This window comes from Streptococcus intermedius SK54 = ATCC 27335, from assembly GCF_000413475.1.
GTDB lineage: Bacteria > Bacillota > Bacilli > Lactobacillales > Streptococcaceae > Streptococcus > Streptococcus intermedius.
In genome coordinates this window covers 57,672-173,014 of the sequence record NZ_ATFK01000005.1, presented here as the reverse complement: position 1 = coordinate 173,014, position 115,343 = coordinate 57,672, and the positions used below count along the sequence as shown (strand labels likewise).

Below are 115,343 nucleotides of genomic sequence, written 5' to 3'. Positions count from 1 at the left end.
ATCTTCGGAGCAGTTGGAGCGAGTTCTGGACGAGGAGCTGGAATCGTACGTTCAATCAAATCTAAAATTTCAAAACGTGCTTTCTTAGCTTGAGCCAATGCTTCTTGCAAGATTTCAGCAGTAATTCCTTCAATCTTGATATCCATTTGAAGAGCAGTAATTCCTTCACGTGTACCGGCCACCTTGAAATCCATATCTCCGAAATGGTCTTCTAAGCCTTGAATATCTGTTAAAATCGTGTAGTTGCTACCATCTGAAATGAGCCCCATGGCGATCCCAGCTACAGGTGCTTTAATTGGTACCCCACCGGCCATCAGAGCCAAAGTGCCCGCACAGATAGATGCTTGTGAGGAAGAACCGTTTGATTCCAAGACTTCCGCTACCAGACGGATTGCGTACGGAAACTCTTCCAGACTAGGCAAGACTTGCTCCAAGGCACGTTCCCCAAGAGCACCGTGTCCAATTTCACGACGGCCAGGAGCCCCATAACGGCCTGTCTCACCGACAGAATATTGCGGGAAGTTATAGTGGTGCATGAAGCGTTTCTTGTATTCTGGATCCAAGCCATCAACGATTTGTGTTTCGCCCATCGGTGCTAATGTCAAGACAGACAAAGCCTGCGTTTGCCCACGAGTAAAGAGACCAGAGCCATGCACGCGTGGCAGGTAGTCGATTTCAGCATCTAGTGGACGAATTTCATCTACTTTTCGACCATCTGGACGAACCTTGTCTTCAGTAATTAAGCGTCGTACTTCTGCATGCTCCATTTGCTCTAAAATTTCAGCCACATCACGCATGATGCGGTCAAATTCTTCGTGGTCAGCATATTTTTCTTCGTAAAGGGCTATTACTTCGTCTTTGACTGCTTGTGTTGCGGCTTCACGAGCTAATTTTTCTTCTACCTGAACGGCTTTTTGAAGATCAGCGTTATAGCCTGCTATAATTTCCGTTTGCAATTCTTCATCCACATGAAGAAGCTCAACTTCTGCTTTTTCTTTTCCAACTACTGCCACGATTTCTTCTTGGAAAGCAATCAATTCCTTCACTGCCTCGTGACCTTTCAGGAGAGCTTCCAGCATCAGGTCTTCTGATAATTCTTTGGCACCAGACTCCACCATGTTAATCGCTTCTTTAGTTCCTGCAACAGTTAATTCCAATAACGAAGCTTCCTTTTGTTCTTGACTTGGATTGATAACCAATTCTCCATTAATATAGCCAACTTGCACACCAGCAATTGGTCCGTTAAAAGGAATATCTGAGATTGATAACGCAAGAGATGAACCAAACATAGCTGCCATAGGGGCTGAAGCATCCGCATCATAAGAAAGAACGGTATTGATAACCTGAACTTCATTGCGGAAACCTTCCGCAAACATGGGACGAATGGGGCGGTCGATTAAGCGAGCGGTCAAAGTCGCGTCCGTCGAAGGGCGCCCTTCACGTTTGTTAAAGCCACCAGGGTATTTCCCAGCTGCGTACATCTTTTCTTCATAATTGACTTGAAGCGGGAAGAAATCGCCAATCGCCATTTTCTTTGACATAACGGCTGCTGTCAAAACGGTACTTTCACCATAACGCACCACTACGCTACCGTTCGCTTGCTTCGCCACTTGTCCAGTTTCAACCACTAATTCTTTGCCAGCAAAAGTGGTTTTAAATATTTGTTTTACCATAATTATTCCTCTTTGAGTCTATGCTCAATTTCTAATTTTTTATACGTCTTGCCTACAAAGATCAAGATAGATTTAGGATATTAAAAATGAATCCTGAGTTCCACTCCAAAAATTTCTGCTTGCATAATTAGGCATAAGCTTTGTTTCAATAAAATAACTCATTATCCTGTTCAGCACACCTTTTGCCATAGCCGCGACTGTTGATAGAAAGTTTAAGCGTTTTTTATACTTTGTCTATCCTCATCTTTGTATCAAGCACGTATAAACTTTATTTTATCATATTTTACACCAAAAGAAAAAGCCTTAAAATAGCTTTTTAGCAAGAATTTTTGAAATGTTATCTATTATTCTTATTTTTTGCTATACTAGAAAGAAAGCTAGTAACAAGGAGAATAGATATGGTTGAACAAAAACAACGTTCTGAATTTCCAGAAAAGGAACTGTGGGACTTAACAGCTCTCTATCAAGACCGTGAAGATTTCCTACGGGCGATTGAAAAAACTCGTGAAGACATTAACCAGTTCATACGGGATTATAAGGACAACCTCCATACTTTTGAGGATTTTGAAAAAGCCTTTACCGAATTGGAACAAATTTATATTGAAAGAAGCCATATTGGCAACTACAGTTTTATGCCACAAACAACAGACTATAGCGATGAAAGTTTTGCCCAGATTGCTCAAGCTGGTACAGATTTCGAAACAGAAGCTAGTGTTGCTCTCAGCTTCTTTAATGCAGCCTTAGTCAATGCTGACGAAGAAATTCTTAATCGTCTCGAACAACTACCACATTTGACTGCCGCAATTCGCCAAGCAAAAATCCAAAAAGTTCACTACTTAGGGGCTGATGTCGAAAAGACTATGACAAATCTTAGTGAAGTCTTTTACAGCCCACAGGATATTTACACTAAGATGCGGGCTGGCGACTTTGCCATGGCTGACTTCGAAGTAAACGGCAAAGTTTATAAAAACAGCTTTGTTACCTATGAAAATTTCTATCAAAACCACGAAAATGCTCAAATCCGTGAAAAAGCTTTCCGCTCTTTCTCAGAAGGCCTTCGTCAGCACCAAAATACCGCTGCTGCTGCCTATCTAGCTCAGGTCAAATCTGAAAAGCTTTTAGCAGATATAAAAGGCTATGACTCTGTCTTTGACTACCTTTTGGCTGAGCAAGAGGTAGATCGCTCTATGTTCGATCGGCAAATTGACCTCATCATGACTGAATTTGCACCTGTTGCACAAAAGTTCCTTAAACATGTCGCCAAGATCAATGGCCTCGAAAAAATGACCTTTGCAGACTGGAAGTTGGACTTGGATAGTGCACTCAATCCTGATGTCACTATTGAAGACGCTTATGACTTAGTGATGAAATCCGTTGCTCCACTCGGAGAAGAATATACACGCGAAATTGCCAATTACCAAAAAGAGCGCTGGGTGGATTTTGCAGCGAATGCTGGCAAGGACTCTGGCGGCTATGCCACTGATCCTTATCGCGTGCATCCTTATGTTCTTATGAGCTGGACAGGTCGTATGAGTGATGTGTATACTCTGATTCATGAAATTGGTCACTCTGGTCAGTTCATCTTCTCTGACAATAGTCAAAGCTATTTCAATACCCACATGTCGACCTATTACGTAGAAGCTCCTTCTACCTTCAACGAACTCTTACTTAGCGACTATTTGGAACATCAATTTGACAATCCACGTCAAAAGCGATTTGCACTCGCTCACCGTCTAACGGACACTTACTTCCATAACTTTATCACCCATCTCTTGGAAGCAGCCTTCCAACGCCGGGTTTATAATCTCGTTGAAGCAGGCGAAACTTTTGGAGCAACAAAGCTTAACAGTATTATGAAAGAAGTTCTTACCGAGTTTTGGGGGGATGCAGTCGAAATCGACGATGATGCTGCGCTCACTTGGATGCGGCAAAGTCACTATTATATGGGACTATACAGTTATACCTACTCTGCTGGACTTGTCATCTCTACTACCGGCTATCTTCATTTGAAAAATGACAAAAATGGCGCTCGCGATTGGCTCAACTTCCTCAAATCTGGTGGAAGTAAAACGCCACTTGAGACTGCTCGTATCATCGGAGCCGACATCTCCACAGACAAACCACTCCGCGACACAATTCAGTTCTTGTCTGATACGGTTGATCAGATTATTACCTACAGCAAGGAATTAGGAGAGTAGATTGTCCATACTTCAAATTTTAATTTGAAGTTCTTTTATATTAAGTGCTTTAAAACAAAATTTTTAAGTTTGTTGCAATTTGAAAAATTTCACTTCCTAGTTATTGAAAACGATACCAATTTATGATATGATATTTTCGCAAACCAATATATGTAAGGGAAATATGAAAAAGTGGAAAAATAATTCAAAGCTCAACATCATTCTTGCTATCATGACTGTTGTTCTAATCATCTTATTAGCCCCAATTACAATGCCAGCAATGTTTCTAGGTGGTGTTTTTGGTATTTGGTATTTCGCCAAGCGAAATCCAAGTGTTTTCAAAAGAAATATAGCAATTGCTTCAGCGATAATAGGAATACTAGGAATCTATACAGTAGGTAAACTCAATTCTGAATCCTCTGAAAGTCAACAAAGTCAAACCCAAGTAGTTCCATCTACATCTAGAACTTCATCTTCAAACTCTTCAAAAGCAAACAGTTCTTCTTCGAAGTCTGATTCTAGTAGAGAAAAAGAGAATGAAGAAAAACTAGAAAAAGAAAAGAAAGAGAGAAAAGCTAGAGAAGAACAGGTTCAAAAAGAAGCTGAAATTCAGCGCATCATCCAGCAGGGCGAACAGGCTGTTAAACAACTTGAGAATAATCAAGTAACTGAGAATATTGCTCCAGCTCAAGCTGCCGTTGAACAAATTGCCGATCCAAGTAAAAGAGGAGCTCTTCAGCATCGAATTAATCTTGTACAAAATGCAATTCAGCAACGAGCTGAGCAGGCTCGACAAGAGTCAGAGAGACAAACAGCACCCCAACAACAAGAAACTGTATCTGCTGGTGGCTATTTTAGAGATAAAAGGGGCAGATGGCATCGCTCAAATGGTCAATATGCTTCAAAAAAGGAAATTGCAGAAGCGGGATTACCTTGGTAAAATACATCTCTACTAAATATATTAAAAAAAGAAATGAAATCTTGTAAAAAGCAACATTATTTTCCATCATAATTCCCATCAAACAGGTAGTTTACAAGCACACATGGTTGGAGACTGGGACGAAAGTTTCTAGCTTCAAAGGAGATAGTTTAATAAATTAACAATGCTACAGCTGACCACTCCAATAGTCTACTGAATTATTGGTTGTCGGAAATAAAACATCCGTAAGGATGTGTAAAAAACACGACTTTGAATTGGTGGATTTTACAAAGCAAATCCTCAAGTCTATTGCTTTTCAAGCTCGGAGAGCGCCTAATCATCCTCGTAGGAGTAAGACAACGGACTAGATTTTTTTCAAAATGGGTTCTGTCTCACTCCCTTTTATTTTGTATAAAATAAACTATATACCTTTTTACGGCATATTTTCCCCTTTCACTTTATCGTAATCCTGAATATCTTTATTGTATCGCATTTGGAGGTTTTTGGTACAACCAACATTGTGCACCCGCATAGCAAGTGGTTTATTTGTCTCGCATCTTACGGAGCGAGACGGATTAAAAAGTCACAAAATAAAAACTCTCTGAAATCAGAGAGCTAATTTGAGCTTGGGCTAAAATCCATACAAAACAAAAAGGCTACCCAATTTAGAGTAGCCTCATTTTCAAGATATGCTCAATTGAACACGGCCTAAGGGCCTAAGCATGCTGATAACAACAAAAAGCCCTCTGAGGTCAGAGAGCTGATTTGAGCTCGGGCTAAAATCCTAGTAGAAAAGATGAAACTCCTTGTGTTCATCGAACACTGTATCGTTTCCCTATTTCCATACGGATTTTTGGCGCCCTTACCATCATGATTCTTGCTGGATAAAACATTTATAGACAAGCCGAAGATTGTACAAAAATTTTAGTGAAACAAAAAAATCTCCCCGAAGGGAGAAGATCTGGTTTATTTTACCTTACAGTACTAGGAACCGTAACCGAAGATTATACTTGAGTATATCGAGGTAAGGTGACAACGCAATGTAAGTGGAAAATAAAGCAGATTAACGACGAAGTCCTAGAGAGTTGATCAACTCACGGTAACGGTTAACGTCGTTTTTACGCAAGTATGCAAGCAAGTTACGACGGCGACCAATTTTCTTCATCAAACCACGGTAAGTAGCGTGGTCTTTTTTGTGTTGTTTGATGTGTTCGTTAAGGTGGTTAATTTCCCAAGTAAGGACAGCTACTTGTACCTCTACTGAACCAGTGTCACCTTCGTGACGTGCATATTGTGCAATGATTTCATTTTTTTTCTCTTTTGAGATTGCCATGATAAGCTCCTTTTCTTTACGCTTCATCCGAGTGACAGGTTTGGCATGGCCTGCAACCAAGAAGAAGTTATTTGTCTCTACGACATTCTTATTTTACCAAGAAGGAAAGTTTTTGTCAACTGATACAAATTATAAGAGTTCTACGCCAAATCGTTTGAGACTTTTTATTTCTTCCTGTGTCAAACGACGAAAAGTTCCTGTTGCCAACTCTTTATCCAAAGTTAATGGTCCCATAGCAAGGCGCTCTAAGTCTGCTACTTTTTTACCACAAGCTGCAACCATTCGCTTCACTTGATGAAATTTTCCTTCAGAAATTGTAATCTCCACCAGAGAAGTTCCCTGTTCTTCGTTTGTTTCCAATATAGTCAATTGCGCAGGTTTACAGGTAAAATCCTTAAGCTTTATCCCTGCTTCAAAGCGTGTCCTATCTTTTTCTGTCATGATGCCATCTACTTTTGCACGGTAAACTTTTGCTACATGTTTTTTAGGGGACAACATCGCATGTGCCAAAGCACCATTATTGGTTAATAACAAAAGTCCGTGAGTATCAATATCAAGTCGTCCAACTGGAAAAACTTCTTTCTGGCGTGCACTTTCATCTAACAAATCCAAAACTGTTTGATGGTTAGAATCTTCAGTAGCTGAAATGACACCTTTCGGCTTATTTAAAAGATAATAGACAAATTTTTCATAGTCCAATACTCGATTATTGACTGAAATTTCATCTTGATATTCATCTACTTGTACTTTCGCTGATGTGACAACCTTCCCGTTGACCAAAACTTGTTGCTTCTTTAAAAGTTGCTTGACTTCTGTTCGTGAACCAAGCCCCATTTCTACTAAACACTTATCTAATCGCATCTTTTTCTCCATCTTCTTGATTAGTGACAATAGCAGCTAAAGTTGAAATTCCCATCATGAGAACACCTAGCACACTAAAAATAAAAGTTGGAGTAGAAGAAATGATTCCAATCAAAGATAAGACGAATGTTGATACCGAAGCACCGCTACTGCAACCCAAAACGACAATTGCTGTTGCACGATTTACCAAATAAGCAGGAATTTTCTCAGATATAATATGAAAGACCGCAGTTAGAGATATGCTATAAGCAAAACCAGCCAAAAGAGCACTCAAACTTAAGAAATAAATCTGACTTGACAAGCCAATCATTATTTGGCTTAGACCAAAAACTATTCCTGTTATCGTCAACAAGCGATTTTTCAGCGCGTTCACTAAGCTAGCAAAGCTAACACCAGCCAAAATTCCCACTAGTTGCATACAGCTAAGAATCCAGCTGGCTGTTTCAGCGTTTCCAATCTCTGCCTGTAAGACTAGACTAGGGATCCGTAAAGTGATAGCGACATTAGCACAAACAATCATACCAGCTATGAAAGCTAAAAAGATACTCAAATGTATTTGTTTTCTAGTCATTTTACGAACAGATTTGAGATGTTTATGCTTATCGGATTCATTCTTTTCATAAGGAACAAACATAAGATACAGTGCTAGAACGATAAAGCCAATTGCATAAACCCAAAATGTTGTTGTCCAATTGAAGCGTAAAAGCTGCCCAACTATCAACGTCAATAAGGCCGTTCCAACAACTTCTGCCGATCCCCGATACCCCAACATTTGCACACGCTCTCTCCCTTGAAAGCGCTCACTAATAATGGCAATTGCTCGAGGATTCATCATACCTAAACCTAACCCAAATACAAAGCGCGAAGCAAAAACGAGATTATAAGATTGATTGAAAAATGGGATAAGACCACAAATAGAATACAGAATTAGCCCTAGTATAATCATGAATCGCTCAGATACAAAGCGTTCCAAAACACTATTAAACATCAACAAAGACATAATTCCAATGGACGGTAAGGAGACTAATAATTCTACTTGGCTAGAAGAGTAATTCTTATAATACTGGAACATAGCCGGCAAGCTACTAGAAATTGAAAATGCTGTTGTTAAAACCAATGATAAAGCCAAAATGCTAGCTTTTTCCATAAATCTTTTCATCTTATCTTCTTTCTAAAATCACACTATCACTATCATACAGTTTTTTACGAAAAGACGCAATCTAGCAACGTATGAAAACAAAAAAGAAATCAAGGCTGCACATAAGATACAACATTGATTTCAGTAGCTTTAGTCCTCATATAAAGTTAACATTTTTTTATTTTCTTGTCCTTTATTAGCAAAACAAACAGCCGGCTTTTGAGTAAGTGGAGAAATAATTCCTAAAGCAATTTTATAGCCTTTTCCAGTAATATTAGCAGTTGAAAGAGACGCTTGAGCCTTTTGTTCTTGATTCGGCAAAAGTTTGGTTAGATCAATCGGTATGGTTTTACTTTCAATAATCGCGCCCAACTTATTCAAAACGTAAACTTTCATAGTCCAATTACGATAAAGAGGGGCAACCCCTTTGTTTGTAACTGACAGTGTAAGCTTAGTGGACTTCTTGCTCGAAATTAGTTTCATATTTGGTACAAATAAACGATAACCCATATTTTTTAAGATCTCGTTATAGCTTGTATCATTGACACCATCTAGGACTTCAGCAATTTTAGGCCCCAAAAAAGTTGTATGGGATTCTTGAAGTTCCCTAACAATCTGGGGTAATTTCTGGCTCATTAACGTCTTCATACTAATCGAACTGGTAAATTCACCACCAATTGGAGCTGTTTCCCAGGCTTTAGGCATTGCAACCAAGCCATTTTTAGCTTCTTCTTGATCGTAATCACCACCCGATTGAATCCAATTTAACCAGACTTTTTTACTTTCTTCATCTCCAACCACATCATTATAAAGACCAAATCCATGCTTTTTGGCTGTGGCAAATGGACGACGCATCAAAATATTTGCTTTTGGAAAAGCCTTTATCCATGGAGTGATATACTTCTCTCTAACATCAGCTTCTGGTAATTTACGAATATTTGCCTCATCATTCACGTGCCATTCTCCCCAATGACCAAGACTACCCATTTGAATAAAAGCGAATTGCTTGGTTCGGGCCCAACGTTTCCCCATAGCTGCGACAGCCTTTTCGTAATAACTGATCAGAGTTTTATGAGCATAATTAGGAGAAAATCCTTTTCCATAAGACGAATTGTATCGGTCTCCAGGATCAGACATTTCTTTAATCAGCCAAGAGGGAATGTCTTCATGCATTCCTCTTTTAGGATAATCCAAAATAAAGCGAAAGATAATATATTTCCCTTCTTTGCGCCAGCGATTCAACTGATTTTTTTCCTCAATCGTTTTCCAATCATAGACTCCTTTTTGAGGTTCCAATTCTTTCCATGTTACATTTACATGAACAAGCTGAGCATCTTTGGGGATATCTGTTTCTTTCGCTGAAGGAGCATAACCCATCAAGGGATTTGACAAGGCCTTATCAGAATAACTGAATGTTTGCTCTATATGCTTTTTAGTTTTCTTAAAAGAAGTAGGTATGAAAAATAAGACACAAGCCATTGCTATAATTAAAACTACCAAGCCAAGCTGCAATTTTTTACTCATTCCATTTCCAATCTTATCCGTGATACTCTCCATTATACTGGATAAGTGTTACATCTGCAACCCCTTTTATGTCCCGTATTTGTTCTATAAACGTGAAGTTTTCCTTTTTACATAACACTTCTACAGCCATTTCAATAGTATCACCTCGAAGAGTTTTTGATTTTACAAAATGTCTAATTTTTCCAAATGATTGAATAATCTTATCACCAGTCTCATCTCCCTGATAATGAATAATTACGATATAAACCTTACCTTGATGTTGCATACGACTAAAAATAATTAACATTCCAAAAATAACTGCTGCAGTCACTATAGCGAGTATATACATACCAGCCCCAATCGTAATCCCCGTCGTAATCGACCAAAAGAGATATAACAAATCCATAGGATCCTTAACTGCTGTCCGGTAACGCACAATAGACAGCGCACCAACCATCCCCAGCGAAATCACGACATTCGAACTAATGGCCAAAGTAACCATAGCTGTTAAAATTGACATCCCAATCAAGGTCATCGCAAAACTTCTTGAGTAAACGACTCCTGTAAAAAACTTTTGATAGACAAAGTAGATAAACGCTCCCAGAGCAATTGCAAAAAGCAAAGTAGCAACAATTTTCCCAGCATTTTGAGTTGTAAAATTTTCCGATCTCAAAACCGATTTTTTAATAATATCTTGAACACTCATCCTTCTCTCCAATTTCTATTAATGATCTGTATCATACCAATACTCAAAATCATGTAAATAACGTGTTTTTTCATAACATAGTACATATTTTGATACTGCGAGAAACTCCGAAGCTTGCGGTGGAATAATATTTTTTATAATTTGTGGCAACAATTCTGTATATTTGACTTCAAAAACCAGCTTCCCTGGTTGCAATACAGGAAGTGTTGGTAGCGATTCATCAAATATATCATAACTACCAATAGCTGCCCGTACATTGGAGTCAAACGTCAAACGAACTGTTCCTGTATCATACACCCAAGGTTCTCGCTCATAGTCAACAATAACGCGAGGTCGCATCACATTTGTCATACACTCAAAGTAAAACTCACGACACAAGGCATGAGGACTATGAAGAAGAAATGCATAGTCTCCTTGAATAATTTTCTCTGTTTCCTCGCGTGTTAGAGGAACTGCTTCTTTATAGATGTAATTTTCGAATTTTCTCTTTCTTTCCAGCTTGATACTACGTTCACTGAAATTATACACTCGGATGCGGTATTTTTTGCGCATCAAAATGCCAGCCTCTTTTTCCTCGTAACTACTATTCCAATAATCTTCAAAATATAGACTACGGATTGTATAGCCACCATTTGTAGCGTATTTATCCAAAGACAAGATGGAATCAAAGTGCTGTGTCAATAATTCTTTTTCTTTCAAACCAATTAAGTATTTAGCTTCATGTCGAAACTGTTCTTTTTTATTTGCTTTCATAGACATCAACCTTTATTTTACCATCTTCCGTCACATAAAAACTCAAAACGCCAAAAAGACTGGTAGTTCCTACACGATATTGATCAAATGCAGCTTGTGATTTACCATCAGAATTTGTCGCAATCACGCGCATAAAATATTGTCCCTTTGGAAGATGATCTGTCGTAACACTTGTCTTTGTTAGACCTTTCTTGTCAAGAATTTTATCTTTAAAGTTAGGATCTTTAGCTAACTCCACATGATAAGTGATTTTCCTGTGATTGAAATCATAAGATGGCATCCACTTAAGAACTAATTTTCCGTTATCATTTTTGGGTTGGTCAATATAAAATGGTTGAGGAGTCTGCAAACTCTTCTTGTAAGCTTGGTAATTTTTTTCAACCTCCCTTGGCAATGCATTTAGAATCTTATTATATTGCTCTTCTTTTATAGGCATTCGCTCCATATCAGGCATACGTGATAAGTAAGGTTTCACAATCTCAGCATAATTTTTACTCAGATCACCAATATTTTTAGGACTCAGCTGATTTTTATACAACTTTTCCACAATCTTTTCCAAACCTGTTCTAAATCGTTCTGATTTTAAGAGGCGTTGAAAAAGAACACTTCCCCAGTAGTTACTAACACCATATTGCCATGTGTTGACACCCAATGCATCCGATCGGCGAAGCACTCGCTCACCCTTACGCAACGAATCATCCAAGTCCCATGGTAAAATATACCAACGTTTCCCATGTAGGGGGCTATACAGAAACATATTCCGGTTTTGGCTATCAGTATTCCCCATCAATATTTGAAAGGCCAACCAATATTGAAGATTCTCTGCATCAAAATACTTTTCTAGAAGGTGCTCAATTTTGATTGACTTGTCATTTAGCTTTTCCAACATATCAATCAATTTTGTATGGTCATGATCGCCTTTCACTTCCAAACGAGATTCAAATTTTTTCTTATCAAACCTAGGATCATTTTCCTTTCGAATAATATTTGCTTCTCTATAAAACTCAAAATTATTTACTTTGTATAAATGACCACTTCTATCTAGTCCATGTGCTTCAAGAGCAGTTTTATTTAATTGTTCAACTTGCGTATAAAGACCATAATCTTCAAAATTCTTTGAGCCATTTCCTGTTTCATCTTTTACATACAGATGAACAAATTGAGTACGAAGCCCAACAATTTGCGGAATACCTTCCATCAATTTAAACGCCAGTCTATTTCGAAAGCGAAGAGCTTCGTAAGGGTGCTTATTCAAATTGATCGTTCGCTGCCCTTCCCAAGTCCCCTTACTTTTTTTAAGTTTTATCTTATAACTTTTTTGCTTTGAACGACTGGAGCTTTGGCCTCGAATTTGAACAGTCGCATTTGGAACTTCCTCGTCAAATCCAAACTCACCAGCTACAGGACCTTTTTCATTTCCTACTTGTAAAAGCCCTGCAACCTGATAACGCTTGACCCCCATTTTTTCATAATCATAAGCTGAATATTGATTGAGTTCTCGCCAAGAATGATTCGTATTCTCAGCAGTATTTCCACGCCTTACCGTTAAATACATGGTAATCACGTCAGGCCTTTTTCGAGTATACAAAGATTCTTTATCACTGAGGTGCTGATCATTGATATTTGCTACCTTTTCTTTTTTTACTTTTTTTGTAGTTGATTGTTTTGTCTTGTTTCCACTACTAGAAATAGCTAAAAAAACAAATGCAAGTGCCATCAAACCGAAAACCAGTAAAAATTTGATCCACTTATTATCCATCTTTTGACCTCGCTTTCAAAATAGTCACTAATTTCGTAAAGAATCCTTCTCCTTCCTGAGAAAAGACTTCCTGACTTCCTAAAATACGATAAGGAAGCTCTTTTGTATATTCACTCAATCTAGTAGTTGTCGTAAGGTAGAGTACAAGACCTGCTAATAAAAAACCGTATCCAATAAAAGTGGTATCCATAAACTGAGTAAAAATGCTAAAAACAGCAGAGAGCACTGCAAACCACCTTGCACATCTCTTTGCACCTTCATAATCAACAAAGTAAAGTAACATTAATAAATTAATATTCCCTACAGCATAAACCCCATAGCCTAAACAAAGTGTTTGAAAATAACCTTTCATCTGACTATTAAAGCCAAGTGGTAAAACTGTCAACAGAACAATTCCCACAAACATAGCTAGTAAAGTTGCTAAAAGCTGCTTCCATGATAAATATTTCAATTCATTCCGTAAGGTATTCATCATTTCAATTTCAGCTTGATTAATTTTTTTAACACTCCCTACTCCATCATACATATGATAGTATTCTCTAAATTTTGGATAAAATTTCACCTCAACAGATACCACAAAGTTTACAGTAGATACCAAAGTTACTAGATAAGCGAGCATAGCAGGAACGTCATAAACCGGAGCGGTATGAAAAAGTCCTCCGATTCCTTTACTAAGTGGACCAAACCAATTAATGACGATATGTGCAAAAAGTCCAATAAACATATAAATGCCTACTTTGAAAAGTTCTAGATATTTATCAAACCAAACAAAGAATTCAAAATTAGTAGTATAGTTTTTCGGAAAATGTCTATATAAAATACGAATCATTTGTACAAGAATGAAGCCATAAGAAGTACAAACACTAAATAACAAACCATACGGAATGGCTAAGACGAGTGTTGTTAAACCAATCACGACAGTAATCAAAATTGCTATGGCAAAGGTTTTTAGAATACTACGATAATCTTTTACAGCCGTTAAATAATTCACGGCATTCCAAATCATACATAGTTCACTAAACAAGATCAAGTTTAAGAGAATTTCTAACAGAGGAATTCCCGAAATAAAGAGGAAAATTCCATAAGTCACAAATCCCATACCTAACATGATTGCCCCTGAGGAAAAATAAGAAGACAAAATTTTTTCAAATTTTTTCTCATAGAGCATATCTGCCACATAACGAGTCACAATCATTGAAAATAGGTTGGTAATCGCTAAGGAAGCTAAGATCGAATACGAAATCAAACCAAGTAAATGATCACGTGCAGTATTACTCAGTCGTCCCAGCACACTTAGAATGACAACTGCCAAAATAAGTAAAATCCCAAGAAGCATTGGTCCCACATATGCAACACCTGCATAACCATAAGCCTTTTGTTTTGAAAGGAATCCACCTTTATTATATACTTTTCGCAGTTCGAATCCTATCCCTGCCATTATCTTACATACTCCTTATATAATTGTCTATATTGTTCAATCATTTGATGATATTGATAAAATTGCTCACTTCTTTTTTTAGCAATTTGTCCCATAGTTAGGCGTTTTTCTTCTGAACTTGCCATTACAAGCATTGCATGTGCTAAGCTCATTAAGTCTGTTGGTGGCACACAATAGCCAGCTGAACCTAATGTATCGTCTAGCTTTCCCTCTAATAATTCTTTACAACAGCCAACATCCGTTGTAACACAAGGTTTTCCAGCAGCCATTGACTCCAATATAGACAATGGTTGCCCTTCTGATATACTCGTTAAAATCATAAAGTCCATTTTTTTGAGATATTCTTTGATATTTACACGCCCAGTAAAGAAGAGATTTTCTAATTTCAACTTACGTGCTAAAGCATAACATTCTTCTGCATAGGCTTCATCATCCACCCCTCCCATAATATAAAGGCGAACATTGGGCATCTGGGAGGATACTTCGTAAAAAGCATAAATCATCGTTTTAATATCTTTAATTGGAGCCATTCTGACAGCAGCTCCAATATTAATCCAACTATCATCATCTTTTTCAAAAGGAATATTAGAAAAGCTTTCATAATCAATACCATTTGAAATAACTCGACATTTTTTCGCATCACAACCAAGAGCAATTTGTGTTTCACGAGCTTTTGAAAAAAGACTCGTAATACAATCTGCCTTAGAATAAATTGCATCGGATAGCATATAAAAGAAATCAATCCACTGCTTACGCATAGAAGGTAAAATCCAATCTGCACGAATAATTTCTTCCTCACGCTCCCGCGTATAAATTCCATGTTCTGTCAACAACAATGGCTTATTCATACGGGTACTAGCTAATGTTGCCAAAATACCACCATAACCAGTAGAAATAGCATGATAAGCATCTGCAACAGGGATCTCACTAGACAACAATGTTAATAATGGAAAAAGCATAGATCGGATAGTATGAAATATATCTGACATAGGCTGTGCAGCATATTTTTTTTCACATAAATCTTGAATCATCTGAAAAAATTCTTCACTCACTAAAAAGTCATCTCGTTGAACTTTTCCTTCTTGAAGGAGGTCGAAAATAAGAGACCACTCAGGTTTTGCACAAAAAACTAATTGTTTTAAAGCATCATACTCTTCATGAGATAATTCTTCACTTTTTTTATCAATCACTTTTGAGCTAGTTAAGCTATCCAGAAATACTTCATGAACTTCTACAACGTTCTCAGGAAATTCATAGACGAACATGCCTTTCTTTTCCTCATTGGCTCCAATAACCCAAATGATAAATTCATGTTCTTTCATTTCTGTGATATATTGATGCATCCAAGTAGACACATCTCCATGTACATAGGGGTAGGAACCCTCTAAAACCAAACAGATTCTCATTTTATCTTCTCTTTTTACTTCAATTCAATTTCTATTTTTGCAGAAGTAGCATGTATTAAATAAAGATTTCCAGTTAAATGTTCTAATTTCCCACCAGTCACTTTTCCTGGTTTGCCTTCATTCAAACGAAGCATCACATAGGCATTATCATGGAAATTACCTAGAGTTAATTCCAAACCACTATCAGTTTTCTGTTGTTGAACACTTAAAATACCATAGCGTTGAATAGCACCTGCCATTTCAGAACCCGTCAAATCTCTAATATTAGGTGCCATTTTATCAACCCATGCAATCTCATTAGTGAAATCTTTGTACAGTTTTTTCCAGCCTTGTTTTGCACCTCTATCTTCATCCATTACGTCATCTGGATGAAGAAAGTGAGTCAACACATAATGCATATTTAATTCTGAAAAAACAGTTAATTTAGAATAATTATCCCAAGATCCCCCTGAAACAATTCGCGGTTGTTCAATCAGGCCGTCGTCTGCTACTTCAAATTCTTGTGAATAGGTGAATTTCCCTGGGAAATAATTACTAGCAATACTTTTAATTTCTGGAAACTTCTCTCTCAAAACTTCTCTTCCTTCTTTTGAAAGGACATTTGAAGGTGGAATGTAGATGGACTTTTCCCCCTTTGGAAAGAGTGACTTCGTAAATCTCATCAACTCACGAATAGAAGCTTCCATTGCTTTTTTATTTTTCCAAGTTTTATAAGTTGGAAATTCATCTCCGTAATCAGTATCTTTAGGAGAAAGGGGTTGGTGGTTATACCCATGATAACTAAGCTCTCCACCATTTGCTAAAAGAGATTTTCCAAAGTACTTAAAGCGTTCTATATCTTTTTGCGCAGTTACATGACCTGATGTATCATCTTCATAATTCTCAATGACACCACCAGTGTATTTAATGCCGTACTTTTCAGATAACTTCAATAAATCTGGCCACCAAATATTCGTATAGAAATCAGCAATACTGGTATTGTAATCTCGTTTAATGTAGGTAGCATCACCTGCAGGTACAGGGGAAGGAAAATCGTCTAAATAGAACGTAGCACCATTGATAACAGGATAAGCTGTCGCATTCGTCAATAAGCTATAAGAAGCAGCATAAATACCGCGAACTGCTCTTTCATAAATTCCAAAGTTATCTACAACAAACTTTCCTTTGCCATATTTTTTCTCCCAAACAAGAGGAGTGTGAGCCTTATTGTCTGTCCACGCATGAACCTTAGTATCTGATGAAAGCGAGACTGTCCAGGCTGATTCAAAACCGCCGTCAATTGGATAACTTTTTCCACCACCAATCATGAAATCTTTATCAATATAAATATTATTTACTATAGAGTTCTCATAATTGGAGCTTACCACGCCTAATTTTTTCTCAATAGACGCGGAAGTGTTGTCCTTAACTAGCGTCACTCCAAATAGAACATTCCCCCCTTGTTCAACCCAATCAACCATCTCCTGTATTTTTTTGCCCACAGTTTCTAAATCACTTAAAAGTACGATAACTTTTTTATAATTTGAAAAACTGGGAAGAGATTCTTTCGCAACATTAACTAATTGGTAGCCCTGCTTCATGTCCTTAAGAATCTGTGCAAATTGCTCTTTTGCACGTCTACTTGTATCATTATTTTCATCGTAAAGAACAAGATTTTCTTTTGCTAAACTTTCAAAAACTGCTTTAGAAGTGGGAACATTTCCTTTTAGATATGTATTGTTATTTGTAGAAACCGTATAACGTTCTCCGCTTTTTTGAATCCACAAAACTGCAGCTAATAAAAGAAAGATGACCGCTACTATAATGGACTCCCTTGAATAAGCCAATACCTTTTTTTTCTTTTTCATTCTTATTAGCCTTTAAAATTGCCAAAAAGCTAAATATTCTCGGTTCTCTTTTGAAATATAAATCGAGTTTTTTTCTATAGCTTTTATCAATTCTTTTATCCTTTCTCCTTGTTTCGTTTCATAATAATATTGTAGATATAACATATAAATTTCTTCGTGTTGTCCCCACTTTCTTGAAATCAAATCAAGATATTCCTTAACACGTGTATAATGCTTAAGCAACAACTCATTTTTAATAAAATTCAGATAATCAGATAACTCTTCTTTTTGTTGAATCTTTTTTTCCAGAAGATCTGAGTAATCTTTTCTAAGTAGTTTTTCCAATCGTTTCGTTACAAGCCCTTTTTGTAAATAGCTTGCTAAAATAGTACAGTACTCTGCTAAAACTTGGAAATCATCAGGATTCTGATGATACCGTTTATTTAACTTTTGCAAACGGATATCATACTGTCTTGAGACTTCCGCAATAAGAGTCGTAGCGTAATGCACGACTTCTGTATCTTCATCTTTGCGAGCCAAAAATAACAATTCGATAAATCGATCTGGAGTCCGACTAACCATTTCCATTATCATCCACCGTGCTGTTTCCTTATCTTGCAACAACAGCGCTTCTTCTAATGGGATGAGGTCTTCGACATTCTCATATGCATTTCCTAGCCCATTTTTATTTTCAACTCCACTTAGCTCTGTCCAAACATCCGCCTCTTTTGCAAGATGAGACACATTTGATGTATCGTCATGTCTAGATGGATTTATAAGCCACAGTAAAAGATAACCTAAAAATGGTATCGCAATGGGAAATATGGTATAAAATAGGGGCAATTTAATTTTTTTAGAATTGAGCAAATAGTACGAATGGATACATAATACCAAATCTAAAATCACACAGAATAGAGAAACAATAAACTCCATTTATCACCCTCCATATTTGATGCCATTAGGAGTAGTTCCTAAAACTGTAGTCTTTTTGAGGTTGACAAATGCTTGATGATAACCAGCTTTATCTAACATAGAAGCTGTTGCTCCACCAATCATTTGTAAGAAGTGCATGCGCGAAAGAGATAAATGACTATAAGAAACATCCTCAATCCACAAAAGGTAGCTTAACCCTGAAGCAGATTCTATTTTTAATGCATAAACTGGATAATCTGGAATCAAATTCTTATTGACCCAAACTTCATCATTTTTCAACTCTTCTGCTAATATCGGATACCTATTTAGGTTGAAGCCAGAAAACTCAGATAATGAATATATGTTGACACTATTTGTTTCTAGTTGTTCTGCAACAATTTTCTTTGTTTCATTTAAAACAGCTTCTACTGTTGGTTTATCTAATTGTTGAAAAATAGAAAACAGCTTGCTGGTACCAGTTTGATTACTTACAACTTGCTGAGCTAATTGTTCACGATCATAAACTGCATCCTCATATGAGATAGATAAAAATTCATTTCTATCATTTAGCAACTGATTTTCTTTTTCTAACATTTCTTTTTCATCTTGATATTTCATCTGGATAATACCACAAATAAGAGCAACAAACATGTAAGCTGCAAAGGTAATCCATCTATCTGTATTATAAACGATTGATTGCCAATTCCCCCCAGCAAGAATAGTTGCTGCAAATAGACCAATTATAGAAAGGAAGCTTGCAAAAATTCCATAGATTGTTCCAAAAATCGTACTAACCAAGGTAATAAAAAGTAAACGGACATCTAGCATTCTCAATTGATTAAAACCGTTCAACATTGCGCTCAATACCTCAGACAAGAAAAAAGCAAGCAAAATCTCAGCTATCTTTTGGGAAGTCTTATGAGAACGCATCGTATATACAACTGCTTTTAAACGATTGAATTCCAGATGTTTCGACGCTTTATTTTCTTTAACAAAATCTTTATATAAATCTGCTAAATCGTCTAAAAGTGAATAATGAATAAACCAGCCATAACGATGCCTTAAATTATCTTTATCTGTTGAGTGATAAAGGCAAGGTTCAGGCGATTTGGAATCAATCACTATTTTACTTTTAGAGAATGCCAGCTCTTCTAACTTTTCTGCAACATGCTGAAAAGTAATTTCAAACGGATTATAAATATTTAAAATTTCTGTCTGATCATCCCAACTATCAAAAATTTTGCTGATTAGCTCTGCTAAGTCTTCTGAATTGATAAAATTCGCAATTTCATCCGGATGTTCTTCAATAGAAATAGCTCTATTTTCGTGAACTTTATCGAATAAACGATAAAAATAATCTTCTGGCAATCTGGCAGAATATAAATAAGGACTACGGACTATTTTAAGAGATTGTCTATTCACCTTTACCCAATGCTGACAAAGGCTCTCCGCTGCTATTTCTAACTCTTGAGGACGGTTCAGCACCTCTGGTCCTGTTATATAAAGAATCTTTGAATAAACCAACCCCTTGACAACATTCAAAAAAGATTGCAATCTCTCTAATTCTCCTACTTGATGATTTTTATAAGTTAAAGAATTAGAGAAATAAAGAATGCGATCAAATCGATATGTTCTTAAAATTTCTTCCATATCAGTCTTCTCTGCTTCAGAGAAAACTGTTAACTTCAATTTTTTTGAATTTTTTAAATGTGTCTCTCCTAAGAGATAAACCATATCTTTTGGAAAGGCTTCCTGTATAAACTCTTCGGTCACATACCCTGTATTTCCAAATAGTAGAGTTTTCAATTTTTTCTCCTTTACAAAATGTATTATTAATTTCAAAATAATATTGAATAAGTAATACTATTTTATACATCCAATTAATCATAATACCTGTTTTTACTTAAAATAGCAAGTATATCCTACTATTTTTTTAATAATTTATTTCTTTATATCTACATACGTTCTTTACATTACTATTGATTGTCCGATTTGCTTATTTTCTTTCTTCTTTCTTTCTCCTTTGTTTTGTGTTATATTTATCATATAAAAAAGAATTTTATGTAGAATAAATATCCAATTTTAAAACAAAGGAGAGATTATGTCTGTTATTGAAAAATTAACAAAACCAGCTCATTCAATTGATATGAATGACATCATTCGTGAAGGGAATCCAACGCTGCGAGCAGTAGCAGAAGATGTCACCTTTCCACTTACAGATCAAGAAATTATCTTAGGCGAAAAAATGCTCCAATTTTTGAGAAATTCACAAGATCCAGTCACTGCTGAAAAGATGGGACTCCGGGGTGGAGTTGGTCTAGCTGCACCACAACTAGATTTGTCCAAACGTATTATTGCCGTTTTGGTTCCAAACCTGCCAGACAAAGAAGGAAATCCCCCTAAAGAAGCCTATGCTCTACAAACCGTTATGTATAATGCTAAAGTAGTGGCGCATTCCGTTCAAGATGCAGCGCTGGCTGAAGGCGAGGGCTGCCTGTCCGTTGACCGCGAAGTTCCGGGCTATGTTGTTCGCCATGCACGAGTCACCGTTGACTATTTTGACAAGGATGGCAAGAAACACCGAATCAAACTAAAAGGATACAATAGCATTGTCGTACAACACGAAATCGATCATACCAATGGCATTATGTTCTACGATCGCATCAACGAAAAAGACCCGTTTGCAGTGGCAGATGGCATGTTGGTGATTGAGTAAATAGCTTGTACATCATTATCAAAAATACCTAGATAGTCTTTATCTAGGTATTTTTTCTATTCTAACTATCCCGTCTCCAAAAAATAGCCAAGAGAATAACCGCCCCAGGACTGATGGAACAATAGCCGTACAGCAAGCATTGGCCCCCAATGACCAAAAAGAAATTGACCAATCAAGGATCCAAACCAGCCCAAGAGGATTTTTCCGAGACAGCCCATGCTCTCTCCACGATTGGTGATTGCTGCTGCAATCAGTCCAACAATGAAACCAACAAACATACTACCAATCATATATGCTCCTTCTTTCTATGTTTCTAGCAAGGCTTCTCAAGAATGTCATTATTGAAATCGCCATTCAAAGCAACTTGAAATCTTAGATTGCCCAGTCTCCATTACGGAAGATAGGAACTCGGCTGCCGTCTTCGCGGATACCGTCAATATCCATCTGATTTGAGCCAATCATAAAATCCACATGGACATCCGAGCGGTTGAGACCCGCTGCTTCCAACTCTTTTTCAGAGAAATTCTCTCCGCCGACTACACTGGTCGCATAGGCTGCACCGATAGCCAAGTGGTTAGAAGCATTTTCATCAAAAAGAGTATTGAAGAAGGTGATGCCTGACTGGGAAATCGGGCTTGGATCTGGTACTAAGGCACACTCACCTAAAGCACGCGCACCAGCGTTTTCAAAGACAAGGTCCTTCATAACCTGGTCGCCTTTTTCAGCAGTAATGTCCACAATCTGGCCATCTTTGAAGGTCACCTTGATACCTTCGATGATATTGCCATTATAGCTAAGAGGCTTGGTGCTAGTTACATAACCATCAGCCCGGCGGAAGTCTGGTGCTGTAAAGACCTCTTCTGTCGGCATATTTGGCAAGAATCTTTCACCTTGTGCATTAACTGCACCAGCTGATTCCCAGTGATGGTTCTTAGGCAAGCCCAATGTCAAGTCAGTCCCAGGAGCTGTGTAGTGCAGAGCAGTGAATTGCTCCTCATTCAAAACCTTAGCTTTTGAGCTGAGTTTTTCTTCATGAGCTTTCCAAGCGGCTACTGGGTCATCCTCATAGACACGGCAGGTTTTGAAAATCTGATCCCAGAGCAAGTCTACCGCTTCCTCATCGCTGGCTGCATTTGGAAAGACCTTCTTAGCCCATTCTGTACCAGCTGCTGCAGCGACTGTCCAGCTGACTTTATTGGATTGGGTTGCAATTCGCATCGGCTTCATGGCCAGTCCCATAGCCTTAGCAGAAGCCGATAATTTCTCGGCATCCACGCCATTTAAAGCTCCTGGGTCAGATGAACGAACGCCCAAGCGGCTGGCTTTCTTCTCAAGGAGATAGTTCACCTCAGCCACCTTATAGTCTGGGACGTTGTCCAAGCGCTCCATTGGCGCATGGAGGAATTTCTCACGTGTACTCAAATCATCCGCCCACTGGACGATGACCTCGTGAGCTCCCAGAGCATAGGCTTCCTTGACAATCAAGTGAGCCAGCTCACGCTGCTCCACATCAATATTGAGCGCCACCGTGTGACCCGGCTGCACATTAATACCATTAGCAACCAATAGTTTAGCGTATTTTTCTAAGTTTTCTTTAAAATTTGGCAGAACCATGCTGCATCTCCTTTTTTTGTTATTTCTCTTTAAACAAGGACAGCAGGCTAACCGCTGCCACCGTACCGCAAATCAAAGCGGTCATTTTCAAAATCGTATCTGGGTCAAGAACCAGCTGATAATCAAACACTTTTTGTGCTGGCTTATCTTGAGCGGAAATGGTAAGTTTCATAAAAACCTCTTTCTATATTTTAGAAAAACTCATCAAACAGACTCAACTGGTTGTCCTCGGGCATATTGCCCAGAATTCCCATGTCGTCCATTTTTTCGACTAGGGTGCTAGAGAGGCCACCGCGTTTGCGGAGTTCTGTCTTAGAAAGGAATTCGCCTTCTTCCCGCGCTCTGACCAATTGGCGGGCAACGTTGTCACCCAGACCGTCCATCGCAGAGAATGGTGGGATAAGGGTATCCTCTTCGATGAGAAACTCAGTTGCATGGCTCTTATAGAGATCCAGCTTCCCGAACTTGAAGCCCCGCTCCAGCATTTCATTAACGATTTCCAGAGTCGTATAAAGGTCAATTTCTACATTGGAGGCGTCATTATTCTTGCGCTTTTCAGCAATTTCGCTCATCCGGCGCTTGACAGCATCAAGTCCGCCACTCATGGTCTTAATTTCAAAAGCTTTGGCCCGGATGGAGAAGTAGGCACAGTAGTAATAAATCGGATGATGCACCTTGAAATAGGCCACCCGTAAGGCCATCATAACATAGGCTGCCGCATGGGCCTTGGGGAACATGTACTTGATTTTTCCACATGACTCAATGTACCATTCTGGTACATTATTTTCTTTCATAGCAGCAATATAAGCATTTCTTTCTTCGTCAGAAATTTTGAGCCACATGCCTTTCCGCACCCGTTCCATAATCGTAAAGGCCATTTTAGGCTCTAAGCCCTTATGCATCAAATAAACCATGATGTCGTCCCGACAGCCGATAACGGTGGACAGGTCGGCAATCCCCTGCTTAATCAAATCTTGTGCATTTCCCAGCCATACGTCGGTACCGTGAGACAAGCCTGATAATTGAAGTAATTCTGCGAAAGTTGTTGGGTGAGTTTCATCCACCATGCCCCGTACAAAGTTGGTTCCAAACTCCGGAATCCCCAGCATACCAGTCGGCGTACCGATTTGCTCCTGAGTCACACCCAGAATGTCTGTCCCAGAAAAGAGGGCCATGACGCCAGCATCATCCATAGGAATATCATTGGGATCAATTCCTGACAAATCCTGTAACTTCCGAATCATAGTTGGATCATCATGACCAAGTACATCTAGTTTTAGGACATTCTCATCAATATCGTGGAAGTTAAAGTGGGTTGTTTGCCATTCAGCAGTCAAGTCATCCGCTGGGTATTGAACTGGTGTAAAATCATAGACATCCATATAGTTTGGAATAACCACAATTCCCCCTGGGTGTTGTCCAGTCGTCCGTTTAACTCCGGCAGCTCCCTGAGCCAGACGCTCAACTTCGGCATCCCGATAGAGCTTCCCGTAGTCGCGCTCGTAGCCCTTGACAAAACCATAGGCCGTTTTAGCAGCAACTGTACCAACAGTACCAGCCCGAAAAGCATATTCCTCCCCAAAAATGTCTCGAACGTCTAAGTGGGCACTAGGCTGATCCTCTCCAGAGAAGTTCAAGTCAATATCAGGGACTTTGTCCCCGTCAAATCCAAGGAAGGTCTCGAAAGGAATATCCTGGCCATTCTTGCTCAGCTTGTGGCCGCATTTTGGACAGTCCTTATCCGGCATATCAAAGCCAGAACCATAGGAGCCATCCGTGATGAACTCGCTGTATTGACATTTGCCACAGACATAGTGAGGCGACAAAGGATTGACCTCAGTAATCCCAATCATGGTCGCCACAAAACTGGAGCCAACTGAACCACGCGAACCAACTAAATAGCCTCGTTTATTAGAACGCTGTACAAGCATTTGCGAAGCCAAGTAAATCACGGCAAAACCATTCCCTAAAATAGAGGATAATTCCCGTTCAATTCGATGATCTACAATATCTGGCAGTGGATTACCATAGATTTCAAAAGCCTTTGCATAAGTCAACTCAGCGACTTTTTCTTCAGATTTCTCAATAAATGGTGTATAGAGGTCCCCTTTTACCACTTCAATTGGTTCAAAGGTTAACGCCAACTGATTGGGATTCTCAATGACCACTTGTCGAGCTAGTTCATCACCTAAAAAAGCGAATTCATCCAGCATTTCATTGGTTGTACGGAAATGTGCTTTGGGAAGCGGAGCTGGTTGAGCATTTTCACCGTGACCTATGGTCCGGTTAATCATGGCACCTTGTCCCAAACTCCTAACGATAATCTCCCGATAAATTTCTTCCTCAGGCTCAATATAATGCACATCTCCCGTAGCCAGAACTGGTTTGTCTAGTCGTTTTCCAACTTCAATCAAATTCTTGATGATTGTGTGCAGTTCCTCCATATCCTTAACCTGCTCTTTAGCAATCAATGGAGCATAAATCGCTGGAGGCATGATTTCGATAAAGTCATAATATTTCGCTACTTCGACAGCTGCATCCAGACCCTGTGAAACAACCGCATCAAACACTTCTCCTTCTGAACAAGCAGTTCCTAGAACCAAGCCTTCTCGATGCGCATCCAAAACCGTTCGCGGAATCCGTGGTACACCTTCAAAATATTTAGTATTGGACAGACTGACCAATTTGAAAATATTCTTCAACCCTGTTTGATTTTTCACATAAATCGTAGCGTGTTTCACTCGTGCTTTTTTATAGGAATTTTCATCCACCAAATCCGTATTCAACTTATTAAGATTGGTAATTCCACGCTTTTCTGCTACATCTCTGATGAAGATAAATAGCAGTCGTCCTGTTGCTTCCGCATCGTAATTGGCCATGTGGTGATGGTCAAGCGATACTTGAAAACGCTTAGTTAGAGGCCCCAAACCATGCCGCTTGTATTCTGGATAGAGGTTGCGGGCAAATTCCAGCGTGTCAATGACTGGCTGGGTGATTTTCGGCAAGCCATGACGCTCATAGTTGACATTCATAAAGCCCACGTCAAAGGTAGCATTATGAGCGACAAGTACCGTATCTTTGCAAAATTCCTGAAATTCCTGTAAAACTTGCTCAAGTGGTTTCGCATTTTTAACATGTTCATCTGTAATTCCCGTCAAATCTGTCGTAAACGCACTCAAAGGGTGTCCTGGATTAATAAATTCGTCAAATTCCGCGATGACATTGCCCTTGTACATCTTGCTGGCTGCCACCTGAATCAAATCATTATAAATAGCAGACAAACCAGTCGTTTCTACGTCAAAGACAACATAAGTGGCTTCTCCCAACTCCATATCTATTTCATTGTAAGTAATAGGCACACGATCTTCAACAATATTGGCTTCCATACCATAAATCAACTGAATCCCGGCTTTTTTAGCAGCTTTATAACCATGAGGAAAACTCTGCACATTGCCGTGGTCAGTAATCGCAACTGCTTTATGCCCCCACTTCGCAGCTGTCGCAATCAAATCTTCGACTTCTGGTAGGGCATCCATAGTTGACATATTGGTATGCGCATGAAATTCAATCCGTTTCTCACCTTCAGGCATGAGATCTTTACGGTCATAATGTACCACTTCCTGTACATCTTGTACATTCATAGTCAAATCATGCGTGAAGTTATTCATTTCAATATTTCCACGTACACGCAACCATGAATTTTTCTTAATCATGTCATATTTCTTAGCTTCTTCTTCATTTTTAAACCATTTCTGAAGCGCAAAGCTAGAAGTATAATCGGTCATCTTAAAATTAATGAGTACGCGCCCTGTGCGAGTAACCTTTTTTTCAAGATCGAAAACCATTCCTTCAAAGACAATCCGATTTTCCTCAGTCTGAATGGCATTCATCTGCGTGATTTCAGCTTTATCCAATTTTGGTCGTGCAGTAGCTTTTTTCGCTTGAAAACCAGAGTAACTTGTCTTTTCTTCAACAGGTGGAGCTGCCATTTTCTGCAGCACTTCTATGGCTTTTAGAGCTTCATCATTCGCTGCTTGTACAATCTTTTCTTTCTCAGCTTGGAAAGTTTCAACTTGCTGCTGTGTTAAAGCATCGCTTGCCTTAACCTGACATTGAAACTGTGGAAAACCAAACTTGACCAACTGTTTTGCCAAATTTGGCAAATGAATCTTCTGAAAATGATCCGTATCAATGCTTGAAGGACCTTCAATCACTAGTTGATTTCCTTCAGCATGCACCTTCAACCCTTGATACATACTGCGAAATCCCTGACTAGTACAAGGACCTTCTGTAAAAGCTTCTTGATAATAAGCCTGCAATAGCTCATCTGTGAAATCTTTGTTTATTGTCCTTATCTCAAAAACTGCTTGATTCCCCGTTTTAGAAAATTCTTCCTTCAAGCACTTTTTCAATTCTTGAAATATGTCAATCGGCAAAATTTCTTCAAAAGAAAAATGAAATTCCCAGATATGGCTGACTTTATGCACCAGAACTTGCTCAATTTCTGCATGTAAAAAGGCACTTGATTGTCTCATATCAAGTGGCATATTGATTTGATTCATTAAAATTTCAAACGTTGATGACATCTTTTTCCCTCGCCTTGTAATGACACTATTTTACCATAAAACAAAGGATTTTTCGATTAAAAAATAAAGAATCCCCTTTGTCTTTTCATTAGTGTAAACCATTTTTATTTTAAGTCACATCTTGCTAGCTAGCTTAAGAGTAAGCATCTGGAAAATATAAGCATCTTTACTATAATGAAATTAGCAAATCTTAGTCCACTTTTTCATACATTCACAAAGCACAAGCTAAAAGACAAAGAAAAAACAGAATACCCTTATTTTGGACATTCTGTTTTTCCTTTTTATTATTTATAACCTTGCAACGCTTTTTGGCGTTCTTCAATTTGGCCTTTCGCATCTAATTTTTTGCCTTTATAAACTGTGCTTTCCCATGAACCGTACATTGGATTTGGGAAGATAATGAATTTTTCGCCAAATTCTTTCTTTAATTCTTCCAATTTCTTGCCACGTTCATCAGCTGATGTCTTTGAGAAATCTGCAAAGTCAACCAGATTATCTCCTAGCAACATAACCAGATTCGTTTTTTCCTGAACTTTTTGACGGCGACCTTCTTTTGATTTCACGCCTTTTTCTAAAAACATCAAATGATCTTTCCCTTGTACAGGAATACCTTCTTTTTCTAAATTCTTAATCGTTGCATCTACTTGATTTGCCGCACGGTCAGAAATATAGTAGATTTGAACACCATTTTGATGAGCATATTGAAGAAATTCTTTCGCACCAGGAACAGCTTTAGCTGAAGCTTTCTGTACCCAAGCATCCCAATTTTTAGGATTAAAAGCTGTGCCGTCTTTGACATTTTGAGCCTGATAAGGGCTATTGTCTAAGACCGTTTCATCTAAGTCAAGAACGATTGAATATGGCTTATCTGTCGGTTTTTGCAACAATTCTTTCAGACGGTTCGTTGCGACATTATAACCTTGCAAATACAGGGCTTTGGCTTCATCAGATTTTTGATACCAAAGTGTGCCCATGGTATTTTCTCTTGAACGCAATTGATCATGCGTCATTGTGACTTTATTGTCAGATGTGTTACTTTGCGTAGTTTTATTATCGGCTGCTTTTGTTCCACAACTAGTCAATAAAATAACTGAAGCAAGAGCTGAAAAAATTGTGATTGTGGCTTTAGATGATTTCATAAAACCCATCCTCCTAATATTAATCTATCAAAATTATAGCGCTTTCAGAAAAACATTTCAAGTTTTCTAATCAAATATACAGACGAAAAATAGATTGGCAAAAAAGATTCGTCAAATCCATCTGAGGCTAGCAACTGCAGAGAGATTAGAAGTCTTACAGCCGACATAGCTTCCGTCCTATGAAAGTTCTATTTCTTTTTCTTAAGAATACATACACCTGATAAAAGCAAGACAATTCCTGTAAAAATGCCAATCATTGAAACCGTTGTTCCCGTAGACGGCAAGAACTTATCTGATTTTGCTCTTGCTATTTGCTGTTGCTGGATCTTCTCAGTTGAAGTATCTCTCTGTGTTGAAGAAGGCGCTGCTTGCCCAGAATCTTCTTTTGGTCTAGAAAGTCCGCTTTGATGTTTATCTTCCCCGTTTGGTTTTTCTTGATTTGGTTTACTCTTTTTTTGAATGCGCAAGATTGTGGCTGTCAATGGTGCTAATAAGACACCGTCTGCTCCTAAGTTCACACCTGCTGGATTAGAGATAGCTGCTACCCCTGCTGTATGAGCATCTGCGACAATTTCTGCCTGCGCTAGATGCTTATACCCTTCACCAAAATTAAATTTCCGTTCCTTACTATCTGCGTTAATAAGGACAGCATAAATATCTCCATTTGAAGCTACAACTTGATAGCCTAGGATAAGATCTTCTTTCCCAACACCGTCTTTACCTGGCTGTGTAATGAGAGTTACATTTTGATCGACTTCAGCTTTAGTCTTGCGTGTGAAGGCATCCGTTGATTTTCGTAGGGCAATCAAACCTTTCATATAGGCCCGACTCTTGGCATTTTCAGGATATTTTCCAGAATCAGTCGCCTTAGTCCAATCAAAATGATTGACTGCATCACTAGAATCATAGGAATCATGAATGAAGTATGGGTACTCAAACGGTGTTCCGTCTGCATTGGTCAATAGATGTGACTTATTCGGTACCTTATCATCAGGTACAGGGTATTTATAAGCTGGATCTCGGAATTGTTTTGTCCGCCCATATTCTTGTCCAGAATGAATGAAAGGCGTACCTTGCGAAGTTAGAACCATCAGATTGCCTAGGCGCAAACGACGATGAATCTCTTGATTATTTGCAGGCACCGCAGGATCTTTCTTGATCGACTGGGCAATGATATCAAAGAGTGTCAAATTATCATGCGCAGCAATGTATTGAATCACATCTCCTGGGCTATCTGCTTCAAAATTGGTTGGCTGTGCCTTGATATTTTTAAAAACACTTTCTACATTGCGTTTGCCACCAGTAATAAAGGCAGGTGCTCCTTCATTCGGATAACCAGATTTCAAGGTGTTGCGAATATCATCTGAGAAGACACCAACGGTATCAGTGGATTTCATCCAAGATTGATCCGCGGGCTGGACTGGCTTATTTTCATCCCCTGTATACGTCTTCCAACCTTCCCCCAGCATCACTAGATTTGGATTTAATTTTTTTGCTTCTTCATAGGCTTTTTGGACAGACTCTGCATCATGATCCCCCATCATATCAAAACGGAAACCATCTACCTTGTATTCACTAGTCAAATATTTAATCGAATCTACTAAAACACGACGGCTCATGTAGTGTGTTGTCCCCAAGCGGCCACCACCAAAGCTAGTTCTCGGTGTACCATCCGCATCCATAAAGTGATAGTAATTTGGCTCTAAATCTTCAAAAATAGAAGTCTTGGCAGTATGATTATAGACCACATCTATGATGACACCCATACCACGCTTATGAATTTCATTGACAAGATTTTTAAATTCTTCAATACGCTTAGCTGGATCTTTCGGATTTGTTGAATACATTCCTGTTAATGAAAAATAGTTTTGTGGATCATAACCCCAGTTGTAATTGCTGTTGCTGGAAGCGTACTTGTCCATGCGCTCAGCATTTTTCAATTCATTGACAAAGTAATAACTCAGAACTGGCAGGAGTTGAATGTGGGTCACTCCCAAGTCTTTCAAATAATTCAATTTCTCAATAAAAGCTGAGAAAGTCCCAAATTGAGATTTCAAATCCTTTGAAATAGCTGGATCTGAGGTAAAATCACGAACGTGTGTCTCATAAATCAAGGCATCTTCCCGCTTCTTAAAGTTAGGAATCTTAGCATAGGTCAGATCTTTTGGACCATATTCACTTGGCTCGACAAAGGCTGCTTTGGCAATCTTGTAGGACTCGCCTTTTTCTGCATCTTCACTATTCCACGCTGCCAAAGATTTGGCATAAGGATCTAGTACGAGAACTTTTTTACCCCCGCGAGTAATTTCATAATGATAGAAATAACCACGGTAATCCTTGATTCCTAGATTTGTTTGTGGTGTCAATGTTCCCTTCCAAGTACCAGCTTCCCCTTTTGTCATCGCTACTTTGCCAACAACCTTGTTCTGATCGTTTTTATCGTAAATCACCAAATCTACTTGATCTGCACTTGGTGACCAGAAGGTTACATCCACTTGTTTGCCCGCTTGAGAAACACGCGCTCCCAATTCACCATCATACTTATAAATACTATCCTTCAGCTGCCAATTCATACTGGTTGTAAATTGGTCATTACCATACTTTATCGTATAAGGCGCTTGCGCTTGTCCAAAATCGCCAACAATTTTAGCTTTTTTATTCTTAACATCAAGTATCACATCCTTAATCGCTACTTCTTTCTTATTTTTGCCTGTAATCTTTAGATTTTTTAAAATATCTTCTTTTTTGGCATTTTCAAGAGTTGAAAAAGTTGCTTCAATCTCTGTCAAGCCGATATGTTGTGCTCCTGTCATACGAATATCATTAACAAAATAAGGATTCGTATAAATGTTTGGATCTGCATCACGAAGGAAAATTTGACTATTTTTCTTCAAATTTGTCAAATTATAATCCTGAGGCTGAATCTTCACATCATCTCCTGATTTGTTTTCATCTAAAAGTAAAAATCCAATCGTTTTTGCAGCATCTTTTAAGGGAACATCTACATAACGACCATATTTCCCAGTCTTTTCAAAATCCACTCCGTCAGGCCAATTTTTACTAGGATTTTCTACATCTCCCCAAAGCCAAAGCGATTTCTTGTCATACTTACCATCAGTACGATAATAGTTAATACGCACCAACCCCTCTTTTAGGGGCTCATAAGGATGAGGATTGTAGTCTTTATCAAACCAGACTTCATTCATATTAGGGCTCAGCAATTCAATCGTCTTATCTCCAGTCAGATTTGTGCCTGCTGTATTATTAATTAAGAGACTAATTTTGCTACGCTTTTCAGCCATTTTCACATCAAGATAATAGCCATAATCATCTTTTTTGGCTGTTGAAAAGCTCGTTGCCCCTGTCGGCCAGCTGCCTTTTTGACTAGAAGGTGTTTCTACATCATCCCAAGTCCACAAACCAAGACTAGCTAAATTATCTGACGGAAGTGTCTTAAAGTGCAAACGGATATTACCTTCTGCAATTTTATCTTCGGATTTCGTCTCTACAACAGGAGTTGCTTTTTCCGCAGAATTTGCAACAGCATCTTCTTTCTTTTCAGTGGTTTCTTTTTTTGCTGATGGACTTGTTGTAGCAGCGTTCGTCGTTGAACTTGGACTATTTTCTTGCACAAAACGCACTGGTGTCAAATCTAGTTTGTCTGATGCGTCTTCTCTAGTTGAAGCTATATGTGATGAATTGGCAACACTAGCTAATGTGGAAGACAAGCTGCTGTTTTCTACACTGTGAGTTTCATCTGCTTGCGCTAACACATTTCCTGCTAAAAAGACACTAGCAAAAATAGCAATGGACGCTACCCCTATTTTCCATCTACGAATTGCAAAATGCTGACGCTTTTCATTTGTTCGAGATTGTAGATGATACACTTTCTTCATAAAAAGAAAACTCCTTTATTTTTTAGCTTACATAAACATTTTATTATCTGTGCAAACGTTTTCTGTAGATATTATATACATTTGTCGATAAAATGTAAAGGGTTTCATGTAAAAAGTTCTCTATTTTTTTTGATAAAAATTAAATTTATCTTCCATTTAAGCTAGGAAACTGTCCAAGTGCAAATAGAATTATATTAGTTTTATGTACACTTTTTTAGAGTCTCTCTTATCTGCAGCCCTCATCCTGTCACTAGTGTAAGTAAAATAAGACGCTCTACAAAATACCTCTTTGCTTGCCTTTTTGATTTCAACAGGGCCAATAGTTCTCTTTATTCATTAATATCGTGTGTTTCAAAATAATCTGAGTTAACAATAAACAAATCCGCTGATGACCATCTTATTATAATCTTTTAGTAGCGAAATGAGCTGGACGACCATTTCAGTCTATCATCTTGAAATAAGAAAATAATAGACAGTGATCCGTAATCTCAAAGCAGTACTTTGAGGTTATGGATAAAACTAACGAAGCCAATAAAAAACCATATGGTATTCTTGATGTAAACTGCATTTCTTTATCTGCAACTTTAAACAGTAATAAAAGATAAACGAAATAACAATATAACTCATTGAAAGCTGTCTAGTAACCAAAATCTACAATTTCAATGATCTTTTAGCTTTTCCCAATGGCCTATATGGAAAAACTGTGTAAGCAGAAGAACAATACTACACATCTAGCAAGAACAGCAAAAAGGATTCTGAATGATATCAGAACCCTTTCTTCTTTCTATTTATTTCACCACAATATTGACCAACTTATTAGGTACAACGATTACCTTAACAACTTCCTTACCCTCCACTTCGGACTGAATTTTGTCGTTAGCAAGAGCAAGTTTTTCAAGATCCTCACGGCTTGAATCTTTTGGTACGACAAGTTTTGCACGAACTTTACCTTTGATTTGAACAACAATTTCTACATCGTTTTCAACCAACTTAGCTTCGTCCCACGTTGGCCAAAGAACATATGAAATTGATTCACCAGATTGTGTCAATGTTTGCCACAATTCTTCTGAAAGGTGTGGCGCAAATGGGGCTAATAATTGTATAAAACCTTTAGCGTAGTCAGCAAAGAGTTTGTCTTCTTTGTTTGCAGCATTAATGAAAACCATTAATTGAGCGATAGCTGTGTTGAATTTCATGGCTTCAAGTTGTTCTGTAACGGCTTTGACAGTTTCATTATAAACTTTATCCAAATTACCATTGTTTTCAGCCACAATTTCTTTTGTTGTCAACAAACGATAAACACGGTCGAGGAATTTACGTGAGCCTTCAAGTCCTTCTTCAGACCAAGCAATAGATGCATCAAGCGGCCCCATAAACATTTCGTAAACGCGAAGAGTATCTGCACCATACTGCTCCACTACATCATCTGGATTAACAACATTCTTCAAAGATTTAGACATCTTAGCTGGGGCTTGTTCCAATTCTTCACCTGTTTCGATATTGAAGAAAGAACCGTCACGTTTTTCAACTTTATCTGTCGCTACAAGGGCGCCACGGTGGTCACGATAGCTTGTTCCCAAAATCATCCCTTGGTTAAAGAGTTTTTGGAAGGGTTCTTTAGTTGGAACAACACCAAGGTCATATAGAACTTTGTGCCAAAAGCGTGCATAGAGCAAGTGAAGCACGGCATGTTCAGCACCACCAATGTAAATATCAACTGGTAGCCATGCCTTAAGCAGTTCTTCATCAGCTAATTTTTCTGTATTGTGTGGGTCAATGTAGCGCAGATAATACCAGCTTGAACCTGCCCATTGCGGCATGGTGTTCGTTTCACGACGGCCTTTGACACCATCTTCACGCGTAACTTCCAGCCAGTCTGTCAAGTTAGCAAGTGGACTTTCACCTGTTCCTGAAGGTTTGATGTCTTTTGTTACTGGCAATACAAGTGGTAGTTGATCTTCTGGAACAGCTGTTGTTGTGCCATCTTCCCAATGAATGATTGGGATTGGTTCCCCCCAATAACGTTGACGTGAGAAAAGCCAGTCACGCAAACGGTAAGTGACTTTCTTATTACCAACACCTTCTGCTTCAAGCCATGCAACCATTTTGTCAATAGCTTGAGCTTTATCGAGGCCATCTAGGAAGCCAGAGTTGATGTGAAGGCCGTCTTCTGTATAGGCTGCTTCCTCAACATTTCCACCTTCGAGAACTGGAATAATTTCTAAATCGAATTGTTTTGCAAATTCCCAGTCGCGGTCATCATGCGCAGGAACTGCCATAATAGCTCCCGTCCCATAGCTAGCAAGCACATAATCGGCAATCCAGATTGGAATTTCCTTACCATTAACTGGGTTAATGGCATAGCTACCAGTCCAGACACCTGTTTTTTCTTTGGCAAGATCTGTACGAGCGAGGTCAGATTTAAGGCTAGCCGCACGTTTATAAGCAGCAACGGCTTGAGCTTGTTCAGGACTGGTAATAGCATCAACAAGAGCATGTTCTGGTGCTAGAACAGCATAGGTAGCACCGAAAAGTGTATCTGGACGAGTTGTAAATACGGTGAAATCTTTGTCTGTATCTTTGACTTTAAAAGTCACGTTAGCACCAGTTGATTTACCAATCCAGTTCCGTTGCATATCTTTGATAGATTCTGGCCAATCAAGGTCATCTAGATCTTCCAAGAGACGTTCAGCATAAGCTGTGATTTTAAGCATCCATTGACGCATTGGTTTACGAACAACTGAATAACCACCACGTTCAGATGTACCGTCGGGAAGCACTTCTTCGTTGGCAATAGCCGTTCCTAGTTCTTCAACCCAGTTAACTGGCACTTCAGCTTCGTATGCCAAACCTTTTTCATACAATTTTGTAAAAATCCACTGCGTCCACTTATAGTAGTTAGGATCTGTTGTGTTAATTTCGCGATCCCAATCATATGAGAAACCAAGGCTATTGATTTGACGTTTAAAGTTGGCAATGTTTTTAGCTGTAAATTCAGCTGGGTCATTTCCTGTATCCATTGCGTATTGTTCTGCTGGAAGTCCAAAAGCATCCCACCCCATTGGATGAAGGACATTATAGCCTTGCGCACGTTTGTAGCGACTGAGAATATCCGTTGCTGTGTAGCCCTCAGGATGCCCCACATGAAGACCAGCCCCAGACGGGTAAGGAAACATATCTAACGCATAAAATTTAGGTTTTGATGCAGCCGTCCCAGTCTTAAACGTATGATTCTCCGCCCAATATTTCTGCCATTTTTTTTCAATTGATTTATGATTATAAAAAGTCATTGATGTACTCCAATTTTATGATGTTATTATTATACCATTTTCAAAGGATTTTGAAAGGTATAATTAGGAAAAGTCTACTTCTCCGTTCTCAAACAAAAAACCAGCTGGTAATCCAACTGGTTTTAAGTAAAGTGACGCCATTACCAAATAATCACGCGATCTTCTGGTTTGCGCCACATACCATCGCTTTCTTTAATATCAAAAGTCGTAAAGAAATCATCAAAGTTTGGTAATTGAATATTTGTACGAAGTTTCCCAGGAGCATGTACATCCACACTTGCCAACATTTGCATGTATTCTGGACGAGCTTTCATGCGCCAAATACGAGCAAAGTTCGTAAAGAATTCTTCTGCAGAAAAATCTGCTTCTTTCTTAGCTGCTTCAAGTGCTGCCGCAATACCACCTAAATCCGCAATATTCTCTGACACAGTTAATTTCCCATTAACTTTAGCTCCATAAGAATCTTGACCATCAAATTGTTCAATCACTTTTTGAGTACGTTCTTGGAAAGCTTCATAATCTTCCGGCTTCCACCAGTTATTTAGACTTCCATGTTCGTCAAATGAGGCTCCATTTGAATCAAATGCATGTGAAATTTCATGAGCAATTACTGCACCAATCCCACCGTAATTAGCTGACGAAGATTGATGCAAATCATAAAACGGCGCTTGAAGAATGGCTGCTGGGAACACAATTTGATTTTGCTGTGGATCATAATAAGCGTTGACCATATGAGCTGGCATATGCCATTCACTGCGATCCACTTCCTTATTCCATTGACTCCATGTATGCGCAATAGAAATTTTTGCTAAGTTTTGAGCATTCTCCACCAAGCTCAATTTCTCATCAATCACTTTTTTCGCATAAGTTTCTGGCAATTTTTCTGGATAGCCGATATGTGGTGTGATGACATTGAGCTTGACAATCGCTTTATCACGTGTTTCCTTAGCTAACCAATCTGCCGTTTCTAGGCGCGACTTATAAACATCAATCATAGCAGCGACTTTATGCTCTACATCTGCTTTTGCTTCCGGTGAGAATTTTTCCCCCGCATACCAAAGGCCGAGAGCTTGATTATATGGTGCCTGCGCCATTTGGTACGCTGCTTTTTCCTTAGCACGAGCCTCAGGCACACCTGTAATAGCTCGCACATAGGTGCCAGAAAGAACGCGAATTTCTTCTGTTAGATAAGCCGTCCAAGCACCAGCTGCAAATAATTTCAATCCCGCATGAATAGCAGCCCAATTCTTTTCTGAATAATATTCAGCTGCAAATTCTTTCCAGAAACGCTCTTGAGGAACAATCACCTTGTCTGGAACTTGCCCTAAAATATCTGTGAAGATTGCATCCAGCGGTAATTCAGGTGCAAGCTTAGTGAAATCTGCCCAATCATAAGGGTGATATAATTTCACATACTCTGAACTTTCTTCTTTAGAAAGAACATACTTGGCTAATTTAGCATCCAATTTCAGATAGTTATCCAACATTTCTTTTATTTCTTCTGCCGAAAAACCAAATTTAGGCAACAATTCTTCCTGCATTTTCCGCCAGATTGCCAGCAGTTCCTTACCTTTTTCATTTCCTTCTTCATAATAGGTCGTATCTGGCAGAATGATGCCAGGCGCATCAGCCCAGAGAACATTCATTTGAGCATTCATAAAATCTGGAGCAACATCAAATCGTAAAACATTCGGTTTCCCAGCCATTTCATACTCAGCAATCTTACCTGCAAACTCTTTGAAAGAACTAAGCTTCTTATACTCTTCTACAAGTGGCATTGCAGGAGCAACCCCTGCTTGTTCCCGTTCGTCAAAATCTGCTACTAAACGGTGGTATTTCACAAAATTTTGTAAGATTGGATCTTCAGGTACATCTTGGCCTGCCAACCATTTGTCAGTTGTAGCCAGCATCAACTTTTCAATATCTTGATCCAAATCCATAAATCCACCTGTCACTGGCTTATCATCAGGAATAACTGCTGTTTTTTCCCATTCACCATTGACATAGTCAAAAAAATCATCTTGTAAACGTGTCATCTTGTTCTCGCTTTCATTGTTTTAACTTAATCCTAACAGAAAACGCTTATATTGGCAAATGTTTAATTATAAACATTTGCCAATTTTTGGATATTCTTAAATGCTCGTGAAACCTTGTTATAGGGGATTTTGAACCGCACCCAAAAAGTTAAACAGAAAAAAATCTAACGATTGAGGTGTTTTGTTATGAAATTAACGTATGGGAACAAAGTTCAAATCTATGAACTCAGAAAACAAGGATATGGCTTCAAGCAACTGTCAAATAGATATGGGGTAAATATTTCTAATCTTCAGTATTTAACTAAATTGATCGATCGTTACGGATTTGAGATGGTCAAAAAAAGAAGAAATCGGTACTATTCTCCAAAATTAAAATAAGAAATGATAGATGAAGTCTTACTTAAAGGTCGTTCACAACTGAGTGTGTCTCTCACCTACGCTCTTCCAAACCGAGGAATACTTTCTAATTGGCTCGCACAATATAAGAAAAACAGGTATATTATTGTTTAGAAACAAAGAGGGAGGCCACCTAAAATGGGACGCAAACCAAAGAAAATACTAGAAGAAATGACCGAGTTAGAACGTCTTCAAGCAGAAAATGAATACTTGCGAGCAGAGAATGCCGTTCTAAAAAAGTTGAGAGAACTCCGATTGAAGGAGGAAAAATAGAAAGAAGAAAAACAGAAATTGTTCGAGAATTGGTAATGGAATTTTCTTTAGATATTCTTCTAAGTATTCTCAAACTAGCTCATTCAGCCTATTATTACCACTTAAAACAACACATAACAGGATATCAATCCTGAGATACAGGCCGTTTATGGTAAACGTAAGAGCAACTATGGCTATCGTCGGATTTATTTAGAACCAAAGAATCGTGGGTATGTAATCAATCACAAGAAGGTTCAGCGTTTGATGAAAGTACTTCATTTACGAGCTAAAATTCGTCGAAAACGCAAGTATTTTTCTTACCAAGGGGAAGTTTGTAAGAAAGCAGAGAATCTCATTCAACGCCAGTTTGAAGCATCCAAACCAATGGAGAAATGTTATACAGATGTGACAGAGTTTGCCATTCCAAGTAGCACACAGCAATTTTATTTATCCCCAATTTTAGACGATTTCAATCGTGAAATCATCGCTTATAATCTTTCTCATTCACCGAACTTAGAGCAAGTGAAAACGATGTTGGAGCAGACATTCACAGAGGAACAGTACGAGAATATGATTCTCCATAATGATCAAGGGTAGCAGTACCAACATCAGTATTACCATCAGTTTCTGAAATCCAAAGGCATTAGACCGTCTATCTCACGAAAGGGGAATCGTCCGAACTGATTACTACAACAACAAACGAATTAAAAGGACTGAGTCCTGTCCAATACAGAATTCAATCCTTGCCATAATTTCTTGTTTAACTTTTTGGGGACAGTACAGTTTAAGCGTTTTTGCTTTAGAAAAGATACTTCATGTTTCTTTGCGTAACTGTTTACGCTCCCATGTTTCTTGCTCCCAGCTTATCATTTTCAAAATTTCCATTAGATATTTACACCTGTTCTTTGTGTTTGCTTTTGTATTGGGACATTGAGAGTTTTCCTTTTACAGATAGGGCATAATAGCCATCCTATTAATATCACCTTCATCACTTCATTTTAATTGTAATCAGCATATCTCCACCAAGCTATTGTTGCGATAAGGCCTAGAATACTTACCCCAAATAAACTGACAATGCTCCCAAAATTCAATATTGCTTTTCCTGCAATACCACTTGCGAGTGCAGGAATCGCCCATGGAATATATTTTCCAAAGTTAAGAGCAGAACCAAGCTGAGAAAAAATAATAGTAAAAATAATAAATGCCAATGGTGACAAATATCCCCGGCCTAAACAAGCAAAAAACGCCACTGGAGTAGAGAGTATGATCGTAAGAGTAGTACAATAACCAAAAGTAAGTATGCCTTTGAAAATCACCGTTAAGCTCCCGCCCTCAAGTCCAATCAGATTGCCAGCTAATAATCCCAATAAAAGTGCAAAAATTGATAGAGTATAGCTCCATAAAGCGATAACGATAAATTTGGATAATACGATTGTATCTCTTTTTATCGGGAGTGCTAATAAGTCTATCATAGTTTTATCAGAATATTCTCTGCCAAAAACCCAAGATGCTGTAAATCCAAAAAAGAGCAATCCCCCAACAGAAATGACTTGTGATACGGTCATTAAGTATGACGACCAGTCTGTTAGCCTCATCATTTCCATTTTTGCAGAAATCAAACCAAGATTTTTGAAATTCTCTGGATATTTCATCATAGTTGCAAACAACCCAACAATAAAAGGAACTAAACAGATAGAACAAGCAGTTACGATGGAAAGTTTTGATTTTATTAACTTTCTCCATTCAATTAAAATACAGGAACTAAGATTTTTCATTCTATACTCCTCCATTGTAGTCATTAAGCATTCTAAGAAAATAATTCTCTAAATCTTCTTTTTCAATAGTCAGCAATTTAGGTGGATACCCTGCATTAACCAGTAATGTAGCAATTTCTTCCGGATATTCCACAGATTTTGTATCAATCAGTTCCACGCAACAGATATTATTTTCTGATTCTGATTTGAAATTTACATGATAACCATTATTAGATAATACTTCTTTTATAGCCTTATTATTAGAACCACTTACTAATAACTTTTTTTCTAAGCGCTTATCTAATTCTTTGCTTTCAACTTCTTTTATCAGTCTACCTTCATGTATAATTATTATTCTGGTAGCAATTTTAGCTATTTCTTCCAGCTTATGACTTGAAATAAGAACAGTTGTACCGAGATTATCCGCTAAGTCCTTTAATAGCTCTCTCACTTCAATAACCCCAAAAGGATCTAATCCATTTGTCGGCTCATCAAGGATTAAGATTTTAGGTTTATGAATAATAGCTTTTGCAATTCCTAAGCGAGCAACATTTCCTAAAGAAAGATGTTTTACTTGTTTATCTTTATATTGCTCCAGTTTTAATTTTTCAGTAACCCAATCAATAGCATCTTTATTTCTAACTCCTCTTAATGTACTAACTATTTCTAAGTTTTCTCTCACGGTTAAGTCTGGATAAGAATAGGGCGTTTCAATAATATAACCTATTTCATTCCGAACCTCTAAATTATATTGGTCTACCTTTTTCCCTTGGATATAACATTCTCCTGATGTAGGTTTTATCAATCCTAATAGCATTCTCATAGTCGTCGTTTTCCCTGCACCATTCAGCCCTAAAAAACCTACTATTTCACTACATTTTATTGATAGATTCAAGTTATCAACAACAAGAGTTTTTCCATATCTTTTAGAAAGATTTACTGTCTTAATTGCCTCTTTCATCATTATCCTCCTCAATAATTTGTCCAACAATACCTTGGATTACTAATTTCAATATAGTGTCAAATTGTTTTTCGCCAATTTCCTCGATGTGCAACATAGTCATCGCAATAGTTCTAAACAAAGCAGATACGATTTCTACTGATACAGTTTCTTTAATGTGGATTCGAGACACAATTTTTTTAACCATTCTATCATCTATAAGATGATGATTTATCATCACTTCTTTTGGCAATTTTCTTACGAGTAATTCCATTTCATGATTTTTAAATATGGTATACATAAACGAATAGCGAAAATCTTGATACAAATCATAAAGTAACTGTACCAGACGATTTGTATCTATCTTGGTTTCCATACCTAATTGTTCTATCAGACGACTCATAACATCTATTTGATATTCTTCTAAGACCGTAAAAAATAACATTTCTTTTGAGGAATAAAAATTGTAAAAAGAACCTTTAGATATATCTACCATTGCTGCCATCTGGTCAACTGTGGTTTTCTTAACCCCATATCTTTGAAGGCATTCCTTTGCAACTTTATGTAATTTCTTTCTAATAACTTCTTTTTCTTCACTAGTAAAAGCAGTAGCCATAATCTCCTCCTAAGAACGCTGTGACGTTTTTTGATTTTACAGTCATATATTATCATATAAACAGAAAAATGTCAAAAATCTTATATCTTCTTTGTAAGAAAATATAAGTCTTCTATTTCTATCATTTAACTGATTTTGTTGCAATATATGTTTTAATATTCAGTTCATGCAGTCTACCAAAACCATTTGTATCTTCATATATGTCAAGTAGAGTGAACCCTGCCTTTAACTGCCCGCCTATTTGCTCTGTCATATTGTGAGAGAATTGCATGCCAGTATTTTCTTTTATCATAAAATCTTTGGCTGCTTTATCTTTTAATGGATTAAACGGCATTTTCCAAATAATTTCTTTTTCTTCATTATCCACAATGTAATTTATTTCATTGTTTAATCCTGCCAGAAAAATTCCACCCTTTTTCAGAACTCTATACGCATCATTAAAAATGGGCTCCACATCTTCAACATAACAGTTTGAAACCGGATGAAAGACTATATCAAAGGTTTCATTCTCAAAAGGCAAAGCTTTTGTCATATCGCCTTCAATCGCTTTAATAGTATAGCCTTCTCTTTCAGCAATTAAAAATTCACTTTCTATTTGCTTTGGAGAATTATCAAGAACAGTGCAGTCTGCACCTAATGCGTTAAATATAGGTATTTGTTGCCCACCACCCGATGCTAAACCTAAGATTTTCTTTCCATTTAAATTTCCTAACCACTCATGTGGAACAGGAACCGTCGGAGTAAGAAAAACATTCCAATCTCCGTTTTTTGCACTAATATACTCATCATGTGAAATCGGCTTACTCCATTCCCAACCTTCTTCAACCCATCTATCAATAGTTTCTTTATTTATATCTTGATACGATTTCATTCGTTATTTCCTTTTATGAATCCTAAGTTTATCTGATAAAATAGGAATTATCAACCTATTTCTACTAAAGTTTAGCCAGTATCTATTGATTTCTTTACAATAGTTAAAATTCAGTTCATCTACGATGTTTTTCAATCCAAGAGACAGCAAAATCTACTAGTTCACGTTGTTGCATCAATCTAGAATCGGCATTGCCGATTTTTCCTATCTTTGCAAGGCCATTTCCCTCAAAGGCGCTTCCTATGTCCTCAAAATCTTCTCCATCAACGAATAAGGTGTTATACGCTTTCCATATACGAACACCATCTTCAAGTATGGCACTATGCTCAACACAGTCATGTTTCCCAGGATACTCTGCACGGACATCCGCTAAGTGTATAGAAGTGTTTTTATCATATCCAACCCCTAACAACAATACTTTTGCGTCAAGTTCATAGAGTTTTGCGATAGGTGAACCCTCCCCAAATATATTTGAAAGAGTATGTTCCACTGTAATATATTCAGCATGTTTTCCCCATGCACAAATTGATCTTGCTGGATGATCTGTTCTGATGCTCCCCGGCCATTGACGGAACATTTCTGCAACAGCTCCCATCGTATTTGTTGGCGTTATCTGTTTATCATATGCTGGCCAATTCTCTCTAATTTTATCCCAGTCTGACTCCTCTGCATTCCAGTGCACACCTGTTTTCGGATCTAGATTTTTCCATGACTGTGTCGGCATCACAATGGTACCTTCAGAAGTAACGACTTCAATTAGAGCTTCTATCACAGTCTGCGCTCCTCCACATACATATCCAATACTTTTTAACGATGTATGGACAATGACAACATCTCCTTGTTTCAGGCCCAGTTGTGTCAGGTCCGCTACGATATCATTTTTATCTACTGTTCTCATAATTCTTTCCTCTTGTGAGCAAAATTTATCCTAAATTCATCCGACAGTCCGGCATTTATTTTACTCAATCCAGTGTATAAATGCTGTTTTATCCTCATCATTATAACCAGCATTCTTATAAAAAGTTAATGTACTTTTGTTCTTTGTACCCGTCAAAAGCATTATTTTATAGCAATTGTTTTCTATCGCTATTTCCCTAGCATAATAGAGACATTCTGTCGCATATCCTTTTTCTCTATGTTCTTCATGCGTCACCACATTCTCAATAAGGGCATATGGGCGTATATTTCTGGTTAGATTCGGAATGATGACACAAATGCAGGATGAAAGGATCTGACCATTTATCTCTTTTACAATAATATGGTGATTTTTATCTTCCATGATTGCATTCCAGGTCCCCTTCAAAGCTTCAATATCTTTCGGAATCTCTTTTTCATGCAAGAAAAGATATAGGTTCAACAAGTCATATAAATCTTCTCTAACAGCTTCTCGTATCATCAGCATCTCTCTTTCATGTAGGTTTCCACTTCTTCAGCAGTCAATTTTCTCACCTGTGTATTGGGAAATTCCTGATATTCTTCAACTGAAAAAACAGACGCCATTTTTTCACAAGTTTTTCCTTTATTCTTTTTTAGATATAACTTCAAATCTTCATTGCTTGCAAAAATTTTATACGAAAATCTGCCATTTTCACTTTTCAATTCATAAATACCACATGGCTTTTTTTCTGTACAATCGGCAGTTCTCAAATACAACTTTGCAATTTCTAATGACTTAAAAGGAAAATTCCATCGTTGCAACCCGCGATTTGGATCGTATTCAATACAAATGCACCTACCGCATGTACCACAAATATACTGTGTATGATTCGTTAAACAATCCAAAGGATTTAAAAGTGGTGTCACTCTATTTTGGTCAACATAACATTCTTTACACATTTTAATGTCACTTCCTCTCCAAATTTTAATCTATAATTTATCAATTATTAAAATATCTCAGAGCTCCATTATTGCAATAATCTCATTTCCATCCATATCGCCAGTTTCAGTAAAACCAAATGGATGATATAATTTACAGGCTACTCCATCTTCAGATCCATATGAAAACCAGCAATACTCTGCTTTGTCACAAGGAAAAGAATTTAATAAAATTCAAGCCAAGAGCAATGGCCTCCCTTCCAAAACCTTTTTTTCTGATACTTTTGATCAATCATTAAACATCAAAGGTTATAGTTTCCTCTTGCAATATCAGGTGCATTATCCCAATAATCAACCACATCATAGCTAATCATGATAAAACCAACAGGAATTTCACCATCATAGGTACCAAACGGAAACGCGAATCCATTTGCCGTAATAGTAGTGTATGCTCAACGATACTTACATCATTTGCGGCGACAAATCCTTTTTGTGACTCTGATACCTGCAATTTAGTTATTTCCCATATGTTTTTTTCCATTTACTCTTTCCAAGTGAAGCACCATTTTAATACCTCCACAACTCCTGATTATCTATATGAGGATGCCATTTCCATTCAGGTTTGCGCCAATAAGAGACGAGCGGTTAGTGCGATACATTTTCTAATATCTGCATAGCTTCCTTTTCTTGTACCGAGATGTCTTTCATCTTTTTTGAAGCTTCTAAAATGTAGTTTCTGTTTTTGGTGTCAGATACTTTTTTAAATAGAGCAATAACTTCGTCCCAATTCTTAGCAATCTCTACAAAAGTTAAGTAAGCCACTTTAATATTATCATTTTTTGTTAAGTCAAAGGCTTCTTTTAGAAAATCACGATATAGATTTCTAAATATTGCTCCGCCTGTTCCAGCCTTTTCCATTAACATAGCAGTCATTTTAAAATCTTCTTCAATACTCTTTGAACTGTCAAACCACCTGATGATTTCATCACTTGCTTTATAAATGCCCTTATATGTCAGATTCTTTATCGGCGGGTTTAAATATGTTACTGCATTATTGTGTATTGCAGTTAAAACAGCCGTTTTTATGGGTAATACTTCTGTTTCTTTTTCAATTATATAAAACAAGTTTTTAGATGACATAGAACCTTTTTCACTTCTTGCCTGCTCTAAACTCTCTAAAGAACTGCTTACTTCACCCCCTTGTTGAGCAGTATCCACTAAAAAAGCATTTTTATCATCATATCCGATTATAGCGACATAGTGTCCCGCAAAATGAATTGGATTAGTAAAATATTCCAAGTGATAGCAATCCAATTTCAGCCCAACTGCCTTACCTCTATCCAACAACCCCTTGACGGATTTCCATGCTTTATCTTTTGAAGAAGTTTCCTTTACCTCAAGTTTTAACCCTAAATTTTTTGTGATATTTTGCGTTAATAAATCAGGTTTAATTCTCCCGCCTATAAATGGCATATTCATGGATTTCATATTCCAAAGAGTAAATCCCAGACCTTCTCCCAAACCAAATAACATCGGCTCACTTAATTCAACACCAAGCTGATTCAAGAGAGTTCCTGTTGCGGTAGATTCACAATGCTGTCCTATGAACGGTTTTATATCTAACTTCATATACTATCTCCTCTGAAAATTTTTTTGGATTTCATTGTGATTGTAAAGTTTGAATTTCAGACTCTAACCAATTTAGCTCTGCTTGAAGCATGGTCAGACCCAAACTGAATAACTGTCTGGCAGACATTGGCAGACATTGTCCTTCTGCTTGTTGATTCTTCAAAACTTGCAAATCCTTTTCCAAAATATATTTTCGTTTCATAAGAGCCTGCAATAATTCTTTAGAGGACATATTCTGACTATTTGCCAATGCAGTCATAAAATGTGAGTTCGTCGGCTGTCGTTCTACTAATCGCTGACGTGTTTTTTCAATCAAAACTGTTAATCCCAGCTTTGTAATGCTGTACTCTTTTTTATCTTTTCCGTTTGCCGGTACACTCTTTGCCAGACCTTTCTTCTCCAATTTTTCAAGTACATAATAAATTGAAGAAAAACCTACGTCTGTCCATTTTCTCATGCCTCTATCAACAATAAGTTTTTCAATCTGATAGCCATGATGCGGTTGCTCTGCCAATATACCGAGGATTAACTCCTCTGTCAAGGATGTCTTGATAACCATTTTTTATTCTCCCTATTTCTTTGTAATCGGATGTCTGAGAATAGTTTTCAGTTTGGCAGGCTCTGTTTTACGAAAATCGCTGATATAGATTTCATGGTGCATACGTTCATCTGTAATATCCAGTTGATAGCCTTCATTTTCCATATAAGCATGCATTCGTTCAACTGTTATAGGCTCATCATTATAAGAACCGACATGCAAACATTGAACACATAGACCTTCGTCATAAGTAAAGTATTCCACATTGGAAAAATCCATTTTTTTCTTAGTTGTCGCTTGCTGGATAGCCCAGTCAAAATTTTCTTTACTTACGAAATCCGGCAGACGAAGGAGAGAGATAAATCGAAAATCGCTTTTACGTTCATAATCAACACCTTTAATACCTTCCTGCCACCAAAAACCTTCTAATGGTGGCACAACGAAATCAAAGTAGCCATTCATTCGGTAATCTGTATTTTTACTCATTTTGATAGTATAGGCAAGTGGGTAAAGTAAGTTAATAGCTTGCTTATACTCGCCACCTTCCTCGTTAGGATTTCCTTTACCTCGAACTGCTAAAAAATTCATTTTGGGAATCTTAACAATCATCGGATTTGTCTTAGTTGGATAAAACTCCTTAAATTCTTTCTTAAAGTCAAAAACCATGGGCAACTTCCTCCTCTGATATTTATTTTTCTTTATATATTCTACCACTAGAATATAATTTTGTCAAAAAAAGTAAAAATAAGTAATCCATGTGCCAACCGAAAATGATTGACACTCAGACATTTCACAGATTATCTAATTCATAATTCCCCTAACGGTCATAAATCAATTCTTTCGAAATCCTTGACAGCTTTTTGATAAGAAAACCAAGTACATAACATAAACGCGGTGATACCAATCGCCAATATGGCAACCTGCAGTATGCTTAAATTTGCAGGATCATTTAGGCTTTCCAAACCGGGAATATAATGTAACACTTCTCCCATGAATATTATGATAGATCCGGCTACACAGAATAAGATGAAAGGCTTCCCAATTTTGTAAGCTGTCTTAAAAAAGCCTGCGAGAAAAACACTGTTAAAGGTTGCAAATACAAGCATTATATAGCCAAGATAAGCAGCATTTGCATTCATCAATTGATTTGTCACATACGGTGCGGCATCTCCTAAGAGTCTCATCCGAATAATCGTCAGAAAAAGACATAATATGAAAGCTATACACTCGATAAATAGAACAAATAAATATTTTGCTGTAACCACATCTTGTTTTCTAACTGGCAACATGACCGTGTAGGTGATGTCATCACATTCTCGGACTTGTTGATAAGTATAAAAAATACCAAGACAGATAAAAAAGGAACCGACAAGAATAGGATACCTTGGAATCATCGTCATAGCTGAAAAAGTTATAAACCAATAACTCAAAGGATTTGCTGATAGTTTCATTTCTTTATAGAGAAGTTTTCTCATCACAAATTCACCTCTTCCCTTTCAATATGCACCATAATATCTTCAAGTGTGGATTCCTGCCCTATTTCTTTCGTGTAATGACTGATAAAATCCTCTTTTCTCTCAGATAAGAGCAATTCACCATTTTTTATATAAGTAATAGTATCTGCACACTTCTCTAAATCACTAGTAATATGAGTAGAAAACAAGATTGCTACCCCTTTTTCTGCTAGTTTTCGAAAGATTTCATTCATCTCATCTCTAGATACTGGATCAAGCCCACTAGTCGGCTCATCTAAAATCAAAAGCTTAGCATGATGAGAAAGAGCTAAAGTAAGATAAAATTTTACTTTCATCCCCTCAGACAGTTCCATAATTTTCTTATTTTCATCAAGTTTAAATGCGTCAAGATAATGACGATACGATTCATCATCCCAGTTATCATAAAAAATACGAGTAATGGCGACAATATCCTTTAATTTTTTTCTTTTATAATAATTGGTTCCTCCCACTGCATAACCAATTCGTTGTTTGATTTCATCTTCATTATCCAGATAATCCATTCCAAGAATACGGACATTCCCTGCATCAGGATGAACAAGATTTAGAATGGATTTAATCGCTGTAGTCTTACCTGCTCCATTCCTACCGATAAATCCCATAACCTCACCTGATTTAGTATGAAAACTTATAGGTTTCAATTCAAATGCTGAATATTTTTTTGTAATATCATTTACCTCTAAAACATACTTCATTTTATTCATCCTCCTTCTCTTCAAAAGCAATTTCCATCAAGTGGGCAAAGGCTCCCTTCGGCGGTATGGCAATTCCACGCTTTTCATCACCAAGAAGCAGAATCGTATCACCAGGTTTGATATTAAAGACATCGCGCGCCTGTTTTGGTATTACTATTTGACCTTTTTCTCCAACTGTAGCCGTCCAAGCATATTTACCTTTTGGTGCTTTCACAACTATTACCCCCTTTATAGTATGATTTGTATAACTAATTATACCACTTGTCCTAAATAATACAAGTGCAGACTACATCCATTTACCATCATAATAATATACTCGTAAAAATATGTACCACTCATCCCAAAACTAAGAATCTTAGACACCTTAACCCTAACTCTTTGTAAGTGGTGCTTATTCATTAACTACTCTCTCTAGAAAATATGTGACTACAAACAAAATTGAGAATTAAAAAAATTCATAAGCACATTGATGCCATAAATCAAAAACAGCATTATTCTCTCCTATAAGAGAGAACACTCCTAAAATCAGGAAAGCGAAACTAAGATTTTTAAAAATATCTTATTGCAAACAAAAATATAATATGCTACAATACTTTTGACAAAACGTGTCGAAAGGTGGAAAGATGGCAAAAATAATTGATTTAAAGCAAGAAAATATTCACAAAGTACGATCCTGTTTTTATCAAGGAGGAACATGGACCAAGAATCAGTTATCCAGTCAAACAGGGATTTCTCTGGCAGGAACTACCAATATCTTACAAATATTAGAGAATAGTGAAGAGATTGAATTTGTAGGAAATGCCAGGTCAACTGGTGGCAGAAAGTCAAAATTATATCAATTGAGAGAAGATTATATCCATATTGGAACCATTATTCTTAGTCACATCTTTTCTCAGTACAAAATACGTGCAAACTCATTTAATCTGGGAGGACATTCAGTTTATGAACAAATTTTAGTAAGTCCCACAGGGACATTAGATGAAATTTACAATGTAGTAAAAAAACTAATTACTAATGATCCACTGATTCAGGTATTAGTACTTAGTTTTCCTGGTATTATTGGAGAACAAGGAGAAATTATCTATTCTGATTTTGAACATATCAATCAAAAAAATCTTCTAACGTCACTTTCATCTCTTACAACGATCCCCATTGTTTTAGAGAATGATGTTAATGTTGCTTCTCTTGGTTATTGTAGTATTCACCCAGAATTTAGAACACTGGCCCTTCTCTATCAGCCAGATACAGATTTTGCCGGTTCTGGTATTATCATCAATAAAAGATTGCATCGTGGAAGAAATGGTTTTGCAGGGGAAGTCGGCTATCTCATGAATGGATATAAACCTGCAAATCGCCAATCACGTTCAAATGACTTCACATTTCTTTTGTTAAATCAGATAACAGCACTAACATCAGTCATTGCTCCGGATGCTATTGCATATTATTGTCCATCTTTACAAGAAAATATAGAAATTTCTGACACCAATCTTCCTAAAGAATTCCACCCAATCCTTGAAAGATTGACGGAAATAGACCCGTTCATACTGAACGGAGTTCAATCAATTGGAAAAAACAAAATTCTAGAAATCAAAAGAAGAACAATCTGAAAAGGAGGACTAAATGATTTCGTTGTTGTTGGCAGTCATCTATCTGTCCTTTATTAGTTTAGGCTTACCTGATGCTATTTTAGGAAGCGCTTGGCCAAATATGTATCGTAGCTTAAATTCAACTATTACCGGAGCAGGCTCCATCTTTCTGATTATTTCTGTTTGTACAATAATTTCTTCTTTGAATGCAGACAAAATAATTCATAAATTTTCTACAGCTAGAGTGACGGCAGTTTCGGTAGGGCTAACCGCTTTGTCCCTATTTGGTTTCTCTTTTTGTCAAGAATATTGGCAACTGTGCTTGTGGGCCATCCCCTATGGTCTAGGGGCAGGGGCAGTTGATAGTGCACTAAATAACTATGTAGCATTACATTTTTCTTCTAGGCATCTATCTTGGCTACATTGTATGTGGGGGGTAGGGGCTTCTATCGGTCCTTATATCATGGGAATGATTTTGTCAAGTGGTTACGACTGGCCTGTCGGTTATAGAATCATTGGAATCATACAGGTTATATTAACAACTATTATATTTATTTCTTTACCTTTATGGACTTCAAAAGATCAAGGGATGAAGTTAGAATATAATAGTGATATTCTTTCAATCTCCCAAGCATTAAAACTTCAAGGTGCCCCTCAAATTTTGCTTTGTTTTTTTGGATACTGCGCTCTTGAACAGACGACCGGACTTTGGGCAGCTAGTTGGTTAAATGTAGTCAAAGATATTCCAGCAGAAACAGCAACATCCTTCGCTTCGATATTTTACAACGGTCATTTGTTACAATGGAACCACACTGATTAATTGGAGTAATTTCATTTGATATTCTAAGAAGTATTAGATTGAAAGAATAAATTAATGACGGAATTATATCACGAACAGAGTTCCCATATATTCCACCGAAAGTAGGAGTTGCCTTAACAAGACACAGAAAACTTTAATTCCTATTCTCTACACTTTGTGTGAATGGGATAAAATAAGCAAAAAATAACCGCACTATCTCCCTATATACTAGGAGTAGAATCATCCGGAGGAGGAAAAATAGATGAAAACGTTAGTCATAGTAACACACCCAGATATAGAACATTCAATTATTAATAAACGTTGGATTGAGGAATTGAGAAAATACCCGGAAGAATACACCATTCATGAATTATATAAAGAATATCCTGACAGCAATATCAATGTAAAAAGAGAGCAAAAATTAGTCGAGTCTCATCAAAACTTAGTTTTTCAATTTCCTATATTTAATTTCTCTAGTCCATCATTACTAAAAAAGTGGATAGATGATGTGTTAATCTATGGTTGGTCCTATGGTAAAAATGGAGGAGATAAATTACAAAATAGAAAAATAGCATTGGCGGTATCCGCTGGGATTCAGGAGAAAGATTATCAACTTGATGGAAAATATCATTATACTCTTGAACAAGTATTAGTTCCTTTTAAGATTTTATTTAAATTTTATTGTCGTGGAAATTATCGTGATTTCTTTACTTTTTATGGTTCAGAGAAGATACCGGGTGAGGCGTATTTTTCTAAAGAGGAGGAAATTGAAAAAAGTGCTTCTGACTATATTCAATTCTTAATGCATCTATAGTTTTATATTCTGTTGTATCTACCTCACTCTTTATTCCATTTTATCTTATCGTTTGATATTTTATCAAAGATAACTATAATTTAACAAGAAAGGATAACACAATGACAATCTCTATTGAACACGTAGGTGTTTGGGTAAATGATTTAGGAAAAATGAAATCTTTTTATGAAAAATACTTTAATGCCGTTGCAACGAAAAAATATTATAATCCTAAAACAGAATTCTCATCTTACTTTTTGAATTTTGAAAATGGTGCACGTCTAGAACTTTGTCATCGTCCAGATATTGTAGAAAAGAATAAAAATAGTTTTGGATTTTACCATTTAGCTATTGCTGTAGGAGACAAAGCGGATGTTGATGCATTTGCAAAACGCTTTGAAGAAGATGGTTTTCCCATTCAATCCGGTCCGAGAACAACTGGTGATGGGTACTATGAAGCAATTGTATCTGATCCCGAAGGTAATTTACTGGAATTAACAACACATTTAAAATCGTAAAATAAAAAAGGAGCAAAAACAATGATCCACGAACTTTACAAAGAATTCTCTCAACTGGAACAAGTAGAAGCTATCGCTCTTGGTGGTTCACGTGCAGGACAAGACTACGATCAAAATTCTGACTATGATGTCTATGTCTATCTTAACTCACCTATTGACGAGAAAACTCGTCAAATCATTCTTAGCAACTATTGCTCCTATATGGAAATTGGAAACCAGTTTTGGGAATTAGAGGACGACTGCGTGTTAAACAACGGTATCCAAATCGAGTTGATCTATCGTTCATTGGAGTCGTTTGAACAAGAATTGAACACAACCGTTTTTCAACACAAAGCTCAAAATGCTTATACAACCTGTATGTGGCACAATCTACTCCACAGCAAGATCGTATACGATTCGAATGGGCGCTATGCTTCTCTTCAAAAAGCCTATCAGATTCCCTATCCTCAAAAACTCAAAAAAAATATCATTGAAAGACAGCTCCTTTTGCTAGATCAGGCCATGCCAGCCTTCTCTAACCAAATAGAAAAAGCTATCAAACGTCAAGATCTTCTCAGTATGAATCATCGTACGAGTGAATTTTTTGCGTCCTACTTTGACTTGTTGTTTGCACTCAATGAGCAAACCCATCCTGGTGAAAAACGAATGCTGGACTACGCAAAGACCAATTGTGCTCTTCTTCCTAAGTACTTTGAAGAAACTATTCGCGACTATTTCCAACTACTCTACCAACCTCATCAAACAAAGAAAACAGTTGCAGCATTACAGGCCATCCTTGAACACTTACAAACGATTGTGCCTCAAATTGATAACTAGAAAAGACTTTATCTCTACAAAATTCCTCTGTTTATCCGAACTACTCCTTAGCATAGCAGGTAGCAATAAAATAATAAAAGATCAAACAACGACCTTGAAAACGTTCATTATTGAAAAATTGCAATATACAACATTTTGAAAACTCATCTCTAAGTGCTTCAAAAGCTGGCTTGTAACCAAAACATTTTTGGGGACGAAATTAATAAGCAGTAAGGTATCACTAAGCGCTTTTTCAGTAACTGTTGCTAAATCGTTTGTCTTAGGAGAATACTCACGAAGAAGCTTATTGGCATTCTCATTGCTTCTTCTTTAACAAGATGAATAAGTATCCACAAAATAAAATGGAATCTCCCTTTGTTTAACCAAAAGGTAACAGGCAAACTCTTTTCTTCTATCCAAAGTGAAGGTCTTTAGGAATTCTTTTGGAGATAGTCTTGTTTGTTTAGCTAATTCTTCGTGAGTTTTTGAGCTCTTTCAGTTGAATACTGTTTTGGACAACGCTTCAATTCTCTATGGATACTAATCTTAGTTGCAATTTGAGAAAAACTTGACCTATACCTCAAAAGTTAGACAGAAAAATCGGCTCTTTGTCAACTGTAGTGGGTGACAAGAAGCTAACATCGAGAAAGGATCATATTGGTCTTTTCTTTTTTAATGTTTAGTGTGATAAAAATACGCTTCTTAAAGTTTTAAAAATTTTGAAAGCCGAACCCCTGACGTTTTATGTCTTTGCTAAGCATGTTTTTGGCTTCTAGTTTTGCATTTGAATAATCTGAATCTAATGGCTTTGTGGATGTATTGTTTATGCTTAAGAAATTTTTTAAACAGTCTGAAAATAAGGTTTGACAACCAGAAAAACAATACTGCTTCATGATTCAAATGTTCATAGGTCATTTTTAATCTTATCTGAAAGTTCTAAAATGAAGTTAACTACTAAAGGGTATAAAAAACCATCTCAGAGAGATATAATGTAATTCACCACAAACACATTAGAAGGACTCTGAGATGCAAGACTTATTATACACCAAAAGGAAAACATTTAACACTAGCTGATCGTAGAAATATGGAGCGTTGGCTTCAAGAAGGACATTCCAATCGTGAAATCGCTAGAAGATTAGCTAAAGCTCCTCAAACCATACACAATGAAGTAAAGTGTGGACAAGTCAGGCAGCAAAGTTTGAATTGATTTATTCAGCTGACTTTGCACAAGAAGTTTATGAAAACAACCGCAAACACTCTGTTAAGCGGAGCTCTTTGACGATGGAATTGAAAGAAAAGATTGTTCACTATATCAAACAGAACTACTCTCCTGAAATGATGGTGAAGATAAAAGGTGTCACGGTTCCTATCACAACAATCTATTACTAGGTTTCACCATGGACAATTAGGTTTGACCGAGGGCGACCTGCTTTATCCACATAAAGGAAAGGCTAAGAAGAAGCAAGCGAGTCCTAACTTTAAGCCTGTTGGAAAGTCTATTGAGGAGAGACCAGAAGCCGTCAATCAGCGATTGGAAACTGGGCGCTACGAGATTGATACAGTCACTCAGACACGAGCTAAAAACGAGTGTCTCCTAACTCTAACCGATAGAAAGAGTCGCTATCAAATCATTCGACTTATTCCCGACAAATCAACTTATTCGGTTAATCAAGCTTTGAGAACAATTCTGAAAAACTACCAGATTCATTCTATTATGGCGGATAATGATACAGAATTTAGCCACTTAGCGGATGTTTTTGACCCTAAGCATATTTATTATTACGCTCACCCGTATTCGTCTTGGGAGAGAGGAACCAATGAGAACCACAACAGGCTCATTAGGCGTTGGTTAGCTAAAGGAAGCAAAAATGCGACTCAGAAACAAGTCGCATTTATCGAAAATTGGATAAATAACTAGCCAAAGAAAGTATTGGATTACAAATCTCCTAGACTGGTTTTACAAGGGGCCAACTTAAACTTGAATTTTAGTTTTTTAATCTTATCTCACTTTTTAATTAAAAAGCACGAAATTAACTTGACTTAATTTTTGTTTTAATGTATATTAACTGTAGGGGTGTATAAAATGATACGTATCGAAAATTTAAGTGTCTCCTATCAGGAAACACTTGCTCTCAATCAGATTTCTTTGGAAATCCAAGGCCCAACTATCATGGGAGTTATTGGCCCAAATGGGGCTGGTAAATCCACCCTTTTAAAAGGAATGTTGGGCATCATTGATCATGTTGGACAAACTTACCTTGATGATAAAGAATTCTCAAAAGTACTTAGCCATGTAGCTTATGTGGAACAAAAAATTCACATTGACTACAACTTTCCAATCAAAGTGAAAGAATGTGTGTCGCTTGGATTGTATCCAAAAGTGAAACTTTTCCACAGGTTAACAAATAAAGAATGGGAAAAAGTGACAAATGCACTACGCATTGTCGGCTTAGAGGATTATGCTGAACGCCAAATCAGCCAATTGTCAGGAGGGCAATTTCAACGGGTCTTGATTGCGCGCTGTCTAGTACAAGAAGCTGACTGTATCTTTCTGGATGAACCATTCGTTGGGATTGATTCAATCAGTGAAGAAATCACCATGACAACGCTACGCAGTCTAAAAGAACAAGGAAAAACGATTCTCATCGTTCACCATGACTTAGGAAAAGTCCCACATTACTTTGATCAAGTTTTAATTTTGAACAAGGAACTCATTGCCATTGGAGAAACTTCATCAACTTTCACAGAAGAAAACTTGAAAAAAGCCTATGGCTCTCAGCTTTTTGTAAATGGAGGTCTCTAATATGTTTTCAGAATTTATTGATGGACTGCAGAAATTCCATTTTCTACAAAATGCACTGATTACGGCCATTGTCATCGGGATTGTTGCTGGAGCAGTTGGCTGCTTCATTATTCTAAGGGGCATGTCCTTGATGGGCGATGCCATTTCACATGCGGTCTTGCCGGGAGTTGCACTCTCCTTTATTTTAGGAATCAACTTCTTTATAGGAGCCATTATTTTTGGACTTCTAGCCTCGATCATTATCACTTATATCAAGGGAAATTCAATTATCAAAAGTGATACTGCCATTGGAATAACTTTTAGTTCCTTTTTAGCTCTTGGAGTCATTTTGATTGGAGTTGCTAATAGTTCAACCGACCTTTTCCATATTCTTTTTGGAAATATCTTAGCTGTACAAGACATTGATATGTGGATTACAATTGGTGTAGGAATCGCTGTTCTAATTATTATTGGACTATTCTTCAAAGAATTATTGATTACATCTTTCGATCCACTTCTGGCAAAAGCGATGGGGATGCCAGTCAATCTTTATCATTATCTCTTGATGATTCTCTTGACGCTGGTTGCAGTTACAGCTATGCAAAGTGTGGGAACGATTTTGATTGTTGCCATGCTGATTACACCTGCTGCTACTGCTTATCTTTATGCAAACAGTCTTAAAACCATGATTATCTTGTCTTCTAGCTTGGGGGCACTTGCATCTGTCTTAGGACTTTTCATTGGCTATACCTTTAATGTTGCGGCTGGCTCAAGTATTGTCCTGACATCCGCCATTATCTTTGCCATTAGTTTCTTTATCGCTCCAAAACAACGATTTAATAAACTAAAAAACAAATCCAAGCTAAACGAAAATTAGTATTAATTTATATAAAGGAGAACCTTATATGAAAAAATTAGGTTTTGTCACCGTTCTATTTTTGGCTGTCATCGGGCTCTTTGCTTGTGCTGGTCAAAAAGGAACTTCTACCAACAAATCTTCAAAATTGAATGTTGTTGCTACCAACTCGATCATCGCTGATATTACCAAAAATATCGCTGGTGATAAAATCAATCTGCACAGTATCGTTCCTGTCGGAAAAGATCCACATGAATACGAACCATTACCAGAAGATGTGAAAAAAACATCAAAAGCTGATTTGATTTTCTACAATGGTATCAATTTGGAAACCGGCGGAAATGCTTGGTTTACAAAATTGGTCAAAAATGCGAAAAAGACTGAAAACAAAGATTACTATGCTGTAAGTGATGGAGTGGATGTTATCTATCTGGAAGGTCAAAATGAAAAAGGGAAAGAAGATCCACACGCTTGGCTAAATCTTGAAAACGGAATTATCTATGCGAAAAATATTGCAAAACGGTTGATTGAAAAAGATCCTAAAAATAAAGAAACTTACGAAAAGAATTTGAAAGCCTACACTGCAAAACTCGAATCATTAGACAAGGAAGCAAAAGCAAAATTTAAGAATATTCCTACTGAAAAGAAAATGATTGTTACCAGCGAAGGCTGCTTCAAATACTTCTCTAAAGCCTACGGCGTACCTTCTGCCTACATCTGGGAAATTAACACAGAAGAAGAAGGAACTCCAGACCAAATCAAAACTTTAGTTGAAAAACTTCGTAAAACCAAAGTTCCTTCACTCTTTGTCGAAAGTAGTGTCGATGAACGTCCAATGAAAACCGTTTCAAAAGATACAAAAATTCCAATCTATGCCAAGATTTTCACTGACTCAATCGCTGAAAAAGGGAAAAAAGGGGATAGCTACTACGACATGATGAAATGGAATTTGGATAAAATTGCCGAAGGTCTTAGCAAATAAGAAGTGTAAAAGGAGCCAGCATTGATTGCTAGTTCCTTTTTACATGACAGTTTCCTTAAAGGAAAAATCATTTCATTTTCTGAAACAAGTAGTTAACGTCTGTATTCTTAAGCTATTTTTGATATACTAATAAGATAAGGAGTAATAAGACAATATGACCCCAAACAAAGAAGATTATCTTAAGTGTATTTATGAGATTGGTACGCATGCCGAAAAAATTACAAATAAAGAAATTGCCGCTCAAATGCAAGTATCTCCTCCGGCAGTCACAGAAATGATTAAGAAATTGATTTCCGAAAAATTAATTCTAAAAGACAAGACCAAGGGGTATTTATTGACCAATCTTGGTCTCCATCTTGTATCTGAACTATATCGTAAACATCGTTTAATTGAATATTTTCTAGTACATAATTTACAATACACCACAACAGATCAAATTCATGAAGAAGCTGAAGTATTAGAACACACTGTATCAGAATTGTTTGTTGAACGATTGGAAAAAATGATGGATTATCCTGAGACTTGCCCTCATGGTGGAACTATTCCAACTAAAGGAGAACTACTCGTTGAAAAGTATCAACTGACGTTAGAGCAAGCTGCAGATCCTGGTATCTATCGCTTAGCACGTGTTCATGATGAATTTGAATTATTAACATATTTGGAAAAACATGATTTCCATTTGGGAGATACGCTGATACTCGAACAATACGACCCTTACACACAATTGTATGCACTCAAAGTGAATGGAAAAGAATTGCAAATCAATTCTGTGATCGCCCAACAGCTTTATGTAGAGAAAATTTAAAAGGATTGAAGCGAAATAACTATGAAAGCTATTGCGCTTCAATCCTTTTTATTTATCTTGCTATCACGGTTTCTTCGTATCTAACACAATCGTCACTGGCCCATCATTAACTAACGCAACTTGCATATCAGCAGCGAAAACACCAGTTTTGACAGGTATTTCGCGACTTAGCAATTCGTTAAAATCATCATACAACTGACTAGCCAAATCTGGCTTCGCTGCACCAGTAAATGCAGGACGATTCCCTTTTTTGGTATCAGCGTACAATGTAAACTGAGAAATAGAAAGAATCTCTCCGTTTACGTCTTTTACGGACAAGTTCATCTTGTCTTCATCATCTGAAAAAATTCTCATATTGGTAATTTTTCTCACTGCATATGCTACATCTTCTTGAGCATCATCTGGTGCTACGCCAACCAATAACAGCAGTCCTTGCCGAATTTGATTGTAAAGTTTGCTATCAATTGATACCGAAGCTTGCTTCACGCGCTGAATCACTATTTTCATTTTGAACTTTCTATTTTTATATTGCGAAAAAGTCACAAAAGATTACTTGAGTAGCCTTTTTCGATTTGTCTGTTTTCACTTAACCATTTGTCCGTTTAACCGAATAAACTTCTGGCACACTTTTAATCTTATCTACAACTGTTGTGAGCATGGATAAATTAGCGATTCCGAAAGAAACATGAATGTTGGCAAATTTCATATCCTTAGTTGGTTGTGCATTCACAGTGGAGATGTTTTTTGTTGTATTAGACAAAACTTGCAGCACATCATTTAAAAGACCTGTGCGGTTCAAACCATAAATATCAATATGAGCTGTGTATTCTTTCGTGGAGGTATTTTCTTCCCATTCAACCTCAATCAAACGCTGCTCATAATTTTCCTGTGCTCGTAGATTCATACAGTCCTTACGGTGAATCGCTACACCTCGACCTTTCGTAATATAACCAACAATTTCATCACCCGGAACTGGATTACAGCACTTGGCAATCCGTATCAAAAGCCCAGAGGCACCTTGGATGATGACACCTCCCTCATGCTTGACTTTCAGCGTTTCTTTATTTTCACGCTTCACCTCACCGCCTTTGACAAGCTCTTCGGCTTCCGCTCTCGCTTTAGCGCGCTCTTCCTCACGACGCTCTTTCTCCGTCAAACGGTTAAAAATAGAAATAGCTCCAATCTCACCAAAACCAATGGCCGCAAAAAGGGCTTCTTCTGTTTTGTAGCTCGTTTTTTGCAGAACTTCTTCCATGTGCTTTTTGTCCATGTATTTATTGGCTACATAGCCATTTTCTTGAAATTGTGCCTGCAAGAGCTCGCGCCCTTTAGAAATGGACAGTTCCTTGTCTTGATTTTTGAAAAATTGGCGAATCTTATTGCGTGCCTTGCTCGTTTTTACAACATTTATCCAGTCACGGCTCGGCCCAAAGGAATTAGTACTGGTGACAATCTCAACTTGATCTCCAGTTTTCAGCTTCGTAGTCAGTGGCACCATACGGCCATTTACCTTGGCACCAACTGCTTTTTCACCAACTTTGGTATGGATTTCATACGCAAAATCAATCGGACCCGAATCTTTTGGCAATGATCGGACCGCTCCATCCGGTGTAAAAACATAGATTTCTTCAGCCAGATAATTTTCTTTAACAGAATCCACAAAATCTTGTGCATCATTAGACTGGTCTTGGAGTTCCATCATCTCCTTGATCCAGTTCATCCCAATAGCAGATTCTTTACTATCAACTTGACCTTTAATACCTTTTTTATAGGCCCAGTGAGCTGCAACTCCGTATTCAGCTACTTCGTGCATTTCTTTGGTTCGGATTTGAAACTCGATTGGACCTTTAGGACCATAAACGGTGGTATGAATGGACTGATAGCCGTTCGCTTTACGATTGGCGATATAATCTTTAAACCGTCCGGGCATTGGCCGCCACAGTTCATGAATATAACCCAACATGGCGTAAACATCACTTTGTGTATCTAGAATACAACGAATAGCAATCAAATCATAAATCTCATCAAAACGCTTTTTCTTGTCCTGCATTTTCCGATAAATAGAATAAATATGCTTTGGACGGCCATAAATGTTTCCACGAAGATTACGATCAGATGCATACGTTTCAATCTTGCGAACTACTTCGTCAACCAATTCTTCGCGTTCCCGACGTTTTTCTTTCATCAGATGAGAAATCTTATAAAATTCTGTCGGATTCAAATAACGAAAAGCTAAATCTTCTAGTTCCCATTTAACGCTCGAAATCCCCAAACGATGAGCCAATGGAGCATAAATTTCCATCGTTTCACGTGAGATACGTTCCTGCTTGTCTTTGCGCAGGTGTTTGAGCGTTCGCATATTGTGCAGGCGATCCGCCAACTTGACCAAAATAACACGAATATCCTTGGACATCGCCATTAACATTTTCCGGTGGTTTTCAGCCAACTGCTCCTCATGAGACATATACTTGACTTTACCAAGTTTAGTCACACCATCAACAATCCCACGTACATCATGTCCAAATTCACGATCTAAATCATCTAAAGTCGCATTTGTATCTTCTACTACGTCATGCAAAAAACCGCAAGCAACACTAATAGCATCTAACTTCAACTTAGCTAAAATTCCTGCAACTTGAATCGGATGAATAATATATGGCTCACCCGATTGACGAAATTGCCCACGATGCCGATCTACTGCATAAACCAAAGCTTTTTGCACCAAGGCAACATCTTCTGGTGATAAATATTTTTTAGTAAGAGCAACGACTTGATCGCCCGTTAAATTGACTTCTTTTGGCATATTCTCTCTCCAGTTCTTCCTACCATTTTATCACTTTTAAGGCAATATGAAAACAAGGAAGTACAGAAGCAAGTGGCTGAATTACAATCAGTCCGTGTAATACTCAACATACAGCCTTTGCAATGCCTCTTAACATCATTAGAAAGACTTATTTTAGCTTATTTTCAGATAAAAAGAAGCTGGTATAAAAAGTTCCAGCTTCACAACATACGTACAATAAATCCGACAGCATAGTGGTTGACTTCTTAAACTATTCACTTTAAAAATTCAAAAGAGTCTCTATCAAGCCTGCGAGGTAAAACTACAAACTAAGAATTTTCAAACTTTAGTTCTGCCCCACTCCCTGTAACGAAAGAGGTAATGCTTTTCTGCTTATAGTATCTCTCTGATAAATCCAGTATAAACATAAATAAAATAGCAAAAAGCCGCCTCAAATAAAGTAGATAAAGGCATGATGAACCACCTCTCTTTCTCAAGCAAAAGTAGTGTTCGGAATCTAGCTAGCAGCTTTGTTTCCGTATTTTCATTCCTTTTCGCTCAACCAAATATTTCACTTATCTTAGACCAAAGTTACGAGATAAGAACAATAAAGATCATGTCTATCAAAGCAACTTTTTCCTATTGTATCAATTCTGTCAACACACTAACTGTACTTAGCGCATAAAGTGGAGCTGTTTCAGCTCGCAGAATACGTGGGCCCAAACCTGCTGATACAGCGCCTGCTTGACGAAAGGCTACTATTTCATCTGGCGATAGACCGCCTTCTGGCCCGAAGATAAAAAGCAATTTGTCTCCCTTGGCCAAACCTTTCACAGTCTGTAGTAGAGTAGCAGCTTCTCCTTCTTTAGCCGCTTCCTCGTAGGCTACGACGATCGTGTTAAATTGACCGAGCTGGGCAAGAAAATCGGCCTTTTTATCAAATAGCTTAACCTCAGGAATCAGATTGCGCTTACTCTGCTCTGCTGCTCCCTGAGCAATTTTCTCTAGCTTTTCACTCTTTTTAGCCAGCTTTTTGCCATCCCACTTGGCCACCGACCAGTCCGCTGGGAAAGCCCAGAGAGCACAGGCTCCTAGCTCCGTTGCCTTTTGAGTAATAAATTCTAATTTATCCCCCTTGGGAAAGCCTGAAGCAATGGTCACTTGGACCGGCAGCTCGGTATTGTCTGCTAGCTCCTCCAAGATTGCCAAGCTCTGCTGGCTGGGATCTAACACCTGAGCCAGCCGCTTTACGCCATCATCAAAGACCAGTGTGACTTGGTTGCCCTCTTTGAGCCGCATGACTGAAAACATATGTTTAGCCGTGTCCTTATCCGTGACAACCAACGGAGACTGAGGGTTTCCTTTTATAAAATACTGCTGCATCTAACCACCTATCACGCCTGAAATGTCCTGCGTTTTCTTAAAGACACAGGCATTCCATTCGCCCTGAATCATATGCGTTTCCAGGAAAAATCCTGCTGCTTCTGCTGACTCGCGCACCATTTCCCATTTTTCAGAAATAATCCCACTCATAATCAGATAGCCCTCATCCTTGATCAGACAGTAGGCATCCTCTGTCAGATGGATGAGAATATCGGCCAAGATATTGGCAACAATGACGTCCGCCTCGATTTCCACACCTCGAAGAAGATCTCCCGGAGCTACATGGATATTCTCCATGTCAGGGTTGAGCTCAATGTTTTCCCGAGCCACGCGCACCGCCACCTCGTCCAAATCATAGGCGTAGATGTCCTTGGCGCCTAAGAGAGAGCTAGCAATGGAGAGGACACCACTGCCTGTGCCTACATCCAGTACCATTTCTCCGCCCCGCAAGACCTGCTCCAACGCAAAGAGGCTCATCTTGGTCGTCGGGTGAGTACCCGTACCAAAGGCCATGCCAGGATCCAGCTTGATAATCTTCTCACCAGCAGTCGCTTCATACTCCGTCCAGGACGGCACAATAGTCAAGTCATGGGTGATACGAGCTGGCTCAAAGTATTTCTTCCAGTTATCCGCCCAGTCTTCCTCAGCCAGTTCCTGCCGAGTCAGCTGAATATCTCCTGTCTCCAAGCCGAAGCCATCTAGCTCAGCCAGTCGCTCATTGGCCTGGGCCGCAATGGCCTCTATATCCACCGAATCTGGGTAGTAGCCAGTAATCCGGACCCGCTCGCTCTGCTCAACTTCTGGAAAAAGCTCACCGTACTGGTCAACCTGCCCCAGATAATCTGCGCTGTCATCGATAGCTACACCCTGACTGCCCAGCTCAATCAGAATATTCGAGGCCGCTTCTTCCGCCTCCCGCTTCACTTCAATCGTTAATTCCTGCCAAGTGTCCATCATTAAAATACCAAGCCCGTAAAACACAAAGCCAAAATAGGAAATTCTCTGATGACGCTTGCGTCTATGAGAACCTTATCTTTTTAGCACAGTGTTTAGGGCGGATTCAGTTTAGAAATTTAACTGAACAATCCTTTCTTTGTTTATTTCATTGTCTTCGTCATGTAAACCATATCCATGCCCTCTTTTTCGGGCTCCGTATGGGTCTGATGATAGCCATTTTTCTCATAAAAAGCCACCATACCTTTATCTTGGAAAACCGTACACAAATCCCATTGCGTAATGGTGGAGAATGTCTCCTCAATCAGACCGAGCCCCTCAGAACCATATCCTTTATTCTGGTGTTCTGGCAAAATCGCCACTGTCCCAATCCAGCCTGCTGTCTGTTCGTCATTTGTATTCAAGCGAATAAAGCCAAGAATCTTCTCGTCGTCTTTGACAAAATAATAAAAACTATTGGGCCGCTCAACCAGCTTCCAACGAATCCGCTCTCGCTCCTCCAGATAGGGGTCGTATTGATCTTGATATTTCTCATAAACGGCCTTAAAACTCGCTCGCTGAATAGCAATAATGATCTCTAAATCCTCAGCTCCCGCCCGCTCAATATGAATCATGCTCGTACCTCCAAATAATCTCTCAACCTGTCCTGCAGCTGCGGAATAACCTTTTTATCTGCTAAAAACTGGCTCACATCCATCATCTGATAAGCCTGACCCTCATCGCCAAAGGTGATACTGGCAAAATCTTCCTGAGTGATGGTTCCCACCATAAAAATAGAGGTTTTGTCTGGATCAAGCATTCCTTGATATGCCTTAACCCAGGCAATATCCGCTTCTTCAAGCTTCAAACTAAGCTCTTCAAAAACTTCTCTTTGGACACATTCAAAGGGGGTCTCCTCGCCCTCGCGGCCACCGCCCGGCAGCTCCCACATATTAGGGTATGGAATGCTTGCCTTATCATCTCGCAAGATAGTCAGCAGCTTATCATCACAGAGCAAGGCAATCTTACAGCCGGAAAATTCCAGCTGTTTGTGCAGTAAATCTAGTCCTTCTACATCCACCATAAGCGCCTCCTAATACCTCGGATAAGGATAAAAGGCTGTCTCAGTCAAGTCCGCTCTGCCATTTTCAAAAGCCTCAGCATTCCAAGCTATCTCAAACTCTGCTGCCTCTGGATCCGCTAAGAAGTCCATGAGTGCATCGAGACCAGACTCAGCCGTTTGGGTTAGGAAATCCACGAAATAAGCCAGAAACTCCCGTGACAGGCCCTTCTTAGGCTCATAGGGCAGGGCAGCCAGATAGTCCTCTGCCTCAAATCGAGACTTGGTCGGATTGTAGAAAAGCACAGCTTCCTCAAAGTAAACATCCTCAGCCGAGGCATTGCCTTCATCATCAACCGTCTCAATCCCGCCTGGATTTTGCACCTCAAGGAGAAAGGCTACTTCCACCGCGTGATTCTTCTTGTCCCAGTTTATCTCATAGTCAAAAGGAAAGCTCTTCCCCATTTCCTCATCCAATATCTCCAAAAAACCGTACTTAGCCATGATTTCCTCTTTTCATTGTGATAAAATATTACTATCTACAATAGTAACACAAAAAGCCAAGAAAAACACTTGCAGAAAGGAAATCTTATGCCAGAAAACCTCGCCCTACGCATGCGGCCGACCGGCATTGATCAGATTATCGGCCAGCAGCATCTGGTCGGACCTGGAAAAATCATCCGTCGCATGGTTGAAGCCAACCGCCTATCCTCGATGATTCTCTACGGGCCACCGGGTATCGGCAAAACCTCTATCGCCTCAGCTATCGCCGGCACGACCAAATATGCCTTTCGGACCTTTAACGCCACCGTAGATAGCAAGAAGCGTCTGCAAGAGATCGCTGAAGAAGCGAAATTTTCCGGCGGTCTAGTTCTCCTGCTAGACGAGATTCACCGCTTGGACAAGACCAAGCAAGACTTTCTGCTGCCGCTATTAGAAAGCGGTCTGGTCATCATGATTGGGGCGACGACAGAAAATCCATTTTTCTCGGTGACACCCGCTATCCGAAGCCGAGTTCAGATATTTGAGCTGGAGCCCCTTAGCAACGACGACATCCGGACAGCCATCCAGCTAGCCTTGACGGATAAGGAACGAGGATTTGATTTCCCAGTGGAGCTAGACGATGAGGCTCTGGAAATCATTGCCATCTCTACCAACGGAGACCTGCGCTCCGCCTATAATTCACTGGACCTAGCCGTACTCTCTACTCCAGAAGATGACAAGGGCATCCGCCATATTACACTTGATGTGATGGAGAACAGCCTGCAAAAGAGCTATATCACCATGGATAAGGACGGGGACGGCCATTACGATGTCCTCTCTGCCCTGCAGAAGTCCATCCGTGGCTCCGATGTCAATGCTAGCCTCCACTACGCAGCTCGGCTCGTTGAGGCAGGAGACCTGCCTAGCCTAGCTCGACGCCTGACCGTTATCGCTTACGAAGATATTGGTCTGGCAAATCCAGACGCTCAAGTCCATACCGTTACAGCCATGGAAGCAGCCCAGCGGATTGGTTTTCCTGAAGCCCGCATCCTTATTGCCAATATTGTTATTGATCTAGCTCTATCGCCCAAGTCCAACTCAGCCTATATGGCCATGGATAAGGCCTTAGCCGACCTAAAAAAGAATGGAAACTTGCCTATCCCCCGCCACTTACGAGACGGCCACTATACCGGCAGCAAGGAATTGGGCAATGCACAGGACTATCTCTACCCTCACTCCTATCCTGGCAATTGGGTCAAGCAAGACTATCTGCCTGACAAGATAAAAGACGCCAATTATTTCACTCCAAACCAAAATGGAAAGTACGAGCGAGCTCTTGGCATGACGAAAGATAAGATTGATCACCTCAAAAAAGACTAAAAAATTATGGTATCGTTTGCAAAAAATCAATTTTTTCTCTTGAATTTTTCAAAAATTGTGGTATCATAATTATAGAAACGCTGTGGTGTACGACTTCACACTTAAGTGTTGACCGACTATTTTTTGTATTATTAGGGAAACAAAAGACTTCTAACAGCTTGCAGGCCGTTTCACGCGGAAGCAGCTTCAGTTAGAGCGAGTTGCCCACCTGCTTAATTGCGCGGGTTCAATACAAACCGTGAAAGTTCGGCACCAATACAGCTTTTTCTGTTGCCTCCTTAGCTCAGTTGGTAGAGCAGTGGACTCTTAATCCATGGGTCACAGGTTCGAGCCCTGTAGGGGGCATAGAAATTCAGAAGAAAAAGCCTTGGTAACCAAGGCTTTTTTGTTTGTCTATAACAGATTTGCCTCACATTTGTTTATCAACTTCCTTTCCAGACATCTCTAATCTGATGACACTCTTCAAAAAATTTTAAAAAATTTAAAACAAAAGTCTTGCTTTACTTTTTATTTGTGTTATACTTGTTCTTGTATCAGATACAAGTAAATATTTTTTAAGGTGCTAACTATGTCAAAAGATTTCGATAAACGATTTTCACTTTCTATCTTACTATGGATGCGTAAAGATAAGCCACGTCAAGAGGGTATGGATTACTGGAGCGGAGGGCATGCACAGATTATTGCCGCTTCTCCTGGGCTACTAGAGTATCGCCAATAACACTTGAGCGAAAAAGAACACAGTTTCTGGCCAAGAACAGACGGCCTAGAAACAGTAATACCAGAAGATCGCCGTATTGATGGTATTGCCGAAGTAACCTATGAAAAACTCTTGGCTCCACTTGGAGGCCGCCAACAAACGGCTCTTGCCTTTGAAGATGAGGTAAACGTCTTCCGTCGTACCTTGATGCACATGGGATTTCCATATACCTCTCGCTGGTATCACACAGAGAGCCAAACAGAGACCTCCCTTAGAGATGTCTTCTACGTTCGAAGAAAAGAGGATGTAAACAGCTCTAGTTTTAAAAACTACGTTAATGATAGTTTAGCAAGTCGACTGGCTAAAGTCACTGGTGTAACAGAGGTGCGTTCTCAAGTTTATCTTCCATGGAACAAAGCAACATGGAATACTCCAAACGTTGCTCACGACAATCCTAAAGAAGATCACTTACATGCCTCAATTATTATCGGATTTGCGGATCAAGAAGCACGTCAGGATTTTTATAATAACCTAGCACCTCGTTTGAACGTAGAATTAGTAAATTATGCTTCTGCCCTACATGCCTATCAAATTGATAAGACTCTGGCTTTTGTCCAAGACGGAAAACGCCAATAAATGCAAAAAAACTTGGTAAGTTTTAAAAAAAGACAAAAATCTTGCCAAGGATTTAGATTTATGATATACTTGTTCTTGTATCAGATACAGGTTATCTAAAGGAGTTTATATGGATACAAAATTTTCAGTAGCCTTACATATCCTAACCATGATTAGCGAGAGCAAGGATACCTTAAGTTCACAAGCTCTGGCTGAGAGCGTCGGGACCAACGCTAGTTATATTCGGAAGGTGATTGCCTTATTGAAAAATGCTGGCTTAATTACTTCCCAGCAAGGAAAAACGGGCTATCAACTCAGTAAGTCTCCAAAGAAAATGACTTTACTGGAGATCTACTATGCTACTCAAGAAATCAAACATATTAGTTTATTTCCTGTTCATCAAAATAGTAATCCCGATTGTCCCGTTGGAAAAAATATCCAAGGAGCAGTTTCACCGCTTTTCGCTAGTGCCGAATCTCAATTAGAGAAGGAATTAGCAAATCAAAGTTTAGAAGATGTCATTGACAATCTATATAAACAAGCCAAACAAGTCCGAAACTGATTTGCTAGCAGATCAGTTTTAAAAAGACTATACTTGTATCTTTATCAGATACAACAAAAAAATAGAAAAGAGAAGACAATGAAAGCCGCACAACATACTACTTATAACAAAAAGAATATCACACTGAACATCACAGAAGTCGCTAAACCAAGTATTACAGACAAACAAGTCTTGGTGAAAGTAACCACAGCCGGGGTTAATCCTCTCGATAACATGATCTCTCGTGGTGAAGTCAAGATGATTGTTCCTTACAAACTCCCACAAACTGCGGGAAATGAAGTGGCCGGTATCATTGAAGAGACCGGTACACAAGTCAAAAACCTCAAAATTGGAGACCGAGTTTTTGGACGTCTCCCACTCGACCATATCGGTGCTTTTGCCGAGTATGTAGCCGTAGACAGTGCGGCCTTAGCTAAAGTACCAGACTACTTGACAGACGAGGAAGCGGCTGCTGTTCCTCTAACTGCCTTGACCATCATGCAAGCCCTAGAACTCATGGGAGCTCAAGCTAGGAAGACTATCTTTATCTCTGGCGGAACAGGCGGGGTCGGTGGGATGGCTATACCAATCGCTAAGGCAAAAGGTTTGACAGTCATTACCAACGGTTCGGGAGACAGTGCAGAGCGTGTATTGAACCTAGGAGCAGATCGCTTTATCGATTACAAAACAGAAGATTATACTCAGACTGTTAGTGAGGTTGACTATGTCCTCGATACTCTTGGGGGCGCTGAGACCGAAAAACAAATGTCTATCATGAAAAAAGGTGGACAGCTTGTTTCCCTTCGTGCCATGCCAAATGGTGACTTTGCCAAACGCATGAACCTGCCAAAATGGAAACAGATGATTCTGGGCTTAGCAGGTCGTAAATTTGATAAGATGGCTGACAAATACGGCGTTCACTACCATTTTATCTTTGTGAAAAGCAATGGCGCTCAATTACAAGAGGTAGCTGACCTCTTTAGCAAATTAGAAATCAAACCATCTATCGATACAGTTTATCCATTTGAAGAAGTGAATAGCGCCTTAGACAAGGTCGCTAATGGTCGCTCACGTGGAAAAACAGTTCTCAGCTTTAAGAAATAAAAAGGAAAATACAATGTCATATCTTACAACTAAAAATCAATACATCACTGTCCAAGGAAATCAAATTGCCTATCGCGAACTCAGCAAAGGCAAATCAAAACTACCTCTTCTGATGCTAGTCCATTTGGGAGCAACCCTCGATAACTGGGATCCAAAACTCATGGACTTGATTGCTGAAAAGCACCCTGTGATTGTGGTTGACCTTCCTGGTGTTGGAGCCAGTCAAGGCAAAGTTGCTCCGACGATTTCTGGAATGGCTAAGCAGACAATTGAATTTGTAAAAGCGCTTGGTTACGATAAAATCAACCTCCTAGGTCTTTCCATGGGAGGTATGATTGCCCAAGAAATCATCCGAATCAAGCCTAATTTGGTCAACCGTCTCATCTTGGCTGGAACAGGACCTCGAGGTGGAAAAGAGGTTGATAAGGTCACAGGGAAAACATTTAGTTTTATGTTTAAAGCGGGACTCGAGCGCATCGATCCTAAACGCTATATCTTCTATAATCATGATGAACAAGGGAAAATCGAAGCTTTAAAAGTCCTCGGACGAATGGGGATGCGAACCAAGGAATTTGCGGATAAAGACATGAACGTACCAGGATTCCTAACTCAACTCAAAGCTATTAAACATTGGGGGAAAGATCCTCAAGACGACCTAAAATTTATCACTCAACCAACCTTAATCGTCAACGGGGATAAGGATATGCAGGTTCCAACAGAAAATTCTTATGATATGCATGAGAAAATAAAAGATAGTAAACTCATCATCTATCCAAATTCAGGGCACGGTTCGCTTTTCCAATATGTAGACGAATTTTCAAAAGAATTAAAAGCTTTCTTGGAGGACTAAGATGGCCAAAACGATTCTGATTACAGGTGCTACTGACGGTATTGGTAAACATTTGGCAAAGAAACTGGCCAGTGAAGGCCATCATGTCATCCTCCATGGTCGAAATCCTCAAAAACTTGAGCTGGCGCTTCAAAAGGTTCGTGCAGTCTCCTTGAAAGGAAGAGTATCTAGCTATCTGGCTGATTTTTCCAAATTGGATGATGTTTACCGATTTGTGGGGGAAATTAAACAGGATTTTGACAAGCTTGATGTACTCTTTAACAATGCAGGCCTTTATACTGGGAAAGAACGAAAAGCGAGTTCTGAAAATGTCGAACTAACCTTTATGTTATCCGTTCTCATTCCCTATATTTTAACAATCGAACTGAGTCCCTTATTAGAAAAAGCTACTGATGGTCGTGTCATCAACACCTCCTCTTATATGCATCATTTTGCCAAGGTTAAGGATTTAGACTTTGGATTTGAGAAAAACTACAATCCTGCTTTAGCCTACAACAATTCCAAACTCTATACCATTTGGATGACACGCTATCTAGCAAGGGACTTCTTTTTAAAAGATTCAAGCATCACCATCAATACCTATCATCCAGGGCTCATCTCGACCAACTTGGGAAATGACTCTAGTGATGAAAAAACTAAAAAATCTCTCTTTGGGCGTTTGATGAAGTCTCTTTCAAAGAATGTAGACGAGGGAATCGAAATAGGATATTATCTCACATTGTCAGAAGAAATCACTGGTTTAACTGGCTACTATTTTGATGAGAAGAAAGTGAAGTCTGTATCTGAAAAAGGATATAATTTTGAAAAAGCTCAAGATTTAATCCTTTACTGCAATGATAAAATTGAGTTGTTTCAAAATAAGTACACAATATCTTAACTTTATTATGACTCGATTATCAAGCAAAGATAATATCAAAACTTATCTATTTTCTATATGCTAAAAAATTTGCCCCATTATTGCCCCGTTTTGAAATAATCACATTCAAAATTGCTCCAAGTATCTTCTGAAAATCACTTATATTTCAACATTTTTGATTACTTTCAATATAAAAAGTTCTTACAAATTCATGTAGGGGGCATAATAATTTCCATACAGAAAGCCTATCATATAGGCTTTTTTCTTGTCCATTTTCGATTTGCCCGAAGCTTTGCCCAAGTCTTTTTCCTTTCTCTATTTCTGCTCACTCGTCTTTAGTTTCCTGTAACAAATGAATATAAGTCTCTCGTAGCATGGTTGTATCCTTATGACCAAACCATTTAGCTAAACCTTCCAAAGGTAAGACTTCATTGACCATGGAAATAATTAGATCTGTGGCTTGTTTACCTTCTAAGAAAACCAACGGATCCAGAACGCCGTGATTTTGGGACTTCGTATAGTCCAAAGTAATAAAATGGATACTATGGATATAATCCTACAGCTCTGGACAACCATCCGTTGCTTCCAGCTCACGAAGAAATTTATTATACCAATATCGCTTCTCCATTTTTGGGTCAATGTAAAGTGTCTGGCAATTCAAGAGACTTGCATAGAAAAAGATTTTAGAAATCGCAAAAGTTTTACCAATCTTTGTATCACCAGTTACAGAAATATGAAGATTGTCTGTATTCTTTCCCTCCACCTTTTCATTGAGTTGTAGAATATCCATCAATACTGGTTTATCACTGGACGCCAAGGCTTGCTCAAATTTTGAATTCCAGCTGGAAATCTGGTTGTCAATCATACCTCCTAACCGACCTTTTGACTAACAAAAAAGCGGCCGCCTCTGATGTTTGGATAAAGCTTTTATCTTCCAGTGTTAGCGTTTCACCAAAACGATTTTTTGCAAACAGGTAGGGTTTTGATAGGGAGTAGGCCTCGAAAGGCTGACCTTATACCCTTTCATCTTTTTTGATGTTCAAAAAAGTTTTTGGCAAGTCAAATGTCGGGCGCTCTTATGATTTACCTTTTGATATCCATACTAGGAAATTTTCATATTATAATGCTAAGAAACAAAGATTGGGCGCAAGTAACATTCATTGTCCCACCTAGAATGGACGAATATATCAGTAAATATAGAGATTCAGTGTATTTTTCAGAAATATGGAAGTTCTGATGATATTTATTCCTATTCCATTAATGAAAGCTTCATTGAGCTTTCAAATTCTCTAAACGATTTTATGCCTGATAAGAATGTTCCTAAGAAAGATAAACTAGATGCTATTTCTGCAAAAATCCAAAGGGATATATTCAACTATAGAAATGTCTAAAGCGAATCTTCTTCTAGTAAAATTAACTTTAAATAAAATTATTTCATATAATTACTGAGTATCGTTATTATATCAAGGCATATTTTTTTTTCATTTTCAAAAATAAAGAAATGATTTCCCTGGAATTCCATATTTCCTAGATAGTCATTAGTATATCTCCGCCAATCTTTCATATAAGTAGTCGGACTAACAAAATCTTGCTCACCACTATATGTCCTAATTGGACATGAAATTTTTTGAGGCGGAAAATAAGAATTACTCATTAATTTATAATCAGATTTGATAATAGGTAGAAAAAATTTTATAATTTCCGGATACGAAAGTAATTCCTCTGGAACACCTCCCACCTTGATTAATATTTCAACTATTTCGCTGTCACTTTTTCCTAATAAATAATTGTTGTTGCTTGAATGTAATTTTGGAAAACATCCCGAAAAAAAACAAAGAATCGGAGAAATAGAATACTTTTCGTAAAGATATACCCCCGAACAAAATGCAAGCAGTCCTCCCATGCTGTGCCCCCAAAAAATAAACTTGGAATCTCTATAAGATAAATATATCTTGTTAGAAATCTCATTAATTACCTCAACAAAGTTCTCATTAAATTCCTCATTAATTCTATTTCCCCTACCAGATAATTGAAGAGGAACTATTTCTATTTCCTCTTCAAAATAATCTTGCCACCTCAAAAATTCATTTCCATGTCCACCAGCAAATGGAAAACAAATCATTTTTATTTTACTCTTACTGTTTTTTTCTATCATTCGTATTCCTCCAAATTTTATAATTATTTCAATATGTATAGTTTATTAAACATTACTTTAGTAATTTTTAAATTTGATAAATCTTCACCTTCAATATTATGACAAACTGCACAACTATAACCAACGAAGTTTTCTAATAAATAACAACTTATTCTATCTTTCATTTTACCCCCATCAAAAACTATTAATTTTTCAAGATCTATATTAAATGAATCTAGAGATTTCAATAAACCTATTCCCTTATATTTTAAATACGCCTCTTTTGCACACCATATTCTATAAAACAATCGCTTTCTTTCTTGAAAAGGTTTACTTTCTAAAAATAGTCTTTCTTTCAAATGAAAGAAAGTAATTAGATTGTCAAAATCAATATCCTCCTCTTTCTCAATGTCAATTCCAATTGTTCCATTTCCAATAGCACAAACTACAATATCATCTGAATGCGAAATATTATATTGTATTGAACTAAATTCAATTTTAGGCTTACCAAACGGATTCTTTAAAAAGTTAATTTCATTTTTTTTAAATCCAAAATCATGAATTAAAGCATAGCGAACTAATAATTCAGATATAATACTCTGCATTTTATCTTTGTCAAAGATATATGAAGAAATTTTCTGCCTTTTTCTTCAGAAAGAATTTCAAAAAAATTATCATATAGACTATTATAATCCATCCCCTCAATATTAATATAATATATATTTAACAATGTTTTCTCCTTAATACAAATAGGCGAAAGTTTACCAATTGTATACTTTCACCTATATTTTGATTTTGATTAAAATTATCTATCTACTCTACTGACTTTAAAGAGTCCAACATATTAATATTTCTTAATTTCATAATCATAAAAATATTAATAATCATAGCAAAGAGCAACGTAATAATGCTTGAATATACAAAAGTAGAGATACTTATATTCTCGTTAAACACATAAAAATCGGTTCCAATTGATTTAATAACATTAAGGAAACTGTAGTAGCCTACCATTAACCCCAATACGCAACCAAAGATTGTTAGAATAATTACTTCTCTAAATACATAGGCTTCAACTTCTCCATTCTTAAAACCTAAAACCTTTAATGTAGATATTTCACGAGTTCTTTCTGAAACATTTATATTATTAATATTATACAACACAAGAAAAGCTAAGAGACCTGCAGCTACAATTAGTATGATAACTATCATATTCATCCCTTGTAATCCTTCATCAATTTGATTCACTATAGTTTGTTTCTTATTAATGTAAGTTACCGCATCAATACCTCTCAACTTCTTATATAAATTACTTTTCTCGCTATTGCTAGCTTTCATAAATTTTATATAATAGTTGTTATAAATTGGCTTCTGTTTATAAAGACTTTCGTATAATTTAGGTGATAAATATAGATAGTTTTCCTGATAATTCTTAGTAATTTTAGATATCTTAACCTTTTTCTTTTCTGTATCTCCATACAAATTGAAAGTAATAGTATCACCCTCTGATATTCCCAATCGTTGAGCAATATTTTGGCTTATTATAGCACTACTTTCATCAAAAGATAACAGATCATTAGTCTTGTAGTTCTTTAACGAAATAAAAGATTCTATATTTACATTTCCCAATTCAGGTACAATAAGATTAATATTATAGTTGATATTTTCTTTCTCAATTTCAATTGAAGAATTTTGAAACTTCAAGAATTTTACGTCATTAGATTCTAAAATTTTTGATACTGAGTTATCTTCCGTTTTGACTCCAAAAGTAGCATCATATTTAAATATTTCTTTGTACTGATCTCGAGTAAAATTTTGTAGACTTTCTCTTAGGCCAAATGCTGTAACTAGAATCATTGTACATCCCATTACACCCAATATTGTCATCCACATTCTTTTTTTATCTAAAAAGACATTCCGTATTGTAACTTTATATAAAAATGAAATTTTTTTCCAGATAAAAGTAACTCGTTCTAAAATTACTCGTTTACCAGCCACAGGTGCCTGAGGTATCAATAATTGAGAGCTGGTTTGGCTAACATTATTTCTGACAGAAACTAATGTTGAAATCACAGTTACTATTGTAAGACCAATAATTGAAATTAAGGCAATCTGCCAATCAATACTCTGAGTGAGAGTTGGAAGTGAATATTTTATCGAATATGTATCCCAAATGCTATTTGGAATACTCCTGAAACCAACAAAGGCACCTATAGTACTACCTAAAATACTTGCAGTCATTGAGTATATAAGATACTTCAGTAATACCCTCTGATTGGAGTAACCCAATGATTTTAATGTACCAATTATTATTCGTTCTTCCTCTACTAATCTAGTCATTGTAGTCATTGCAACAAAAGCTGCAACAACTATAAAAATAATTGGAAATATCCGAGCCACCCCTGAAATACTATTGATATCATTCTTTAAAGCAATGTAACCTACATTAGCATCTCTATCACTTATTAACCAATTTTTACTATCAGATATATCTTCCCTAATCGATTTTTTTAATCGATTTATTTTGTTCGAATAATCTACATTAGCAATTCCCTTACTTTTGATGTAAGTAGGTGACACTGTCAAATATAGTTGATTATAAAACTCATTTAATAATAAACTAGTTTTCCCGTAGATAATAAAATCAATCTTTCCCGTTCCTACAGACGAAGAAACTGAACCATTTGAAAAATACTCAGGGGAGTTCACAATCCCAACAATAGTGACCTCATCAGTTTTTAATAATTTACTTGAAAATAGTTTAATTTTATCACCCACTTTAATTTTAGAATCAGAAAATCCCTCAACAGGTTTTACTATTACAACCTCTTTAGCATTCTTAGGCATTTTTCCTTCAATTAAAGTTAGCTTGTTCATTCCTAAGTTATCAAAACTAGATAAAGCTATTAGACGTAATGTATAATTTTCTGAATTGATTTCCGATTGACTATCTAATAAACTAGTTTTTAATATTTTTTTAACATTCTTTTGGTTTGATATTTTAATTAATTCCTTATTAGAAAACATTGAATTAGAGATAATCTTAATATCAAATAAATTGGCATTAGAAAAATATGAATCCGAAGTTTTCGTCATATTTGGCGAAGTAGAAAGAAGGCCTGAAAACATCATTGAGCCCAAAAATGTTATTCCTAAGATTGCTAGATACCTTCCTAAAGACTGCTTAATTGTTCTAAATATATTTTTATAAAATGATTTCATTACATTCACCATTACCACTCAATTTCATCTATGCTCTTAGGAAACTCATTAACAATATTTTCTGTTATTCTCCCGCTATTAACTCTTATAATTCTGTCTCCGATATCCTCAATCAATGAATTATGAGTTATAATAACAACAGTTTTATTGTTTTTTCTACAAGTATCCTGTAAAAGCTTCAAGATACTTTTACCAGTTTTATAATCTAGAGCACCAGTAGGTTCATCACATAAAAGAATATCTGGATTTTTAGCAATAGCTCTTGCTATTGCTACTCTTTGCTGTTCACCACCTGAAAGCTGAGAAGGGAAATTACTCAATCTTTGTTCTAATCCAACTTCTTTTAATACCTGAGTTTCGTTAAGTGGATTTTGAGAAATTTGTGAAGCTAGCTCTACATTTTCTAAAGCAGTTAAATTAGGAATTAAATTATAAAATTGGAATACAAAACCAATATTTTTTCTTCGATATTCTGTCAATTGCTTTTGAGAAAAATTACTAATATTTTGACCTTCAACCCAGATGTCTCCATCAGAAGAACTATCCATTCCACCTAACAGATTCAGTATGGTAGTTTTACCAGCACCACTAGCACCAACAATGATAACCAATTCACCCTTTTTAATTGTAAAACTAACATCATCAACTGCTGTAACAACAATCTCTCCACTGTTATATCTTTTACTGACATTTTTAAATTCTACAATTGTATCCATATTATTCTTCGCTCCTATTCTTATTAAACAACATATCCATGTCTTCTTTTTTCAATAGCTCAAACTCTTTAGTTCTTGTTTCCTGATGAATTTTGGTCAGTCCTTTTTCTACTAACTCATCCACAGTTACATACTGATATAATTTTTCAATGTCAGTATGATAACCTAATTTAGATAATTCTGAAATAACTCTTATAGATTTTATAGAATCAAGTCCATTTGCAAAAAGATCTGATTTAACATCTAAATTTTCCACCCCAAGTATTTTTCTCACCAGTTCAAGTACATCAGATTCTAGTTTTGATTTTGGCTTAGAGTTTTTTGATATCGGCAATTTTATAGAATAAGACTTTAATTTTTTGATGTCTGTTTTTCCGCTATTACTCAACGGCATCTGTTCAATCTTTTTAAATATAGAAGGCACCCATTTTCTTGGCAGAGTATTTAATAATGAAGTTCTAAGTTCTATATTAGACAATTCTTTTTCCCCTGTATAAAATGCAACTAGTAACTCTTTATCATTTACAACTTTACTGACTACTGAAACATCAGATATACCTTCCAACTTCAATAATTGTGATTCAATTTCTCCAATCTCTATTCTAGTACCATTTATTTTTATTTGTCCATCTTCCCTCCCAATAAATATAAGCTGCCCTAACCTATTCCAATAAGCAATATCACCTGTTTTATAATATCTCATCCCATCTCGCGCCGGATCTATTCCAAATACAGCCTGAGTTAAATGTTCATTACCAAAGTATCCTTTAGCTACTTGAATTCCATATATCACTAATTCTCCTGCAACTCCAATAGGTAAATCTTTCATTTCTTTATTAACAATACGAATCTCTGTGTTATACACAGGTTTCCCAATAGGAATAATACTACTTGATAAAGAATTCTCATCCAAAGTATAGCATGTAACATCTATGGCTGCTTCAGTCGGCCCGTATAAATTATAAATTTGAACCCCTGGATTTTCCATCAAAGCAGCTTTGACAGTCTCGTATTGTAGTTGCTCACCACTACATACAATTTTTTGCAAGTTAGTTCGTACACTATCTTCAAGAAAAACGTTTAATAAACTTGGGACAAAATGTGCACATGTAACTTCTTCAGTAATAATCAATTTCTTCAAATAGTCTGTATCTTTTGCTGTCCCTAAATCACAAAGGATTTGTACAGCTCCAATTACATGTGGTAGTATTAACTCCCAAACTGAAACATCAAAACTTATAGATGTCTTTTGCAATATCCTATCATTCGCTGTAAATTTTAATTGTTCCTTCATCCATAAAATTCTGTTTAAAATACCAGCGTGTGTATTCTCAACTCCTTTAGGATTTCCTGTAGTTCCAGAGGTATACAAAATATATGCCGAATCATCTGCTCTAAATCTGATATTTAAAGACTCTGTTGAATACAAAACCAACTCTCCCAACAAATCTTTTATATCTATGAGAATAACATTATCACTTCCCTCTCTAATTTCGCTATTTATGTTATTAGCAATATAAAATTTAGATTGTGAATTACTAATTATATATTTTGTTCTTTCTAAAGGATATTCGATATCAACAGGAACATAGACTCCACCTGATTTTAATATTCCCCAGAAAACAATCATTAAAGTCAAATCATTATTGAGATTAACACAAATCCTATCACCTTTTTGTAAGCCATGTTCTAACAAATAACGAGCAAACTGATTAGATTTATCATCAAGTTCTTTATAAGTCAAAGTTCCTGTGGAATCCTTTGATGCCACTTTATTGGGGTGCAATTTTGTAACTTCTTCAAAAAGTTGCGAAACATATTGAGTTCCAATATCCTCTGAAATCCCTTTAGAAAAGGCATTGATTTTTTCTAATTCATTATCAGGAACAATAGTTATATCTTTAATTTTTTGTTGTGAATTATCTATAATTTGTTTTACAATATGAAGTATTCTAGCATGGAAAGCTTCAATTTCTTCTAAAGAGAGGTTATTTATCTGATAATCATAAGAAATTTCAATCGTTTCACCATCTCTCTCATTAACCATCATTACCAATGGAACTTCTGAAGTCCCATTTGAATAATATCTAGTTTTTACATGATATTTCGAAGCAGATTCACTTTTGCCATTTTGATAATTAAACATAACATCAAACATACCCGAGTCAAAACCTTGGGATGCAGATAAAAATCCCATAATATCACTTAGACTATAACTTTGATATTTAAACAATATTTTATGCTGATCTTGCACTGCCTTAAATAAATCTTGTAACGTATCTTGGGCCTGTTGAATATCTATCGTCATTGGAAGCATGCCAATAAACATACCAAGAATTTGTCTTTCCTTCCCCTTCCTATTTAGAGTTGGCAAACCGATTGTAATAGGTGAGTTTTGCCTACTAATTTTTGATAAATAAATAAATAGAGCCGATTCAAATAATACTGCCAGTGACAGTTTAGAATTATTACAGAATTCTGTCACTGTTTGACTTTCCGAATCAGTAAGATTAAAAAAGACCCTATCTCCAATAATATCATCACGATTAATTGGGATATTACTCAATTCTGATAACACAAAATCCTCTGAATAAAGCTGTTTAAAATATGCTCTCCCTTTTTCATTTTTATCTTCTATTTTCTTCAAATCAAGGGATTCTAGATAGACTCTATATGATTGACACTCCGTATTAATAATTGTCTCACCTTTTAAAAGTTTAGTATATTTATCAATAATTTGATCAACAATCAAGGGAAAAGACCATGCATCAAATATCAAGTGATTTACTACAGCAAACACTCCCATTTTACCGTTTCCATGTTTAAATATACAAAAATTATAGAGTTTTGAATTTTCCAATTGTTGAATTTTCTTGCTCTGTTCAGTAAAATATGCGTTGATATATTCATTTGAATAACCTGTAAAATCTAATTCCTCAAAGTTATCAAATTGATTATGCTCTATAAAATATTGGTAAGGTTCCCCATCTAAATCAGAAAATCTTAGCCAAAAATTATCGTTTTCAAAAATAATTTGATTCAGAACCTTTGACATAAACTTAAAATTATAATCAAAATGAAAGAGCCCCACTCCGCCTAAATTTGAAACTGCTAAACCAGGGTTAACCTTTTGGATATTCCAAATATTTCTTTGAGCATTAGTTAATGGAAAATTTTCAACCATTATTAATTCCTTTCTTATAAGCGATATATTCTACTAAATCATTTACCGTCTCTCCAAACAATAATAGATCATCTGGGGTAAAGGACTCATCAAATTCTTTATTTATTTCCGAACAAAATCTCAAAATTTGTATAGAATACATTCCAAAAAAGTATAAACTTTCAAGATTTTCAGATTTATAACCAACAATATCAAAATGAATCTTCTTTAATTTCTTCAAAATTTCTTTTCTGTAGTTTTGAGATTCCACCTCAACAAAGTTGCTACTAGCAATAGTTTTAAAAGTTTCCTTTGTCGAATAACACCAATAATTTTCATCATTTAAAATAAGCTTAATATTTTGTTTGAAACGTCTTAAAATATCTTCGAGGACTCCATCTTGAAAATATTCTAGGTATCTTGCAAATTTACAGTTCAATTCCCCGCTATCACCCTTCTCAATTGTTGGAATAAATGGGAATTGAGTCGTATATATGTTTAATTCCTCCATTTTTAAACTTGGTAAATATTTCTCTCCGAACTTCATTAAAATAGTATCTGGTTTCAGCACATCAGTTTTCGAAGGATGTGCAATATTCACCGTACAATTAAATCCAACTGGAAAAGTTACTTCTGCTCCTAGTTGTCTATCAACTCTCAATTTACGAATTTCTTCAAATCCACTATATCTACCATTGTCATAATTAAACGCAAATTGCTTAGAGATATCGAGAACTCTTTCATAAAAGGTAGCAATTTCTGAATCAAATTCTATAAAATCAACCGTATTGAAGTTACCTAATATAGAGCAGTTTGAACTCTCTAATTCCGGCAAATGATAGGTATTTATCATCCCTAAATAATATCTGGGACTACCAACCCACTTTGATACTGCATCTGCAAACATAGTCAGAAGAACAGCTGGTACAGTTACTTTCTTTTTTGCGATTAATTCTTGGAATTCTTCCCATTCTTGTGCCGTTAACAATGTGAATTTATCAATTTTAAAACGTTGATTTTCGAAGCTTCTTATACTTCTTCTATTTTTTAATGGTAAATTTGGAGCAGGAGGTAAATTTTCTAACCTCGCTAGTTTCTTCTCTTTAGCATATAAATAATCAGTTGTTCCTTTTTGCTTTTCACAATGAATTACATAATCTCTATATGTTAATCCAGTATCATAAATATGTTTATTTTTAAATCTAAGAGCATTCTGAAACAACTGAGTTAAAAATATAGCTACTCCATCACCATCCATCAACAGCGGACTAATTGCCATCTGAACATTTGTACTATCTTTCCATTGCGTAACAATAATTTTTAGCAACGGCCATTCATCATAGTCAATATGATTATTAATTAAAGACTGTTTTTGACTCTCAAGAATACTCTCATTCCGTAGACTTTTTGAATATTTTTTAAGCTCTACTCTAAATTTTAAATTTTCATTACTAGTTTGTTGTTTAAAATCCTTTATAATTTTCGTTCTAAGAATATCATGATTTTGAATCAGTAAATTCACAGATTTCTCTAGTCTCACTTTTAACATTTTAGGAAAAATAAAACCAGTTTTATCAAAACTCAAGCAAACATATATATTACTTAAACGATGGTTAAACTTCAAGACTCCTTTATTTTCCACCCAATACGATTTTTGTACATCTGATAATGGATAAATATCAAACCTTTCTTGATCATTCTGAAGAATTGTTTGAATTTTTTTTGAAGGCTTTGTTAATTCTAACAATCCTTTAAGTATTTTTTCTCTTTCTATAGGATCCAAGTTTTCAATGTCTATATCCAATTTTTATTCCTCCATTATTACAAATTTTTAAGATCTTTCTATAATTAATTGTTTTAATATTTCGATAGCAATCTTCTCAATAGTTGGATTTTCAAAAATTTTCTGAATTGACAATTGGATGGAATATTTTAAGTTAATTTTTTTAGTCAGTTCTAAAACTGTTAGAGAATTACAGCCCATTTCAAAAATATTACTATAGATACTTATGCCACTTGATCCTAAAAGCTGGCACAAAGTATCAAATACATATTGTTCCGTCTCATTTCTCGGAAGAGTCATTTTTTGGTTGCTTTTATGTAATTTTATAGCATTTTTATTTAGTTCATGAACACTTAGTTTACCATTATCATTAGTGGGCGTTACCTCTAAAATATAGAACTCTTCTGGAACCATATAAAGAGGTACGTATTGTTTTAGAAAATCACTTAGCTTATCTACCAAATTTTCCTCAAGATCTAATTGCTTATTTTCTAATACTAGATAAGCTGATATATATTCTCTATTTTCTTTTTTGCCTTTTATAACATGAGCCGTCTCCACATTAGGAAATTTTTCTAAAATGCTTTTGATTTCTGAAACCTCTATCCTAATTCCATTTACCTTAATCTGGCTATCCACCCTACCATAAAAATATGTAATATTTGCCCCTGTAATCTTCCCTTTATCTCCGCTTAGATAAACTCTTTTTTCCTGATTTTGCTTAGAGCAAGTTAAGAAAGTCTTAAACTTTTTATCAGTCTCTTTCTGTGAGGTATATCCTAAAGCCAAGTTTTGTCCTGATATTGCTATTTCACCAATTACATTCTTAGGAAGAGGTTGCAGTAAATCATCAACAATTGTTATATTAACATTTTTAATCGGTTTCCCAATTGGGACTTCAAAAGGTTGATCAATCTCTATCTCAGAAGAACAATTAAATTCTGATGTACTGATGGTCCCCTCTGATGGGCCATATAAATTTCTAAATTCATAAAACCTTGACCAATTTTTTGCTAAATTAAAAGGACATTTTTCTCCAGCTACACTAACCATTCGTAGTGTTTTAAATTCTTGCAGCTTTACACTCGAAAGGATAGAAGGAGTCGTGGTTAAAACAGAAATACCATAGTACTCAATATTACTCTTTAAATTTTCAGCCAATAAACTTTGAGTTAATGGTACGCACAGACAAGAGCCACTTGAAAGAGAGATTAAGATATCAAAAAGGCAACCATCAAAAGCAATATTAAAAGTCATTAACACTTTATCCTCAGCAAAATAATCGTAATTTTTAATTAAATTCGATATACCTTGATGAGAAATACATACTCCTTTTGGAACACCGGTTGTACCAGATGTATATATGATATATGCAATATCATTTTGTTCAACAATTTTTGGAGTAATATTTTGTTCAATTGCTACTCCATCTTCTTTTAGTACGTCCAAGCTAACTACAGGGGTATTGACTAGTAAATTTTTAATATCCTTTTCATCCCTAGCTATTATACAGTCTATTGAGGAATCATTAATAATATGTTCAATACGCTTAATTGGAAACTTTCTATCCATCGGAACATATACTGCGCCTAACTTCCAAATAGCTAGTATTGAACTAATTAATTCAAAACTCCGATCTAAATATACACCTACCTTGCTCTGCTTACTCACCAACATTTTGCTTTGTAATGAATACGCAAGAAAATTAGAATGCTCATCAAGTTGATTGTAGGTATAAGATTGACTCTCTTCCTTTATTGCTACTTTTTCTCCATGATTTTGAACAATATAATCAAATCTTTCTAAAATTGATAATAAATCATTATTATCAATCTCCCCCATCAATTCAGCAGACCACTTCGAATCTTCCAAAAGAATTAGACGATTGTCGCTTACTGGATGGTTCAAATAATTCAAAACAATTTTAAAAGTTGCTAGATATAAATCTAAAGCCTCATTAATTTGTTCATTACTGAATTGTTCTGAATTATATGTAATTGTGATACCTAACTTATTTTCTAAGGAATTATTAACAAATTGAGCTGAAAAAGAAAAATTCGTTTTTTCTGTTACCCTAAGATCATTAAGCGAAAAGAATCTATTATTCAGTGTATCAGATTTATAAGCATGAAAATCAACATAATTAAAAGCTGTGTAGAATATTGCATCCTTATTATTGTCACTCAACATTGTAGAAAGGGGATAGCGCCTATATGGCAGAATTTTTTTTTCTTTTTCAAAATTACTTAAAATAAAGTCTGACCAATTTTTAGAATCTGGGATTTCTACTGTAAAAGGAAGTGTATTCAAAAACAACCCCAAAATAGATTCTCCACCTATCTCCGGCCGCCCATTTGCCACAATGCCTGTAGTAATCTTTTTTTCATTGGAAAGCATTGACAAAACTTTTAGATGTACACTCAAACAAATATTTTTCAACGGAACTTTTAACTGATTGCTTAATTGATATAAAGAGGCAGTATCATCACTATTAAGTTTTTTTGATTGGTCATAAATTTTAATATTAATATTTTTGCTTTGACTTACCCCGTAAGGTGACACTAAGTTACTATCTTCAACTTCATTTTTCCAAAACTTTTGATGAGTTTCATCATCACTAGCAGATCTCTCTAATTTAATAAAATCTGCATAAGTTCCTTTGGCACTACCCTTATCTATCAATATATTACTAGCTTCTCCACCTAGTTCTTTAAAATAATATTCGCAGAATGTCTGCATAAGTGTCGCTACACTCCACCCATCTAAAATAGAGTGATGGAAATCCAAACAAATACTAAACTTATCATTGTTTTGATTTTTAAATACCCCGACTTGCCACAAAGGCGGAAGCTCCCATTCAAATGATAGGTGTTGTCTGTCAGATACGTAATCATTAATATCGTTTTCTAATAACTGATCCTCAAAATTTATAAATTCTGTTATTGATACTGCAACTTTTTTATGCACCAATTGGATAGGCTCTGATAAATCTCCTATTCTAAACGAAGTTCTCAATACTGGATTTTCATCCATCAACATTTGAAAAGCTTTTTTAATCAAATTAAAATCATATTTCCCTGAAAAAGAATATATAAAAACATCATGATAGAGTCCATCTTCTTTTTCCGTATAAAAAACCATGCCTTTTTGCAACTCACTTAAAGGATATGCATTTTCAACAGTACTCATATAGCCTCCTATAAAATTATATTTCTAATCAAACTATATACCTTTTATGTTTAGTTGTCAACACCTTTTTCCATATATATGTGAGTTTGTATATAAATTGCTAAGGAAAATTATAAATATAAATTCATACAAAACAAAATAAAATAGGTAAGTAAGCGCAATCACTTACTCACCTATTCAAATTATTAGCTAAAGTTACATTTTCATTACAAATAATCTTTTGGCTTTCTTCACCTACTAGATCCTGTACGTAAACATGAGAGAGAAATACTTTCAACATTTTCTCTGAATCGGCCAATCTATTTCTAATATTATCCTCAATCCTCTTAATGGGTTTCCCAAGTAAATTAGTATTATATTGTATTTTAAATAGTGGATTATTTTTTTCAACAGCTTCAAAAATATCTAACATAGTAATCTCAGATAGTCCCCTTACGAGTGAAATGCCTCCACCAATTCCTTCTTTTGTACTAATTAAATTTTCAGACTTTAATTTATTAATAATTTTTACAGTTGTAGAATAAGAAAACCCTAAACTTTCAGAAATTAATTTCACCGAAACATATTTTTTATTATCTTTCTGAGATGCTAAACTAATAAAAATAACTATTTCTATTGCTTGAAAAAAAGAATTTGAATATGACATTTGTTACCTCTTCTATTGACTGCTTAAATACTTTGTATTAGAATTTTAGAATACCGTGTATCACGTAATTGTTATAATTAGCAGATACACATTTTAAACAAAAATTCATGACATCATTATATAATAATAAAGACAATTTTACCATCGTCAATTATTAAAGGAGAATAAATGAATGACTAAAATACTCTCTTTACTATGCTCAATAAATTTTTTTATCAATGCCGCTTTACACTATGCTTTATTTCTAGGAGCACCTTTTGGACAATTTATTTGGGGCGGCTACTACACGATTATTCCTAAACAAATCCGCATTTATAATTTGCTATTTTTTGTTCTATGGTTTTTTTGTGGTATAACATATTTAACTTATGGGAAAGTGATCAAACTATCTTGCCATAAACTATTATTGAATATTAAAATAATTATTTTCACACTTTTCTTATTTCTAGCTAGTGTGTTCAACTTATTCGTAACTACTAGTTCCTTAGAAAAATATTGCACTGGCTCTATGTCTATTTTAACTTTTGTCTTAAGTATAACTTTAGTTGTTAAAAATTTCAAATTATTCCAAAGTAATTCTCCGTTTTGTAGTCCTTTTAAATAACTGTTAAGCACACTTACCATTGTTATATTTTAAAATTAAAGATAGTTTAATACACAATTAGCATTGAATTATTTCTTTCAATTTTTTAAGCAAAGCCGAATCTAATCCCTTTTATTAATTATATATCATAGAACATATACTTTCTCAAAAGGAAATTATATTTAGTAGATTGTTCGATTTATGTCCGATTATGTTATAAATTATATCATCATATTTCATATCTTATTCATCCTTGTTCCCCTAAAGTTATAAATAAAGCAACACCATAAAAAATGTCATTATAATAGTTTTATATGTAGGGGGCATAATAATTTCCATACAGAAAGCCTATCATATAGGCTTTTTTCATTGTTCTTAACGCAATTTGCCCCACTTTTGTATTTTAACAATCGAATCCGATTAAATTCTGCGTCAATCTTTCCCTCTAACGTATGCTCAGAAGCCTCTATTAACATGATAAGATGCAAAATAAGGTGCAACAAAAAAAACTCATAGATCACTTCCATTATTCTGCCATTTACCAATAAAAGGATTGGACGATAAAAACCTCTACGCGAGTCCATAGCTTAAAAAAACGTATACTACAATCAGTATAAACATGTCCTAGAATTAGGGAGAGGAAAATTACCATTGGAATTATTGCTTAAGAATAAAGAGCTTATTTCTTAAGCCCAATCGTTTTCATTTTTTGTTGAATTTGTTGGTATACATGATTCCAGTCATTTAGATTTGCAATATCTAAATCATCCGTTGCAATTCTCATTTTAGGACTGTAATTGTAATCCTCATACCAATTTTGATAATGCTTATAAAGCAGTTGATAGTCGTCAGCTAGTCCATTTTCTTCATTTGGTTGCTCATATAGAGTTTTCTTCTACAGGTTCAAAAAATGGTTGCGTTCCCAATTCCTCGGCTAATCGATAAGTGTAGGTCGTCTTCCCCATTCCAATCATACCCGCTAAAATAATCACTATTTTCCTATACCTCCAAATTCTATCCAATATCAGAGTATCAGGCCTAATTGAACCACAATATATTGATGACGTCAAGATATACAACTTCTAAATGTATAAACAAAAATAACCTTATAAGAAGATGTACGACAGACTCCTATACAAGGTTATTTTAAGACTCTCTGTTGGTAACGGTAAATTTAATATGCGAATAGTCTTTTTCTAAATCTTTCCCTTTCAAAAAGGCTACTGCATCTTTTTTAGTCTGAACTAAATCAATTCCTTGTACCTGTGCTGCAAATACACAACCACAATAACATTGCCGATAAATGTCGTACTCCTCACACATTTCAACCGAGCGCTTATAACCCTGATTTTTCTTGAAATCACTCGGAAGATACTGCGTTGCGTAAACTTTCTGTACTTCAATTCCAACGCTATTGATTGTCTGCGAATTTTTATGAGGACTGATTGTCAAGGCGCTTCCAAAATAGTCAAATCCCAAATCAACAGCCACTTGCGCTGTCTTATCCAAGCGATAATCATAGCAAACTTTACAACGATCGCCACCTTCTGGCTCTTCTTCTAAGCCGTGTACTGTCCGGAAAAATTCCTGTGGCTCATAGGGAGCTTCTAAGTATTGAACATGATTACCAGTCTTTTCATTGAAATCGTGAACAAATTTTTGTACAACATAGGCACGGCGCTGATATTCTGCCTTAGGGTGAATATTTGAATTAGCAAAATAAACGGTCACATCCGCATACTGGGTCAAATACTCCAGAGTATAGGTCGAACATGGTGCACAACAGGTATGCATCAAAATCGTAGGACGCTTCTGATTTGCTTCCCAAACTTTGACCATTTGCTGCATGACACGATCATAGTTTATTTTTTGATTGGGATTCATTTTACTCAGAATTTCTTCAACATCAATCATCGTTTTCTCCTTGAAATGTAAGACTATTTTACCACAGAAAAGAAGTGAAGACAAATAGACGAAAGAGAATAACTTTTTCAAACAGCACTAATTTATCAAGCAAGAAAAATAAAGTTCTGATTCTTTTTGGCTCTCTTTGTATTGATCGTACATGTACCCCAGCTAAAAACTTTTAAAAAAGTGAGTTTGGATTTATCGAATCCACACTCACTTCGCTTTTTATATCATTCAAAAGCACGCTTGCGCTTCAACAGAAAAGCAATCTCGTGCAACATTAAACATCGTTAAGAGCTGCATGAGAAAAATAAATCTTCTCTTATCCATCAAATAATTCGTTGATTTTCTAGCTCATTTTACTCATTAAACTCTCTATATCTTAAATTACATCATCCCGCCCATCATGCTTGGATCCATTGCGGGAGCTGGGCTAGCTGGTTCTGGTTGGCTAGCAACAACTGCTTCTGTTGTTAAAATAAGGCTAGCTACTGACGCAGCATTTTGAAGGGCAGAACGAGTGACTTTGACTGGGTCAATGATCCCTGCTTCAATCATGTTAACCCATTCGCCAGTTGCAGCATTAAATCCTGTACCAACTTCAGAGTTTTTCAAACGGTCAATGACGATCGAGCCTTCAAATCCTGCATTGAGAGCGATTTGACGAACTGGTTCTTCCAAAGCACGAAGCACAATATTGCGACCTGTTGCTTCATCAGCCTCCAGTTCAAGAGCAGCAACTGCATCTAAAACATTCACAAAGGCTGTTCCACCACCTGAGACAATTCCTTCTTCAACAGCGGCACGAGTTGCATTAAGGGCATCTTCAATGCGAAGTTTCATTTCTTTGAGTTCTGTTTCTGTTGCAGCACCTACTTTGATGACAGCCACACCACCTGATAATTTCGCCAAACGTTCTTGTAGTTTTTCTTTGTCAAATTCAGATGTAACACTTTCAATTTGCGATTTAATGACAGCAACGCGGTTAGCAATCGCTTCAGCATCACCAGAGCCTTCAACGATAACGGTGCTGTCTTTATCCACAGTTACTTTTGAGGCTTGTCCAAGTGCTTCAATGGTTGCATCTTTCAATTCCAGACCAAGATCTTCTGTAATCACTGTACCGCCAGTCAAAATCGCAATATCTTCTAGCATCGCCTTACGACGGTCACCGAATCCTGGCGCTTTCACAGCGACTACATTGAAAGTACCACGGATTTTGTTCAACACAAGAGTTGGAAGAGCTTCACCATCTACATCATCTGCAATAATCAAAAGCGGACGACTTGTTTTTAAAATATTTTCCAACAAAGGAAGAATTTCTTGGATATTAGAAATCTTCTTATCTGTAATCAAGATATATGGATTATCTAAATCAGCAACCATTTTTTCATTGTCTGTTACCATGTATTGAGAAAGATAGCCACGGTCAAACTGCATACCTTCAACAACATCTAGCTCTGTGTCCATTCCTTTTGATTCTTCAATAGTGATGACACCGTCGTTGCCAACTTTTTCCATGGCTTCAGAGATGTATTCTCCGACTTTTTCAGAACGTGATGAGACAGCAGCAACTTGTGCAATCGCTTCTTTATTAGAAACTGGAACAGAATTTGCTTTTAAAGCTTCAACAGCTGTTGCAACAGCTGTTTCAATACCACGACGAATGCCAATTGGGTTTGCACCAGCCGTTACATTTTTGATTCCTTCGCGGACAATGGCTTGGGTCAAGACAGTCGCAGTAGTTGTTCCGTCACCAGCGATATCATTAGTTTTTGAAGCAACTTCTGACACCAACTTAGCGCCCATATTTTCAAAATGATCTTCGAGTTCAATTTCTTTGGCAATAGTCACACCGTCATTTGTGATGAGGGGTGAGCCAAATGATTTCTCAAGAACAACATTGCGTCCTTTAGGTCCTAAGGTTACTTTAACGGTATCTGCTAAAATATCGACACCACGTACCATAGCACTTCTTGCATCTGCTGAAAATTTAATATCTTTTGCCATTTTTACAATTCCTCTTTCTATAAATGTTTAATTTATTCAACAATCGCTAGGATATTTACTTCATTGACAACGAGGTATTTTTCTTCGCCATCTTTGACTTCCGTTCCTACATGGCTTTCAACGAGAACAGTATCACCAGCTTTCACGCTTGGAGCAACGAGTTCACCGTTGAGAGTACGAATTCCTTCACCGACAGCTACAACTTTCGCTGTCTTTGTTGCGTCTTGTCCTGCACCTGCAATGACAAAGCCACCAACTTTTTGTTCTTTTTCTTCTACTTCTAAGACCACACGGTCTCCTAATGGTTTAAGCATTTATTTACCTCCAATATCTTACTTTAGCACTCTATACATGTGAGTGCTAATATTTACATTTTCTATTGTATCACTTGGTCAGAAATAGTCAAGAAAAAAACTCTGTCAAACGACAAAGTTTTTAGGGGGAAAGCAAATAAGTTTTTATTGGATCAATCTTAATTTTTCTTCAAAATCGTCAATAACTTTTTTAAGATTCAATCGTCCTTTATAAATACCATAACCAAAGACAAGCATTGCTAGAATCCCTAGGACCGCTAGGATCGTTCCAGCAATAAAGGCAATAAAATTGGTCTGACGGAAGAAATAAACCAGAACAAGACCGATACTAGCAATAGTAAAGAAGAGACTAAACCAACGCCCTAGATTTTCAATCATGTGTTTTTGGTATTGAATTTCCGTTTCATATCCTTGAATCAATTCTTGTTCTGTCATATTTTTCTCCTATTTAGTATTTCAATCCTGGGTTGAAGAAGCCAACCAATACACCGAGAAAGGCCACTACAACGAGAAGCAACATCACTTTGATTGGTGAGAGATTTTTCTTCGCCATCAACCACCAGCAAAAGACGATAAACAAAGCTGTCAATAAACCTGGATAAACACCGTCTAATTGGCTTTGTAAAACCAAGAAGGCTTTCCCTGAAGAATCTTTCAATTTGAAAGCTGTCTTAACAGGTACCCATGTCGCTGCAACCGCACCGATGACCATACCACCAATGATAGACACAGACTTACGGATAGCTTGTCCTTGAGGGCCTACAAGAAATTCAACTGCTTTATCTCCTAGTTCGTACCCTTTAAAGTAGGCGAATTTCATACCAAAGTAGGCGAGCAAGTTCCAAACCACGATATAGAAAATCGCACCAAGTGGCGAACCACCATTTGACAAACCGAGAGCAATACCTAGTATAATCGGAATCAAGGTACCAACAATCAGTGAATCACCAATTCCTGCAACAGGTCCCATAAGACCAGCACGAAGACCGTTGATTGTTTCATCATCTACTCCATCAGCCCCATTCGCACGTGCTTCTTCTAAACCTGCTGTAATCCCTACAATCAATGCACCTAATTGCGGCTCCGTGTTAAAGAATGCGGTATAGGTGTGCATTGCTTTTGCTTGATCTTCTTTTTTAGAATATAATTCTTCCACAATTGGCAACATTGAAGACAAATAACCAAATGTTTGCATGTGTTCTTGTGAGAAGCAAGTTAAGTTCCCATAATACCAATGATGAAAAGATTTTCCTAATGTTTTTTTCGTTAATTTAACCATTTTAAATATCCTCCTCATCGTCATCATCAAAACTTGCACTGGCAGCCGCTTGTGCTCTTACATTTTTTGCCATTTGAATTTCATAGAATAATACTGCAAAGATTAATGAAATGACTGCACAAGATACAAGGTTAAGTCCTAATGAAGCTGCTAAAGTAAATCCAACAAAGAATGGAATGAAATCAACAGCTTTTTCAACGATTTGTTTCAAGAGGATAGCAATTCCGACACATGGAAGAAGAGAGCCGACCGTAAAGAGGGTTTTCATTGGAATACCATCCAATGGAAGAGCTGTTTTTAAAGCAGTAACAGCATCAGCACCTAATTTACACATAATAAGCGTTGGCAAGAATGAGAATACTAAATGGGAAATCCATGGAAAGCCCCAGTCTACCACATATAAGCGTTTAAATTCACCTTTTTCAACGGCTTTCCAACCAATATGTTGCCAAAGTAGGTTCATAGTAGCTGTACCATAGAAAAGAACTGTACCCACGGTACCTACAAGTGTCCCCATTGATTTAGCTAAGTTAGCAGCATCTGCTGAAGTGAGCGCCAATCCTTGTGATTTAATTGCTACCATAGCGAGTGGAATACCGATGTAAGAAACTGCGCGCACATCTGCTGAAACGGTACCACCAGGTGTTACCAAGGCGATATAAACAAGTTGCATCGCAACCCCACAGATAATACCTAATTTCACATCTCCTAGGATTAAACCTGAAACGAGACCACCGACAAGAGGACGTCCAAGAGTATAGTTCCCAATGGAGGTACCACCTAGACCAGGCATAGATGATAAACAGGCAAACAGCCCTAATAAAGCGGCTTGAAACCACGAAATTGTCATAATAAAGCCTCCTTAATGCTTATTATATTTTATTAAAAACCAAATTTAGATTTAAAATCATCCCAATAACCGATAGATACATCTGGCAAGAGTTGGAATTTTACTTTATAACCAGCTTTTTGAATAGCTTCAAGTGCTTCGGCTTCCTCTTGTGTAATGGATTGGTTGTTACCTAATTTAGTAGCACCTGGACGGTCATTAGCTGGACCAACAATAATTTCTTTGATATCACTAGGAACAAAGCCTTGGTCAACTAATATTTCTTTCATATCAATTGGATTTTTAGCAATCAAGAAATAACGACTGTCAGAATCCAAGACTTTTTGTGATTTTTCTTTAAATGCTTCTTTTGTCCAAACGAATGTTTTTTTATCAGAAGCTGCTTTATAGGCTTGTTTCAAAACTGCATTTCCTGCTGCAGCATTATTGACCGCAACTAAACCGTCACAAGGATATTCTTTTGCCCAACGGGTTACCGTTTGACCGTGAATCATACGGTCATCAATCCGTACAAATGAAATAGTCATGATAAGTCTCCTTTTTTTCTTTCTTAAATATCGTCTTCATCCTCTTCGTCGCTATTAGCAACAATTTCAAATTCTTGTAGTGCCGCAGAAGCTTCTGAAAGAATAGCCTTAACCAGTTCTTTCCCTTCCAACATATCTTTCATTACTAAGCCCGTGAGCCCCATTGTCAAATTAAGACCACCAAGTACGACTGCGGTGCTTAACTTATCGAGTTCTGCTAAAACATTGCAAGCTGTTGTCAAAGGGCTTCCTCCGACAATATCTGCTAATACCAAAACCGTATCTTCTACACTAAGACCGGATAATGCTTGCCGAAAATCAAGAGCAAAATCATCAACAGACTTGCCTTCTTTTAATCCTACTGCAATGACTTGATCTGTCTTATCACCAGCAAACATCTTCAAAGAGCTTTGTACACCTTCTGCTAGCCCACCATGACTGACTAGTACCAGATATTTCATGTTCTTTCCTCCTTCATTTCCTGTCTTTATTTTACTAAAGCTGGAATCGGTTTCATATTGTCAAATGTCACTTTGTGGAGATGACATTTGTTAGTTAAAATATGACATTTGTCATCTAGATTTTCAAAAATAAAAAAATAGCCAACTTTGAGCTAAACTGCGCCCCAAAAGTTAGATTTTTGCGTCTAACTTTTGGGGCGCAGTTCAATACTCACTTAGCTATTTTCTTTTTAATACTGTTAAACTTCTATTTGCCTGTTTCTTCCATTTCTCTTTGAATACTTGGCAAGCGGCTGTCGATTTCATTGTTCTTGAGAGCATTTTCAAGTAAGTGATCAATGCGTTCCAGAGAGTGATAATCCACCTCTCGACTAATATCTAAGACAGAATGTTTCATCATATGATCCAATCTTTGAGAAGTCAGTGAATTCAGGCCAAAATCATCTGCTTGTAAAATCTTTTTCGTCTGACTGCTTTTAACAACTGATAACAAGACTGATGTCCCCTGCGACTTTTCAAATAATTCCTGCTGATTTTTTTGATTTTGACCCAATAACTTCATAAATTCCCAAGCTAATTTATCCTGTTTCGTCTTTGAAGACATGGCCAAAAGAGACGTCTTCACTTGTGTTGCAGGAATACCTGATTTAGCAGCTGGCATGGGAATACAAGTCCAAGAAAATCTAGAATACTTCGCTACATGATAAGGATAAGGTTTATAAGTCCGATATTGCGCCAAACTCATAGGATAAAAAGCCACCTTGCCTTCATCAAAATCATTTGATGTTACCTTATACCGTTGATTTAATGAAGTTAATTTGCTGATAAAAGATAATGCTTGATGCATTTCTGCGCTATCGACATTCATTCCACTTTTATTTCTCAAATGACCATTGTAAGCTACCAAAGCTTGTTTCCAAGTATAATCCGTAATACCATATTGATCAATCAAACCGTCGCCATTTGTGTCTTTTGTGACTTTTTGACAAATAGCATACAAGTCTTCTAATGTCCAATTCGAATCAGGAATTGAAATGCCTTCTTTTTCCAGCAGATCTTTATTAACACACATCATAACAGGATTGCTTTCAATCGGTAAAGCATAGCTATGCCCTTGATATAGTCCTGCTTGGTAAGAAACCGGATAGTAAGCTGCAACGTCTTTTTTACTGAGCAAAGAATCTAAGGATTTGAAGGCACCAGAAGCCGCTAACATCGAAAAATCATTTTCAGGAACCATAAACACATCTGGCTGTTCACCTTTTAAAATTTTTTCAGCTAGCCAGCCATCATAATCTTTCTTAGGAATGCCACTCTCATAGACCACTCTAACTTGCGGATGTGACTTTTCAAATTGTCGAATAACATTGTCTAATATTCTATTTTCACGGCTATTTGGGACATCCCAGCTACTACCAGCATAAACTCCGATTCGCAAAATTTTCTTCTGAGTAGATGTCCATAAAACAAAGCCCAGAGCCACTAGAAGAAGGCTTGAGATTAAAATTACCAGATATCGAAATCGCCACTTCATTTGTCATTGTCCTTATTAAAATCACGCTGGGTAACGCCTGTCTGCACAGCCCATATTGCTAATTGCGTGCGGTCACGTAAGTTTAGCTTTGATAAAATGCCGGATAAATAATTCCGTATAGTCCCTTCAGATAAGAACAACTTCGCTGCAATTTCCTTGTTTGAAACTCCAAAACCAATTTGTTGAATAATCTTCCACTCAGTCTGACTCATATCTTCTACATTTTCTTCTGCAACAGAAATAACAAAATTGGATTGGGCCATTTGCGAAAAGATTTTAAATACTTTGGTAGCAATGTTCGGATTAATCATAGCTCCGCCTTTGTAAACTGTTTGGATAGCTTGGTATAATTCTTCAGTAGAGACTCCTTTTAAAATATAGCCAGAAGCACCATATTTTAAAGCAGAAAAAATGAAATCATCGTCATCAAAAGTTGTTAGAATAATAATTTTGATATCTGGATAGTGTTCTTTGACTGCCTTTGTACAGAGAACACCGTCCATAACAGGCATTCGAATGTCCATCAAAATCACATCAGGGTGTACATAATGCAGTTTGTCAAGCACTTCTTTGCCATCTCCGACTGTTCCCACTACTTCAATATCTGGATGTGCTGATAAAACAATCTGTAAAGACTCACGAATCAAGGCCTGATCATCTGCAATTAAAACTTTAATCATTCTTTCCTCCTATTTTCGGAATTTCAATATAGGTATAAAAGCCATTACGATTTTCAAAATGGACACTACCACCAATGATCGCTAGACGTTCCTGCATTTGCTTTAGACCATAACCATAGTGAAGCTCGTCAAAACCAACTCCGTCATCTTGTATAGTCATGATATAATTCTCTTCTTCTAACAACTCAATCCAAACCGTTTTGGCATGCCCATGCCGTACCGAATTGGTAATGGACTCTTGAATCACCCGAAAGACAATATCTTCTTTTGCAACATCCAAATCAATCGTATCCCATTCGTAGCGAAAATGGGTTTCCAAATTAGAAATGGCTTCATATTCTCGAATAATTTTGAGCAACGCTTCCTTTAAGCTATTATTTTCTAAAGCACCCGGCCGCATTTTATTGAGTGAACCTCGCACATCACGGATGCCATCTCGTACAACTACAGAAACATTTTGCAATTGTTCTTTCGCACGGTCTTTATCAATATCCACTAATACTTTAACCGCATCAATCCCAGCTGAAATTCCGGTCAAAGCATGTCCTAAAGTATCATGAATTTCTCTTGCAATCCTCTTTCTTTCACGATCTTCAGCAATTTTCTCAGATAAGGCTAAATAACTATTCAGCTCGCGATTCGCTTGTGCCGCCATCTGCAATTCTTCTTCAATATGGTGTTTCTCTGTCATTGCAGATAAAATATAAAACAACAAAGAAATCATAAAGACAACTAGATTCAGTGAAAAAAGAAAGTTTTTCCCAAAAAGAAGCGCCATACGAATAGACTCTGGACAAAAGCGAATATAAGTATCTAATGAAGGTAATTTAACAAAAAGCGACATCAAGTCATAGTTAGACAAGAGCAAGATACTAAAACTTAAAATAATAAAGGAAAACCAGTATTTTCGATCTTTTGAGGTATTAAATTCCTTAGAGCCGTAAAAAATATCGGCAAAAACCAAAAGAATCAGACCATTGTAAGAAGAGTGCAGAACAGAAAAGATGACTAACATCAACAAAATTTCAATAATCGTCACTTTATCATAAACGGATAGCTGGTTTGGATGTTTCTCACGATAATAAAAGACCAATAATAAGCAAGCATAAAAAGCAATCGCCATCCAAAAGCTAAAACTGGGCGATCCCGGAATAGCATCTAAACGTCCTAGCAGTGAATGAGCATAACCTTTGGCCACCACGTAATTTGTAGCAAAGAGATAAATAGAGGCATTATAAACAATGGCAATAAAATTGATAATCATTAAAGAAATTTTGCTATAAAAAATACTTTTATTTCGTCTCATTATTGCCACCCTGTAATGGTATATTGACCGATATTATCTTTATTGACCAACTGAACGGGAATGAGATACTCCTTTTTATAGGATTGATGATTCATCATGCGCTCAATCACTTCCATCACCTTTCTACCCATTTGAAGTGGAGACTGGGCAACTGTCCCTTGAATATCATTGGTATTGGCTAAGAAGTTCTTAATATCAGGCGATCCATCCACACCATAGATAGTAATCTTCTTCGTCACACCTTGATCTTTTATGGCTGCAAGCGCACCAATAGCAGCACGATCATTTAAGGACATCACAACATTAAATTGTATTCCTTCATCTAGCGCCTTTTTTACTTGAGGCATACTTTCTTCTGTTTGCCCTAATGTTTCTCGTTCAGATACTACCTGATAAGTAGAGTGTCCCTTAATTGTATCTAAAAAACCTTGGATTCGATCCATAGCAGACACGGCGTTATGGTGTTCCAACAGCAAAATATTCGCACTTGCCAATCGTTTCATCATGTCTTTAGCTATCAACACACCAGCTTGATAATTATCTGACACAATGGTGGTATCAACTTTAGCATCTTTGCTAATAGGAGCATCCACGACAATAATCTTTATTCCCGCTTTTCTGGCCTTATTTAAAGAAGTCAGAATCTGTGGACTGTCACTCTTAACTGGATTTATAACAATAACATCTACTTTTTCTTGAATAAAATAATCAATTTGTTGACTTTGCTTTCCTTCGTCTAATTCTGGATCTCGGACATAAAGCCGGCTTCCCTGTTGATTAGTCTTTTTCTCGATTTCAGCATTCAAAGTTTTATAAAAATCATTATTCATCGTCATATAAGTCGCACCTATTTTGACTTGTCTACTGTCTGATGAATTTCCTTTTACATAAAGGAAAACTAAACTAGCCAACACAAGGAAAAATAATGAAAATAATAGACAGTTGCGATAATAATGCCATTGGTTTTTCCCTTCACCTGTTCCCATTTTTCCTCCTTATTAGCACCGATCTGAAATAGAAAACTCTGTTTCATCTAGGTTTATTATATTATATTTATACAAAAAAGGAAAATTCCACCTAAGAAAAATGAAACTAAAAAAGCATAAAAATAGACTATTTCCCCATCTACATGGTTCATTAATTATAGTATGTAAATACCATAAAAAAAGAGGCTGGATTTTGATCCAGTCCTCTTATTGTTCTTAAAACGGTAATTCTTCTTCTTCCAAAACCAAATCTGCTAAATCTGCGCCTGTATTATTTTCACGAAGCGCTCGTTGGGCACGACTTTCTAATAGCTGGAAGCCATTGCAAAGCACTTCCGTTACATAATGTGTCACACCGTCTTTCTCATAGCGGCGGGTACGAAGTTCTCCATCAAGAGATATTAAACTTCCTTTTGTTGCATAACTTGTTAAGGTTTCAGCTAACTTTCCCCAAACAACGACATTTACAAAATCTGCTTCTCGTTCGCCATTTTGCCCTTTATAGCGACGGTTGATGGCAAGTGTTGCACGTACCACAGATTTATCATTAGCTGTTTTATTTACCTCTGGTGTATTAACCAAGCGACCAATTAAAATTACTTTATTATACATTTTCTTTTCCTCCTAACTATTTATTCGTAAGCGAAAAGAAAAAATCGTGAAAATTCACGATTAATTTATACTTATCCTTGCCAATGTTTGATTGGATCAAAAGCTGTTCCTACTGCTTCTGAACTTGCTAATTCAATAACTCCACGTTTTTGCGGAGCATTTGGCAATTGTAACTCACGAGGGCTACACATCATACCACAACTTTCTACTCCACGCAGTTTACCAGGAAAAATCAAATTTCCTTTTGGCATCATAGCACCTGGAAGAGCTACAATCGTCTTCAGACCTACTTTCACATTAGGTGCTCCTGCTACGATTTGAACTTTTTTATCTGCAGCTACTTTTACTTGACAAATATTGAGATGATCACTATCTGGATGAGCTACCATTTCAACGATTTCACCCACTACAAATTTGGGCTCAAGGTCATTAACCAATTTTTGTTCAAAGCCTGCTTGGCTCAATTCTTGATTAAGAATTGCAATTTCTTTGTCTGTTAATAAAACTTGACCACGTTCGGTGATATCAATAAGACTAGAAACCTGAAAAATATTCCAAGCGACTGTTTCTGCACTATCCAAACGATAAACACGTGCCACGTTGCCCATGCGTTCAACAGCTAATTTAGCATCTTGGCAGTCTGCGACAATCACCATCAATACGTCACCAACATACTCTTTATTATATGTAAAAATCATTGTTCCCCCTATATTTTTAGTTGAACTGAGCTAAAAATTCATTGATTTGCATTTTTGTTTTTCGGTCTTGATTCACAAAACGACCAATTTCTTGCCCATTTTCCAGTACAATCAAGCTGGGGATTCCATAAACATCCCACTTTTTAGCAACTTCCATATAATCATCACGATTAACCTCAACAAAGGTAAAATCAAGATTTTCTGCCTCAATCTCAGGCAGAAATGGTTTAATAAAGCGACAATCTCCGCACCATTCAGCTGTAAAAAAGAAAACAGTTTTTCCTTCATGATGGACTAACGCAGCTAATTCTTCAACAGTTTCCGGAATAATCATTTCTCTTCCTCATAAATCAATTCACCATTTTCATACACAAATGAAATATGGCGATCATCTTCATATACTACACCACCAACCAATCGGTGTTCGTCTGACTTGTATAATTGCACATACAATGTGGCAATCGGACCCCATTCAGACAAACTTTCCCGAATTTCAGCGACTAAGCGTTCACGTTGCTCAGCTTCTTTTCGTTCATCCAATGTTTTTTTAGTAGCATAAGCTGCAATCCCTACTCCTGCAAGTGCAGCTGTTGTTAATAAAATTTTTTTAGCTTTCATGACAATATTTTAACACAAAAGAGAAATTGGGACAAATCGAAACACTATTGTTTTTTATCTTTGAACGCTACCCAACTATGATAGAAAATGATAAAATAAGAATAGAAAGAAGGTTAATGATGTCAGAATTATTTTCAAAAATCAAAGAAGTCACAGAAATTGCTGCTATTTCAGGACACGAAGCACCTGTTCGCAAGTATTTGCGTGAAAAAATCACTCCCCACGTAGATGAAGTTATAACAGACGGCTTAGGGGGTATTTTTGGAGTGAAGCATTCAAAAGCTACTGATGCACCGCGTGTCTTGATAGCTGCGCATATGGATGAAGTTGGCTTCATGGTAAGTGAAATCAAACCCGATGGAACTTTTCGCGTGGTGCAAATCGGTGGCTGGAATCCCCTCGTGGTTAGCAGTCAACGTTTTAAATTATTTACTTGTACAGGTGACGAAATCCCTGTCATTTCAGGTTCCGTTCCGCCACATTTAACACGTGGAACAGGTGGCCCAAGTCTGCCAAGGATTGAAGATATTGTCTTTGACGGGGGGTTTGCTGACAAAGCAGAAGCCGAAAGTTACGGCATTCGGCCAGGAGATACACTTGTGCCAGATAGCTCTGCTATTCTCACCGCCAACAGCAAAAATATTATTTCTAAAGCTTGGGATAATCGTTACGGTGTTCTCATGGTGAGTGAACTAGTTCAAGCTCTGGCTGGACAAAAACTTGACAATGAACTCTATGTTGGGGCAAACGTCCAAGAAGAAGTTGGCTTACGTGGGGCTCATGTTTCAACGACTAAATTCGACCCAGAAGTTTTCCTTGCGGTGGACTGTTCTCCAGCTGGTGACATTTATGGCGATCAAGGTGCCATCGGAGAAGGAACGTTAATTCGTTTCTTCGATCCAGGACATCTTATGTTACCAAATATGAAAGATTTCCTTTTAACAACAGCAGAAGAAGCAGGTATCAAGTATCAATACTACTGTGGCAAAGGCGGAACCGATGCCGGCGCAGCTCATTTGAAAAACGGCGGTGTTCCTTCTACAACAATTGGTGTCTGTGCGCGCTACATTCATTCCCATCAAACTCTTTATGCTATAGATGATTTCCTCCAAGCCCAAGCTTTCTTACAAGCTCTTGTTAAGAAATTAGATCGCTCAACTGTTGATTTGATCCAAGGTTATTAATATTTTGTGAAAATCACGCTCAACTTTCACCAGTACGAGCAAAGATATGTATAACATAAGTATTCAAGTTCGTGACGATCTTTCCCCCAGTTGCGGACGTTTTTATTGCGCATATAGCCCTGAACTTTCCTCTACCAAACTTCATATTCTGTAGTTGTTTGTCAATTTTAAGATACAAAAAATACCTCTAAGCCTAATATATTTATATTCATAAAATAAGTTAGGTTATAAATTTACATTTGAAAAAGCTGCGGATATTAACCATCCCAGCTTTTTTGCTTTCATCTTTTTTATTTATTACTTAATCCCATTAACTTACGTAATTCAGGGATTTGTTGTAATTGTGGAACAATGAGCATCGTCGCAACAACTCGTAAAGGAATTTCAAAAACAGACCATGCCCGAGTAGCATATAAACCGACAAAGGGCACACCATATTGTAAATGGAGTGCTAAGGGTGTTAAGGTGAATGTACCCACTCCCATAACAGCAACAGTTGCTAGTGTAACCCATAGCCAATCTCTCTTCCGCTTAAATCGCAGTTCTTTGCCATAAAAGAAATAACCATAAAGAATTCCTTGCAAGGCTTCAATCAATGTAAACCAGATAATAAATGGATGACCTTGATTTACAAAGAAAAAAGATACAACATCATAAACAGCAGAAATCAGGCCAGATAAAATAGGTCCCGCAACACTTCCCATCAAGGTATACCCAATAAAAGCTGGGCTCACTTTCCATAAACGAGGGATGAGAAAGATTGAAAACTTCTCTAAGACAAAACAGAGAGCCACAATCATAGCAAGGGCAACTAACAGTTGCACTGTCAACGTTGGTGATTTTTTTTTCATATTCGCTCCTTTTCTTTTGGGAGCCGTCAAAAAGACAGCGGATGCAATGGTCTACCGCACAAATGTTTCGTTGTATGGCAACATCCCATCCATACACACTTAACGCAGACCACTTACTCTGTTGCAAATAAATTGCTCTTTCATTCTATCACATTTCAACTATTTAGAAAACCTCTTTTTACTAGTCATTCAGTAGATATTTTCTCACTTCTGCAAGGAAATAGAGAGAGCCTGTGATGAGCAACAACTTGTTCTTTTCAGACTTGGCCGTTTTATATTGTTTCAAATAAGGCATCCACTCTGTATACGCTAACTTTTCACGTTTTGCTAAATCTTGCATCTCCTCTTTTGAAAAACTCCTTGAATCTTCAAATACGGTGAGCACTAACTGAGATTTAGCCACCGTTTTTAACAACGTAACCATTTCCCCTAATGCCTTAGTTTGAATGCAAGTAAATAAGATATTTTTTTGATAATCTGGAAAATGGCTTTCTAGAGACGCAATCAGTGCTTTCATTGCATGAGGATTGTGCGCACCATCCAATACAATTAACGGTTCACTTGACAGTTTCTCTAAGCGAGCAGGCCAACACGTTTGTTTCAATGCCCGCCTTACCTCATCTTTCTTTAACAACGACAAACCTTTTAAGGTGCAATATTGATCGCACAATTCAAGTGCCAGTCCCGCATTCTCAACTTGATGAACACCCAAAAGAGCACTTTGATAGCCTTCTTTCAGCCTATATGCATTTGAAAACAGGAATTCTTCTCCCTCTTCCGAACTTTGTACAGGCTCCACCTGATAGCCTTGCCCATAACAGACATGAGGAGACTGAACTTGTTGAGCCTTATTGTGAATAACGGCCAGTGGTTCGGAAGCAATCTTTCCTGTTACCAACGGAACACCTTGCTTAATAATCCCTGCTTTCTGTTCCGCAATATCTGCTAATGTAGCGCCTAAAATAGCTGTGTGATCAAGCCCGATTGTCGTAATAGCTGTCAAATCCGGTTGACACACATTGGTGCTGTCCAATAAACCACCTAGCCCTACTTCCATTATGCCCACATCTACCTGATTCTGGAAGAAATACTCATAAGCCAATGCCGTGATGATTTCAAATTCTGTTATGGCTTGTAAGAGTTGATCAGTAAAATGATTTTCTATGACCTGTTGGTAAGTTTGCAACAAAGAATGAAAATCTTCATCTGAAATAGGTACGCCATTGATAGCAATTTGCTCGTTGTAACAAAGAAGAGAAGGCGATGTAAAGGTTCCAACACGTAACTTCTTTGCTTGCAATAGCTGCCGCAAATGCGCAATTGTTGAGCCTTTCCCATTAGTACCTGCAACATGAATAACCGATACTAGTAAATGCGGATTGCCTCGTAAGCTCAAAAGTCGTCTCACTCGTTCTAAGCCCAATTGAGGCTCTTTTGTTTGGTGCTGCTGCAACCATTCTAACTGTTGTTCTTCTTTTTGTTCCATTGTCGTTTTCACCCATTCCATAATGCTCTCATTTTACCACAGAAGTGGATTTTCTACAAAAACAGACTAATATGAGTATGTTCTTGTACGCCTTTTTGCCTAGAATTATTGTAGAAAATAAGACGCTAGCTCTAATATTCTACCGCCTCATCATTTTTAACCCACGAAAATCATTGATATACTTAGTGAATGGCAAAAAAATTACCAAAAAAAGAGTAAGAAAAAAAGAGAAAAACTATTGCGCACTAAATGACTGAAAATGGAAAATTCCAAACGAAGAAGTGACTTGGGAATAAAGAGTGAAAGCAAACATCCTAAGCCCGTATAAATGATAAAACAAGTTAAGCCTGCTGGATTTCGTAAAAGGATAAACAATAAACTCCCTATCACAAAACTCGTTCGTGCTTGACCTTTTGAAACTAAAAAATGAATAATAGATGACCGCACCTCAGGCACGAGAGCTACTATATCAACACCTAGTAAGAAAAGGGACGAGTGGACAAACAGGCTCAGGAGTAATTGTTGACCTTCTGACGCTACTACCATCCCCTCCAATATCATCAGATAAGCTCCTATGGCATTGATAAATACCATCATGAGATAGGATAATCGCAGTAGGGACCAGTAATGAGCCGTTAAGAGCTCTGCTTTAAAATCTGTTAATTCTCTGGAAAAATAGCGAAAATAAAGCAAGCCACAAAAAAATAGAATGAACAAAAATACAAAACTTGACTGCTGAAATGATAACGTTTTGGGAAAAGGTATCGTCAACAATACCAACACAATTTGTATCAGAACAATCAGCAAACTCATTTGAAGAATATTTTTTATGTTTCTCATTTTAACTCCTTTCTTTACCTTCTAGTATAAAAAATTTTTATGCCTTCATCAGAGAAAGCCCTAAACAGTCATCTTTTACACCTAAAGAGAAGAAAACAAAGTAAATCATCTTTCCTTTAACCGTCGTTCGTTATCCCACAATAAGAAGCCGAAGCAAAATGCCTACTTAAAAAACAGGAAAATCTCTTTTGGAACACTCCAATTGCGATTTTCCTGTTTTTAAATTCCAATTCATCTCTCGTTTTAGATGTCTTTAATTATTTTTCTTCGTTAAGATTTCCAGTGTTTCAAGGAGATTTTCCACATTCACTTCAATCGTATCACCAGTTGCTTTAATTTTGACTTCAACGATTCCATCTGCTGCTTTTTTCCCGACCGTTACACGAATTGGCAGACCAATCAAGTCACTATCACTAAATTTCACACCGGCACGTTCCTTACGGTCATCTGTCAAGACTTCGTAGCCAGCATTGACCAACTCTGTTTCTAGTTGGGCGGTCAACACAAGAGCTTCCTCATCTTTGACATTTATAGGGATTAAATGCACATCAAATGGTGCCAATTCTTTAGGGAAATTGATCCCCCAAGCATAGCGATAATCCCCTTTAGGGGTCTTATTGACAAAGAGACGTGCGTGTTGCTCCATAACTGCTGATAAGAGGCGACTAACTCCAATGCCATAGCAGCCCATTACAACAGGAACTGCCCGACCATTTTCATCTAAAACAGTCGCATTCATACTTTCTGAGTAACGAGTGCCCAACTTAAAAATATGTCCGATTTCAATACCACGTGCAAATTTCAAAATTCCCTGTCCATCAGGTGAAATTTCTCCTTCCTGCACTTCACGAATATCCACATATTCTGCTAGGAAGTCTCTACCTGGATTGACACCAGTCAAATGATAACCGTCTTCATTGGCACCAACTACTGCATTGTGGATATCTTCCACTTTTCGGTCTGCAATGATTTGAATATCTCCTGGGAGATGAACTGGACCGAGTGAGCCAAAGTTTGCTCCAAATAACTCACGAACCTCGTCTTCACTTGCTGGTTCAAAGAAATCAGCCCCTAAATAATTTTTCAGTTTCACTTCATTCAATTGATCATTTCCAACAAGCAGAGCCACAATCGGTTTTTCATCAGCAATATAAACCAACGTTTTGATTGTCTGGCTTTCATCCATATGAAGAAAGGCAGCAACTTCATCAATCGACTTGCAATCTGGAGTCTCTACACGAGTCAATTCATCTTCGGCTACAACACGATTGCTTGGTTTGTATTCATTTGTTGCCATTTCAAGATTTGCAGCATAACCTGACTCACTCGAATAAACAACAGTATCCTCACCAGACACTAACCAGCCTGTCAATTCTTCCTTGATAGCTTCTTGTACGTCTGCTGGAATCTCATCAAAGCTAGAGACCGACTTGTCCAAGACAACCCAGCGAGTAAGATCTGTACGATCGGGTGTAATCGCCATAAATTCTTGGCTATCTTTCCCACCCATAGCACCACCATCACCAATAATCCCTTTGAAATCAATCTCACTTCGTGTAAAAATATTCTCGTAAGCAGTCTTATACGCATCATAAGTCACATCCAAACTATCGTAATTGGCATGGAAACTATAACCATCTTTCATGATAAATTCACGTGTCCGTAATAATCCGTTTCGAGGACGCTTTTCATCACGATATTTTGCTTGAATCTGATAAAGATTGAGCGGTAATTGCTTATAAGATTTTACAGAATCTCGCACAATTGCGGTGAATGTTTCTTCATGAGTTGGTCCCAAGATAAAATCTGAACCCTCACGATTTTTTAATTTATAGAGGTCTTCACCATAGGTGTCGTACCGGCCTGATTCACGCCAAAGATCCGCACTAAGGAGGGCTGGCGCCAGCATTTCTACCGCACCGATTTTTTCAAATTCTTCGCGCATGATTTTCTTTGCTTTTTCAATCACCCGATTGGCCAACGGCAAATAAGAATAGACACCTGCTGATATTTGACGGACATAACCCGCGCGCAATAGTAAGGCATGGCTGATTACTTGAGCATCACTAGGCATTTCGCGTAGCGTTGGGATTAACATTTTACTTTGTTTCATAAATTCTTCCTTTTGTTATTTTAGAATGGCTGTTTAAAAAAAGGTTCGCATAATATCATTCCACGTGACTGCAATTAACAGCACCACCATAACAGCGACACCTGCTAAAGTGACATAGGTTTCTGTCTCCTGCTTTAATGGTTTGCGACGAATGGCTTCAAGAAGGTTGAGAACAATCTTTCCACCATCAAGTGCGGGAATAGGAATGAGATTAAAAATACCGATGTTTAGAGAAAGCATAGCCAATAGAGCGATAACACTTTCAAGCCCACCTTTGGCAGCATCACTACTAGCTTTGTAAATGGCCACAGGCCCCCCCAATTTATTGATATCTGGGTGGAAAATCAAATTTTTCAAAGCTGCAAAGATGCGGAAGCTAGCATTCCAAGCCATGCTAAACCCACCTGCGATCATCGATGGAAGATCCGACTTCAAGCCTGGCATTACTCCTAATAAATATCTGCCTTGCTCTTTTTTGGGCTTAACTGTAAGCTTTTGAATTTTATTTCCACTTTTAACAGTTATGGTTAGTTCTGCCTGTCCTTTGCTAGCTTTCGTCTCAGACTGAACAGCTTGAGTCAAATCTGACCAATTCTTGATCTCTGCTTGACCAACTTTTAAAATTTGGTCATTATTTTTTACACCGGCTTGAGCTAGGACACTACCCTGTAAAATCCGAACATGGTTTGTATGTTGATCTGCAACACCACCCTGCATAAAAATCAACAGCAAAAAAGCTACAATTCCCAAAATGAAGTTGTTCATTGGTCCCGCAAAATTGGTAATGAGGCGACCACCAAGGCTGGCATTTTGATATTGGACATCAAGTGGTGCAATCCTCACTTCTGTACCGTCTTCTTCTACGATTGTTGCGTCATGGTCAACCGCATACGTTTTTTGCTCATCTAGTACCAAACCAGTGATTTCAAGCTTATCTTCCAAATCAAAGCCTGTCACATTCATGGGCAAAGCCGTCTGGTCGATTTTCTTGCCCGAAAGATTGATTCGGATAACCTTGCTTGCTTCATTTAAAGTCAAACTAGCAGGTGTTCCCGTCTTAATCTCTGTTGCGTCATCACCCCAGCCTGCCATACGAACATAGCCACCTAGCGGTAACATCCGAATAGTATATGCTGTCCCATCTTTGCCAATATGAGCAAAAATTTTTGGACCCATTCCAATGGAAAACTCGCGTACCAAAATGCCTGATTTTTTCGCAAAATAGAAATGTCCAAATTCATGAACGACAACAATAATTCCAAAAATAATGATAAAGGTAACGATTCCTATAATACCTGATTGCATTACACCAACCTTTCTACTTTCTCATGGTAATGATTTCACTTAGTCTATATAGATAACCTAAAGCAAGAATAACTCAATTTGCTTAAGGTTTACTTACACTATACATTTACAAAAGAATTTCCATTTCTGGAAATTCTTTTCGCCTTTCTCATTAGAACAATCCAAAGAAATGCATCAAAGGAAAGACAAATAACATACTATCAAAACGGTCTAAAACGCCACCATGCCCTGGGATAAATTTACCTGAATCTTTAACGTCAAAGTGGCGTTTAATCGCACTTTCTACCAAATCGCCAAATTGGCCTGCGATACTAAAGAATACAGCCAAAAGAAGCATGACTGGCAAATGATAAGGTGCAGCAACATTTTTATCAAATAACATAAAGATAACTGTCACTAAAACTGCTGAAACTACTCCTCCTATGCTGCCTTCTACAGTCTTATTTGGTGAAACATGAGGAGCTAAACGACGAACACCATATCTTCGCCCTACCAAGTAAGCTCCACTATCGGTTGCCCAGACAATAAACAAGGCTAGCAACACTTTGTCAAAACCTGCGACACGCGCATCTAGCAAGGCATTGAAGCCAATTCCAACATAAAAACTAGCAGCAATCGGATAAGCCGCATCTTCGAAACTGTAATTTTTCCCTAAAACAGTCGCACCCAATAAGACAAAAACAACCAATCCATAAGCCACAACATTCCCGTCTACTGGCAAAAATTTTAGATAATTTTCAAGCGGAATCGTCAGCACAAAAGCTGCCAACATGGCTAAGATGCCTTCTAGAGTAGTTGTCTTAAGCCCTTTCATTTGCAGTAATTCATGAACACCTAGCATAGCTAAAAGTCCCATCCCAATTTGCAGAAGAGGTCCTCCCATCATCAAAACCGGAATGAAAATAGCAAGTGCCATGCCTCCAAATATCACACGTCTTTGTAAATCTTTATCCATAAATTCTCCTACACACCGCCAAATCGACGATTTCGTTTACTATATTCCTTAATAGCTGCTTTCAATGCTTTTTCATCAAAATCTGGCCATAAAGTATCTGTAAAATACAGCTCACTGTACGCACTTTGCCAAGGCAGGAAATTACTCAAACGTAATTCCCCACTCGTCCGAATGACCAAATCCGGATCACGCAACAAGCGAGGTAGATTGCTGGTTTGTAAGTAGTTGGCAATCATTTCCTCATCAATTTCTCCTGGACTGAATTTGGCATCTAGCACATCCTGAGCAATCATCTTAACAGCTTGAATAATCTCAGCACGTCCACCGTAATTTAAAGCAAAATTAAGAATTAACCCCGTATTGAGTTGTGTCAGCTCTTCTGCTTTGCATAGAGCTTCATAAGTTGCCTTAGGCAAACGCTCCGTATCCCCTATCATTTGAATTTTTACATTATTTCGATGTAACTCAGGCACATAACGATCGTAAAATTCAACTGGCAAGTTCATGATGAAGCTGACTTCTTTTTCAGGACGCGACCAATTTTCCGTAGAGAAAGCGTAGACTGTCAATACTTGAACACCTAATTCCTTGGCTGCAATAGTAACATTTTGCAGGGTTTCCATTCCAGATTTATGTCCAAAAATACGTGGCTGCATGCGCTTTTTAGCCCAACGACCATTCCCGTCCATAATGATACCGATATGTCTTGGTATTTGTAACGGTATTTCTATTTTTTCTTTTTTCTTAAAACTAAACATGTACTTGTTTTCCTAATAAAGTTTTACAGTTCATTATATCATAAATCCTCTAAAAATGGGATTTATGCTAGTTTTTCAAGTAAAAAAAGAAATTGGATAAACAAAAAGTTTTATTCCAACTTCCTATTCACATCATGTTGCGATAGATAAAAAGGTTATCCATGTAAAACCATACTCTGCCAAGGAAATATTTAACAATTAACAAATGCTTCGTCAAAAATAAGTAAATTGTGCTGATTACATGGTTCAAAAGACAAATCAGTTGTCCCCTACTACCAAATAACCAAAGCATTTTCAGCCTGATTGTATAAAATATCTCGTGGATAAGAATCATTTATACTTGCACACTATCTATTTCATTGGACTAGTATAAATTCACAATTAACCGAGCGTTTAATAAAGGAGTTTGTCAAGTAAAAATAAAAAAGAACTGGAGTTCCAATTCTTTTTGCCTATTTAAACCAATACTATTCTTTTTCGATAGCTGTATCTTCTGACATCTCAACACTTCCGTCTGCACCGGCAACTGCTGTGATTCCTTCCGTCAGCGGCAACACCGTCTTAATCGCTGTTAATTCAAATGTCAAGTAAACACCATCTACATCAAGGACAACTGTTTTCTTTTCAGTATCGACTTCATCAACCGTACCATACAAACCACCAATTGTAATGACTTCATATCCCTTTTGTAATTTATTCAAGCTTTCCATCCGTTTATCTGCTTGTTTCTTTTGAGAACGTTGCATGAAGAACATCAAGCCCATCATGACAACCAACATAATTAAAATTGAAAAACCGTTACCCATTTTAGTCTCCTTTAGATTTCATATATTATCTACTATAGCAGATTCCTAGAGAATTTACAAGGAGAGGATTAAATTTCTAAAAGGATTTCTATTGAAGCAAAGCTAGTAGCAACTTCTTTTGATAACGTGCTTTGCTTTTTCAAAAACGTAGAAAGTCAGTATAAGTAATCTTAAGCATTGCGGTATGAACAAAGAGATGAAAATCAACAGTCAAGTTTGGATTAACCTCCTCATTCACAATCAGCTTCGCTGTATTTCTCTTAGCAAAAAAGAACCCCAGAATGTGTGACTGCTCTTGAATCCAGCTACAAAAGTTCCTCCTTGTTATGAGTAAAAGATAGCCACCTTTCTTCTAAAACTTCTGCCGAATGCTTCATGCCTGTCGTTTTTTTATCCCTCAAACTAACTAAATAAAATTGATGTTTATTCTATTTTTAAAAAAAGATTTTTGGCCTGTTGCCCCAGTAGTACAATATTTTTTTCAGCAACCTCAAGAACGGTAGAACGAGGGAGATTCAAATGGACATAGGAAATTTAATTCCATCAACAGACGAGAAAGTATATAGTTTTTTTGTATCTTCACACCCTCAAAATATATTTTTCGAGTTTCATTATAGCGTTTCTAGTTAGAAAAACCGAGGCTTGATATTTTGCCTCGGTTTTTTCTCTTTAACATCATTATTTCAAGTTTTTCACAACTTCTGCGATATGATCAACGGTGAAACCATATTCTTTAAGCACTTTAGCAGCTGGGGCAGAAGCGCCAAATTTGTCAATACCAATCACAGCTCCATCAAGTCCAACATATTTGTACCAAGACTGACTTGCAGCCATTTCAATCGCGACACGGCGACGGACTGAATGTGGTAAAATTTCTTCTTTGTAGGCAGCATCTTGTGCATCAAAGATATCTGTTGATGGTACGCTGACAACACGAATCTTTTCTCCTTTAGCCTCCAACTCTTTTGCAGCCGCTACAGCTAAATTAACTTCAGAACCAGATGCCAGAAGAATTGTATCAAAACCATTTGCTGTTTCATATACAACATAAGCTCCTTTCGCCACCTTGTCAAAGTCAGTTCCAGCTTCAACTGTCAAGTTTTGACGTGTGAGAACCAAAGCTGTTGGAGTTGTTTGACTCTTCAGCGCCAAGTACCAAGCAGCCTGTGTTTCACGTGCATCTGCTGGGCGCAAAACATTGAGGTTTGGAATTGCACGAAGACCTGCTAAGTGCTCAATTGGTTCATGAGTTGGACCATCCTCACCAACTGCAATTGAATCATGTGTAAAGACATAGGTTACAGGCAAGCCTTGAAGAGCTGATAAACGAATAGCCGCTTTGACATAATCTGAGAACACAAAGAATGTACCACCATAAACACGAAGTCCCCCGTGAAGTGCCATACCATTCAGAATCGTTCCCATAGCAAATTCACGTACACCAAATTGAATGTTGCGGTTAAGGCGGTGGGCATCATCTTGCAAGCCATCTTCTTTGATATAAGTCATATTAGAATGAGCTAGATCAGCAGAGCCACCAAGGAATGTTGGAAGTACTTTTGCTGCCGCATTTAAAGCATCTTGGCTAGAATTACGAGTAGCTTGTGAGAAACCTGTTTCTACTACTGGGAAATCTTCTGGCTTGATCTCAACTGGATCTTGTCCCGCAATAACAGCAGCTACTTCTTCAGCTAAGTCAGGATAGGCTTGTTTGTATGCTTCAACAAGTTTTACCCAAGCATCATAAGCAGCTTTCCCACGTTCGGCAACATTGACCCGATAATCTTCGTAGACTTCTTCAGGAATTTCAAACGGTTCGTAATCCCAAGTAAGAGCTTTACGAGTAGCGGCTACTTCTTCTGCACCAAGAGGAGCTCCATGAACGGCATTAGTCCCTTGTTTGTTTGGTGAACCATAACCAATCACTGTTTTCACTTCAATTAAGGACGGTTTGCCAGAAACTTTTGCAGCCTCAATCGCTGCATTGATCGCTTCTAAGTCTGTGCCATCTTTGACCAAATCTGTGTGCCAACCATAAGCATCATAACGCGCCCGAACACTTTCTGTAAAGGAATCCTTGGTTTCTCCATCCAGATTAATATCGTTGGAGTCATAGAGAACGATGAGCTTGTCTAGCTTTTGGAGTCCAGCATAAGAAGCTGCTTCAGCAGCTACACCTTCCATCAAGTCTCCATCACCACAGATCACATACGTATAGTGGTCAAAGAGGTTATACCCTTCACGATTATACTTAGCCGCTAGGAAACGTTCTGCTTGTGCAAAACCAGTTGCCATAGAAATTCCTTGACCAAGTGGCCCAGTTGTCGCATCTACACCAGCAGTATGTCCAAATTCGGGATGCCCAGGCGTTTTAGAACCCCATTGACGGAAGTTCTTGAGTTCTTCCATTGTAACATCTTGAAAACCAGACAAATGGAGAAGGGCATAGAGTAACATAGAGCCATGACCAGCTGATAAAACAAACCGATCGCGATTGATCCAATTTGGAACTTCTGGATTGATGCGCATTTGCTTGGTAAACAAGTCATAAGCCATCGGAGCTGCTCCCATGACAACACCTGGGTGACCAGATTTTGATTTTTCAATGGCATCAATTCCTAAAAAACGAATGGCATTGACAGATAAATTTGACATTGAATTCTCCTTTTTATATAAGCACTTATCTTCAACAAAGATAAGCTATTAATCATTTGGAAAACGATAACATTCCATCTTCTATTATATGAAAATTATCCGTATATCGCAACGCATACGGATAATTTCGAGTTAACATTTTATAATAAGGCCTTAAATTGAATATTCGAATCATGCTCGAAGCAATCATCAAAGCCACGTGGGTGATGATATTCAATCCTGTCTTTATCTTGCGGATAGGTATATTTACCACCGACTTCCCAGATGAATGGGTGGAATTGATATTGGAGGCGCTCTTTGCGCATCTTCCACAAGGCTAAAATCTCGTCCGTTGAAGCCATGAAGTTAGACCAGATATCATAATGAACTGGAATAATAACTTTGGCACGAAGATTTTCAGCCATACGAAGCAAATCAATCGAAGTCATCTTATCTTGAATACCGATTGGGTTATCACCGTAGTTATTAATAGCCACATCAATCTTGAAATCTTTTCCGTGTTTGGCAAAATAATTTGAGAAGTGCGAATCTGCACCATGATAAATTGTACCACCTGGCGTTTCAAAGATATAATTGACTGCTTTACGTGCCATTTCTTCATCTGTTACAGGCAGACCTTTCAGTTCACCATCTTGGGCATCAGCACCATCAACTGGAAGTGTTACCAAGCAAGTCCGGTCGAAAGATTCCACAGCCGATACTTTAATATCTTTAAACTCAAAACTTTCGCCGGGCTTAATCACGATGATACGTTCTTCTGGGACACCCCATTTTTTCCAGATTTCGCCACATTCATAAGGTCCGACAAATTTAACATGATTCAATTTCGGATTGTTGACAATCGCTGCTGCAGTATTGACATCAATATGGTCACTGTGAAAATGCGATACCAGATAATAGTCCAACTCATTAATCATAAATGGATCAATCACCATTGGCTGCACGCGTAAGTTTGGTTGCAATTTACGTACGCCTGCCATATTTGCCATTTGGTGCCCCCGCACCATATCTTTTACTTTCTTTGTTGATTTTCCGCGGTTAGACCAAAGATCCATAACCACATTAGCACCACCTGGTGTCTTAATCCAAACACCACAATTCCCTAACCACCACATAGCAAAGTTACCCTCAGGCACGACTTCCTCTTCAATTTCTTCATTGAGCCAGGTGCCCCATTCTGGGAAAGTGGATAAAATCCAAGATTCTCTTGTAATTTCTTTTACATTTGGCATGATTGTTCCTCCTCAAGATAATGTTATATTTCTATCTTTAGTATAATCTGCTCTAAGAGAGAAAAAAAGACCAAATAAAACACAAGGCTGTGTTCAAGATTGGACTATTTTTAGTACTTAAAAAAGCCGGGAATTCTATCCCTAGCTAGTCATCCATTCTTTCATTCTTCCGTTGAAGTTGATAATAATTCTTCATTTACAAGTTTTTGAATTTTATTTTTCAGCTCTTGTGTCCGAGCTGAATCTTTGATGTAAGACGCTAAAAGGTGCTCTAACTCTTGACTAAATCGTACTCCTTTAGTTGAAAGAGTTTGATCTTTGACAAAAGAAGTAATATTTAATACATCTTCATAATCCAAAATAGGCTGAACTTGTATCGTTGGTAAAGTGGTTTCCAGCCCATCATTTGTCGTAATCAATAAGTCCACATCTAAAATATCTTCCACACTCTTGAATTGTTCCGTCGTAAAAACAGCACCTAAATTTTCATTTGGTAAATGATACAAGCACTGTTTGAGTAGCAATTTCTGCACAGCTACTCCTTCATCGCAGACTAAATAAATCCGTTTGGCATCTTGTTTTTCAGCACGATTGTGTTTTAAGAATCCACCCATGTGCAAGGCAAGGTAAGCAACTTCATC

The 115,343-nt window shown here is 37.2% G+C and carries 95 protein-coding genes, 1 tRNA gene, 7 pseudogenes and 1 riboswitch (2 of these 104 cut by a window edge); of the genes and pseudogenes, 23 read left to right on the top strand and 80 right to left on the bottom strand.

Going from position 1 to position 115,343, the window contains the following annotated elements; genetic code table 11:
* Window positions 1–1,673: the 5' portion of a polyribonucleotide nucleotidyltransferase gene (pnp, locus tag HMPREF1654_RS07475; RefSeq protein WP_003075780.1), read on the bottom strand. The gene continues 508 nt to the left of window position 1, outside the view; the window shows 1,673 of its 2,181 coding nt (coding positions 1–1,673); it begins with the start codon at window positions 1,671–1,673; its stop codon lies off the left edge, out of view.
* Window positions 1,674–2,071: 398 nt separating this feature from the next.
* On the opposite strand from pnp, the gene pepF reads away from it, so the two are divergent.
* Window positions 2,072–3,871, top strand: coding sequence for an oligoendopeptidase F (pepF, locus tag HMPREF1654_RS07470; RefSeq protein ID WP_003076108.1), 1,800 nt, complete (start codon window positions 2,072–2,074; stop codon window positions 3,869–3,871).
* A gap of 163 nt (window positions 3,872–4,034) precedes the next feature.
* Window positions 4,035–4,790 (top strand): hypothetical protein, encoded by a 756-nt coding sequence (locus HMPREF1654_RS07465; RefSeq protein ID WP_003076155.1) that lies wholly within the window; start codon window positions 4,035–4,037, stop codon window positions 4,788–4,790.
* A 1,042-nt stretch (window positions 4,791–5,832) separates the two neighbouring features.
* On the opposite strand, the gene rpsO is transcribed toward HMPREF1654_RS07465, so the two are convergent.
* The 12 genes from rpsO to HMPREF1654_RS07405 all read right to left on the bottom strand — a co-directional run bounded on the left by rpsO (window position 5,833) and on the right by HMPREF1654_RS07405 (window position 20,210).
* Complete coding sequence (rpsO, locus tag HMPREF1654_RS07460; RefSeq protein ID WP_001018251.1) at window positions 5,833–6,102, bottom strand: 30S ribosomal protein S15; 270 nt, start codon at window positions 6,100–6,102, stop codon at window positions 5,833–5,835.
* A gap of 129 nt (window positions 6,103–6,231) precedes the next feature.
* Window positions 6,232–6,963: a pseudouridine synthase gene (locus HMPREF1654_RS07455; RefSeq protein ID WP_003076010.1), complete on the bottom strand. Its 732-nt coding sequence runs from the start codon at window positions 6,961–6,963 to the stop codon at window positions 6,232–6,234.
* Window positions 6,950–8,122, bottom strand: coding sequence for an MFS transporter (locus tag HMPREF1654_RS07450; RefSeq protein ID WP_003074281.1), 1,173 nt, complete (start codon window positions 8,120–8,122; stop codon window positions 6,950–6,952). Before HMPREF1654_RS07450 ends, HMPREF1654_RS07455 begins: the two co-directional genes overlap by 14 nt.
* A gap of 129 nt (window positions 8,123–8,251) precedes the next feature.
* A complete protein-coding gene (locus HMPREF1654_RS07445; protein ID WP_003075776.1) occupies window positions 8,252–9,625 on the bottom strand; it encodes a DUF4832 domain-containing protein in 1,374 nt (457 codons plus the stop codon).
* A gap of 13 nt (window positions 9,626–9,638) precedes the next feature.
* Complete coding sequence (locus tag HMPREF1654_RS07440) at window positions 9,639–10,310, bottom strand: DUF4956 domain-containing protein (RefSeq protein ID WP_003076146.1); 672 nt, start codon at window positions 10,308–10,310, stop codon at window positions 9,639–9,641.
* Between the two features lie 18 nt (window positions 10,311–10,328).
* Window positions 10,329–11,063 carry a polyphosphate polymerase domain-containing protein gene (locus tag HMPREF1654_RS07435; protein ID WP_003076060.1) on the bottom strand — a complete coding sequence of 245 codons (735 nt, stop codon included), beginning with the start codon at window positions 11,061–11,063 and terminating at the stop codon, window positions 10,329–10,331.
* Window positions 11,050–12,822 (bottom strand): CotH kinase family protein, encoded by a 1,773-nt coding sequence (locus tag HMPREF1654_RS07430; RefSeq protein ID WP_003076071.1) that lies wholly within the window; start codon window positions 12,820–12,822, stop codon window positions 11,050–11,052. Before HMPREF1654_RS07430 ends, HMPREF1654_RS07435 begins: the two co-directional genes overlap by 14 nt.
* Complete coding sequence (pelG, locus tag HMPREF1654_RS07425) at window positions 12,815–14,260, bottom strand: exopolysaccharide Pel transporter PelG (RefSeq protein ID WP_003076142.1); 1,446 nt, start codon at window positions 14,258–14,260, stop codon at window positions 12,815–12,817. The genes HMPREF1654_RS07430 and pelG overlap by 8 nt, the downstream gene beginning before the upstream one ends.
* On the bottom strand, window positions 14,260–15,666 hold the full coding sequence (gene pelF, locus HMPREF1654_RS07420; RefSeq protein WP_003075751.1) for a GT4 family glycosyltransferase PelF: 1,407 nt from the start codon (window positions 15,664–15,666) through the stop codon (window positions 14,260–14,262). Before pelF ends, pelG begins: the two co-directional genes overlap by 1 nt.
* A 14-nt stretch (window positions 15,667–15,680) precedes the next feature.
* Window positions 15,681–17,513, bottom strand: a complete 1,833-nt coding sequence (locus HMPREF1654_RS07415) for a DUF2194 domain-containing protein (RefSeq protein WP_003075908.1) — start codon at window positions 17,511–17,513, stop codon at window positions 15,681–15,683.
* Window positions 17,514–17,525: 12 nt separating this feature from the next.
* Window positions 17,526–18,425 carry a hypothetical protein gene (locus HMPREF1654_RS07410; RefSeq protein WP_003076211.1) on the bottom strand — a complete coding sequence of 300 codons (900 nt, stop codon included), beginning with the start codon at window positions 18,423–18,425 and terminating at the stop codon, window positions 17,526–17,528.
* A 3-nt stretch (window positions 18,426–18,428) separates the two neighbouring features.
* Window positions 18,429–20,210: a hypothetical protein gene (locus HMPREF1654_RS07405; RefSeq protein WP_003074258.1), complete on the bottom strand. Its 1,782-nt coding sequence runs from the start codon at window positions 20,208–20,210 to the stop codon at window positions 18,429–18,431.
* A 295-nt stretch (window positions 20,211–20,505) separates the two neighbouring features.
* Here HMPREF1654_RS07405 and def point away from each other — a divergent pair, with 295 nt between their 5' ends.
* Window positions 20,506–21,120 carry a peptide deformylase gene (gene def, locus HMPREF1654_RS07400; protein WP_003076041.1) on the top strand — a complete coding sequence of 205 codons (615 nt, stop codon included), beginning with the start codon at window positions 20,506–20,508 and terminating at the stop codon, window positions 21,118–21,120.
* A gap of 61 nt (window positions 21,121–21,181) precedes the next feature.
* Here the strand turns inward: def and HMPREF1654_RS07395 are convergent.
* The 8 genes and pseudogenes from HMPREF1654_RS07395 to HMPREF1654_RS07360 all read right to left on the bottom strand — a co-directional run bounded on the left by HMPREF1654_RS07395 (window position 21,182) and on the right by HMPREF1654_RS07360 (window position 37,681).
* Window positions 21,182–21,410: pseudogene (locus tag HMPREF1654_RS07395) on the bottom strand (GlsB/YeaQ/YmgE family stress response membrane protein).
* Window positions 21,411–21,492: 82 nt separating this feature from the next.
* On the bottom strand, window positions 21,493–22,734 hold the full coding sequence (locus HMPREF1654_RS07390; protein ID WP_003075853.1) for an aminopeptidase: 1,242 nt from the start codon (window positions 22,732–22,734) through the stop codon (window positions 21,493–21,495).
* Window positions 22,735–22,753: 19 nt separating this feature from the next.
* Window positions 22,754–22,906, bottom strand: a complete 153-nt coding sequence (locus HMPREF1654_RS10050) for a hypothetical protein (RefSeq protein WP_003075872.1) — start codon at window positions 22,904–22,906, stop codon at window positions 22,754–22,756.
* A 19-nt stretch (window positions 22,907–22,925) separates the two neighbouring features.
* Window positions 22,926–27,320, bottom strand: a complete 4,395-nt coding sequence (locus HMPREF1654_RS07380; RefSeq protein WP_003076031.1) for a PolC-type DNA polymerase III — start codon at window positions 27,318–27,320, stop codon at window positions 22,926–22,928.
* Between the two features lie 284 nt (window positions 27,321–27,604).
* Window positions 27,605–28,459 (bottom strand): 5'-nucleotidase, lipoprotein e(P4) family, encoded by an 855-nt coding sequence (locus HMPREF1654_RS07375; RefSeq protein WP_003074238.1) that lies wholly within the window; start codon window positions 28,457–28,459, stop codon window positions 27,605–27,607.
* Between the two features lie 188 nt (window positions 28,460–28,647).
* Window positions 28,648–32,355 carry a pullulanase gene (locus HMPREF1654_RS07370; protein ID WP_003076148.1) on the bottom strand — a complete coding sequence of 1,236 codons (3,708 nt, stop codon included), beginning with the start codon at window positions 32,353–32,355 and terminating at the stop codon, window positions 28,648–28,650.
* A gap of 788 nt (window positions 32,356–33,143) precedes the next feature.
* A complete protein-coding gene (gene leuS / locus HMPREF1654_RS07365; protein WP_003076102.1) occupies window positions 33,144–35,645 on the bottom strand; it encodes a leucine--tRNA ligase in 2,502 nt (833 codons plus the stop codon).
* A gap of 140 nt (window positions 35,646–35,785) precedes the next feature.
* Complete coding sequence (locus HMPREF1654_RS07360; protein WP_003076188.1) at window positions 35,786–37,681, bottom strand: M13 family metallopeptidase; 1,896 nt, start codon at window positions 37,679–37,681, stop codon at window positions 35,786–35,788.
* Between the two features lie 186 nt (window positions 37,682–37,867).
* Between HMPREF1654_RS07360 and HMPREF1654_RS09860 the strand changes: the two are divergent.
* Window positions 37,868–39,010: pseudogene (locus HMPREF1654_RS09860) on the top strand (IS3 family transposase); the annotation flags it as partial.
* A 317-nt stretch (window positions 39,011–39,327) separates the two neighbouring features.
* Here HMPREF1654_RS09860 and HMPREF1654_RS07340 read toward each other — a convergent pair.
* The 13 genes from HMPREF1654_RS07340 to HMPREF1654_RS07275 form a co-directional block, all read right to left on the bottom strand.
* Window positions 39,328–40,104, bottom strand: coding sequence for an ABC transporter permease (locus HMPREF1654_RS07340; protein ID WP_003076177.1), 777 nt, complete (start codon window positions 40,102–40,104; stop codon window positions 39,328–39,330).
* Between the two features lies 1 nt (window position 40,105).
* On the bottom strand, window positions 40,106–41,047 hold the full coding sequence (locus HMPREF1654_RS07335) for an ABC transporter ATP-binding protein (RefSeq protein WP_037589403.1): 942 nt from the start codon (window positions 41,045–41,047) through the stop codon (window positions 40,106–40,108).
* Window positions 41,028–41,639, bottom strand: coding sequence for a TetR/AcrR family transcriptional regulator (locus tag HMPREF1654_RS07330; protein ID WP_003075844.1), 612 nt, complete (start codon window positions 41,637–41,639; stop codon window positions 41,028–41,030). Before HMPREF1654_RS07330 ends, HMPREF1654_RS07335 begins: the two co-directional genes overlap by 20 nt.
* A gap of 121 nt (window positions 41,640–41,760) precedes the next feature.
* Complete coding sequence (locus HMPREF1654_RS07325; RefSeq protein ID WP_003076208.1) at window positions 41,761–42,510, bottom strand: class I SAM-dependent methyltransferase; 750 nt, start codon at window positions 42,508–42,510, stop codon at window positions 41,761–41,763.
* Between the two features lie 115 nt (window positions 42,511–42,625).
* Window positions 42,626–43,408: an AAC(3) family N-acetyltransferase gene (locus tag HMPREF1654_RS07320; RefSeq protein ID WP_003076184.1), complete on the bottom strand. Its 783-nt coding sequence runs from the start codon at window positions 43,406–43,408 to the stop codon at window positions 42,626–42,628.
* A 60-nt stretch (window positions 43,409–43,468) separates the two neighbouring features.
* Window positions 43,469–43,906, bottom strand: coding sequence for a GNAT family N-acetyltransferase (locus HMPREF1654_RS07315; protein ID WP_016670412.1), 438 nt, complete (start codon window positions 43,904–43,906; stop codon window positions 43,469–43,471).
* A complete protein-coding gene (locus HMPREF1654_RS07310) occupies window positions 43,906–44,346 on the bottom strand; it encodes a hypothetical protein (protein ID WP_014829799.1) in 441 nt (146 codons plus the stop codon). The genes HMPREF1654_RS07315 and HMPREF1654_RS07310 overlap by 1 nt, the downstream gene beginning before the upstream one ends.
* 624 nt (window positions 44,347–44,970) lie before the next feature.
* Window positions 44,971–45,954, bottom strand: a complete 984-nt coding sequence (locus HMPREF1654_RS07300; protein WP_003075859.1) for a BtrH N-terminal domain-containing protein — start codon at window positions 45,952–45,954, stop codon at window positions 44,971–44,973.
* Between the two features lie 31 nt (window positions 45,955–45,985).
* A complete protein-coding gene (locus HMPREF1654_RS07295) occupies window positions 45,986–46,513 on the bottom strand; it encodes a PadR family transcriptional regulator (RefSeq protein WP_003075984.1) in 528 nt (175 codons plus the stop codon).
* Window positions 46,514–46,525: 12 nt separating this feature from the next.
* Complete coding sequence (locus HMPREF1654_RS07290) at window positions 46,526–47,158, bottom strand: GyrI-like domain-containing protein (RefSeq protein ID WP_003076139.1); 633 nt, start codon at window positions 47,156–47,158, stop codon at window positions 46,526–46,528.
* A gap of 158 nt (window positions 47,159–47,316) precedes the next feature.
* Window positions 47,317–47,967 carry an ABC-2 transporter permease gene (locus tag HMPREF1654_RS07285; RefSeq protein WP_003075769.1) on the bottom strand — a complete coding sequence of 217 codons (651 nt, stop codon included), beginning with the start codon at window positions 47,965–47,967 and terminating at the stop codon, window positions 47,317–47,319.
* Window positions 47,967–48,701 carry an ABC transporter ATP-binding protein gene (locus HMPREF1654_RS07280; RefSeq protein WP_003075960.1) on the bottom strand — a complete coding sequence of 245 codons (735 nt, stop codon included), beginning with the start codon at window positions 48,699–48,701 and terminating at the stop codon, window positions 47,967–47,969. The genes HMPREF1654_RS07285 and HMPREF1654_RS07280 overlap by 1 nt, the downstream gene beginning before the upstream one ends.
* A 1-nt stretch (window position 48,702) precedes the next feature.
* The gene (locus HMPREF1654_RS07275) at window positions 48,703–48,915 is read right to left on the bottom strand and encodes an AbrB/MazE/SpoVT family DNA-binding domain-containing protein (protein ID WP_000646903.1); all 213 of its coding nucleotides are present in this window, start codon (window positions 48,913–48,915) and stop codon (window positions 48,703–48,705) included.
* A 409-nt stretch (window positions 48,916–49,324) separates the two neighbouring features.
* Here HMPREF1654_RS07275 and HMPREF1654_RS07270 point away from each other — a divergent pair, with 409 nt between their 5' ends.
* From HMPREF1654_RS07270 to HMPREF1654_RS07250, 5 genes are all read left to right on the top strand, one after another.
* Window positions 49,325–50,308 carry an ROK family protein gene (locus tag HMPREF1654_RS07270; RefSeq protein ID WP_003075845.1) on the top strand — a complete coding sequence of 328 codons (984 nt, stop codon included), beginning with the start codon at window positions 49,325–49,327 and terminating at the stop codon, window positions 50,306–50,308.
* 13 nt (window positions 50,309–50,321) lie between these two features.
* Window positions 50,322–51,107, top strand: a complete 786-nt coding sequence (locus tag HMPREF1654_RS07265) for an MFS transporter (protein WP_003075917.1) — start codon at window positions 50,322–50,324, stop codon at window positions 51,105–51,107.
* 241 nt (window positions 51,108–51,348) lie between these two features.
* Window positions 51,349–51,900, top strand: coding sequence for an NAD(P)H-dependent oxidoreductase (locus tag HMPREF1654_RS07260; protein ID WP_003076076.1), 552 nt, complete (start codon window positions 51,349–51,351; stop codon window positions 51,898–51,900).
* A gap of 101 nt (window positions 51,901–52,001) precedes the next feature.
* Window positions 52,002–52,397: a VOC family protein gene (locus HMPREF1654_RS07255; RefSeq protein WP_003075968.1), complete on the top strand. Its 396-nt coding sequence runs from the start codon at window positions 52,002–52,004 to the stop codon at window positions 52,395–52,397.
* Between the two features lie 21 nt (window positions 52,398–52,418).
* Window positions 52,419–53,213 (top strand): nucleotidyltransferase domain-containing protein, encoded by a 795-nt coding sequence (locus HMPREF1654_RS07250; RefSeq protein ID WP_003075852.1) that lies wholly within the window; start codon window positions 52,419–52,421, stop codon window positions 53,211–53,213.
* Between the two features lie 614 nt (window positions 53,214–53,827).
* Here the strand turns inward: HMPREF1654_RS07250 and HMPREF1654_RS10130 are convergent.
* Window positions 53,828–54,041, bottom strand: a pseudogene (locus HMPREF1654_RS10130) (transposase); the annotation flags it as partial.
* 235 nt (window positions 54,042–54,276) lie between these two features.
* On the opposite strand from HMPREF1654_RS10130, the pseudogene HMPREF1654_RS07245 reads away from it, so the two are divergent.
* From HMPREF1654_RS07245 to HMPREF1654_RS07225, 5 genes and pseudogenes are all read left to right on the top strand, one after another.
* Window positions 54,277–55,236, top strand: a pseudogene (locus HMPREF1654_RS07245) (IS30 family transposase).
* 39 nt (window positions 55,237–55,275) lie between these two features.
* Window positions 55,276–55,995: a metal ABC transporter ATP-binding protein gene (locus HMPREF1654_RS07240; protein ID WP_003075826.1), complete on the top strand. Its 720-nt coding sequence runs from the start codon at window positions 55,276–55,278 to the stop codon at window positions 55,993–55,995.
* Window position 55,996: 1 nt separating this feature from the next.
* A complete protein-coding gene (locus tag HMPREF1654_RS07235) occupies window positions 55,997–56,851 on the top strand; it encodes a metal ABC transporter permease (RefSeq protein ID WP_003076186.1) in 855 nt (284 codons plus the stop codon).
* Between the two features lie 28 nt (window positions 56,852–56,879).
* Window positions 56,880–57,812 (top strand): metal ABC transporter substrate-binding protein, encoded by a 933-nt coding sequence (locus tag HMPREF1654_RS07230; protein ID WP_003075866.1) that lies wholly within the window; start codon window positions 56,880–56,882, stop codon window positions 57,810–57,812.
* Window positions 57,813–57,966: 154 nt separating this feature from the next.
* Complete coding sequence (locus HMPREF1654_RS07225; RefSeq protein ID WP_003074224.1) at window positions 57,967–58,617, top strand: metal-dependent transcriptional regulator; 651 nt, start codon at window positions 57,967–57,969, stop codon at window positions 58,615–58,617.
* 63 nt (window positions 58,618–58,680) lie between these two features.
* On the opposite strand, the gene dtd is transcribed toward HMPREF1654_RS07225, so the two are convergent.
* The 7 genes from dtd to HMPREF1654_RS07190 all read right to left on the bottom strand — a co-directional run bounded on the left by dtd (window position 58,681) and on the right by HMPREF1654_RS07190 (window position 65,279).
* Window positions 58,681–59,124 (bottom strand): D-aminoacyl-tRNA deacylase, encoded by a 444-nt coding sequence (dtd, locus tag HMPREF1654_RS07220; RefSeq protein WP_003075805.1) that lies wholly within the window; start codon window positions 59,122–59,124, stop codon window positions 58,681–58,683.
* 79 nt (window positions 59,125–59,203) lie between these two features.
* Window positions 59,204–61,420: a RelA/SpoT family protein gene (locus tag HMPREF1654_RS07215; RefSeq protein WP_003074220.1), complete on the bottom strand. Its 2,217-nt coding sequence runs from the start codon at window positions 61,418–61,420 to the stop codon at window positions 59,204–59,206.
* A 618-nt stretch (window positions 61,421–62,038) separates the two neighbouring features.
* Window positions 62,039–62,782 (bottom strand): 16S rRNA (uracil(1498)-N(3))-methyltransferase, encoded by a 744-nt coding sequence (locus HMPREF1654_RS07210; protein ID WP_003076033.1) that lies wholly within the window; start codon window positions 62,780–62,782, stop codon window positions 62,039–62,041.
* Window positions 62,783–63,736 carry a 50S ribosomal protein L11 methyltransferase gene (prmA, locus tag HMPREF1654_RS07205; RefSeq protein ID WP_331436699.1) on the bottom strand — a complete coding sequence of 318 codons (954 nt, stop codon included), beginning with the start codon at window positions 63,734–63,736 and terminating at the stop codon, window positions 62,783–62,785. It lies immediately after the preceding gene.
* Between the two features lie 143 nt (window positions 63,737–63,879).
* Window positions 63,880–64,350, bottom strand: coding sequence for a GNAT family N-acetyltransferase (locus tag HMPREF1654_RS07200; protein ID WP_003076180.1), 471 nt, complete (start codon window positions 64,348–64,350; stop codon window positions 63,880–63,882).
* The gene (locus HMPREF1654_RS07195; RefSeq protein WP_003076137.1) at window positions 64,347–64,799 is read right to left on the bottom strand and encodes an NUDIX hydrolase; all 453 of its coding nucleotides are present in this window, start codon (window positions 64,797–64,799) and stop codon (window positions 64,347–64,349) included. Before HMPREF1654_RS07195 ends, HMPREF1654_RS07200 begins: the two co-directional genes overlap by 4 nt.
* A 9-nt stretch (window positions 64,800–64,808) precedes the next feature.
* On the bottom strand, window positions 64,809–65,279 hold the full coding sequence (locus HMPREF1654_RS07190; protein ID WP_003075916.1) for a DUF3013 family protein: 471 nt from the start codon (window positions 65,277–65,279) through the stop codon (window positions 64,809–64,811).
* Between the two features lie 87 nt (window positions 65,280–65,366).
* On the opposite strand from HMPREF1654_RS07190, the gene HMPREF1654_RS07185 reads away from it, so the two are divergent.
* The 7 genes from HMPREF1654_RS07185 (at window position 65,367) to HMPREF1654_RS07155 (ending at window position 71,322) form a co-directional block, all read left to right on the top strand.
* A complete protein-coding gene (locus HMPREF1654_RS07185) occupies window positions 65,367–66,638 on the top strand; it encodes a replication-associated recombination protein A (RefSeq protein WP_003075857.1) in 1,272 nt (423 codons plus the stop codon).
* 272 nt (window positions 66,639–66,910) lie between these two features.
* A tRNA-Lys gene (locus tag HMPREF1654_RS07180) sits at window positions 66,911–66,983 on the top strand.
* A 376-nt stretch (window positions 66,984–67,359) separates the two neighbouring features.
* A complete protein-coding gene (locus tag HMPREF1654_RS07175; RefSeq protein ID WP_003076049.1) occupies window positions 67,360–67,971 on the top strand; it encodes a hypothetical protein in 612 nt (203 codons plus the stop codon).
* 109 nt (window positions 67,972–68,080) lie between these two features.
* A complete protein-coding gene (locus HMPREF1654_RS07170) occupies window positions 68,081–68,512 on the top strand; it encodes an Rrf2 family transcriptional regulator (protein ID WP_003075838.1) in 432 nt (143 codons plus the stop codon).
* A gap of 78 nt (window positions 68,513–68,590) precedes the next feature.
* Entirely contained in the window at window positions 68,591–69,595 is a 1,005-nt protein-coding gene (locus tag HMPREF1654_RS07165; RefSeq protein ID WP_003076168.1) for an NADP-dependent oxidoreductase, read from the top strand.
* Between the two features lie 13 nt (window positions 69,596–69,608).
* Window positions 69,609–70,445 carry an alpha/beta fold hydrolase gene (locus HMPREF1654_RS07160; RefSeq protein WP_003076214.1) on the top strand — a complete coding sequence of 279 codons (837 nt, stop codon included), beginning with the start codon at window positions 69,609–69,611 and terminating at the stop codon, window positions 70,443–70,445.
* A gap of 1 nt (window position 70,446) precedes the next feature.
* A complete protein-coding gene (locus HMPREF1654_RS07155) occupies window positions 70,447–71,322 on the top strand; it encodes an SDR family NAD(P)-dependent oxidoreductase (protein WP_003075876.1) in 876 nt (291 codons plus the stop codon).
* Window positions 71,323–71,629: 307 nt separating this feature from the next.
* On the opposite strand, the pseudogene HMPREF1654_RS10335 reads toward HMPREF1654_RS07155, so the two are convergent.
* Together HMPREF1654_RS10335 and HMPREF1654_RS07150 are read right to left on the bottom strand one after the other, a co-directional pair.
* A pseudogene (locus HMPREF1654_RS10335) lies at window positions 71,630–71,737 on the bottom strand (site-specific integrase); the annotation flags it as partial.
* Window positions 71,738–71,857: 120 nt separating this feature from the next.
* Window positions 71,858–72,166 (bottom strand): ATP-binding protein, encoded by a 309-nt coding sequence (locus tag HMPREF1654_RS07150; RefSeq protein WP_003076105.1) that lies wholly within the window; start codon window positions 72,164–72,166, stop codon window positions 71,858–71,860.
* 155 nt (window positions 72,167–72,321) lie between these two features.
* Here HMPREF1654_RS07150 and HMPREF1654_RS09850 point away from each other — a divergent pair.
* Window positions 72,322–72,726, top strand: a pseudogene (locus tag HMPREF1654_RS09850) (Y-family DNA polymerase); the annotation flags it as partial.
* A gap of 4 nt (window positions 72,727–72,730) precedes the next feature.
* On the opposite strand, the gene HMPREF1654_RS07145 reads toward HMPREF1654_RS09850, so the two are convergent.
* From HMPREF1654_RS07145 to HMPREF1654_RS07020, 25 genes and pseudogenes are all read right to left on the bottom strand, one after another.
* Window positions 72,731–73,456, bottom strand: a complete 726-nt coding sequence (locus tag HMPREF1654_RS07145; RefSeq protein WP_003075772.1) for a thioesterase II family protein — start codon at window positions 73,454–73,456, stop codon at window positions 72,731–72,733.
* 23 nt (window positions 73,457–73,479) lie between these two features.
* Window positions 73,480–74,040 carry a 4'-phosphopantetheinyl transferase family protein gene (locus HMPREF1654_RS07140; protein ID WP_003075868.1) on the bottom strand — a complete coding sequence of 187 codons (561 nt, stop codon included), beginning with the start codon at window positions 74,038–74,040 and terminating at the stop codon, window positions 73,480–73,482.
* A gap of 208 nt (window positions 74,041–74,248) precedes the next feature.
* On the bottom strand, window positions 74,249–76,654 hold the full coding sequence (locus HMPREF1654_RS07135) for an ABC transporter permease (RefSeq protein WP_003076115.1): 2,406 nt from the start codon (window positions 76,652–76,654) through the stop codon (window positions 74,249–74,251).
* Between the two features lie 11 nt (window positions 76,655–76,665).
* Window positions 76,666–77,370: an ABC transporter ATP-binding protein gene (locus HMPREF1654_RS07130; RefSeq protein WP_003074120.1), complete on the bottom strand. Its 705-nt coding sequence runs from the start codon at window positions 77,368–77,370 to the stop codon at window positions 76,666–76,668.
* A 1-nt stretch (window position 77,371) separates the two neighbouring features.
* The gene (locus tag HMPREF1654_RS07125; RefSeq protein ID WP_003075888.1) at window positions 77,372–80,554 is read right to left on the bottom strand and encodes a non-ribosomal peptide synthetase; all 3,183 of its coding nucleotides are present in this window, start codon (window positions 80,552–80,554) and stop codon (window positions 77,372–77,374) included.
* Complete coding sequence (locus tag HMPREF1654_RS07120; RefSeq protein WP_003076140.1) at window positions 80,547–82,337, bottom strand: condensation domain-containing protein; 1,791 nt, start codon at window positions 82,335–82,337, stop codon at window positions 80,547–80,549. The genes HMPREF1654_RS07125 and HMPREF1654_RS07120 overlap by 8 nt, the downstream gene beginning before the upstream one ends.
* Window positions 82,338–82,364: 27 nt before the next feature.
* Window positions 82,365–85,505, bottom strand: a complete 3,141-nt coding sequence (locus tag HMPREF1654_RS07115) for a non-ribosomal peptide synthetase (RefSeq protein ID WP_003076216.1) — start codon at window positions 85,503–85,505, stop codon at window positions 82,365–82,367.
* A 169-nt stretch (window positions 85,506–85,674) separates the two neighbouring features.
* On the bottom strand, window positions 85,675–86,151 hold the full coding sequence (locus HMPREF1654_RS07110; RefSeq protein ID WP_003074111.1) for an RrF2 family transcriptional regulator: 477 nt from the start codon (window positions 86,149–86,151) through the stop codon (window positions 85,675–85,677).
* 1,262 nt (window positions 86,152–87,413) lie between these two features.
* A pseudogene (locus HMPREF1654_RS09845) lies at window positions 87,414–87,726 on the bottom strand (hypothetical protein).
* Between the two features lie 154 nt (window positions 87,727–87,880).
* Entirely contained in the window at window positions 87,881–88,648 is a 768-nt protein-coding gene (locus HMPREF1654_RS07095; RefSeq protein WP_003075988.1) for an epoxyqueuosine reductase QueH, read from the bottom strand.
* Between the two features lie 381 nt (window positions 88,649–89,029).
* Window positions 89,030–90,652 carry a chaperonin GroEL gene (gene groL / locus HMPREF1654_RS07090; RefSeq protein ID WP_003075930.1) on the bottom strand — a complete coding sequence of 541 codons (1,623 nt, stop codon included), beginning with the start codon at window positions 90,650–90,652 and terminating at the stop codon, window positions 89,030–89,032.
* A 32-nt stretch (window positions 90,653–90,684) separates the two neighbouring features.
* Window positions 90,685–90,966, bottom strand: coding sequence for a co-chaperone GroES (groES, locus tag HMPREF1654_RS07085; protein WP_003074100.1), 282 nt, complete (start codon window positions 90,964–90,966; stop codon window positions 90,685–90,687).
* 144 nt (window positions 90,967–91,110) lie between these two features.
* Window positions 91,111–91,401 carry a hypothetical protein gene (locus tag HMPREF1654_RS07080; protein WP_003074098.1) on the bottom strand — a complete coding sequence of 97 codons (291 nt, stop codon included), beginning with the start codon at window positions 91,399–91,401 and terminating at the stop codon, window positions 91,111–91,113.
* 13 nt (window positions 91,402–91,414) lie between these two features.
* Window positions 91,415–92,245 carry a PTS system mannose/fructose/sorbose family transporter subunit IID gene (locus HMPREF1654_RS07075; protein WP_003074096.1) on the bottom strand — a complete coding sequence of 277 codons (831 nt, stop codon included), beginning with the start codon at window positions 92,243–92,245 and terminating at the stop codon, window positions 91,415–91,417.
* Window position 92,246: 1 nt separating this feature from the next.
* Window positions 92,247–93,095: a PTS mannose/fructose/sorbose/N-acetylgalactosamine transporter subunit IIC gene (locus HMPREF1654_RS07070; protein ID WP_003074095.1), complete on the bottom strand. Its 849-nt coding sequence runs from the start codon at window positions 93,093–93,095 to the stop codon at window positions 92,247–92,249.
* 32 nt (window positions 93,096–93,127) lie between these two features.
* On the bottom strand, window positions 93,128–93,622 hold the full coding sequence (locus HMPREF1654_RS07065; protein WP_003074092.1) for a PTS sugar transporter subunit IIB: 495 nt from the start codon (window positions 93,620–93,622) through the stop codon (window positions 93,128–93,130).
* 23 nt (window positions 93,623–93,645) lie between these two features.
* Window positions 93,646–94,083 (bottom strand): PTS sugar transporter subunit IIA, encoded by a 438-nt coding sequence (locus tag HMPREF1654_RS07060; protein WP_003075885.1) that lies wholly within the window; start codon window positions 94,081–94,083, stop codon window positions 93,646–93,648.
* A 247-nt stretch (window positions 94,084–94,330) separates the two neighbouring features.
* Entirely contained in the window at window positions 94,331–95,617 is a 1,287-nt protein-coding gene (locus HMPREF1654_RS07055; RefSeq protein ID WP_003075758.1) for an ABC transporter substrate-binding protein, read from the bottom strand.
* A complete protein-coding gene (locus HMPREF1654_RS07050; protein ID WP_003076096.1) occupies window positions 95,614–96,297 on the bottom strand; it encodes a response regulator transcription factor in 684 nt (227 codons plus the stop codon). The genes HMPREF1654_RS07055 and HMPREF1654_RS07050 overlap by 4 nt, the downstream gene beginning before the upstream one ends.
* A complete protein-coding gene (locus HMPREF1654_RS07045; RefSeq protein WP_003075992.1) occupies window positions 96,290–97,603 on the bottom strand; it encodes a sensor histidine kinase in 1,314 nt (437 codons plus the stop codon). Before HMPREF1654_RS07045 ends, HMPREF1654_RS07050 begins: the two co-directional genes overlap by 8 nt.
* Window positions 97,603–98,589, bottom strand: coding sequence for a sugar ABC transporter substrate-binding protein (locus tag HMPREF1654_RS07040; RefSeq protein ID WP_003075756.1), 987 nt, complete (start codon window positions 98,587–98,589; stop codon window positions 97,603–97,605). The genes HMPREF1654_RS07045 and HMPREF1654_RS07040 overlap by 1 nt, the downstream gene beginning before the upstream one ends.
* Before the next feature lie 216 nt (window positions 98,590–98,805).
* Window positions 98,806–99,201: a single-stranded DNA-binding protein gene (locus HMPREF1654_RS07035; protein WP_003075951.1), complete on the bottom strand. Its 396-nt coding sequence runs from the start codon at window positions 99,199–99,201 to the stop codon at window positions 98,806–98,808.
* 71 nt (window positions 99,202–99,272) lie between these two features.
* Entirely contained in the window at window positions 99,273–99,899 is a 627-nt protein-coding gene (ytpR, locus tag HMPREF1654_RS07030; RefSeq protein WP_003076063.1) for a YtpR family tRNA-binding protein, read from the bottom strand.
* Window positions 99,900–99,915: 16 nt separating this feature from the next.
* Entirely contained in the window at window positions 99,916–100,233 is a 318-nt protein-coding gene (locus HMPREF1654_RS07025) for a thioredoxin family protein (RefSeq protein ID WP_003074074.1), read from the bottom strand.
* Window positions 100,230–100,517, bottom strand: coding sequence for a DUF4651 domain-containing protein (locus tag HMPREF1654_RS07020; RefSeq protein ID WP_003074072.1), 288 nt, complete (start codon window positions 100,515–100,517; stop codon window positions 100,230–100,232). The genes HMPREF1654_RS07025 and HMPREF1654_RS07020 overlap by 4 nt, the downstream gene beginning before the upstream one ends.
* 119 nt (window positions 100,518–100,636) lie before the next feature.
* Between HMPREF1654_RS07020 and pepA the strand changes: the two genes are divergently transcribed.
* Window positions 100,637–101,701, top strand: a complete 1,065-nt coding sequence (gene pepA / locus HMPREF1654_RS07015) for a glutamyl aminopeptidase (RefSeq protein WP_016670409.1) — start codon at window positions 100,637–100,639, stop codon at window positions 101,699–101,701.
* 290 nt (window positions 101,702–101,991) lie between these two features.
* On the opposite strand, the gene HMPREF1654_RS07010 is transcribed toward pepA, so the two are convergent.
* The 11 genes from HMPREF1654_RS07010 to HMPREF1654_RS06960 all read right to left on the bottom strand — a co-directional run.
* The gene (locus HMPREF1654_RS07010; RefSeq protein WP_003075897.1) at window positions 101,992–102,552 is read right to left on the bottom strand and encodes a folate family ECF transporter S component; all 561 of its coding nucleotides are present in this window, start codon (window positions 102,550–102,552) and stop codon (window positions 101,992–101,994) included.
* Between the two features lie 33 nt (window positions 102,553–102,585).
* Window positions 102,586–102,675, bottom strand: a riboswitch (THF riboswitch).
* A gap of 58 nt (window positions 102,676–102,733) precedes the next feature.
* Entirely contained in the window at window positions 102,734–104,038 is a 1,305-nt protein-coding gene (locus HMPREF1654_RS07005) for a bifunctional folylpolyglutamate synthase/dihydrofolate synthase (RefSeq protein ID WP_037589417.1), read from the bottom strand.
* A gap of 201 nt (window positions 104,039–104,239) precedes the next feature.
* Entirely contained in the window at window positions 104,240–104,878 is a 639-nt protein-coding gene (locus HMPREF1654_RS07000) for a hypothetical protein (RefSeq protein ID WP_003075800.1), read from the bottom strand.
* 253 nt (window positions 104,879–105,131) lie between these two features.
* Window positions 105,132–106,991, bottom strand: coding sequence for a proline--tRNA ligase (locus HMPREF1654_RS06995; RefSeq protein ID WP_003075896.1), 1,860 nt, complete (start codon window positions 106,989–106,991; stop codon window positions 105,132–105,134).
* A 33-nt stretch (window positions 106,992–107,024) separates the two neighbouring features.
* Window positions 107,025–108,296 (bottom strand): M50 family metallopeptidase, encoded by a 1,272-nt coding sequence (locus HMPREF1654_RS06990; protein WP_003076026.1) that lies wholly within the window; start codon window positions 108,294–108,296, stop codon window positions 107,025–107,027.
* A gap of 151 nt (window positions 108,297–108,447) precedes the next feature.
* Window positions 108,448–109,251, bottom strand: a complete 804-nt coding sequence (locus HMPREF1654_RS06985) for a phosphatidate cytidylyltransferase (RefSeq protein ID WP_003074045.1) — start codon at window positions 109,249–109,251, stop codon at window positions 108,448–108,450.
* Window positions 109,252–109,259: 8 nt separating this feature from the next.
* Window positions 109,260–110,009 (bottom strand): isoprenyl transferase, encoded by a 750-nt coding sequence (locus HMPREF1654_RS06980; protein WP_003074042.1) that lies wholly within the window; start codon window positions 110,007–110,009, stop codon window positions 109,260–109,262.
* Between the two features lie 467 nt (window positions 110,010–110,476).
* Window positions 110,477–110,815, bottom strand: a complete 339-nt coding sequence (gene yajC / locus HMPREF1654_RS06975) for a preprotein translocase subunit YajC (RefSeq protein ID WP_003076043.1) — start codon at window positions 110,813–110,815, stop codon at window positions 110,477–110,479.
* Window positions 110,816–111,493: 678 nt separating this feature from the next.
* A complete protein-coding gene (gene tkt, locus HMPREF1654_RS06970; protein WP_003076210.1) occupies window positions 111,494–113,470 on the bottom strand; it encodes a transketolase in 1,977 nt (658 codons plus the stop codon).
* 140 nt (window positions 113,471–113,610) lie between these two features.
* Window positions 113,611–114,702 (bottom strand): L-ascorbate 6-phosphate lactonase, encoded by a 1,092-nt coding sequence (ulaG, locus tag HMPREF1654_RS06965; RefSeq protein ID WP_003074034.1) that lies wholly within the window; start codon window positions 114,700–114,702, stop codon window positions 113,611–113,613.
* 161 nt (window positions 114,703–114,863) lie between these two features.
* A protein-coding gene (locus HMPREF1654_RS06960) for a BglG family transcription antiterminator (protein ID WP_003074032.1) crosses the window boundary here: on the bottom strand, window positions 114,864–115,343 show its final stretch. 1,191 nt of this gene lie beyond the right edge of the window; the window shows 480 of its 1,671 coding nt (coding positions 1,192–1,671); its start codon lies off the right edge, out of view; it ends in the stop codon at window positions 114,864–114,866.

What these genes read in the sequence shown, in the direction of transcription:
- pepF (WP_003076108.1), top strand. Translation starts at nt 2,072, where the DNA reads ATGGTTGAACAAAAACAACGTTCTGAATTTCCAGAAAAGGAACTGTGG.
- HMPREF1654_RS07465 (WP_003076155.1), top strand. Translation starts at nt 4,035, where the DNA reads ATGAAAAAGTGGAAAAATAATTCAAAGCTCAACATCATTCTTGCTATC.
- rpsO (WP_001018251.1), bottom strand. Translation starts at nt 6,102, where the DNA reads ATGGCAATCTCAAAAGAGAAAAAAAATGAAATCATTGCACAATATGCA.
- HMPREF1654_RS07455 (WP_003076010.1), bottom strand. Translation starts at nt 6,963, where the DNA reads ATGCGATTAGATAAGTGTTTAGTAGAAATGGGGCTTGGTTCACGAACA.
- HMPREF1654_RS07450 (WP_003074281.1), bottom strand. Translation starts at nt 8,122, where the DNA reads ATGAAAAGATTTATGGAAAAAGCTAGCATTTTGGCTTTATCATTGGTT.
- HMPREF1654_RS07445 (WP_003075776.1), bottom strand. Translation starts at nt 9,625, where the DNA reads ATGAGTAAAAAATTGCAGCTTGGCTTGGTAGTTTTAATTATAGCAATG.
- HMPREF1654_RS07440 (WP_003076146.1), bottom strand. Translation starts at nt 10,310, where the DNA reads ATGAGTGTTCAAGATATTATTAAAAAATCGGTTTTGAGATCGGAAAAT.
- HMPREF1654_RS07435 (WP_003076060.1), bottom strand. Translation starts at nt 11,063, where the DNA reads ATGAAAGCAAATAAAAAAGAACAGTTTCGACATGAAGCTAAATACTTA.
- HMPREF1654_RS07430 (WP_003076071.1), bottom strand. Translation starts at nt 12,822, where the DNA reads ATGGATAATAAGTGGATCAAATTTTTACTGGTTTTCGGTTTGATGGCA.
- pelG (WP_003076142.1), bottom strand. Translation starts at nt 14,260, where the DNA reads ATGGCAGGGATAGGATTCGAACTGCGAAAAGTATATAATAAAGGTGGA.
- pelF (WP_003075751.1), bottom strand. Translation starts at nt 15,666, where the DNA reads ATGAGAATCTGTTTGGTTTTAGAGGGTTCCTACCCCTATGTACATGGA.
- HMPREF1654_RS07415 (WP_003075908.1), bottom strand. Translation starts at nt 17,513, where the DNA reads ATGAAAAAGAAAAAAAAGGTATTGGCTTATTCAAGGGAGTCCATTATA.
- HMPREF1654_RS07410 (WP_003076211.1), bottom strand. Translation starts at nt 18,425, where the DNA reads ATGGAGTTTATTGTTTCTCTATTCTGTGTGATTTTAGATTTGGTATTA.
- def (WP_003076041.1), top strand. Translation starts at nt 20,506, where the DNA reads ATGTCTGTTATTGAAAAATTAACAAAACCAGCTCATTCAATTGATATG.
- HMPREF1654_RS07390 (WP_003075853.1), bottom strand. Translation starts at nt 22,734, where the DNA reads ATGGTTCTGCCAAATTTTAAAGAAAACTTAGAAAAATACGCTAAACTA.
- HMPREF1654_RS10050 (WP_003075872.1), bottom strand. Translation starts at nt 22,906, where the DNA reads ATGAAACTTACCATTTCCGCTCAAGATAAGCCAGCACAAAAAGTGTTT.
- HMPREF1654_RS07380 (WP_003076031.1), bottom strand. Translation starts at nt 27,320, where the DNA reads ATGTCATCAACGTTTGAAATTTTAATGAATCAAATCAATATGCCACTT.
- HMPREF1654_RS07375 (WP_003074238.1), bottom strand. Translation starts at nt 28,459, where the DNA reads ATGAAATCATCTAAAGCCACAATCACAATTTTTTCAGCTCTTGCTTCA.
- HMPREF1654_RS07370 (WP_003076148.1), bottom strand. Translation starts at nt 32,355, where the DNA reads ATGAAGAAAGTGTATCATCTACAATCTCGAACAAATGAAAAGCGTCAG.
- leuS (WP_003076102.1), bottom strand. Translation starts at nt 35,645, where the DNA reads ATGACTTTTTATAATCATAAATCAATTGAAAAAAAATGGCAGAAATAT.
- HMPREF1654_RS07360 (WP_003076188.1), bottom strand. Translation starts at nt 37,681, where the DNA reads ATGACACGTTTACAAGATGATTTTTTTGACTATGTCAATGGTGAATGG.
- HMPREF1654_RS07340 (WP_003076177.1), bottom strand. Translation starts at nt 40,104, where the DNA reads ATGAAAAATCTTAGTTCCTGTATTTTAATTGAATGGAGAAAGTTAATA.
- HMPREF1654_RS07335 (WP_037589403.1), bottom strand. Translation starts at nt 41,047, where the DNA reads ATGATGAAAGAGGCAATTAAGACAGTAAATCTTTCTAAAAGATATGGA.
- HMPREF1654_RS07330 (WP_003075844.1), bottom strand. Translation starts at nt 41,639, where the DNA reads ATGGCTACTGCTTTTACTAGTGAAGAAAAAGAAGTTATTAGAAAGAAA.
- HMPREF1654_RS07325 (WP_003076208.1), bottom strand. Translation starts at nt 42,510, where the DNA reads ATGAAATCGTATCAAGATATAAATAAAGAAACTATTGATAGATGGGTT.
- HMPREF1654_RS07320 (WP_003076184.1), bottom strand. Translation starts at nt 43,408, where the DNA reads ATGAGAACAGTAGATAAAAATGATATCGTAGCGGACCTGACACAACTG.
- HMPREF1654_RS07315 (WP_016670412.1), bottom strand. Translation starts at nt 43,906, where the DNA reads ATGATACGAGAAGCTGTTAGAGAAGATTTATATGACTTGTTGAACCTA.
- HMPREF1654_RS07310 (WP_014829799.1), bottom strand. Translation starts at nt 44,346, where the DNA reads ATGTGTAAAGAATGTTATGTTGACCAAAATAGAGTGACACCACTTTTA.
- HMPREF1654_RS07300 (WP_003075859.1), bottom strand. Translation starts at nt 45,954, where the DNA reads ATGAAGTTAGATATAAAACCGTTCATAGGACAGCATTGTGAATCTACC.
- HMPREF1654_RS07295 (WP_003075984.1), bottom strand. Translation starts at nt 46,513, where the DNA reads ATGGTTATCAAGACATCCTTGACAGAGGAGTTAATCCTCGGTATATTG.
- HMPREF1654_RS07290 (WP_003076139.1), bottom strand. Translation starts at nt 47,158, where the DNA reads ATGGTTTTTGACTTTAAGAAAGAATTTAAGGAGTTTTATCCAACTAAG.
- HMPREF1654_RS07285 (WP_003075769.1), bottom strand. Translation starts at nt 47,967, where the DNA reads ATGAGAAAACTTCTCTATAAAGAAATGAAACTATCAGCAAATCCTTTG.
- HMPREF1654_RS07280 (WP_003075960.1), bottom strand. Translation starts at nt 48,701, where the DNA reads ATGAAGTATGTTTTAGAGGTAAATGATATTACAAAAAAATATTCAGCA.
- HMPREF1654_RS07270 (WP_003075845.1), top strand. Translation starts at nt 49,325, where the DNA reads ATGGCAAAAATAATTGATTTAAAGCAAGAAAATATTCACAAAGTACGA.
- HMPREF1654_RS07265 (WP_003075917.1), top strand. Translation starts at nt 50,322, where the DNA reads ATGATTTCGTTGTTGTTGGCAGTCATCTATCTGTCCTTTATTAGTTTA.
- HMPREF1654_RS07260 (WP_003076076.1), top strand. Translation starts at nt 51,349, where the DNA reads ATGAAAACGTTAGTCATAGTAACACACCCAGATATAGAACATTCAATT.
- HMPREF1654_RS07255 (WP_003075968.1), top strand. Translation starts at nt 52,002, where the DNA reads ATGACAATCTCTATTGAACACGTAGGTGTTTGGGTAAATGATTTAGGA.
- HMPREF1654_RS07250 (WP_003075852.1), top strand. Translation starts at nt 52,419, where the DNA reads ATGATCCACGAACTTTACAAAGAATTCTCTCAACTGGAACAAGTAGAA.
- HMPREF1654_RS07240 (WP_003075826.1), top strand. Translation starts at nt 55,276, where the DNA reads ATGATACGTATCGAAAATTTAAGTGTCTCCTATCAGGAAACACTTGCT.
- HMPREF1654_RS07235 (WP_003076186.1), top strand. Translation starts at nt 55,997, where the DNA reads ATGTTTTCAGAATTTATTGATGGACTGCAGAAATTCCATTTTCTACAA.
- HMPREF1654_RS07230 (WP_003075866.1), top strand. Translation starts at nt 56,880, where the DNA reads ATGAAAAAATTAGGTTTTGTCACCGTTCTATTTTTGGCTGTCATCGGG.
- HMPREF1654_RS07225 (WP_003074224.1), top strand. Translation starts at nt 57,967, where the DNA reads ATGACCCCAAACAAAGAAGATTATCTTAAGTGTATTTATGAGATTGGT.
- dtd (WP_003075805.1), bottom strand. Translation starts at nt 59,124, where the DNA reads ATGAAAATAGTGATTCAGCGCGTGAAGCAAGCTTCGGTATCAATTGAT.
- HMPREF1654_RS07215 (WP_003074220.1), bottom strand. Translation starts at nt 61,420, where the DNA reads ATGCCAAAAGAAGTCAATTTAACGGGCGATCAAGTCGTTGCTCTTACT.
- HMPREF1654_RS07210 (WP_003076033.1), bottom strand. Translation starts at nt 62,782, where the DNA reads ATGCAGCAGTATTTTATAAAAGGAAACCCTCAGTCTCCGTTGGTTGTC.
- prmA (WP_331436699.1), bottom strand. Translation starts at nt 63,736, where the DNA reads ATGGACACTTGGCAGGAATTAACGATTGAAGTGAAGCGGGAGGCGGAA.
- HMPREF1654_RS07200 (WP_003076180.1), bottom strand. Translation starts at nt 64,350, where the DNA reads ATGATTCATATTGAGCGGGCGGGAGCTGAGGATTTAGAGATCATTATT.
- HMPREF1654_RS07195 (WP_003076137.1), bottom strand. Translation starts at nt 64,799, where the DNA reads ATGGTGGATGTAGAAGGACTAGATTTACTGCACAAACAGCTGGAATTT.
- HMPREF1654_RS07190 (WP_003075916.1), bottom strand. Translation starts at nt 65,279, where the DNA reads ATGGCTAAGTACGGTTTTTTGGAGATATTGGATGAGGAAATGGGGAAG.
- HMPREF1654_RS07185 (WP_003075857.1), top strand. Translation starts at nt 65,367, where the DNA reads ATGCCAGAAAACCTCGCCCTACGCATGCGGCCGACCGGCATTGATCAG.
- HMPREF1654_RS07170 (WP_003075838.1), top strand. Translation starts at nt 68,081, where the DNA reads ATGGATACAAAATTTTCAGTAGCCTTACATATCCTAACCATGATTAGC.
- HMPREF1654_RS07165 (WP_003076168.1), top strand. Translation starts at nt 68,591, where the DNA reads ATGAAAGCCGCACAACATACTACTTATAACAAAAAGAATATCACACTG.
- HMPREF1654_RS07160 (WP_003076214.1), top strand. Translation starts at nt 69,609, where the DNA reads ATGTCATATCTTACAACTAAAAATCAATACATCACTGTCCAAGGAAAT.
- HMPREF1654_RS07155 (WP_003075876.1), top strand. Translation starts at nt 70,447, where the DNA reads ATGGCCAAAACGATTCTGATTACAGGTGCTACTGACGGTATTGGTAAA.
- HMPREF1654_RS07150 (WP_003076105.1), bottom strand. Translation starts at nt 72,166, where the DNA reads ATGATTGACAACCAGATTTCCAGCTGGAATTCAAAATTTGAGCAAGCC.
- HMPREF1654_RS07145 (WP_003075772.1), bottom strand. Translation starts at nt 73,456, where the DNA reads ATGATAGAAAAAAACAGTAAGAGTAAAATAAAAATGATTTGTTTTCCA.
- HMPREF1654_RS07140 (WP_003075868.1), bottom strand. Translation starts at nt 74,040, where the DNA reads ATGCAGAGTATTATATCTGAATTATTAGTTCGCTATGCTTTAATTCAT.
- HMPREF1654_RS07135 (WP_003076115.1), bottom strand. Translation starts at nt 76,654, where the DNA reads ATGAAATCATTTTATAAAAATATATTTAGAACAATTAAGCAGTCTTTA.
- HMPREF1654_RS07130 (WP_003074120.1), bottom strand. Translation starts at nt 77,370, where the DNA reads ATGGATACAATTGTAGAATTTAAAAATGTCAGTAAAAGATATAACAGT.
- HMPREF1654_RS07125 (WP_003075888.1), bottom strand. Translation starts at nt 80,554, where the DNA reads ATGGTTGAAAATTTTCCATTAACTAATGCTCAAAGAAATATTTGGAAT.
- HMPREF1654_RS07115 (WP_003076216.1), bottom strand. Translation starts at nt 85,505, where the DNA reads ATGAGTACTGTTGAAAATGCATATCCTTTAAGTGAGTTGCAAAAAGGC.
- HMPREF1654_RS07110 (WP_003074111.1), bottom strand. Translation starts at nt 86,151, where the DNA reads ATGTCATATTCAAATTCTTTTTTTCAAGCAATAGAAATAGTTATTTTT.
- HMPREF1654_RS07095 (WP_003075988.1), bottom strand. Translation starts at nt 88,648, where the DNA reads ATGATTGATGTTGAAGAAATTCTGAGTAAAATGAATCCCAATCAAAAA.
- groL (WP_003075930.1), bottom strand. Translation starts at nt 90,652, where the DNA reads ATGGCAAAAGATATTAAATTTTCAGCAGATGCAAGAAGTGCTATGGTA.
- groES (WP_003074100.1), bottom strand. Translation starts at nt 90,966, where the DNA reads ATGCTTAAACCATTAGGAGACCGTGTGGTCTTAGAAGTAGAAGAAAAA.
- HMPREF1654_RS07080 (WP_003074098.1), bottom strand. Translation starts at nt 91,401, where the DNA reads ATGACAGAACAAGAATTGATTCAAGGATATGAAACGGAAATTCAATAC.
- HMPREF1654_RS07075 (WP_003074096.1), bottom strand. Translation starts at nt 92,245, where the DNA reads ATGGTTAAATTAACGAAAAAAACATTAGGAAAATCTTTTCATCATTGG.
- HMPREF1654_RS07070 (WP_003074095.1), bottom strand. Translation starts at nt 93,095, where the DNA reads ATGACAATTTCGTGGTTTCAAGCCGCTTTATTAGGGCTGTTTGCCTGT.
- HMPREF1654_RS07065 (WP_003074092.1), bottom strand. Translation starts at nt 93,622, where the DNA reads ATGACTATTTCATTTGTACGGATTGATGACCGTATGATTCACGGTCAA.
- HMPREF1654_RS07060 (WP_003075885.1), bottom strand. Translation starts at nt 94,083, where the DNA reads ATGAAATATCTGGTACTAGTCAGTCATGGTGGGCTAGCAGAAGGTGTA.
- HMPREF1654_RS07055 (WP_003075758.1), bottom strand. Translation starts at nt 95,617, where the DNA reads ATGAAGTGGCGATTTCGATATCTGGTAATTTTAATCTCAAGCCTTCTT.
- HMPREF1654_RS07050 (WP_003076096.1), bottom strand. Translation starts at nt 96,297, where the DNA reads ATGATTAAAGTTTTAATTGCAGATGATCAGGCCTTGATTCGTGAGTCT.
- HMPREF1654_RS07045 (WP_003075992.1), bottom strand. Translation starts at nt 97,603, where the DNA reads ATGAGACGAAATAAAAGTATTTTTTATAGCAAAATTTCTTTAATGATT.
- HMPREF1654_RS07040 (WP_003075756.1), bottom strand. Translation starts at nt 98,589, where the DNA reads ATGGGAACAGGTGAAGGGAAAAACCAATGGCATTATTATCGCAACTGT.
- HMPREF1654_RS07035 (WP_003075951.1), bottom strand. Translation starts at nt 99,201, where the DNA reads ATGTATAATAAAGTAATTTTAATTGGTCGCTTGGTTAATACACCAGAG.
- ytpR (WP_003076063.1), bottom strand. Translation starts at nt 99,899, where the DNA reads ATGATTTTTACATATAATAAAGAGTATGTTGGTGACGTATTGATGGTG.
- HMPREF1654_RS07025 (WP_003074074.1), bottom strand. Translation starts at nt 100,233, where the DNA reads ATGATTATTCCGGAAACTGTTGAAGAATTAGCTGCGTTAGTCCATCAT.
- HMPREF1654_RS07020 (WP_003074072.1), bottom strand. Translation starts at nt 100,517, where the DNA reads ATGAAAGCTAAAAAAATTTTATTAACAACAGCTGCACTTGCAGGAGTA.
- pepA (WP_016670409.1), top strand. Translation starts at nt 100,637, where the DNA reads ATGTCAGAATTATTTTCAAAAATCAAAGAAGTCACAGAAATTGCTGCT.
- HMPREF1654_RS07010 (WP_003075897.1), bottom strand. Translation starts at nt 102,552, where the DNA reads ATGAAAAAAAAATCACCAACGTTGACAGTGCAACTGTTAGTTGCCCTT.
- HMPREF1654_RS07005 (WP_037589417.1), bottom strand. Translation starts at nt 104,038, where the DNA reads ATGGAACAAAAAGAAGAACAACAGTTAGAATGGTTGCAGCAGCACCAA.
- HMPREF1654_RS07000 (WP_003075800.1), bottom strand. Translation starts at nt 104,878, where the DNA reads ATGAGAAACATAAAAAATATTCTTCAAATGAGTTTGCTGATTGTTCTG.
- HMPREF1654_RS06995 (WP_003075896.1), bottom strand. Translation starts at nt 106,991, where the DNA reads ATGAAACAAAGTAAAATGTTAATCCCAACGCTACGCGAAATGCCTAGT.
- HMPREF1654_RS06990 (WP_003076026.1), bottom strand. Translation starts at nt 108,296, where the DNA reads ATGCAATCAGGTATTATAGGAATCGTTACCTTTATCATTATTTTTGGA.
- HMPREF1654_RS06985 (WP_003074045.1), bottom strand. Translation starts at nt 109,251, where the DNA reads ATGGATAAAGATTTACAAAGACGTGTGATATTTGGAGGCATGGCACTT.
- HMPREF1654_RS06980 (WP_003074042.1), bottom strand. Translation starts at nt 110,009, where the DNA reads ATGTTTAGTTTTAAGAAAAAAGAAAAAATAGAAATACCGTTACAAATA.
- yajC (WP_003076043.1), bottom strand. Translation starts at nt 110,815, where the DNA reads ATGGGTAACGGTTTTTCAATTTTAATTATGTTGGTTGTCATGATGGGC.
- tkt (WP_003076210.1), bottom strand. Translation starts at nt 113,470, where the DNA reads ATGTCAAATTTATCTGTCAATGCCATTCGTTTTTTAGGAATTGATGCC.
- ulaG (WP_003074034.1), bottom strand. Translation starts at nt 114,702, where the DNA reads ATGCCAAATGTAAAAGAAATTACAAGAGAATCTTGGATTTTATCCACT.